The sequence below is a fragment of the Rhodococcus sp. MPR-R1B genome, from assembly GCF_058793255.1.
Map to the genome: position 1 here is coordinate 1 of NZ_JBXAFO010000002.1, position 112,533 is coordinate 112,533.

Annotated in this window: 114 protein-coding genes and 2 pseudogenes (1 of these 116 only partly in view); 67 read left to right on the plus strand and 49 right to left on the minus strand. The window is 62.2% G+C overall.

Annotated features, from left to right (window positions below; all coding sequences use genetic code 11):
* From AC1Q61_RS02650 to AC1Q61_RS02670, 5 genes and pseudogenes are all read left to right on the plus strand, one after another.
* On the plus strand, positions 1-235 hold a 235-nt coding region (locus AC1Q61_RS02650; RefSeq protein WP_492650961.1), incomplete at its 5' end, for a hypothetical protein.
* A gap of 23 nt (positions 236-258) precedes the next feature.
* A pseudogene (locus AC1Q61_RS02655) lies at positions 259-603 on the plus strand (transposase); the annotation flags it as partial.
* Between the two features lie 177 nt (positions 604-780).
* On the plus strand, positions 781-1,743 hold the full coding sequence (locus tag AC1Q61_RS02660) for a DUF389 domain-containing protein (protein ID WP_007731461.1): 963 nt from the start codon (positions 781-783) through the stop codon (positions 1,741-1,743).
* A 543-nt stretch (positions 1,744-2,286) separates the two neighbouring features.
* The gene (locus AC1Q61_RS02665) at positions 2,287-3,135 is read left to right on the plus strand and encodes an alpha/beta fold hydrolase (RefSeq protein WP_020970664.1); all 849 of its coding nucleotides are present in this window, start codon (positions 2,287-2,289) and stop codon (positions 3,133-3,135) included.
* A gap of 190 nt (positions 3,136-3,325) precedes the next feature.
* Positions 3,326-3,529 carry a PspC domain-containing protein gene (locus tag AC1Q61_RS02670; RefSeq protein ID WP_003939828.1) on the plus strand — a complete coding sequence of 68 codons (204 nt, stop codon included), beginning with the start codon at positions 3,326-3,328 and terminating at the stop codon, positions 3,527-3,529.
* A gap of 9 nt (positions 3,530-3,538) precedes the next feature.
* On the opposite strand, the gene AC1Q61_RS02675 is transcribed toward AC1Q61_RS02670, so the two are convergent.
* Complete coding sequence (locus tag AC1Q61_RS02675) at positions 3,539-4,198, minus strand: TetR/AcrR family transcriptional regulator (RefSeq protein ID WP_080712681.1); 660 nt, start codon at positions 4,196-4,198, stop codon at positions 3,539-3,541.
* A 99-nt stretch (positions 4,199-4,297) separates the two neighbouring features.
* Here AC1Q61_RS02675 and AC1Q61_RS02680 point away from each other — a divergent pair, with 99 nt between their 5' ends.
* Positions 4,298-5,794 carry an MFS transporter gene (locus AC1Q61_RS02680; RefSeq protein WP_003940566.1) on the plus strand — a complete coding sequence of 499 codons (1,497 nt, stop codon included), beginning with the start codon at positions 4,298-4,300 and terminating at the stop codon, positions 5,792-5,794.
* Between the two features lie 49 nt (positions 5,795-5,843).
* Here the strand turns inward: AC1Q61_RS02680 and AC1Q61_RS02685 are convergent, their stop codons facing one another.
* Complete coding sequence (locus tag AC1Q61_RS02685) at positions 5,844-6,551, minus strand: TetR/AcrR family transcriptional regulator (protein WP_007731468.1); 708 nt, start codon at positions 6,549-6,551, stop codon at positions 5,844-5,846.
* 141 nt (positions 6,552-6,692) lie between these two features.
* Here AC1Q61_RS02685 and AC1Q61_RS02690 point away from each other — a divergent pair, with 141 nt between their 5' ends.
* Positions 6,693-7,130 (plus strand): GtrA family protein, encoded by a 438-nt coding sequence (locus tag AC1Q61_RS02690; protein WP_020908979.1) that lies wholly within the window; start codon positions 6,693-6,695, stop codon positions 7,128-7,130.
* Positions 7,131-7,180: 50 nt separating this feature from the next.
* Positions 7,181-7,951, plus strand: a complete 771-nt coding sequence (locus AC1Q61_RS02695; protein ID WP_042922327.1) for an ABC transporter permease — start codon at positions 7,181-7,183, stop codon at positions 7,949-7,951.
* A 522-nt stretch (positions 7,952-8,473) separates the two neighbouring features.
* Here the strand turns inward: AC1Q61_RS02695 and AC1Q61_RS02700 are convergent.
* Positions 8,474-9,955 carry a flavin-containing monooxygenase gene (locus tag AC1Q61_RS02700; RefSeq protein ID WP_215516069.1) on the minus strand — a complete coding sequence of 494 codons (1,482 nt, stop codon included), beginning with the start codon at positions 9,953-9,955 and terminating at the stop codon, positions 8,474-8,476.
* A gap of 76 nt (positions 9,956-10,031) precedes the next feature.
* Complete coding sequence (locus AC1Q61_RS02705) at positions 10,032-10,490, minus strand: DUF5990 family protein (RefSeq protein ID WP_042452701.1); 459 nt, start codon at positions 10,488-10,490, stop codon at positions 10,032-10,034.
* 38 nt (positions 10,491-10,528) lie between these two features.
* On the opposite strand from AC1Q61_RS02705, the gene AC1Q61_RS02710 reads away from it, so the two are divergent.
* Positions 10,529-11,683: an alpha/beta hydrolase gene (locus AC1Q61_RS02710; protein ID WP_042922323.1), complete on the plus strand. Its 1,155-nt coding sequence runs from the start codon at positions 10,529-10,531 to the stop codon at positions 11,681-11,683.
* Positions 11,684-11,716: 33 nt separating this feature from the next.
* On the opposite strand, the gene AC1Q61_RS02715 is transcribed toward AC1Q61_RS02710, so the two are convergent.
* The 4 genes from AC1Q61_RS02715 to AC1Q61_RS02730 form a co-directional block, all read right to left on the minus strand.
* Positions 11,717-12,049: a CD225/dispanin family protein gene (locus AC1Q61_RS02715; protein WP_007731480.1), complete on the minus strand. Its 333-nt coding sequence runs from the start codon at positions 12,047-12,049 to the stop codon at positions 11,717-11,719.
* A 179-nt stretch (positions 12,050-12,228) separates the two neighbouring features.
* Entirely contained in the window at positions 12,229-12,795 is a 567-nt protein-coding gene (msuE, locus tag AC1Q61_RS02720; protein ID WP_007731485.1) for an FMN reductase, read from the minus strand.
* Between the two features lie 8 nt (positions 12,796-12,803).
* Positions 12,804-13,862 (minus strand): LLM class flavin-dependent oxidoreductase, encoded by a 1,059-nt coding sequence (locus AC1Q61_RS02725; protein WP_058226200.1) that lies wholly within the window; start codon positions 13,860-13,862, stop codon positions 12,804-12,806.
* Positions 13,863-13,873: 11 nt separating this feature from the next.
* Positions 13,874-14,377: a MarR family winged helix-turn-helix transcriptional regulator gene (locus AC1Q61_RS02730; RefSeq protein ID WP_007731489.1), complete on the minus strand. Its 504-nt coding sequence runs from the start codon at positions 14,375-14,377 to the stop codon at positions 13,874-13,876.
* A gap of 158 nt (positions 14,378-14,535) precedes the next feature.
* Between AC1Q61_RS02730 and AC1Q61_RS02735 the strand changes: the two genes are divergently transcribed.
* On the plus strand, positions 14,536-15,840 hold the full coding sequence (locus tag AC1Q61_RS02735; protein WP_042922320.1) for an HNH endonuclease signature motif containing protein: 1,305 nt from the start codon (positions 14,536-14,538) through the stop codon (positions 15,838-15,840).
* 88 nt (positions 15,841-15,928) lie between these two features.
* Here the strand turns inward: AC1Q61_RS02735 and AC1Q61_RS02740 are convergent, their stop codons facing one another.
* Entirely contained in the window at positions 15,929-16,891 is a 963-nt protein-coding gene (locus AC1Q61_RS02740) for a sensor domain-containing diguanylate cyclase (RefSeq protein WP_215516068.1), read from the minus strand.
* A gap of 173 nt (positions 16,892-17,064) precedes the next feature.
* On the opposite strand from AC1Q61_RS02740, the gene AC1Q61_RS02745 reads away from it, so the two are divergent.
* Complete coding sequence (locus AC1Q61_RS02745) at positions 17,065-18,333, plus strand: vWA domain-containing protein (RefSeq protein ID WP_042922318.1); 1,269 nt, start codon at positions 17,065-17,067, stop codon at positions 18,331-18,333.
* A 1-nt stretch (position 18,334) separates the two neighbouring features.
* Here AC1Q61_RS02745 and AC1Q61_RS02750 read toward each other — a convergent pair whose 3' ends face one another.
* The 4 genes from AC1Q61_RS02750 to AC1Q61_RS02765 all read right to left on the minus strand — a co-directional run bounded on the left by AC1Q61_RS02750 (position 18,335) and on the right by AC1Q61_RS02765 (position 21,739).
* Entirely contained in the window at positions 18,335-19,426 is a 1,092-nt protein-coding gene (locus AC1Q61_RS02750) for an alpha/beta fold hydrolase (protein ID WP_042922316.1), read from the minus strand.
* Positions 19,427-19,596: 170 nt separating this feature from the next.
* Positions 19,597-20,223 (minus strand): superoxide dismutase, encoded by a 627-nt coding sequence (locus AC1Q61_RS02755; protein WP_030535220.1) that lies wholly within the window; start codon positions 20,221-20,223, stop codon positions 19,597-19,599.
* A complete protein-coding gene (locus AC1Q61_RS02760) occupies positions 20,216-20,788 on the minus strand; it encodes a flavin reductase family protein (protein ID WP_215516067.1) in 573 nt (190 codons plus the stop codon). Before AC1Q61_RS02760 ends, AC1Q61_RS02755 begins: the two co-directional genes overlap by 8 nt.
* Before the next feature lie 105 nt (positions 20,789-20,893).
* The gene (locus AC1Q61_RS02765; RefSeq protein ID WP_007733781.1) at positions 20,894-21,739 is read right to left on the minus strand and encodes an LLM class F420-dependent oxidoreductase; all 846 of its coding nucleotides are present in this window, start codon (positions 21,737-21,739) and stop codon (positions 20,894-20,896) included.
* An 88-nt stretch (positions 21,740-21,827) separates the two neighbouring features.
* Here AC1Q61_RS02765 and AC1Q61_RS02770 point away from each other — a divergent pair, with 88 nt between their 5' ends.
* From AC1Q61_RS02770 to AC1Q61_RS02790, 5 genes are all read left to right on the plus strand, one after another.
* A complete protein-coding gene (locus tag AC1Q61_RS02770; protein WP_042922313.1) occupies positions 21,828-22,754 on the plus strand; it encodes a class I SAM-dependent methyltransferase in 927 nt (308 codons plus the stop codon).
* Between the two features lie 244 nt (positions 22,755-22,998).
* Entirely contained in the window at positions 22,999-23,856 is an 858-nt protein-coding gene (locus AC1Q61_RS02775; protein ID WP_003939782.1) for an ABC transporter permease, read from the plus strand.
* Positions 23,853-24,953: a taurine ABC transporter substrate-binding protein gene (locus AC1Q61_RS02780; RefSeq protein ID WP_042922308.1), complete on the plus strand. Its 1,101-nt coding sequence runs from the start codon at positions 23,853-23,855 to the stop codon at positions 24,951-24,953. Before AC1Q61_RS02775 ends, AC1Q61_RS02780 begins: the two co-directional genes overlap by 4 nt.
* Positions 24,937-25,764 carry an ABC transporter ATP-binding protein gene (locus AC1Q61_RS02785; RefSeq protein ID WP_007733784.1) on the plus strand — a complete coding sequence of 276 codons (828 nt, stop codon included), beginning with the start codon at positions 24,937-24,939 and terminating at the stop codon, positions 25,762-25,764. Before AC1Q61_RS02780 ends, AC1Q61_RS02785 begins: the two co-directional genes overlap by 17 nt.
* 81 nt (positions 25,765-25,845) lie before the next feature.
* On the plus strand, positions 25,846-26,073 hold the full coding sequence (locus tag AC1Q61_RS02790) for a hypothetical protein (protein ID WP_007733785.1): 228 nt from the start codon (positions 25,846-25,848) through the stop codon (positions 26,071-26,073).
* Positions 26,074-26,113: 40 nt separating this feature from the next.
* On the opposite strand, the gene AC1Q61_RS02795 is transcribed toward AC1Q61_RS02790, so the two are convergent.
* The 6 genes from AC1Q61_RS02795 to AC1Q61_RS02820 all read right to left on the minus strand — a co-directional run bounded on the left by AC1Q61_RS02795 (position 26,114) and on the right by AC1Q61_RS02820 (position 30,775).
* Positions 26,114-26,302 (minus strand): helix-turn-helix transcriptional regulator, encoded by a 189-nt coding sequence (locus tag AC1Q61_RS02795; protein WP_003940277.1) that lies wholly within the window; start codon positions 26,300-26,302, stop codon positions 26,114-26,116.
* Positions 26,302-26,721 (minus strand): hypothetical protein, encoded by a 420-nt coding sequence (locus AC1Q61_RS02800; protein WP_042922306.1) that lies wholly within the window; start codon positions 26,719-26,721, stop codon positions 26,302-26,304. The genes AC1Q61_RS02795 and AC1Q61_RS02800 overlap by 1 nt, the downstream gene beginning before the upstream one ends.
* Before the next feature lie 90 nt (positions 26,722-26,811).
* Entirely contained in the window at positions 26,812-27,330 is a 519-nt protein-coding gene (locus tag AC1Q61_RS02805; RefSeq protein ID WP_492650965.1) for a GNAT family N-acetyltransferase, read from the minus strand.
* Between the two features lie 19 nt (positions 27,331-27,349).
* Positions 27,350-28,228, minus strand: coding sequence for an SDR family oxidoreductase (locus AC1Q61_RS02810; protein ID WP_007733788.1), 879 nt, complete (start codon positions 28,226-28,228; stop codon positions 27,350-27,352).
* Entirely contained in the window at positions 28,225-29,757 is a 1,533-nt protein-coding gene (locus AC1Q61_RS02815) for a flavin-containing monooxygenase (protein ID WP_054187715.1), read from the minus strand. The genes AC1Q61_RS02810 and AC1Q61_RS02815 overlap by 4 nt, the downstream gene beginning before the upstream one ends.
* A gap of 13 nt (positions 29,758-29,770) precedes the next feature.
* Entirely contained in the window at positions 29,771-30,775 is a 1,005-nt protein-coding gene (locus AC1Q61_RS02820; RefSeq protein WP_054831204.1) for a patatin-like phospholipase family protein, read from the minus strand.
* A gap of 130 nt (positions 30,776-30,905) precedes the next feature.
* On the opposite strand from AC1Q61_RS02820, the gene AC1Q61_RS02825 reads away from it, so the two are divergent.
* Positions 30,906-31,496, plus strand: coding sequence for a TetR/AcrR family transcriptional regulator (locus AC1Q61_RS02825; protein WP_007733795.1), 591 nt, complete (start codon positions 30,906-30,908; stop codon positions 31,494-31,496).
* Here the strand turns inward: AC1Q61_RS02825 and AC1Q61_RS02830 are convergent.
* Positions 31,432-32,556, minus strand: coding sequence for an alpha/beta hydrolase (locus tag AC1Q61_RS02830; protein ID WP_308251969.1), 1,125 nt, complete (start codon positions 32,554-32,556; stop codon positions 31,432-31,434). The genes AC1Q61_RS02825 and AC1Q61_RS02830 overlap by 65 nt on opposite strands.
* Before the next feature lie 19 nt (positions 32,557-32,575).
* On the opposite strand from AC1Q61_RS02830, the gene AC1Q61_RS02835 reads away from it, so the two are divergent.
* From AC1Q61_RS02835 to AC1Q61_RS02845, 3 genes are read left to right on the plus strand one after another with little or no spacing between them, the layout of a single operon-like run.
* Positions 32,576-33,340: an MBL fold metallo-hydrolase gene (locus AC1Q61_RS02835; RefSeq protein ID WP_042922301.1), complete on the plus strand. Its 765-nt coding sequence runs from the start codon at positions 32,576-32,578 to the stop codon at positions 33,338-33,340.
* Positions 33,337-33,996: an alpha/beta hydrolase family protein gene (locus AC1Q61_RS02840; protein ID WP_003939749.1), complete on the plus strand. Its 660-nt coding sequence runs from the start codon at positions 33,337-33,339 to the stop codon at positions 33,994-33,996. The genes AC1Q61_RS02835 and AC1Q61_RS02840 overlap by 4 nt, the downstream gene beginning before the upstream one ends.
* Before the next feature lie 50 nt (positions 33,997-34,046).
* On the plus strand, positions 34,047-34,598 hold the full coding sequence (locus tag AC1Q61_RS02845) for an SRPBCC family protein (protein WP_215516065.1): 552 nt from the start codon (positions 34,047-34,049) through the stop codon (positions 34,596-34,598).
* A 4-nt stretch (positions 34,599-34,602) separates the two neighbouring features.
* On the opposite strand, the gene AC1Q61_RS02850 is transcribed toward AC1Q61_RS02845, so the two are convergent.
* On the minus strand, positions 34,603-35,673 hold the full coding sequence (locus AC1Q61_RS02850; protein ID WP_042922299.1) for a LacI family DNA-binding transcriptional regulator: 1,071 nt from the start codon (positions 35,671-35,673) through the stop codon (positions 34,603-34,605).
* A gap of 159 nt (positions 35,674-35,832) precedes the next feature.
* Here AC1Q61_RS02850 and AC1Q61_RS02855 point away from each other — a divergent pair, with 159 nt between their 5' ends.
* Together AC1Q61_RS02855 and AC1Q61_RS02860 are read left to right on the plus strand one after the other, a co-directional pair.
* A complete protein-coding gene (locus tag AC1Q61_RS02855) occupies positions 35,833-37,005 on the plus strand; it encodes an acyl-CoA dehydrogenase family protein (RefSeq protein ID WP_003939770.1) in 1,173 nt (390 codons plus the stop codon).
* Positions 37,002-38,150, plus strand: coding sequence for a CaiB/BaiF CoA transferase family protein (locus AC1Q61_RS02860; RefSeq protein ID WP_003939934.1), 1,149 nt, complete (start codon positions 37,002-37,004; stop codon positions 38,148-38,150). Before AC1Q61_RS02855 ends, AC1Q61_RS02860 begins: the two co-directional genes overlap by 4 nt.
* A gap of 54 nt (positions 38,151-38,204) precedes the next feature.
* On the opposite strand, the gene AC1Q61_RS02865 is transcribed toward AC1Q61_RS02860, so the two are convergent.
* Complete coding sequence (locus AC1Q61_RS02865) at positions 38,205-39,206, minus strand: NADP-dependent oxidoreductase (RefSeq protein ID WP_003939765.1); 1,002 nt, start codon at positions 39,204-39,206, stop codon at positions 38,205-38,207.
* Positions 39,207-39,317: 111 nt separating this feature from the next.
* On the opposite strand from AC1Q61_RS02865, the gene AC1Q61_RS02870 reads away from it, so the two are divergent.
* Both AC1Q61_RS02870 and AC1Q61_RS02875 read left to right on the plus strand, forming a co-directional pair.
* Positions 39,318-40,241: an alpha/beta fold hydrolase gene (locus AC1Q61_RS02870; RefSeq protein WP_042922296.1), complete on the plus strand. Its 924-nt coding sequence runs from the start codon at positions 39,318-39,320 to the stop codon at positions 40,239-40,241.
* The gene (locus tag AC1Q61_RS02875) at positions 40,238-40,669 is read left to right on the plus strand and encodes a nuclear transport factor 2 family protein (protein ID WP_003940510.1); all 432 of its coding nucleotides are present in this window, start codon (positions 40,238-40,240) and stop codon (positions 40,667-40,669) included. Before AC1Q61_RS02870 ends, AC1Q61_RS02875 begins: the two co-directional genes overlap by 4 nt.
* A gap of 18 nt (positions 40,670-40,687) precedes the next feature.
* Here AC1Q61_RS02875 and AC1Q61_RS02880 read toward each other — a convergent pair whose 3' ends face one another.
* Positions 40,688-41,461 (minus strand): SDR family oxidoreductase, encoded by a 774-nt coding sequence (locus tag AC1Q61_RS02880; RefSeq protein WP_007733807.1) that lies wholly within the window; start codon positions 41,459-41,461, stop codon positions 40,688-40,690.
* A 209-nt stretch (positions 41,462-41,670) separates the two neighbouring features.
* Between AC1Q61_RS02880 and AC1Q61_RS02885 the strand changes: the two genes are divergently transcribed.
* Positions 41,671-42,597, plus strand: coding sequence for a hypothetical protein (locus AC1Q61_RS02885; protein WP_214927110.1), 927 nt, complete (start codon positions 41,671-41,673; stop codon positions 42,595-42,597).
* Here AC1Q61_RS02885 and AC1Q61_RS02890 read toward each other — a convergent pair.
* On the minus strand, positions 42,585-43,196 hold the full coding sequence (locus tag AC1Q61_RS02890; RefSeq protein WP_030535233.1) for a phosphoribosylanthranilate isomerase: 612 nt from the start codon (positions 43,194-43,196) through the stop codon (positions 42,585-42,587). The genes AC1Q61_RS02885 and AC1Q61_RS02890 overlap by 13 nt on opposite strands.
* 69 nt (positions 43,197-43,265) lie before the next feature.
* Between AC1Q61_RS02890 and AC1Q61_RS02895 the strand changes: the two genes are divergently transcribed.
* The 5 genes from AC1Q61_RS02895 (at position 43,266) to AC1Q61_RS02915 (ending at position 48,688) form a co-directional block, all read left to right on the plus strand.
* Complete coding sequence (locus AC1Q61_RS02895) at positions 43,266-44,567, plus strand: alpha/beta hydrolase (RefSeq protein ID WP_030535234.1); 1,302 nt, start codon at positions 43,266-43,268, stop codon at positions 44,565-44,567.
* 91 nt (positions 44,568-44,658) lie between these two features.
* The gene (locus AC1Q61_RS02900; protein WP_037128824.1) at positions 44,659-45,888 is read left to right on the plus strand and encodes an acyl-CoA dehydrogenase family protein; all 1,230 of its coding nucleotides are present in this window, start codon (positions 44,659-44,661) and stop codon (positions 45,886-45,888) included.
* A gap of 156 nt (positions 45,889-46,044) precedes the next feature.
* Positions 46,045-46,641: a CatB-related O-acetyltransferase gene (locus tag AC1Q61_RS02905; protein ID WP_037125853.1), complete on the plus strand. Its 597-nt coding sequence runs from the start codon at positions 46,045-46,047 to the stop codon at positions 46,639-46,641.
* A 300-nt stretch (positions 46,642-46,941) separates the two neighbouring features.
* Complete coding sequence (locus tag AC1Q61_RS02910; RefSeq protein WP_003939907.1) at positions 46,942-47,295, plus strand: VOC family protein; 354 nt, start codon at positions 46,942-46,944, stop codon at positions 47,293-47,295.
* Between the two features lie 73 nt (positions 47,296-47,368).
* A complete protein-coding gene (locus AC1Q61_RS02915; protein ID WP_051649589.1) occupies positions 47,369-48,688 on the plus strand; it encodes a M18 family aminopeptidase in 1,320 nt (439 codons plus the stop codon).
* A gap of 25 nt (positions 48,689-48,713) precedes the next feature.
* On the opposite strand, the gene AC1Q61_RS02920 is transcribed toward AC1Q61_RS02915, so the two are convergent.
* The gene (locus AC1Q61_RS02920) at positions 48,714-49,691 is read right to left on the minus strand and encodes a Dyp-type peroxidase (RefSeq protein WP_042922293.1); all 978 of its coding nucleotides are present in this window, start codon (positions 49,689-49,691) and stop codon (positions 48,714-48,716) included.
* 250 nt (positions 49,692-49,941) lie between these two features.
* Between AC1Q61_RS02920 and purL the strand changes: the two genes are divergently transcribed.
* The 9 genes from purL (at position 49,942) to purM (ending at position 60,289) form a co-directional block, all read left to right on the plus strand.
* Complete coding sequence (purL, locus tag AC1Q61_RS02925) at positions 49,942-52,230, plus strand: phosphoribosylformylglycinamidine synthase subunit PurL (RefSeq protein ID WP_003940379.1); 2,289 nt, start codon at positions 49,942-49,944, stop codon at positions 52,228-52,230.
* Positions 52,231-52,233: 3 nt separating this feature from the next.
* A complete protein-coding gene (locus tag AC1Q61_RS02930; protein WP_042922291.1) occupies positions 52,234-54,018 on the plus strand; it encodes an alpha/beta hydrolase in 1,785 nt (594 codons plus the stop codon).
* Positions 54,015-54,671, plus strand: coding sequence for a CPBP family intramembrane glutamic endopeptidase (locus tag AC1Q61_RS02935; RefSeq protein WP_042922288.1), 657 nt, complete (start codon positions 54,015-54,017; stop codon positions 54,669-54,671). Before AC1Q61_RS02930 ends, AC1Q61_RS02935 begins: the two co-directional genes overlap by 4 nt.
* Entirely contained in the window at positions 54,671-55,060 is a 390-nt protein-coding gene (locus tag AC1Q61_RS02940; protein WP_007733822.1) for a sterol carrier family protein, read from the plus strand. The genes AC1Q61_RS02935 and AC1Q61_RS02940 overlap by 1 nt, the downstream gene beginning before the upstream one ends.
* A gap of 170 nt (positions 55,061-55,230) precedes the next feature.
* The gene (gene purF, locus AC1Q61_RS02945; RefSeq protein WP_003940541.1) at positions 55,231-56,808 is read left to right on the plus strand and encodes an amidophosphoribosyltransferase; all 1,578 of its coding nucleotides are present in this window, start codon (positions 55,231-55,233) and stop codon (positions 56,806-56,808) included.
* Positions 56,809-56,952: 144 nt separating this feature from the next.
* Positions 56,953-57,561, plus strand: coding sequence for an AIM24 family protein (locus AC1Q61_RS02950; protein WP_492650964.1), 609 nt, complete (start codon positions 56,953-56,955; stop codon positions 57,559-57,561).
* 3 nt (positions 57,562-57,564) lie between these two features.
* Complete coding sequence (locus AC1Q61_RS02955; RefSeq protein ID WP_003939918.1) at positions 57,565-58,242, plus strand: AIM24 family protein; 678 nt, start codon at positions 57,565-57,567, stop codon at positions 58,240-58,242.
* 13 nt (positions 58,243-58,255) lie between these two features.
* A complete protein-coding gene (locus AC1Q61_RS02960) occupies positions 58,256-59,002 on the plus strand; it encodes an AIM24 family protein (RefSeq protein WP_003939813.1) in 747 nt (248 codons plus the stop codon).
* A 207-nt stretch (positions 59,003-59,209) separates the two neighbouring features.
* Positions 59,210-60,289 (plus strand): phosphoribosylformylglycinamidine cyclo-ligase, encoded by a 1,080-nt coding sequence (purM, locus tag AC1Q61_RS02965; protein ID WP_003940225.1) that lies wholly within the window; start codon positions 59,210-59,212, stop codon positions 60,287-60,289.
* A 150-nt stretch (positions 60,290-60,439) separates the two neighbouring features.
* On the opposite strand, the gene AC1Q61_RS02970 is transcribed toward purM, so the two are convergent.
* The 4 genes from AC1Q61_RS02970 to ygfZ all read right to left on the minus strand — a co-directional run bounded on the left by AC1Q61_RS02970 (position 60,440) and on the right by ygfZ (position 63,582).
* Complete coding sequence (locus AC1Q61_RS02970) at positions 60,440-60,643, minus strand: DUF3073 domain-containing protein (RefSeq protein ID WP_003940337.1); 204 nt, start codon at positions 60,641-60,643, stop codon at positions 60,440-60,442.
* A gap of 202 nt (positions 60,644-60,845) precedes the next feature.
* Entirely contained in the window at positions 60,846-61,799 is a 954-nt protein-coding gene (locus tag AC1Q61_RS02975) for an asparaginase (RefSeq protein ID WP_003940365.1), read from the minus strand.
* Entirely contained in the window at positions 61,796-62,464 is a 669-nt protein-coding gene (locus AC1Q61_RS02980; RefSeq protein WP_215516064.1) for an MOSC domain-containing protein, read from the minus strand. The genes AC1Q61_RS02975 and AC1Q61_RS02980 overlap by 4 nt, the downstream gene beginning before the upstream one ends.
* Positions 62,461-63,582: a CAF17-like 4Fe-4S cluster assembly/insertion protein YgfZ gene (gene ygfZ / locus AC1Q61_RS02985; protein ID WP_042922285.1), complete on the minus strand. Its 1,122-nt coding sequence runs from the start codon at positions 63,580-63,582 to the stop codon at positions 62,461-62,463. Before ygfZ ends, AC1Q61_RS02980 begins: the two co-directional genes overlap by 4 nt.
* Positions 63,583-63,661: 79 nt before the next feature.
* On the opposite strand from ygfZ, the gene AC1Q61_RS02990 reads away from it, so the two are divergent.
* The 5 genes from AC1Q61_RS02990 (at position 63,662) to cydC (ending at position 70,657) form a co-directional block, all read left to right on the plus strand.
* Positions 63,662-64,525: an aminodeoxychorismate lyase gene (locus tag AC1Q61_RS02990; protein WP_007733829.1), complete on the plus strand. Its 864-nt coding sequence runs from the start codon at positions 63,662-63,664 to the stop codon at positions 64,523-64,525.
* 154 nt (positions 64,526-64,679) lie between these two features.
* A complete protein-coding gene (locus AC1Q61_RS02995) occupies positions 64,680-66,179 on the plus strand; it encodes a cytochrome ubiquinol oxidase subunit I (protein ID WP_007733830.1) in 1,500 nt (499 codons plus the stop codon).
* 9 nt (positions 66,180-66,188) lie between these two features.
* Positions 66,189-67,232 (plus strand): cytochrome d ubiquinol oxidase subunit II, encoded by a 1,044-nt coding sequence (gene cydB, locus AC1Q61_RS03000; RefSeq protein WP_003939727.1) that lies wholly within the window; start codon positions 66,189-66,191, stop codon positions 67,230-67,232.
* 58 nt (positions 67,233-67,290) lie between these two features.
* Entirely contained in the window at positions 67,291-68,979 is a 1,689-nt protein-coding gene (cydD, locus tag AC1Q61_RS03005) for a thiol reductant ABC exporter subunit CydD (RefSeq protein ID WP_058037750.1), read from the plus strand.
* Positions 68,969-70,657, plus strand: coding sequence for a thiol reductant ABC exporter subunit CydC (gene cydC / locus AC1Q61_RS03010; protein WP_215516063.1), 1,689 nt, complete (start codon positions 68,969-68,971; stop codon positions 70,655-70,657). Before cydD ends, cydC begins: the two co-directional genes overlap by 11 nt.
* Before the next feature lie 233 nt (positions 70,658-70,890).
* Here the strand turns inward: cydC and AC1Q61_RS03015 are convergent, their stop codons facing one another.
* The 8 genes from AC1Q61_RS03015 to AC1Q61_RS03050 form a co-directional block, all read right to left on the minus strand.
* Positions 70,891-71,931 carry a type IV toxin-antitoxin system AbiEi family antitoxin domain-containing protein gene (locus AC1Q61_RS03015; protein WP_492650960.1) on the minus strand — a complete coding sequence of 347 codons (1,041 nt, stop codon included), beginning with the start codon at positions 71,929-71,931 and terminating at the stop codon, positions 70,891-70,893.
* A gap of 144 nt (positions 71,932-72,075) precedes the next feature.
* Positions 72,076-72,714: a heme-binding beta-barrel domain-containing protein gene (locus AC1Q61_RS03020; RefSeq protein ID WP_039973378.1), complete on the minus strand. Its 639-nt coding sequence runs from the start codon at positions 72,712-72,714 to the stop codon at positions 72,076-72,078.
* Positions 72,715-72,972: 258 nt separating this feature from the next.
* The gene (locus AC1Q61_RS03025) at positions 72,973-73,278 is read right to left on the minus strand and encodes a DUF1416 domain-containing protein (protein WP_003939797.1); all 306 of its coding nucleotides are present in this window, start codon (positions 73,276-73,278) and stop codon (positions 72,973-72,975) included.
* A 2-nt stretch (positions 73,279-73,280) separates the two neighbouring features.
* Positions 73,281-74,114 carry a sulfurtransferase gene (locus AC1Q61_RS03030; RefSeq protein WP_003939859.1) on the minus strand — a complete coding sequence of 278 codons (834 nt, stop codon included), beginning with the start codon at positions 74,112-74,114 and terminating at the stop codon, positions 73,281-73,283.
* A gap of 74 nt (positions 74,115-74,188) precedes the next feature.
* The gene (locus AC1Q61_RS03035; RefSeq protein WP_051649593.1) at positions 74,189-74,659 is read right to left on the minus strand and encodes a DUF4395 domain-containing protein; all 471 of its coding nucleotides are present in this window, start codon (positions 74,657-74,659) and stop codon (positions 74,189-74,191) included.
* Positions 74,660-74,790: 131 nt separating this feature from the next.
* Complete coding sequence (locus AC1Q61_RS03040; RefSeq protein ID WP_350318872.1) at positions 74,791-74,877, minus strand: putative leader peptide; 87 nt, start codon at positions 74,875-74,877, stop codon at positions 74,791-74,793.
* A gap of 10 nt (positions 74,878-74,887) precedes the next feature.
* Positions 74,888-75,364 (minus strand): thioredoxin family protein, encoded by a 477-nt coding sequence (locus AC1Q61_RS03045; protein WP_003939684.1) that lies wholly within the window; start codon positions 75,362-75,364, stop codon positions 74,888-74,890.
* Positions 75,361-76,140, minus strand: a complete 780-nt coding sequence (locus AC1Q61_RS03050) for an LmeA family phospholipid-binding protein (RefSeq protein WP_003939847.1) — start codon at positions 76,138-76,140, stop codon at positions 75,361-75,363. Before AC1Q61_RS03050 ends, AC1Q61_RS03045 begins: the two co-directional genes overlap by 4 nt.
* 141 nt (positions 76,141-76,281) lie before the next feature.
* On the opposite strand from AC1Q61_RS03050, the gene AC1Q61_RS03055 reads away from it, so the two are divergent.
* From AC1Q61_RS03055 to AC1Q61_RS03115, 13 genes are all read left to right on the plus strand, one after another.
* Positions 76,282-77,034: a winged helix-turn-helix transcriptional regulator gene (locus AC1Q61_RS03055; protein WP_003939728.1), complete on the plus strand. Its 753-nt coding sequence runs from the start codon at positions 76,282-76,284 to the stop codon at positions 77,032-77,034.
* Position 77,035: 1 nt separating this feature from the next.
* Positions 77,036-77,935 carry a mycothiol synthase gene (mshD, locus tag AC1Q61_RS03060; RefSeq protein WP_042922278.1) on the plus strand — a complete coding sequence of 300 codons (900 nt, stop codon included), beginning with the start codon at positions 77,036-77,038 and terminating at the stop codon, positions 77,933-77,935.
* 193 nt (positions 77,936-78,128) lie between these two features.
* Positions 78,129-79,247 carry a phosphate ABC transporter substrate-binding protein PstS gene (gene pstS, locus AC1Q61_RS03065; RefSeq protein ID WP_003940482.1) on the plus strand — a complete coding sequence of 373 codons (1,119 nt, stop codon included), beginning with the start codon at positions 78,129-78,131 and terminating at the stop codon, positions 79,245-79,247.
* A 62-nt stretch (positions 79,248-79,309) separates the two neighbouring features.
* Positions 79,310-80,401, plus strand: a complete 1,092-nt coding sequence (pstC, locus tag AC1Q61_RS03070) for a phosphate ABC transporter permease subunit PstC (RefSeq protein WP_007733846.1) — start codon at positions 79,310-79,312, stop codon at positions 80,399-80,401.
* Between the two features lie 3 nt (positions 80,402-80,404).
* The gene (gene pstA / locus AC1Q61_RS03075) at positions 80,405-81,313 is read left to right on the plus strand and encodes a phosphate ABC transporter permease PstA (RefSeq protein WP_003940100.1); all 909 of its coding nucleotides are present in this window, start codon (positions 80,405-80,407) and stop codon (positions 81,311-81,313) included.
* A 58-nt stretch (positions 81,314-81,371) separates the two neighbouring features.
* A complete protein-coding gene (gene pstB / locus AC1Q61_RS03080; protein ID WP_003939968.1) occupies positions 81,372-82,148 on the plus strand; it encodes a phosphate ABC transporter ATP-binding protein PstB in 777 nt (258 codons plus the stop codon).
* A gap of 280 nt (positions 82,149-82,428) precedes the next feature.
* Positions 82,429-82,731, plus strand: a complete 303-nt coding sequence (gene ureA, locus AC1Q61_RS03085; protein ID WP_003939800.1) for an urease subunit gamma — start codon at positions 82,429-82,431, stop codon at positions 82,729-82,731.
* Positions 82,728-83,198 (plus strand): urease subunit beta, encoded by a 471-nt coding sequence (gene ureB / locus AC1Q61_RS03090; protein WP_007733849.1) that lies wholly within the window; start codon positions 82,728-82,730, stop codon positions 83,196-83,198. Before ureA ends, ureB begins: the two co-directional genes overlap by 4 nt.
* On the plus strand, positions 83,195-84,904 hold the full coding sequence (locus AC1Q61_RS03095) for an urease subunit alpha (RefSeq protein WP_007733854.1): 1,710 nt from the start codon (positions 83,195-83,197) through the stop codon (positions 84,902-84,904). Before ureB ends, AC1Q61_RS03095 begins: the two co-directional genes overlap by 4 nt.
* A 4-nt stretch (positions 84,905-84,908) precedes the next feature.
* Positions 84,909-85,598 carry an urease accessory protein UreF gene (locus tag AC1Q61_RS03100; protein ID WP_007733855.1) on the plus strand — a complete coding sequence of 230 codons (690 nt, stop codon included), beginning with the start codon at positions 84,909-84,911 and terminating at the stop codon, positions 85,596-85,598.
* On the plus strand, positions 85,591-86,334 hold the full coding sequence (gene ureG / locus AC1Q61_RS03105; protein ID WP_003939705.1) for an urease accessory protein UreG: 744 nt from the start codon (positions 85,591-85,593) through the stop codon (positions 86,332-86,334). Before AC1Q61_RS03100 ends, ureG begins: the two co-directional genes overlap by 8 nt.
* Positions 86,334-87,071, plus strand: a complete 738-nt coding sequence (locus tag AC1Q61_RS03110; protein WP_063836250.1) for an urease accessory protein UreD — start codon at positions 86,334-86,336, stop codon at positions 87,069-87,071. The genes ureG and AC1Q61_RS03110 overlap by 1 nt, the downstream gene beginning before the upstream one ends.
* A gap of 90 nt (positions 87,072-87,161) precedes the next feature.
* Positions 87,162-87,908 (plus strand): SDR family oxidoreductase, encoded by a 747-nt coding sequence (locus AC1Q61_RS03115; protein ID WP_149357936.1) that lies wholly within the window; start codon positions 87,162-87,164, stop codon positions 87,906-87,908.
* A 64-nt stretch (positions 87,909-87,972) separates the two neighbouring features.
* On the opposite strand, the gene phoU is transcribed toward AC1Q61_RS03115, so the two are convergent.
* The 5 genes from phoU to AC1Q61_RS03140 form a co-directional block, all read right to left on the minus strand.
* Positions 87,973-88,668 carry a phosphate signaling complex protein PhoU gene (gene phoU, locus AC1Q61_RS03120; protein ID WP_003940130.1) on the minus strand — a complete coding sequence of 232 codons (696 nt, stop codon included), beginning with the start codon at positions 88,666-88,668 and terminating at the stop codon, positions 87,973-87,975.
* A 72-nt stretch (positions 88,669-88,740) separates the two neighbouring features.
* Complete coding sequence (locus AC1Q61_RS03125; protein WP_042451384.1) at positions 88,741-90,771, minus strand: LCP family protein; 2,031 nt, start codon at positions 90,769-90,771, stop codon at positions 88,741-88,743.
* A 150-nt stretch (positions 90,772-90,921) separates the two neighbouring features.
* Positions 90,922-92,064, minus strand: coding sequence for a tRNA dihydrouridine synthase DusB (dusB, locus tag AC1Q61_RS03130; RefSeq protein ID WP_003939756.1), 1,143 nt, complete (start codon positions 92,062-92,064; stop codon positions 90,922-90,924).
* An 81-nt stretch (positions 92,065-92,145) separates the two neighbouring features.
* The gene (locus tag AC1Q61_RS03135) at positions 92,146-93,105 is read right to left on the minus strand and encodes an acyl-ACP desaturase (RefSeq protein ID WP_003940492.1); all 960 of its coding nucleotides are present in this window, start codon (positions 93,103-93,105) and stop codon (positions 92,146-92,148) included.
* A gap of 131 nt (positions 93,106-93,236) precedes the next feature.
* Positions 93,237-94,112 (minus strand): LysR family transcriptional regulator, encoded by an 876-nt coding sequence (locus AC1Q61_RS03140; protein WP_081377546.1) that lies wholly within the window; start codon positions 94,110-94,112, stop codon positions 93,237-93,239.
* Between the two features lie 147 nt (positions 94,113-94,259).
* Here AC1Q61_RS03140 and AC1Q61_RS03145 point away from each other — a divergent pair, with 147 nt between their 5' ends.
* The gene (locus tag AC1Q61_RS03145) at positions 94,260-95,444 is read left to right on the plus strand and encodes an MFS transporter (protein WP_167349871.1); all 1,185 of its coding nucleotides are present in this window, start codon (positions 94,260-94,262) and stop codon (positions 95,442-95,444) included.
* 56 nt (positions 95,445-95,500) lie between these two features.
* On the opposite strand, the gene AC1Q61_RS03150 is transcribed toward AC1Q61_RS03145, so the two are convergent.
* Together AC1Q61_RS03150 and AC1Q61_RS03155 are read right to left on the minus strand one after the other, a co-directional pair.
* Positions 95,501-96,091 carry a DUF937 domain-containing protein gene (locus tag AC1Q61_RS03150; RefSeq protein WP_003940105.1) on the minus strand — a complete coding sequence of 197 codons (591 nt, stop codon included), beginning with the start codon at positions 96,089-96,091 and terminating at the stop codon, positions 95,501-95,503.
* Positions 96,092-96,190: 99 nt separating this feature from the next.
* Positions 96,191-96,637: a hypothetical protein gene (locus tag AC1Q61_RS03155; protein WP_003939955.1), complete on the minus strand. Its 447-nt coding sequence runs from the start codon at positions 96,635-96,637 to the stop codon at positions 96,191-96,193.
* A gap of 99 nt (positions 96,638-96,736) precedes the next feature.
* Here AC1Q61_RS03155 and AC1Q61_RS03160 point away from each other — a divergent pair, with 99 nt between their 5' ends.
* Together AC1Q61_RS03160 and AC1Q61_RS03165 are read left to right on the plus strand one after the other, a co-directional pair.
* Entirely contained in the window at positions 96,737-97,114 is a 378-nt protein-coding gene (locus tag AC1Q61_RS03160; RefSeq protein ID WP_020908916.1) for an MmcQ/YjbR family DNA-binding protein, read from the plus strand.
* A 45-nt stretch (positions 97,115-97,159) separates the two neighbouring features.
* The gene (locus tag AC1Q61_RS03165) at positions 97,160-97,744 is read left to right on the plus strand and encodes a hypothetical protein (protein WP_003940111.1); all 585 of its coding nucleotides are present in this window, start codon (positions 97,160-97,162) and stop codon (positions 97,742-97,744) included.
* Between the two features lies 1 nt (position 97,745).
* On the opposite strand, the gene AC1Q61_RS03170 is transcribed toward AC1Q61_RS03165, so the two are convergent.
* The 3 genes from AC1Q61_RS03170 to AC1Q61_RS03180 all read right to left on the minus strand — a co-directional run bounded on the left by AC1Q61_RS03170 (position 97,746) and on the right by AC1Q61_RS03180 (position 100,621).
* Complete coding sequence (locus AC1Q61_RS03170) at positions 97,746-98,945, minus strand: low temperature requirement protein A (RefSeq protein WP_047271069.1); 1,200 nt, start codon at positions 98,943-98,945, stop codon at positions 97,746-97,748.
* 84 nt (positions 98,946-99,029) lie between these two features.
* Entirely contained in the window at positions 99,030-100,118 is a 1,089-nt protein-coding gene (locus AC1Q61_RS03175; RefSeq protein WP_168798797.1) for an NAD(P)-dependent alcohol dehydrogenase, read from the minus strand.
* Between the two features lie 29 nt (positions 100,119-100,147).
* Entirely contained in the window at positions 100,148-100,621 is a 474-nt protein-coding gene (locus AC1Q61_RS03180) for a DUF4334 domain-containing protein (protein ID WP_042922266.1), read from the minus strand.
* A gap of 120 nt (positions 100,622-100,741) precedes the next feature.
* Here AC1Q61_RS03180 and AC1Q61_RS03185 point away from each other — a divergent pair, with 120 nt between their 5' ends.
* The 7 genes and pseudogenes from AC1Q61_RS03185 to AC1Q61_RS03215 all read left to right on the plus strand — a co-directional run bounded on the left by AC1Q61_RS03185 (position 100,742) and on the right by AC1Q61_RS03215 (position 109,341).
* Entirely contained in the window at positions 100,742-101,284 is a 543-nt protein-coding gene (locus AC1Q61_RS03185; RefSeq protein WP_030535258.1) for a TetR/AcrR family transcriptional regulator, read from the plus strand.
* 219 nt (positions 101,285-101,503) lie between these two features.
* Entirely contained in the window at positions 101,504-101,812 is a 309-nt protein-coding gene (locus tag AC1Q61_RS03190) for a hypothetical protein (protein WP_136470805.1), read from the plus strand.
* 62 nt (positions 101,813-101,874) lie between these two features.
* Positions 101,875-102,725, plus strand: a pseudogene (locus AC1Q61_RS03195) (alpha/beta fold hydrolase).
* Positions 102,726-103,426: 701 nt separating this feature from the next.
* On the plus strand, positions 103,427-104,326 hold the full coding sequence (locus AC1Q61_RS03200; RefSeq protein ID WP_492650959.1) for a hypothetical protein: 900 nt from the start codon (positions 103,427-103,429) through the stop codon (positions 104,324-104,326).
* Between the two features lie 104 nt (positions 104,327-104,430).
* Positions 104,431-104,811, plus strand: coding sequence for a Panacea domain-containing protein (locus AC1Q61_RS03205; RefSeq protein WP_492654877.1), 381 nt, complete (start codon positions 104,431-104,433; stop codon positions 104,809-104,811).
* Between the two features lie 1,454 nt (positions 104,812-106,265).
* Positions 106,266-107,138: an AAA family ATPase gene (locus AC1Q61_RS03210; protein WP_492654878.1), complete on the plus strand. Its 873-nt coding sequence runs from the start codon at positions 106,266-106,268 to the stop codon at positions 107,136-107,138.
* Complete coding sequence (locus AC1Q61_RS03215) at positions 107,131-109,341, plus strand: S8 family peptidase (RefSeq protein WP_492650956.1); 2,211 nt, start codon at positions 107,131-107,133, stop codon at positions 109,339-109,341. The genes AC1Q61_RS03210 and AC1Q61_RS03215 overlap by 8 nt, the downstream gene beginning before the upstream one ends.
* A 257-nt stretch (positions 109,342-109,598) precedes the next feature.
* Here the strand turns inward: AC1Q61_RS03215 and AC1Q61_RS03220 are convergent, their stop codons facing one another.
* Positions 109,599-109,964, minus strand: a complete 366-nt coding sequence (locus AC1Q61_RS03220; RefSeq protein ID WP_492650955.1) for a helix-turn-helix domain-containing protein — start codon at positions 109,962-109,964, stop codon at positions 109,599-109,601.
* Between the two features lie 142 nt (positions 109,965-110,106).
* Positions 110,107-112,533 carry the 3' portion of a transglycosylase SLT domain-containing protein gene (locus AC1Q61_RS03225; RefSeq protein WP_492650954.1) on the minus strand. It continues 2,391 nt past the right edge of the window, so only the last 2,427 of its 4,818 coding nucleotides appear in the window; its start codon lies beyond the right edge, outside the window; it ends in the stop codon at positions 110,107-110,109.

The following is a 112,533-nucleotide window of genomic DNA, read 5'->3' on the forward strand; positions in this document are numbered from 1 at the left end:
AATCACCCCACAACACTCACGCAAGGTGGTTAATTTTCGTCCGACGACATCCGTTCAGTTTTCACCCGTCGTCGACAGAGAACGGCCGCCCGGTGTTCTCGACGACTCGACCTATCAATCGCCTGACGGACTTCGAAAATTCGGCCGGACGAAGTCGGAAGTGTGGTTCCGGAACAAGAAGGCATACAACGCCTCTCGGATTGACGACGCCGCGGTCGAGGCCGCAAACGGGTAGTTGGTGCGGGTGGCTGGGCAGATGTCGCCGCCACGGGTGGTGACGTGTCTGCGTTCGGAAGCGCAGACAGATTGGCCGGCATCTCAGGGTCTAGCGCCTGTGCCGCGAGATTCGGGCCGAGTCAGTGGAAATCTGCGCCGGCCGCGCAGGTACGACCGCAGGCTGTTGCGGGCCTTCTATCTGTCCGCGCAGCACAGTATCCGGCACAACGCTCAGTCGTAGGCTTTTTGTACCCGCAAACGGGCCGAGGGGCAGTGTCATACGCAGGCGGTTCTTGCGTTGGGAGGCGGAGACTGAACGTGTGGTGGGCGCTCCTCCGCGATAACGCGATCTATCAACTTGGACCGACTACCGCCGAGGCTGCGTGAGCGCCCTAGCGACTGACGCAGTGCGGTAGATGTATGTGCGCCGGGGGGGAGTGTGGCTCGTAGCGCTGAGAATCCACGGTGTTGAGACATGTCCGAGCCCGCTATGGTTTCCGGTGATGGACCGGCCGTCGATGCTGCCTGCACCCGAGGCCACCGCCGGCTGAAGGAGACAATACTGTGCTGCATCTGCGTGTCATCTCGCCGAGTGAGCGGACCGGAGATGTGCTGAACATGTTGGCCGCCGAACCTGGGGCTACTCATGTGACACTCGCACTCAGAGCCGCTGTCGATCCGCCGGGAGATGTGATCGAGGCCGATGTAGCCCGCGCATGCGCGAACGACGTGCTTGCCGCGTTGACTGCTCTGGACCTGGTGAGGGCTGGCGGTATTTCGTTCGAGCCGGCGGGAACCATGCTGTCCTTCTCCGCAGAACGGGCGGACACTGCGGCCCCGAGAAGACCCGACGAGACAGTGGTGTGGGAGCAGTTGCTCGGTCAGGTGCGCGAAGGTGCCCGACTGACTCCGGCGTTCCTGGCCTTCCTGGTGATCGCGTTTTTGCTCTCGGCAGTCGGTGTTGCCACGGCGTCGCCGCTGACCCTGGTCGGTGCAATGGTGGTGGGGCCGGAGTTCCGGCCGCTGGCAGCGCTTTCAGTGGGTCTGGTACGTCGAGACAAAGATCTCGTGCGAAATTCGATTCGTACCCTCGCGATCTCGTTTCCGGCCGCGATGGCCCTCACCGGCCTGGCTACCATGCTGTGGATTCGTCTGGGCTGGGTCGGAATCGGCGATGTCGAGAACGCCCGCGCATTCGACTTCATCTACGAGGTGGGGCCGTTCTCACTGGTGGTAGCACTGCTGGCGGGAGCGGCTGGCATGCTGGCAACGGTCACCTCTACCTCTACGGTCCTGGTGGGGGTGTTCATCTCGGTGACGACGGTGCCAGCTGCGGGATTGGCGGTCGTTGCGGTCTTCGCAGGTAAGTGGAATGTCGTGCTGAGTTCGCTGGCTCAGCTCGGTGTCAATCTGATCGGTATCGTGCTCGCTGGAGTAGTTGTGCTGCTGCTGTTCTCGTTGCCCCGATCCGGTCGCCAATGGAAATCAGTCACGCGCCGGGACGCCAGGCCTGGCACATCGCCGTAGGCGCCTGACCCACTGCCGGAACTGGACTTTCGAGGCTTCAGGCTGACAGCTGTCTTGCGGATCGGTGGGAATGTCTGCGCCGACAAACGCCGCGACAAACAGATCCGGCATGCGAACTGTCGGATCTGGGTACCGCTGTCTGTACCGATCGTGGCTTCCAGGCTGGTTGCAGCGACTGGAAAAGGGGATCAATCGAGCCGCAACCGATTGGCAGCGTGACTTCACTCAGACCCTTCGGACCTGCAGCGCCGACGGCTCTGCCGGAGGAAACGGCCTGCCGCAGTGCTTGACAAGACCTGTCGAGATTCTCCTTGGTAGCGACGAAACATCTACGCAACGTAGATGCAACGTAACCAAAACTAGTGTTCTGGATCACACAGCGTTCGTGTGGTCGAGAGGCCTTTGGTCACGGATCTGTGGGCAGAACGGGTCCTGGTTCGCTACCGGTGGTGGATGAGGACAAGGTTCCGCGGGTTGAGCACACAGCTCGCGGAACCGCCCAACCACACGCCCCGACGAGGGCACCGGCCGACAGGAGTTCAGGTGTCCGTAGTTGCGGAAGTCTCGGCGATCGATTTCGCGGAGACCGAATTCGATTGGGCGCAGCGATCGACGCTGATTCGTGAAGTCGACCCACTCGTTCCGGGGCCACCATCCTTGGCGATGTGTCTGAGCGAGCCGACGCGCGGACTGGTCGACATCGCTTCACTGCTTCTCGCGGCTCCTTGGTTGCTTCGATCGCCGCGTGGGGACGGGCATCCGGTCCTCGTTCTCCCCGGATTGCTGACTTCGGACGTTTCGACTCTCGCCTTGAGGACATACTTGAGCTTTCTCGGATACCGGGTTCACGGTTGGAATCTGGGTCTGAACACCGGTCCGACGGCGACGGTGGTCGACGGACTGCCTGCCGCATTGGCCGAGGTAGCAGATCGATACGAGCAGAAGGTGTCGGTGATCGGCTGGAGTCTGGGCGGTATCTACGCTCGAAAGCTGGCGAGGGACCTGCCGGATTCGGTGCGTCAGGTAGTGACACTCGGAAGTCCTTTCGGTCTCACCAGTCTGGAGCAGACGAGAGTCGGATCTCTCTACGCTCGTTTGTCCGGCAATCACGCGATACTGCCTCCGGTAGACGGCATCGAATCCGAACAGGGATCGCCTATTTCTGTTCCCGCCACGTCGGTCTACTCCAGGCACGACGGTATCGTTCCATGGCAAGCGTGCTGTGAAACCTCGGCAGGCCTGTCGGAAAGCATTGCGGTGCAAGGCAGTCACATGGGGTTGACCCACAACCCGTCGGCGTTGTGGACCGTTGCCGATCGTCTGGCACAGGACGTCGACAACTGGCAACCTTTTGCGGCTCCGAAACGGCTTCGACGCATGTTTCCCTGCTGAGGTGCGAGGCTGAGGTCCGAGGCCGGGGTGTGGGGGAGAACCCTGAGTCCGACGCGGGGACAGACTCGTACCTGAGGACATACCGCGTCGGAAAAGATGGGTCCATGGCCTGATGCGCACAGGTGGATCGGCAGCGGATAGTGGAGGTCGACGCGGATGAACCGCGAGTTCCGTTGAAAGGAAACAACACATGACCTCCCCGATGAATACCCGCAAGCTCACCCGCGCCCGCTCGGGAGCAATGTTCGGTGGGGTGTGCGCCGGAATCGCTCGGTACTTCGGTTGGAAGTCGTCGACTGTCCGCTTGCTGTTCGTACTCTCGTGCCTGCTGCCCGGCCCGCAGTTTCTGATCTACATCGTGATGTGGATTTTCATTCCTCGTGAGCAGATCTGACCGAACCGCTCAACGGCGGCGGTCTTTCAGGCATTGCTTGGCCTCGTGCAATTCCTCCGAACTCAGTGGAGGAAGGGGCAGTGCGTCACGGTGCAAGCCCTCCGTGCGTAGGCCGTCGAGCATTACCGAGAGGTATCGACGCCACACGGTCGGGTTGACGGGCTGAGCAAATTCGGTGACTGCGCCCACCATGAAGATGAGGCCGAACAGGTCCGTCGGTACGGCGTCGGTGCGCAGCATCCCGGCCTCCTGGGCCCGGTAGAAGATCCTCTCGACCGACGGTTCGATGATGGATCGTTGGCATGCGACTTGCTCGCATCCCTCGTCGGTTCCGTTCAGGACGTCTTTGAGTCCGCGGTTGACCGACATACGGCTGCAGGCGAATTCGGCAAAGGTGACAAGTCCGTCCCACGGATCCGGATTGGCAAGTGACGCGTCCGCGGCCGCTGCCATGTCGGCGAAGTTCTGCTGGAAGACTCCGTCGATCAATTCTTCCTTGCTGGCGAACCGCCGATAGACCGTTCCGACGCCGACCCCCGCGCGCCGGGCGACGTCGTCGAGTGTGACGTCGATCCCTTCTTCGGCGAACAATTCACGTGCGGCGTCGATGATCAACTGCCGATTACGTGCAGCATCGGCGCGAAGGGGGCGCTCCATTGCGGTACTCATGTCCCCACTCTACCCGCCAAGTGGAGACAGCCTCTCCGTTTTCGTGTAGCGTTTTTGCTAACCGGAGAAGCCATCTCCGCATAGGTTGGGCGAGGGACTATGTCAGACATTGCTGAACGGACTGAATTCGAGCAGTCCTCAGCGCCTTCAGGGGACAACCACGCAAAGCGGTGGCTGGTTCTCGCGGTTCTGGGAATTGCGCAGCTGATGGTGGTCTTGGATGCCACCATCGTCAACATCGCGCTGCCTGCTGCGCAGCGCTCACTGGAGTTCGGTGATTCGGACCGCCAGTGGATCATCACGGCATACGCATTGGCGTTCGGCAGTTTGCTGCTACTCGGCGGTCGATTGAGCGACTTGTTCGGGCGCAGGCGAACTTTCATCGTCGGCCTGATCGGCTTCGCAGTCGCTTCCGCCATCGGTGGCGCAGCCGTCAACTTCGAAATGCTTGTTGCCGCTCGTGCCGGCCAAGGCGTATTCGGTGCGCTCCTTGCCCCGGCAGCCCTGTCGCTGCTGTCCGTGACATTCACGGATCCAGGTGAGCGTGCCAAGGCGTTCGGTATCTTCGGTGCCGTTGCCGGCGGTGGTGGCGCCATCGGACTGCTGCTCGGCGGCGCACTCACCGAGTGGGTCGACTGGCGCTGGTGCCTCTTCGTGAATCTCTTCTTCGCGGCGATCGCTCTGGTCGGAGCAGTCCTGTTGCTCGCGCCGCACACCAGTGACTCGCGACCCAAGCTCGACATCCCCGGAACGATCCTGGTGTCGATCAGCTTGTTCAGCATCGTCTTCGGATTCTCGAAGGCCGAGTCGGACGGGTGGAGTGCAACTCCCACTATCTCGTGGCTCGTTGCCGGCGTCGTGTTCATGGCGGCGTTCATCTACTGGCAGACCAAGTCCGAGCACCCACTTCTTCCGCTGCGGGTGGTCCTCGACCGAATCCGGGCTGGCTCGTACCTGGCGATCTTCCTTTCCGGCGCAGGCATGTTCGCAGTCTTCCTGTTCCTGACGTACTACATGCAGCTGATCCTCGGGTACAGCCCGATCATGACCGGCCTCGCATTCATGCCGATGGTGTTCGGAATCGTGACAGCGGCAACGCTTTCGACAGCGGTTTTGCTGCCGCGCGTCGGTCCGCGAGTGCTGATCGTGAGCGGAATGGTCATCGCGGCGATCGGAATGACTCTGCTGGCCCAGATCTCGGTGGACAGCACCTATGCAGTCCACATTCTGCCGGGGCTCGTCGTCACCGGACTCGGCATGGGCAGCATTTTCGCCCCGTCGATGCAGGGAGCAACTTCAGGCGTGCATCACGAAGATGCCGGCGTCGCATCTGCCACGGTCAACACGATGCAGCAGGTGGGCGGCTCGATCGGAACTGCACTGCTCAGCACGATTGCCGCCTCGGCTTCCACCAACTACCTGGTGGGCCGCGAGATGAATCCGCTGACTCAGGCGCAGGCCGCCGTCGAGAGTTACACCACGACGTTCTATTGGGCCGCAGGCATATTCGCGGTCGGTGCGGTCTTGACCGGACTGGTTCTTCGGAGTGGACTGCTTCCGGATTCGCCGGAAGGTGAACCGGTAATCGCCCACTGACAGCAAATTTCGGGGTCGACGCCGCAATGGCGTCCACCCCGAAATCGACTCAGCAGTTCTTCCCGGGCGTTGCCTGAAACCGATGAAGGACGTGATCGAGTTGCTCGGAGGACAGCGCCGGCACGGGCAGTTCCCGATGGTCGGTGCGCGACGCGCAGAGTCCGTCGATCATGAACCCGAGTGCGCGGCGGTAAGCCTGAGGGGCCTCGTCGCCACCGAACTTCTGGGCCATCTTGACGACCTGCATGAGAAGTGGAATGTCGTTGACTTCGAAGTCGCTGCGCAGGGTGCCCTGTTCCTTGGCGCGATTGACAAGTACCGCAGTGTGTCGAGCGATCCCGGCGCGCGCGCGAGCGAAGGTGTCGGACGTGAAGCGTCCGTCCATCAGGAGATCGCCGAATCCGCGGTTGTCTGCCATGCGCAGAGAGATCACGTCGAGAAAGTAGACAAGACCTTCCCAGGCGTCGGGCATCTCTCGGGCGGTGGCGGCGATCGTTTCGATCTCGGAACACCGCGTGTCGAACAGTGCCTGGATCAGTTCGTCCTTGCTGGCGAAGCGGCGATAGACGGTGCCGACGCCGACGCCGGCGTGCTTCGCGACGTCTGCCAGCGTGGCGTCGAGTCCTTGGGCAGCGAACACCTCGCGAGCGGAGTTGAGGATGCGCTCGAGGTTGGCCTTGGCGTCGGACCGAAGGCGCGGCTGTGAGCAGTCGGCCGAGGTCCCCGCATGAGAAGCGTCGGGGTGTGTTGTCGGCATCCTCACAGTCTACGGCACTAAGCGGAATGATCGATTCCGTTAGTGCTATATTACTAAGCGGAACGTGTGGTTCCGATTGTCCGTATGAGAGAAGCCGATATGAGCACGTCTGACATCTGGGTCGGGAGCAATCCGATCTCGATGGTGGGTACGCGGAGTGCAGGTTTCGCGGCAACGAGGCTTCGCGCTCTTGCCGGCGACGGCGCCTTTGCCCAGCTCGTTCGTTTTGCCCTCGTCGGCGGAGCCAGCAACATCTTGTACTTTGCCGCTTTTCTGGCGCTGCGCGGTGACGGAGCGCTGGTCGCCAACGCAGTTGGTGCAGTCTTGAGCACCATTCTGGCCAACGAACTGCATCGCCGGCTCACCTTCCATGCCGCGGATCGCGTCAACTGGTTCACCGCGCAGTGGGAAGGCGGTGGACTCGCACTGGTCGGGTTGATCGCCAGTTCTGCCGCCATCAGTGCGCTCGGCTTCCTTCTCCCGGGCGCCGACGGGCTTCTTCAAGCCGGGCTTGTGATCGCCGTGAGCGGAATTGTCGGTGGCCTGCGATTCGTCGCCCTTCGCGGTTGGGTGTTCTGAGCGGTTCTCGAATTCGGATCGGACTCGGCTCGTAGGGAACACTGAGACCCATGAGCCTTTCGATAGCCGACTCCGGCATCCGTCTGGCTGTGCTCTGCATCGTCGTGGCACTTGTCGCCACGCTCGTCTACCGATTCACCTATCTCGGTAGCGTTCGGGTGGTCCCCGGTGCCCTCGCTCGTGGCGCTCTTCAGTTGGCTGCGATTTCGTTGATCCTTGCCGCCGCCTTGGCCCACATCTGGTCGGCGCTCCTCGTGCTCGTCGGCATGTTCGTTGCAGCGTCTTTCACCGCGGCACGACGCTCGAACGCGGGGACGTCCGGAGTTTGGCTGACCATCGCGTTGGCGTCGGGAATCGGTGTGGTTCTGCCACTGATGCTGCTGTCCGGAGTGGTTCCGCTGCAAGGCGTCGCTCTGGTGCCGATCGGCGGCATTGTTCTGGGTGGCGCGATGACTGCAACATCGATGGCAGCCAAACGCGGACTCGACGCCGTCGACGACCGGTACGGGGAAGTGGAAGCAGCACTGAGCCTTGGATTTTCCCAACGCGATGCGCGGTGGGAGGTAGCCCGCACCGCTGCCTCCGATGCTCTGCTGCCTGGAGTCGACCAGACGCGCACCGTCGGCCTCGTGACATTGCCCGGAGCCTTTGTCGGTGTGTTGCTCGCGACGGGATCGGCCGTTCAGGCCGGTGCTGTGCAAATTCTTGTATTGGCAGGGTTGTTGTTGGCACAAACCTGCTCGGTGGCCGTGGCGTTGGAACTCGTCGCCCGCGGTTTCGTCTTTCGAGGTCAAGCTGTCAGGCCTGCGCGAGTTCGTTGATCTTGTCGCTGCGAAGGACGCGGCCGGGAAGATCGGGGTGTTTGCCGCGAGGGTGATCATTGCCCTGCCGATGTTTTCGCTCGTGGTCACGCTGCTGGGCCACACCCTGCGTAAGAGTGGGTGGAGAGGCACGGAGATTTGATACGACCGTTTCGATTCGTGAATCGTCCATGTATTCGACCAGCACTCTGTTGCCGACCATCACAACGGAACGGACTGGAGATCATCCGGCCGGAATGGCCAACTGAACGCTTGACCTGCAATTATGAGTCCATTTTGATCCGACTCGCGACTAAAGTCCCTACAAACCGGCTGGACGGTTGGCTGAAAATAGTTTTATGGACGAAGGAGTTGATGAAATACACGTTCTCGGATCGGAGTCCGCCGGTCGAATGGTAGAGGCGTCGGCGATCATCGTTCTCGGTGCGCTCTGTGCAGTAGTCGCAGGTTCGGGTGTGTTCTTTGTCGTCGGATCGATTGGTGGCTTCGCCCGATTGCTCTACCTGGTTGTTCGTGGTCCGCTCAACTCTTGCTCGGTACCGGTGTCGAATGTCGAGCTGGCGCCTTCGAGAACGTCATGTGGTCGTTGATGCTCCCGAACGTCGAGTGAAGACGATCAAGGATGTAGTTCTGACGCATGTTCCACGGTGACTTCGATCCCTGCTTCGGGAACTGTTCCACAGCACGCATGACGTACCCCGACGCCAGGTCCAGGATCGGCCGCTGGTCCATCTCTTCGCTCGCGTGCGGCACGCACTTCGAATAGCCGCGCTTGTCCATCTCCGTCAGCAGTCGGCAGACGTACATCGACGTGAGATCTGCTCGCAGAGTCCACGAGGCGTTGGTGTAGCCGACGCACATCGCGAAGTTCGGTACGTCGCTGATCATCATGCCCTTGTAGACGTAACGATCACCGAGGGTGACGGGTTCGCCGTCCACTTCGATCGACATCCCGCCGCACGCTTCCATCTTCAATCCTGTTGCAGTGACGATGATGTCAGCTTCGAGTTCGCGACCTGACGCGAGACGAATTCCGGTCTCGGTGAAAGTGTCGATGCGATCGGTCTCGATCGAGGCCTTGCCGGATCGGAGGGCTTTGAACAAATCGCCGTCCGGTACGACGCACAAGCGTTGATCCCAGGGATCGTAGGTGGGTGTGAAGTGAGGATCGAGTGGGATCTCTTCCGGGAGTTGGCGACTGATCGCGAGGTTCAGCAACCGCTTTGCGCGCGCTGGACTGCGCCGGCACAGTTGATGGAAACTCAGGTTCACTACGATGCTCTTCCATCGAGCGATGCTGTGCGCGAGTTGATTCGGCAATACTGCGCGGATGGTGTCCGATACCTTGTCGCTGGACGGCAGAGCCAGAATGTATGTCGGTGATCGCTGGAGCATGGTGACATGGCTCGCGTCGCGCGACATCGTGGGGACCAAAGTGACTGCGGTGGCGCCGCTTCCGATCACAACGATCTTCTTGTCGGAGTAATCGAGATCCTCGGGCCAGAACTGCGGGTGCACTACGTCGCCGCTGAATGATTCACGTCCAGGGAAGTCGGGGGTGTATCCGCCTTCGTAGCTGTAGTAACCACTGCACAGATAGAGGAAGTTGCAGGTCAGGGTTTCATCTTCGTCACCGGTCGTGACAGTGACCGTCCACGTCGAGTCAGCTGACGACCATGATGCGGCCGTCACCTTCCGGTTGTACCGAATCTTCTTGTCGATCCCGTTCTCTCGCGCGGTGTCGCGCACGTACCGGAGGATCGAATCACCGTCGGCGATTGCTTTGGCATCTGTCCACGGCCGAAACGGGTAGCCGAGCGTGAACATGTCGGAATCCGACCGGATGCCAGGGTATTTGAAGAGGTCCCAGGTTCCGCCACTGTTCGCGCGGGCCTCGAGGATTGCGTACGACTTGCCGGGAAGCTCGGTCTGGAGTCGATACGCAGCACCGATGCCGGACAAGCCGGCGCCGACGATCAGGACATCGAGGTGTTCGGTGCTCATCAGTTCGGACTCCGTATCGATCGTGTGGGGCCACCGGGCAGGCTAAGTGTTCGATCTCCACACTACTGAACGATGCTCAGTAAGGCGAGGATGACCATGTGATCGTCGGCGGTCGGATAGCCGCACACAGTGGTTTGCCTGCGGCGTCGGTGAGGCCGAGGTCTCCGTGGAGCATGCCGGAAGCGTCGGCCTCCTCGGCGATGTGCTCGGGGATCGCGTCGAGCATCAGCTTTGCGCGCCGAAACATCTCGAACGTCTGGTCATCGGATACCGTCACCCAGGACAGGTAGATGAAGCGTCCGCGAGGTGGACCCTGGATGTATGGACCGAGTAAGTCCCAGGCACCGGACTTTCGCTCCAGACTCGCTGTCAGTTCCCATCGCACTGTCTCGGTATCTCCCGGTACGAGGTCGAGGATTTCGTGTGGCTTGCCTCGGCGCTGAACGCCGACGTGGATGTTGCTGCGCTCTTCGAAGGTTGCGGTTTCGGAACACTCACGTCCGGGCAGGCTGTGACCGGTGATGATGATCTGCATATCGACATCATGCTCTGCATAGGTCGGGAGGGGTTGGCGTGGTGAGTCGTTCGGGTAGAACCTCTGTTGCGGCCGTGGTGGCGAGCATTCTGTTGTCGGGTCTCGGGTGGGGGTCAGGTGTTGCAGTGGCGACGGCGGACGAACCGGAAGTCGCGGGCGCGCTGGAGTCCTATGGCGAACTCTCGGCCGCAGTGTTTCCGGTCGGCGCCGGTGAGACGCAGCGGGTCGTCTATCGAACTCTGCGTACCGCTGACAGATGGGGAGAGTCGTCAGGGTCCGTGTTTCTGCCGGAAGGCGCCCCACCGGCGGGCGGTTGGCCCGTCATCTCCTATGCCCACGGAACTTTGGGCAGTGCGGATCAGTGTGCACCCTCGTCGACCGGATTCGGTCCGGGCGAGATCGAACCGATCGAACGCTGGTTGGAGCAGGGGTACGCGGTGGTCGCTACCGACTACTCGGGAGTTGGTACCGACGGGGTGCTGGCCTATCTCGACGGACATGCCGCCGGGGCGAATGCCGTCGACATCGTGCGGGCCGCGCACGAGTTGTACGGCAATGTGCTGAGTCCGCGGTGGATGGTCGCGGGTTTGTCCGAAGGTGGTCATGCGGCGTACTTCGCGGGACACGATGCCACCACTCGTGCACCGGAATTGGATTTCCGTGGCTCGGTTGTCGTCGCAGGCCCCACACACATGGAAGGGCTGTTTCCGTTGGGCGGCCCGCTGTTTCCCGACATCGGTATCACCGGGCTGGTGGGATATGCGCTGTACGTCCTGGCTGGGATCGACGATCAACGACCCGAAGAGAACATTCGCGAGGTTCTCTCGCCGCAGGGGATCGAGTGGATGGAAAAGGCTCGGACACTGTGCGCCGGAGATCTCGGCCGACACATTCGAGCCGAACGAATCCAGTTGAGCTCGTTGTTTTCTCGGTCGGTATGGACGCCGCGCATGTACGACCTGTTCCGCGAGATGATGCAGGTGCCGGTCGACGGCTACGACCGTCCACTGCGCGTGGTGCAGAGCGTGTCGGACACAACGGTTCCTGTCGCCCTTACCTGGGCGCAACTGGTCGACATGCGTTCGCGGGGAACGCAGTTCGAGTATCAAGAACTCGCCGGAATCAGCCACGGTCAAACGACGGTCGCTTCGATGGACCAGACCATGGAGTTCGTCGATCGATTGATGAGGTGATGTCCTGGTGGTGTGGTTGTCCAGGGTGGCTGTTCAGCGCATACGCCGCGGACCGTAATCGTGGCCACCGTTGGCGAACCACACGATTGCCGCAATCGCGTACAGGATGCAGACCAGGAGTAGTAGGCCGCCTGCGATCCACAGCGAGATCTGACCGAGCCGTTTCACTCGATCGGACGCATACCGCGACCCGGCCACATCGCCGTCAGCCCACAGCGGATACACGTTGAAGGCGTGCGTGAAAGCGGAGAAGGAAAGCGGCCAGAAGAACAGCAGCGAGACCACTGCCCAGCCCGCATTGACGGGTGGTCGAATCGGGTGCTGAGGAACGGATTGCTGGACAGTGGGTTGATCCGGGGTGGTCATGGGGGCTCCTGACATGAGGTGGCCCTATCGACGCTACTGCGATGGAGCTGAAGAATCACTGAAAAACGGTGTTCGGTGATGCGATGTGGATCAGCGGCGTAAGTGTGCTGGATCAGCCGCATTGCCAGTCGTGACCGCTGGTGGTGGTTCCGGGTCATTGTTGTGCAGACGAGGGGCGTTCACGTCAGCGCAACTCGATGCCGCTCCGCGAGCATCCTCGCTACCGGCAGGACGTCCTTTGCTGCCATCTCGATACGTTCGAATACCTCGGGATTGAGGATGGTCGTTCCGTCGAAATCACCTGAGCTGAGATAGATTCCGACCGGAGCGGTCAGCGCTTGGAAGAAAGCGAACAGTGGCCGCAGGGCATGATCCAACACGAGAGCATGGCGGTCGCTACCACCTGTAGCGGCAAGAATCACCGGAGTGTTGGCAAGCGCGTACTGGTCGACGAGATCGAAAAAATGCTTGAACATTCCCGTGTACGAGCCGCGGAACACCGGTGACGCCGCGATGACGATATCGGCGGACTCGACTGCTGCCAGCGCTTCGGCGGTCACTGAGTCGACGTGATCGCGATCCAGAGCAGATGCAAGACCTGGAATCAGATCCACGATCTCGAAAACTCGTGTGTCGATCTGCTCGAAGTCTCCCAAGGTTTCGACGATCAGGTCGACGAGGGCACGAGTCTTGGAGGGTTTTTGGAGGTTGCCGACAACGGCAACAATTTTGAGCGGTGTGCTCATCGAAACTCCTATTCTTGGGACGACTTCAGCGATTCGATTTCCTTACGCACAACGGGGGCTACTTCGGTGCCGAGGATCTCGATCGCACGCAGCATGTCCTTCTGTGGCACGTTGCCGAACCCCATCTGGATCATGATGCGGTCATGATGGAACAGTTCGTACTGCGCCATCGTCTTGTCGATGATTTCCTGCGGGCCGCCGAGGAAGAACGCACCCGCGGTGGTTGCCTGCGCTTCATATGCCCTGCGCGGCATGGGAACTCCGTTTCCGCGCTGATGATGATTCTGCATCCACCCGGCCTGGAAGTACGGGTACGACGTGTCGAGTGCTGTTTGCTTCGAGGTATCGACAAATCCTGGCGAAGCAATCGAGACAGCCAGTTTCTTCGGATCGTGTCCGAACTCCGCTGCAGCCCTGCGGTATAGATCGACGAACGGTTCGAACTGTTGGTAACTTCCACCGATGATGGCCAGTGAGAGGGGCAGGCCCAGTTTCGCGGCACGGACGACAGAGGCCGGAGTACCTCCGACTGCGATCCACACCGGAATCTGACGGTCCGGGCGGGGCGTCACGTCACCGTCGATCAGTGGTGGGCGAAGTTGTCCTTCCCAGTTGATCGGGTTCTCGTCGCGCAGTTTCAGTAGTAGATCAAGCTTTTCGGCGAAGAGTTCGTTGTACTGGGACAAGTCGTACCCGAAGAGCGGAAATGACTCCGTGTACGAACCTCGGCCGGCAATGATCTCGGCACGGCCTTCGGAAAGCAGGTCGACTGTCGCGAACTGTTGGAACACACGTACGGGATCATCGGAACTGAGTACGGTTACGGCGCTGGACAGCTTGATGTTGTCGGTAGCCTGAGTCATTGCCGCGAGCACAACTGCAGGGGCTGAGACTGCGAAGTCGGTGCGATGGTGCTCGCCGACGCCGAAGACATCGAGTCCAACCTGATCGGCAACGGTTGCCTGCTCCACCAAATGACGAAGGTGGACACCGGGATTCATCATCGCGCCGGTAGTGGGATCTGGGGTCAGTTCACCGAAATGGTAGACGCCCAATTCGAAAGCCATGTTGTTTCTCGCTATCTGTTCGTGGGGGTGATGGAGAGTTGTTCTACGTGCGCATCGCATGCGCCGCCTTGATTCGTGTGATGTGTGGCAAGTCGGGAGAAGAAGCGTTCGAGTACCGGAAGCTCCTCGGTTTCAATGAGATCGGAGAAGTATTCGGCGATCCCTCGCGTGTGTATGGCGGACGCTTTTCGAAGCGTCTTCTTGCCCGCAGGCGTCATCGATACCGTCACGACGCGTCGATCGTTGTCCGGTCTAACACGCTCCACTAATCCGGCCTCGACCAATCGATCGACGACGCGCGTCACGCCACTGGTGGTGACCAGGACCAGTTCGGCCAGATCGCCCATTCGGATCGTGTTTCCCGGAGCTTCGTGCAGTCGGAGCAGAACGTCGTACTGGCCAAGGGTGAGTCCGGTGGTGGTTCGAAGGTCCGCCTCCATCTTGCCGAGGATGACGCTGTGGGAGACGACGAGGTCGCGCCACACACGACCACGTACGTGTTCATCAGTTGTCATCGGTGACGCCCTCCATTTATTTGCGACCGCAAGTATTGCTTACTCAAATAATACGCGTGCGACCGTCGAACTATTCCCTGCTCTTATTTGCGCTGGTAGCGAGGTATTGACTCGAACGCATGTTCGAGTATTGTTTGGGGAGGGGATCGGGGGATTCAATGAGTGTCTTGTTGTCGGATGTGGTGTCTGGTTCTGCGGTGGGGTTACGTGGACGCCTGTGGCGGTTGACTGCTGCTGAGTTGCGTGCTGCTGCTGTCGAGGCGAGTGCGGAGATTCTGCGCCTGGAAGCCGTTCGAGTGGCTGTGGTGGACGAGTTGTCGTTGCGGCCGGATGATCAGGTGATTGCGAGCCGCGGGGTGGGTGCGTGGTTGGCGGCGAACACGATGCTGCAGGTTCGGGACGGGAAGAAGATCGCCGCGTTGGGTGCAGCTTTGCGGCCGTTTCCGGCGGTGGCGGCAGGCTTCGATGATGGGGACTGTTCGTTCGATCATGCCGTGTTGATCGTGGCGTTCTGTGAATCACCACCGAAAGGCATGCCGGAGGAAGCGCTCCCTCGCTGTATCGACCTACTGTTGGCTGCTGCGTCGGGGGTGGAAGCGACGACGACGAAAGTGCGGAACGTGATCGCGACGTTGGAGAGGTTGTTCGAATCGGATGAGATTCCGCCCGCCGAGGATGTCGACCGGAATGAGCTGCGGATCGCGTCGACACTGAACGGTCGGGTGGTGGTGCGTGGGGATTTCGATGCCCTCACCGGTGAAATGTTGTTGTCGGCGTTGTCGAATCTGACGATGCCTACCCCGGCACCGGATGGGACGCCGGATTCTCGGTCGGCGGCGAAACGGACGGCGGACGGGTTCACGGAACTGATCCGCCGGTATCTCGATTGCGCCAAGACCGGAACCGATGGTGGTCAGCGTCCGCACGTGAATGTGCACATCAATGCTCGGGATCTGGCGGAGCATCGGGACTGCGCCGCAACACCCTCCACTGCTGATGACGGAATGGCTGTGTCGGATCTTGATGTCGGGCACATGCCCTGGCTCGGACCGCTGTCCGTGTCGCAGACCAGGCTTCTCGGGTGTGATTGTTTCCTGTCCACGGTTCTGCTCGACGATCACGGCGCGCCCTTGGATGCGCAACCAGGAAAACGATTGGTCACCGCCGAACAGCGAGTGGCGTTGATCGCCCGGGACAAGGGCTGCGCCTTCCCCGGCTGCACGTGCGTACCCGCCTGGACCGATGCGCACCACATTAAGCACTGGGCCAACGGTGGCCCGACGGTGATGAACAACCTGGTCCTGCTGTGCCGTTCACATCATCGGTTGATGCACCGCAAATCCGGGTTCGTCGGGAAATGGGCGATTCGGATCGGTGTCGACAACAAACCGTGGTTCATTCCGCCGCCCTCGATCGACCCGCAGCAGCACCCGCGACCGGCGAACACCACCTTCAAAACCTGAGAACGAACCTCAGGCACAACAGAACACGGCCCAGCGCCGCATCGAAGGAGACCTCGATGCGGTGCCAACAGGCCGTGCGGGAGGCTAATCAGCGCTTCGAACGCTTGTGGCGGTACATCTCCGCATCGGCCGTATCCCAAGTCTCGGAAAGGCTTTGGGTCATGGAAAAGTCGGCTCGACCGATCGAACAACAGACGTCGGCATTCCGGAACGCCTTCTCCAAACACTCGAGCAGGTAGTCGACGGCGCGCGGCTGTGTATCGGGCAGAGCGATTCCGAACTCGTCTCCGCCCAACCGTGAAACCACCGCACCAGGGTGCGCGCACGCTGCCAAGATCTTGCCGGCCCTTTGAACGTATTCGTCGCCCGCGGCGTGGCCGAGTTCGTCGTTGATGGTCTTCATGCCGTCCAGATCGACGATGATGATAGCTCCCGGATCGGCTAATTGGCGGTACCGAGTTTGCTCGGCCTCGAGGATGCGATTCCACCCGCGCCGATTGAGAAGACCTGTCAACGGGTCGGTCTCGGCATCGAGTTGCGCAGTTTCGGCCAGTCGGACTGACTGCGCGCGCTGATAGTCGACATCGAGAATGGTTCCGAGAAGTCGGCACAGGAGATTGAGGAGGGCTAGGTTGTCCTCGAGTGCGGAGTCGCCCGCACTCGGGTCGGCGCCACACAGAGTGCCGAAGAGACTGCCGTCGTTGTGGAGGATTGGGATGCTGACGTATGCGCCAATGCCTTCCCACCTGCCATCACGGGACAGTGCGCGCACGAGCGCGCGATTCGATGAGACTGGCGGCGCATTTCCGAGTACCACCTCGCTGCACATGGTGTTTGGCCAAGCCCGGGTCTCGCCGACTTCGATGTGAAGTGGGTTGGGTGAGACGGTGAGAAAGATTTGATTGGACCCGTCGAACCGCGTGATCGACCACAGTGCCAGCGGAAGATATTCGTCGAGGTAGGACACGACCGAGCGACTTGCGTCGTCGAAATTCGTCAGAGGTGGCAAGAGTGGCAACATCGGGATGGTGCGCGTCTGGCCGTGCGGCATTTTGACCTCCTGATCGACCCTAGGATTCTGTCGATGTTCAGGCTCTTGGTCCCGCGTGCGACAAATCTTCCACGAACAGTCTGCCTCGAGAATCCTCGCGATTGCTGAAAGTGTGCTGTGATTCTTCCGACCGCGGGGCCGTTGATTCTTTGGTGGCCAGCTAATCTTCCGGTATGGAGCTGGCGCGTGGAGCGAACACAGTCGTTGAGGGAACTTCGCTGAAGGTGGCGGTGAACGGTAGCGCCCCGGGCACGGTAGACCTGATGGTGTTCCAGCTCGACGAACGGAACAAAGTACGGGACGACGCAGATTTTGTCTTCTTCAATCAGCCGGTCTCACCCGAAGGCGCGGTGCGCTTGGAGTCCGGCGGCGTCATCGAAATCGACATTGCGAGGTTGCCCGCTGACATCCATCAGCTGAGTGTTGCCGTGGCACTTGATGCGGCGGCAAACGGAACCCTGTCTGCTGTCGGGGGCCTTGGTGTCGTGGTGGAGCAGGTTGGTTCCACCGCCATCGTGGCTCAGGCTTTGGGGTTGACGAGTGAGAGGGCAGCGGTTCTCGTCGAGATCTATCGCCGCGGCGCGGGCTGGAAGCTGCGAAACGTGTCAGCTGGCTGGGACAGCGGATTGGCGGACCTGGTAACAGCATTCGGAGTGTCGGTCGACGAGGAACCGCAGGCTCGACCCGCCGGCTCTGCTGAAACGACAGACGGCATTCGGAGCGTGCCCGACGAAGCCAAACTCTCCATGGTGAAGCGGGAGAAGCTGGACCTCCGAAAGCGCGAAGTGGCCAAGGTCCTGCTGACGAAGGGTGGCAACGGAATTCGGGCACGGGTGGTCCTGGTGATCGACAAAACCGGAAGTATGGCCAAGCAGTACCGCACCAGAGTGGTGCATCGTGTTGTCGAACGCATGATTCCCGTTGCGATCCAACTCGATGACGACGGCAAGCTGGAGCCGTACTTGTATGCAGTCAGCTTCGTCAAACTCCCCGAGATCTCTGTCCATGACGCGGAAGAGTGGTCGGATACCTACCTGCACTTGCGCGGCTCGCACGGCGGATTCAACTACGACAAGATCGGCGCCGCAAATCGTGAAGTGCCGATCATGACTGAGATTCTTTCCGGCCTGACACGTGGTTCGGCGCCGACGCTCGTCCTGTTCTTCACCGACGGTGGCTTCAGCGAGCGCAAGGAAATCACGAAATTGATGCGCGAAGCGTCTGGGCTCCCGGCCTTTTGGCAGTTCGTCGGAATCGGCAAGGCCAACTACGGAGTGCTGGAGAAGCTCGACGACCTCGACGGCAGGGTGGTCGACAATGCCGGATTCTTCGCGCTGGACGACATCGACACCGTCGACGACGCCCAGTTGTACACCCGTTTGCTGAGTGAATTCCCGGATTGGCACAAGGCAGCTGTAGCCGCGGGCATCACAACGCCGTGATTTAGCTGGTCGAAACCAACTGCGGTGCATTCTCTTTCAAGAATTCGTCGATGTGCGCCCAGGTGGAGTCTCTCGCGGTGGGGCCGGCAACGAGCCCGAGGTGACTTCCCGGCGCCTTCTCGAACCGGACCGACGGCGCGCCGGTGAGGACCGACGTGATCGCTTCCACCGAAGCGATGGGTGCAATCACGTCAGTGGTGCCGCCGACCGCGAGAACGGGAACGCTCAGAGCTGACAGTTTGATCTCGCGTCCGGCAAGCGTGACGGCGTCGTTGTAGAGATTGTTGCCGAGCATGAGTTGTTCGCAGATCTGCTGAAAAGCCTTGCCAGGGTATCCAGGCATGGCTGCCATGAACTTGTCTATCGATTCCATGCGAGCCAGTGTCTCGGTGTTGTGGAGGTTGCGCATGATGAACCATGGCTTGAGAACTTCGCGCTGCAACGCCGTCACCTTGTAACTCGCCTGAACGAGTGGAGCAGGTAGTCCGCCGACAAGATTGGTCGCGGACGTGAGTGGGGTGTCGCCCGTGTATTTGCCGATCAGCCTCAAGGGGCTGATAGCGGGAATCTTCGTGTAATCGATTGGCGTTCCGATTGCCGTGATCGATGCGATCGGCAGGTCGGAGTGAGCGGAGCCCGTGAGCAGAGACATGGTCCCGCCGAGGCTCCACCCGATCAGCGAAACCGGTGCGCCGTCATGTAGGTCCGAGATCGTACGGATCGCTTCCGGGATGATGTCGTCGACCCAGGCCTCGAAACCCATCCCGCGGTCGGAGTACCGCATGGTCCCGTAGTCGAGGAGGTAGGGCGTGTTCGCCCCATCCAGTAGGTGCGCGGCGAGGCTTTGGCCCGCACGAAGGTCGTAACAGTCGGCTGAAACCGCGAGGGGCGGTACGAGGAGAACCGGATTACCTCTTGGCCTCCACAATGCGCCGAAGCGATACAGATCGCGGTGTGGACCTTCGCTGATCAGTACGGACGGGGTGCGTTCGGTCTTCTCGACACCGTCGCCGAACGAGAGTCCCCATGCATTGCGTGCTGCGGTGTCCAGCGTCGGACGCCACGTCGCGATCAAACCACTGATATCGAGCACTGGTTCCCCTCGGAGTCGAATCGGCGGACGGCCGAGTCAGCCGCGCTCGGTGTATGTTACCTGCCTTCACATACATCGATCTCGGGGGTGTAAAAACCCAGCTCGGCAACGGAGCCACCGTGCCGAGCTGGGCTGATCGGGGTGATATGGCAGTGATCGGGTGGGGACGATCAGGCGGGGACGATCAAGCCCGTCGCCGCTGTGGCCGTCGCGTATCGCTGTGCAACGTCTTCCCAGTTGATGACGTTCCAGTAGGCCTTCACGTAGTCGGCCTTGACGTTCTTGTACTGCAGGTAGAAAGCGTGCTCCCACATGTCGAGCATGAGCAACGGAACGATACCGATGCTGATGTTGCCTTGCTGGTCGGTGAGCTGCTCGATGACCAGGCGCTGCCCGACCGTGTCGTAGGCCAGTACCGCCCAGCCGGACCCCTGCAAAGTGGTTGCTACAGCGGAGAAGTGGTTGACGAATGCGTCGAAGGTGCCGAAGTGCTCGTCGATTGCGGCTGCCAACTCGCCCTCTGGCCGCTCACCGCCGTTGGGGGAGAGGTTCTTCCAGAAGATGGAGTGATTGGTGTGGCCGCCGAGGTGGAAGGCGAGGTTCTTGCTGAGCAGCGGCGCCTTCGCGGTGATCGTGCCGTCTTCGCGCGCAGCAGCCAACTGCTCGATTGCGCTGTTGGCGCCCGCCACGTACGTGGCGTGGTGCTTGCTGTGGTGCAGTTCCATGATCTCGCCGGAGATGTGCGGTTCGAGAGCGGCGTAGTCGTAATCCAGTTCGGGGAGAACGTATTCAGTCATGTGACATGCCTTCCTTTGAGGAAATGTTGTGAGTCGAGAGATTTCGATAGGTTCGATTGTGATAGACGAGCGGCGCTGACATGTGCTGCGGATCGATGACGTCGACGACGCGTGCAGTGACGATCACTGCGGCGCCACATGTAGTGGCATTCAAGGGAACCGCACGCAGGGCGTGGCCTGTCCCATGTAGGAACGGTTCACCCGTCGAGAGAAACGACCAGGGCATATCGTCTCCGAAGCGCACAGCGCCGCGGGTTGCGAACGTGGAAGCCAGTCGTTCGTTCGCCGAATTTGCCAGGTGAACAACAAAACTGCGGGCGGAAGCGATGACGCTCGCAGAGCCTCGCAACGACTGCAGTGAAAACGCCAGAACTTCAGGATCGGCGCTGATCGAGATCACCGACGATGACGTGATGCCGGCCGGGCCGTCATCGCCCGTTGCGGTGATGATCGAGACGCCGGCGGGATGGTTCCGGAACGCCTCGACGAAGGAGTTTCGGATGGACGGCTCCGCATCAACAGAGTCGTCCGAAACAGATTGGGTGCCAACCAGTTTTGTGGTCACTCCTCGCCCCTCTTCTGTCTCGGGTTTTGCTGCCGTTGCACTGTCTTGTGCAATACCGACGTTAAAACCTCGAGTGCAGTTGAGGTCAAGATGCTGTGGCGGACCTCACCGTCCGAGCTTGGCTGCCAGGCGTTCCATGTATCCGACAACCTCTTCGGGGCTCTTGTCCGGAGTGCCGAACATTGCTTCGGTGACACCGATGTCTTCCCAGTGGGCGAGCTTCTCCGAATCGGGTTTGCCTGCCAGGACGGTTATTTCAGGCTCGCCGACTCTACCTGCTTCGGCCCAGATCTTTCGGAGCAGTTCCACGTTTCCGTCGATCTCCTGCTCGATGGGTGTGGTGATCCACCCGTCGGCAGACTTTGCGATCCACTTGAAAGTCTTCTCGTTGCCGCCGCCGCCCAAGAGGATGGGAGGACGGGGCTTCTGAACTGGTTTGGGCCACGCCCAGCTGGGTCCGTACTTCACGAATTGGCCGTCGTACGACGCTTCTTCCTTCGACCACAGTTCGCCCATGGCTTCGAGATACTCGCGGAGTGCGGTCCGGCGTTTGTTGGGCGGTACGCCGTGGTCGGCGAGTTCCTCTGCATTCCAGCCGAATCCGACGCCGAAGACCACGCGTCCGCCGGAAAGATGGTCCAGCGATGCGATGGTTTTCGCGAGAGTGATCGGATCGTGTTCGAGGGGGAGGGCCACGGAGGTGCCCAATCGGATGGTGTTCGTGACCGACGCGGCGGTGCCGAGGGCAACCCAGGGGTCGAGTGTGCGCATGTAACGGTCGTCGGGCAATTCGGCCGACTGGGTTCCGGGGTGATCGGAATCCCTCGAGACGGGGATGTGAGTGTGCTCCGGAACGTAAAAGGCGTCGAATCCATTCGCCTCCGCAGCCTTTGCTGCATCGGCAGGGCGGATGCCGCGATCACTGGTGAACAGGCTGAGTCCGTAGCGCACTGGTTCTCCTTCGATGGTCCGTCGAAAAACTGTAACCTGTTGCATCTTCGTTCGGATAGGTTTCCAGCCCAGTAAATCGATTGCCGACGTGACCGGGGACGTGGTGAACTCGGGCGGACTTGTTGTGGGTCGAGAAGTGGATGCAGTAGAGGTGGATGCAGTAGTGATGGATGCAGCGGAGATGAATCGGTTGTCGTGGAATGCGGCGACCGTCGCTCACAACAGTCACAAAGGAGACCAGGCACAGTTCTTTCGCAACGGCGGGTCGACCTTGTATCCGGAAGAACTGGCGCTGCTCGGCGAGATCGACGGCTCCTCGATTCTTCATCTGCAGTGCAATTCCGGTCAGGATTCGTTGAGTTTGGCCGCTCTCGGTGCCGCGGTGACCGGCGTCGACATCGCGGATTCCGCGATCGACTTCGCCCGAACCTTGTCCGCGGAATCCGGAATTGCCGCCGATTTCGAGCGTGCCGATGTATCTGCGTGGCTCCGCGCTGCTGCCGCTGGCCAGAGAAAGTTCGACCGAGTCTTTTCTTCGTACGGAACGGTGATCTGGTTACCCGATCTCGACGAGTGGGCCGAGGGGATTGCCGGTGTTCTCGCGCCGAACGGTCGATTCGTTCTGGTGGAGTTTCATCCGTTTGCCATGTGTTTCGACGAGAAGTGGTCGCTGACATACCCGTACGGAGGCGGGACTCCCGTGACCGAACCCCGTGGCGTGGGCGACTACGTGGCAGATTCGGCCGATCTCGTCTTGCCAGGCGCTGAGGGAAAAGGAGTCGAGAACTTCGAAAATCCTTTCCCCTCATGTGAATTCAACTGGTCCATTTCCGAGGTGCTAGGAACTTTGCGGCGCGCCGGATTGACGCTCGAGTCTTTCGACGAGTACCCGTACGCCAACGGTTGGCAAGGATTCGAGGAGATGGCTGAACTCGGCGGCAAGCGTTGGGGAGTCCCGGCCGGACGACCCGAGATCCCGCTCATGTATTCGCTGTCGGTTCGCTTGGCCGACTGACGCCTATTTCCCCCGCATTTGCGGGTAATTGCAGACACAGGTAGTAATTACCCCCATGCCCTCGACGCCACTGACACGACGCATCGCCGTCGACCTGTGCCGTCTTGGTGCCAATTGCTGTTGCTGTTGATTCCTTCCGACTCTCCTGAGTGAGAATGGCGCCGCTCTGTGCGCCTTCGCCCCTGCATATGCGCCCGTTGCTGCATGTGTGCCGGAATTTTCCGTACGTCGAGGAAGAACAGCGATGTCGACTCCTGTCGAAGCAATAGAACCAACATCAGTCACGGAACCGAACCGTGAGCCGCGTCGGCCGTGGACTTCGAGTGCGACCACTGTCGGACTGCCGGTGCTTTCCGTGATCGCATTCTTGGCCCTGTGGCAGGTCGCTGCCGCGAGCGGCACCTGGAGTGAGACCTTCGTGCCGTTCCCGAGCACGGTCTGGCATGCCTTCGTCAACACGATGACCACGCACGACGGAGTGCGCGGCTACCAGGGTTACCTGCTCTGGGAGCACCTCTACATGACGCTGCGACGGGTGCTGGTCGGTGTGATCATCGGCGTCGGATTGGGCGTGATCCTCGGTTTGGCCATGGGATCGGTGACATGGCTGCGGAGCCTGCTCGAACCGTGGTTGACGTTCCTGCGCGCACTGCCGCCCCTGGCGTATTTCTTCCTGCTGGTGATCTGGCTGGGAATCGACGAGGCGCCGAAGATTACATTGCTGGCGCTCGCTGCTCTTCCGCCGGCAGCGGTGGCCACCACAGCTGCTGTGGTCGCGGCGCCGGTCGGACTGGTCGAAGCGGCCAGGGCCCTGGGAGCCTCACGGGCGCAAGTGATCCGGGACGTCGTCGTCCCGTCGGCCTTACCGGAAACTTTCACGGGCATTCGGCTGTCGGTAGGTATGGCGTACTCGTCGGTGGTCGCGGCCGAACTGTTCAACGGCATCCCCGGAATCGGCGGAATGGTCAAGGATGCAAGCAATTACAACAACACACCGGTCGTGCTGGTGGGGATCTTTGCCATCGGATTCTCCGGCCTGATCATCGACGGACTGCTGCGGGCTGCAGAGCGCCGCGCCGTTCCCTGGAGGGGAAAAGTATGACTGACAATCAGAAACACGCCAGCAGCAATCTGAAGCGCAGCAGTAATTCGACGCCCAATGAAGGAAGGGCTGCCCGGACGGCGTTCACGGTGCTGATCGGCGTCCTTGCCCTTGTTCTCGGTGCGTGCTCGGTGGATCATTCGGGCCAGGATTCGTCCAAGGAAACAATCCGTATCGCTTACCAGTCGTTCCCGAGCGGCGACTTGATAGTCAAGAACAATCGCTGGCTCGAAGACGCACTGCCCGAGTACAACGTGAAGTGGACGAAGTTCGATTCGGGAGCCGACATCAACACCGCCTTCATCGCCGGTGAAATCGATTTCGGCGCAATCGGTTCGAGCCCGGTTGCTCGTGGCCTCTCGGCACCGCTGAACATTCCGTACCAGGTCGCGTTTGTTCTCGACGTGGCCGGCGACAACGAAGCCCTGGTGGCGCGCAACGCAACCGGAATCAAGACCGTCGCAGATCTGCGTGGCAAGAAAGTGGCCACGGCATTCGCCTCGACCGCGCACTACAGTCTGCTGGCAGCGCTGAACCAGGCCGGACTCAGTGCCGACGACGTCCAATTGGTGGATCTCCAGCCGCAAGCATCCCTCGCAGCCTGGCAGCGCGGTGACATCGATGCCGTCTACACCTGGCTGCCCACGCTCGACGAACTCCGTAAGGACGGAACACAGTTGATCGCCAGCCGTGAGCTCGCGACAGCAGGAAGGCCGACACTCGATCTTGGTGTGGTGTCGACTGCGTTTGCCAAGAATCACCCCGAGATCGTCGACACCTGGCGCCAGGTTCAGGCCCGTGCGCTCACGACGATCGCCACTGATCCGAACGCGGCAGCGGAAGCTGTTGCCGCACAATTAGGCGCCTCGAAGGAAGACGCGGCAGCGCAGTTGAAACAGGGTGTGTTCCTCACTCCGGAGCAGATCTCTTCGCCGGAATGGTTGGGCACCGAGGGCGCTCCCGGGAATCTGGCAGTGAACCTGCAGAGTGCAGCGCAATTCCTGGCCGAGCAGAAGCAGATCGACAGTGTGCCTGATCTGGCGGTCTTTCAGAATGCTCTCTATGTGAAGGGGCTTCCCGATGTCCTTGACCAGTAGCGTGACCGCACAGCAGGCCTCGGGAGGATTCGCCCCCGACCGCCCGGGCGCGATCCGAATCGACACCGTCTCACACAGGTACGGCCACGGTCGAGAGTCCGTCACGGCACTCGGGCCCGTATCGATCGACGTCACACCTGGTGAGTTTCTGGTTCTCGTCGGAGCGTCGGGTTGCGGCAAGAGCACATTGCTGCGGCTGATCGCGGGTTTCGAAAGTCCTTCCAGTGGAACGGTTCAGGTCTCCGGATCCGACCCGATTCCCGGGTCGAGTGCGGGAGTGGTGTTTCAGCAGCCACGGCTCTTTCCGTGGAAATCGGTGGGCGGCAACATCGATCTGGCACTCAAATACGCCGGCGTTGCGAAGAGCGAACGCGGGCAAAGGCGTGACGAGCTTCTCGACCGCGTCGGTCTGGTCGGCACTGCGGACCGGCGTATCTGGGAAATCTCCGGCGGGCAGCAGCAGCGGGTGGCAATTGCTCGTGCCTTGGCGGCCGAAACGTCGTTGCTCCTGTTGGACGAACCCTTTGCCGCGCTGGACGCCCTCACTCGCGAGCGTCTGCAGGAGGACCTGCGCAGTGTCAGTGCCGAATCGGGGCGAACAAGTGTCTTCGTCACTCACAGTGCCGACGAGGCGGCCTTTCTCGGCTCCCGCGTCGTAGTTCTGACAAGCCGACCGGGCAAGGTCGCGCTCGACCTGAAAATCGATCTGCCACGAACCGGCGTCGATCCCGACGATCTCCGAGGCTCACCCGAATACGCGGCATTCCGAGCCGAAGTCGGCCATGCGGTCAAGGTTGCAGCTGCAGCGTAGGTACCCTGCGCGTCGACTACCAGGTGGCCGCGTCGATAATAGGAAGGAGAACGTGCAGGACACGACGAACAAGGAGTGGTCATGGCAACTGAGGTGGAGTCCGGTGACCTCGTGCAGGCAGCCGGCCATGCGGGTCCGTGGACGGTAGTCGAAGTTCGCCAGGGGATGGCGCTGCTCGAACACAGTGACGGGCACAGGTTGTCGCGTCGAACGACGACGTTGACCGTCGTCCGCAAGGGCTCGGGCAAGAAGGCAACGGCCGTCGAAGACGGGAACGACGAAAACGGATCGCCAACTCTGTTCGACTGAAACCGCAGCTCGACTGATCTTCCGTCAGTTCGAGACGGCGTCAGCTGGAGAAAATGTCGTCTACGCGTTTGTCGAAGTATTCGGCGATTCGGAACGCCAGTGACAGACGCGGGTCGAAGTGTCCCTTCTCGATCGAGATGACGGTCTGGCGTGTGATGCCGAGCGCGTCGGCGCACGCTTGCTGTGACAATCCGGCTGCCGTACGAAGTTCTTGAAGGTTGTTGCGCATCAGATCTCGTCAGATCTCGAATGTGGGGTGCGGTCCCTCGACACTGCCCAGTACCGGATTCCGAAGTCGGCCAGACCGAGGGCTGTAAACATTACGAGCGGCAGTTCGGGAGCGCCGAAGACATTGTGCGCGATCAGCGCGATCCCCATGGCAGTGATCAAATCGGTGAACGCGCCGAAGCCGGCCTTGCGACTCCATTCTGTTTCGACGGTGTCCTCGGGGTAGGCGGGGGCCTTGTCGTTCTCCGATGGAAAAAGGGCCCACGCCGACCCGATACAAGCCGGTGCCATGACGATTGCGAAGACGATGAAGGCCAACGTCTTCCGATCACCGGCGGTCAATGCTGCGAAAAAGCTGAAGGCCAGCGTTGCTGCGACGCCGATACCGATGATCAGGCTCCACCGTGCCGTGGTGCTCATGAAGCCTCCCAGGTGTAAGAGTTCTTTGACATGCCTGAGCGTAGGTCTACGTGCGCTGGATGTCAAAGAACTCTTACATCGCGCTGAGGGTCAAGCGACCCCGAAACGCGCTGCGTATGAAAACTTCCCCGTCTGATCGGGGCGGTGCGTGGTGAGGGTCCTGATCTGAAAGTGCTCGCCCCACTCGGCTTCCGGAGACTCGATCCCGGCGTCCGTGCTGGTGACGAACCCGAACTGCGGGTAGTACTCGGTGCTGCCCAGGAGTGCGAGCAGTGGCACGTCCAGAGCGTCGGATGCACCGATCACCGCGTGCATCAACGCCGAACCGACGCCGCTGCGTTGGTTGTCCGGTGTGACTGCCAACGGGCCGAGGCCAACCGCCTCAACGGGACCGACCCATCCGCGTGTTCCGATCACGAAACCAACGATCTCATCACCGGCGACGGCGACAAGGGACAACTTCGGTAAGTAGTCGTTCGAGGCGAAGAGCTGACGTGTCAGTTCGATCTCGTAGGGAGACTCGCCGGGCGGCGCTTGGTCGGCAAACGCCGCCCCGAGCAGTGAATAGATTGCGTCACGGTCGGAAGAAGTTTCGCGGCGGATGTACATGGCCACGAAACTACCCGCTTCATCTCCGATCGTGCTCCTCGTTTTCGGCCTGACGTGCCACTCGCTTTTCGTAATCCGCACGCCCGTTCGGATCTACCGATGTCAGCGCGCGGCGATCGTCGATCACCCGGCGTCCGATATTTATCATCCATTCGGGTACTACAGCGTCGATGAGGTCCCAGCCCGCAAGGTAACGCGGAACAGTAGTTTCGGCTCGCCGGTGCGCGACCGTGTCGACGACAGCTTTGGCCACGACCTCGGGTTCAACCGTCGGCATGCCCTTTCCGAGTGGCACACCGGAGGAGAGCCCGGTGCGCACCGCGCTGGGCAGGATGGCGCTGACGCTGACGCCGGAATCTGCGAATTCGACACGAGCAGAGGCGGAAAGGCCCACCGCACCGAACTTGCTTGCGTTGTACACGGCCATTCCTGGCACCGGTAGCTTGCCTGCCATGGATGCGATGTTGACGACGTGGCCGCGTCGTCGATCCACCATGCCGGGCAGCACGGTGCGCATCCCGTGAATCGGGCCCCAGACATTGACGTCGAGGGTTACTCGACTGGTGGCGTCGGACTCGTCGAGGAAGCTGCCGAGCGGCATCACGCCCGCATTGTTGACCAGAATGTCGATGTGACCGAATTCGCCGATCACTGTGGAGACGAACACATCCCAGGATTCGCGTGAGGTGACGTCCAGAGCGTACCCGCGGGCCCGTGCGCCGATGGATGCGGCGGTGTCGACGGCCGTCTCCTCGTCGAGGTCGCCGACGCAGACGAGTGCGCCGCGAGCTGCGAACAACTCCGCTGTGGCCCGGCCGATTCCGCGGCCACCTCCGGAGATGACGACGACTGCTCCGTCGAGATCGATCGGCGGGTAGGTGGTGCCGAAAAGGCTCATGTGGTGTACTCCGGTTCGGGGGTGGTGGTGGGCTCAGCGGGGGTGTCGTCCGACGCAGGGTTGTCGGACAGCGTGTGGTTGTAGGCGTATGGATCGAAGGCCCGTAGCCGTCGACGCATGGCTCCTGACGACCACGGCCAGTTGAAGCTGTTGCGGCCGTTGACGTCGAAGAAATAGCTTTCGCAACCACCGGCGTTGTAGACCGTGGTACCCAATGCCTCCTGAACTTGAGAGTTGAAGGCCGCCTGTACTTCCGGGCGCACGTCGATGGTTTTCCAGCCGTGCCGACGAGCGTGGCCGATCGCCTGTGCCACATAGTTCAGTTGGGCTTCCAGAATCATGAAGGCCGACGTGTGTCCGGTGCCGAGGCTCGGGCCCAGCAGAATGAACGCGTTGGGGAATCCGCTGACGGCGGAACCGAAGTACGCCCGCGGGCTTCCCTGCCAATGATCGTCGAGTGATCGACCTTCTCCGTCGAATACCTTTGATGCAATGGGCATGTCGAGGATGTGGAAGCCCGTTCCGAAGATGATCGCGTCCACTTCCGATTCCACTCCGTCGGCTCCGATCACGGTGTTGCCGTGGATCTCTTCGACTGCGTTGGCATGGACGGTCACGTTGGGTCTGCCGAGGGCCGGGTAGTACGAGTTCGACATGAGTAGTCGCTTGCAACCGAGGGTGTAGTCGGGAGTCAGCGCCTTGCGTAGCTTCGGATCGCGCACCTGCAAGCGCAATTGGGCCGACCCGAGTTTCTGCACGATACGCAGGATCCACGGATTGCGGAACCCCAATCCAAGCGCTTCCATGATTCCATATTCGATGCTGCGTAGAGCCTTGTGCGCTCCCGGTACGAATCGCATGACGGACCTTTCGATCCGCGGTACGTAGTGATCGGGTTTGGGAAGGACCCATTGAGCGGTGCGTTGGTAAAGGTGAAGGGCGGACACGTCGGAGACGATGCGCGGCACGAATTGGACTGCGGAAGCGCCGGTACCTACGACGGCGACGCGCTTTCCGGTCAAGTCGTAGTCGTGATTCCACTGCGAGGAATGAAACACCTCGCCCTCGAACGTTTCCAGCCCGGGGATCGCCGGCGTCAAGGGTTCGTTCCACGGGCCGGCGGCGGCTATCACGAAACGAGCAGTGAGTTCACCGCTGGAAGTTGTGATCTTCCAGAGTGATTGCGATGCGTCCCACTGTGCGGAGAGCATTTCGACCCCGAAGCGAACGTGCTTGTCGACCCCGTGGCGGACGGCCGTGTCCTCGATGTACTCGCGGATCTCCGGCTGCTCCGCGAACAGTCGGGTCCAATCCGGATTGGCGGCAAAGGAATACGAGTACAGGCCGGACGGGACGTCGCAGGCGCAACCGGGATAGGTGTTGGCGCGCCAGGTGCCGCCGAGGGAGTCCGCTTTCTCGAGCAGGACAAAATTGTCGATCCCGAGGCGCTGCAGGTGAATTGCTGCACCGATCCCGGAGATCCCGCCACCGATGATCACGACCTCGAAGTGGTCAGTTCTGTTGTTCACTGAGTCTGCGCTTTCACTGGTGGGACGGGGTGGAGTGGAACGGGCGCGCATCGAGTTCGCGTTTCACGCTCGCACGTGTTGTACGTAGTGATGATTCGAACGTGGCGAGCCGCCGTCGGCCGTCCATGAAGTTGGCGCCCATGACGGCGAGATCGTCGTCGGTGGCGTCTATGCGCAAGACCCTGGTTCCCGCAGCGCGGACCAGTTCGATTTCCCGGTCGAGGCCCTTGGACATGGAGTTCCGCAGGGCGCCGCGTTCGATGCGGGCAGCACCGCGCGCCGGCTTCAGTGTTCGAGATGCCATGGGCGCCAGTACAACCAGCTCGTCGAGTTCGAGGGGGAGTAGGAGGTCTACCGATGCCGTGGATGCCGCGCCGCCGTCGATGTACCTGACACCGTCGATGGTGACAGGTGGGAACCAGCCGGGAATCGCCCAAGACGCTCGAAGCGCTTCACCGACTGTCGCTTTCGGAGCCCCCTGTGCCCCGAACGCGACCCGTCGCCCGGTTCTGTAGTCCATGGATACCATGTACGCGCACGGATGTGGGAGCCACGAATCGCCAGGGGCAAGAGATTCGGCGAGCGTGGTGAGCCAGGACGGGTCGCCGCCACCACGCGGTGCGATACCGCTCATCCGGCTCAGAACGGGAAGATCTCGACGCGTCACCAGTCGTGGATTGCCGATCCCCAAACTCGGTAGTGGCGGGATTTTTCCGGGTGCCGATGCTGTGTGGGCGAGGAGTTCGGGACGTGCGGCGGGTTCTCCGAGTTGCATGGCTACCAGCTCGTCGACGCCGACTCCGCTGCCGAGCATTGTCACGAACTCGGCTCCGGCGGACGTGCCGATGATGGCGGTGGCTTCGCGGGGATCCCAGTCGAGGGCGTCCCGAACCGAGGCGAGGGCAGCAACGGTCCAGGCGAAGCCGAGGGTGCCGCCGCATCCGATTGCCAAGCCGCGTCTAGGCGCGCTGTGTCGTCCGGGCCCGGGCGCGGTGGTGCCGGTCACTTCTGAAGTCATATTTCGGAGACTATCAGTATCTGAATAACGTGGGTACCCCAAATTTGGGTTTCGGGAGTGCGCCTGCGGTGCGCTTCCGGTATTCGGCTACCGTTGGAATCTCGATACTCAGAACCGCGAGGAGGTTCCGATGGCGCGATTGACCAGGCAGGAAGCGCAGGCGATGACCCGCGAGACCTTGTTGGCGACGGCCGTCGAACATTTTCTCGATCGCGGGTACGCCGCCGCGTCGCTCGATCAGATCGCCGAGGATGCCGGTTATTCCAAAGGTGCGGTGTACTCGAACTTCAAGAACAAGGACGAGTTGTGCGCCGAGGTGCTCGGCCGAATCAGGTTGACCAAGGTCGGCGAGATCACCTCACAGCTCGGAGCCAATTCGACGCTCGACGACGCGGTGGCCGAGTTCGCGCGATGGGCCGAGCGAACCATCGGGGACAAGAGATGGACGCTGCTCGAAGTCGAGTTCTCGGTGCGATCGCGGCACAGCGAAGAGATCCGCGAAAAGATCGCGACGGGTGCCGATCAGGTGCGCGGACTGATTGCCGGAGTGGTGCAACATCTTGCCGAGTCCAACGGCGTGACGCCGACACTGGACCCGAACGCCGCGGCACTGCGCATACTCAGCGTCGGAATCGGTTTGGGGCTACAGCGTGCGATCAGCCCTGAGCTGCCTGTTGATCCGCTGGTGGATACGTTGCGGGAGATTTTGCTGGGTGGGTGAGTAGAACGCGGAGCATTCCGCCGATCTCGGCGACGGCGGTGCGCGAACCGACGCTCGGTCCCAGAACGTTGACGAAGCCGTGGATGAACCCGCGATAGCGTCGATCGGTCACGTGAACACCGTTGTCGCGCAATCGAGCTGCGTAGGCTTCGCCTTCGTCCCGGAGTGGATCGAATCCCGCCGTGATCACGATGGCCGGCGGCAGTCCGGTCGCGTCGGGGGCGCGTAGCGGCGACACCATCGGATCGAGTCGATCGGCATTGCTGCCGAGGAAGCTGGACTCGTAGAAGTTCATGTTGGCCTCGGTCAGGAAGAAACCTTCACCGAACGTCGTTCGCGAGGGGGCCTTCTCGTGAAAGTCGGTCGCGGGGTAGATCAACAGCTGCGCCGCCGGTGGGGTCTTGCCGTCGTCGCGGGCACGCAGCGCGACCGTTGCGGAAAGATGCCCGCCCGCGCTGTCGCCCCCGACAGCGATGCGCGTCGGGGCTGCGCAGAACTCGTCGGCGCGGTCGACGATATCGAGGTAGGCGGCGTAGGCATCGTGTACCGGTGTGGGGAAAGCGAATTCGGGTGAGAGCCGGTAGTCGACCGAGATGACCCGTGCGCCGGAGGTTTCGGCCAACAGGCGGCACGGGGCATCGTGGGATTCGATGCTGCCCTGTACCCACCCGCCGCCGTGGAAGTAGACGAGCAGAGCGCCGGTGTCGGCTGTCGGGACGTAGAGCCGGGCGCGAAGCGGGCCGTCGGCACCCGAAACGGAGATCTCCTCGGTGTGGACGGGCGTGGGCCTGCCGCCCATCATGATCGCGGTTCGGGTGAGATTGGCGCGAGCAGCGGCGAGTGACTGGGGATCGGTTGAATGCGAGGGGAGTGGCCGCGTCTTCGCGAGCGTGAGCAGAAGGTGCGCGTCGGCGTCGAGCGTGTTGCCCTCGATGACGACGGGTGGTCCGGTGATTCGACGTTTCACCGCGCTGGGCAGTGCGAATGCGGCTGCCACCAAGGATGCTTCGGCGCGATCTCGAATGCTGCGGCTGCTGGCCTGCTTCACGGATTCCGACACGTGGCGCAGACTACCAAGCATGACTACTGCGGCACTGTCGATCACGCAGATCGAGAACACACATCTGGTTCGGTGCGGTCACGCCAATTGGGTCCTGGTCGAAGAGGGGTCCGATCTGACCTTGATCGACGGCGGATATCCGGCCAACGGCACCGACGTCGAACGCTCGATCGAACAGATCGGTCACCAGCTCGGGGATGTTCGGGCAATCCTCGTCACGCACGCGCACATCGATCACATCGGTGGGATCGCGGACATCGTGACTCGGCTCGAGGTTCCGGTCCTGATGGATCCGTTGGAAGTGCCTCATGCGAAGCGGGAGTATCTGCAACAGTTGTCGCCGGCCGGAGTTCCGTTGCTGTTGTGGCGGCGAGGTGCTCCGAAATGGCTTCGCGACGTGATCGGAGTCGGCGCGTTGAAAGGTGCGGAACTGCCTCGGGCACAGTCCTTTGCGTCCGGTGGTGCGCTGGACGTTCCCGGTCGGATCGTGCCGATTCCCACTCATGGGCATACCGACGGCCACAGCGCTTACCTTGTTCCCGACGCAGGAGTGATCGCGTCGGGTGACGCTCTGGTGACCGGACACGCGACGTCGAGTGTCGCCGGACCACAATTTCTGGTGTGCCCCTTCAATCATGACCGTGAAGCGACCGACCAGGCGTTGGACAATATCGCCGGTGCACCTGCCGGCGTGCTGTTTCCCGGACACGGTCCGGTTTACGAGGGCAGCATGACTGCCGCGGTCGAACAGGCCCGAGCGGGCCGGACAAGGATGCGTCCATGACTACTGTCGAAACGGTCGACGAAGGTGCGGTGCACGGTTTCCTTCATCGACCTGCTTCTGTGTCCTTCGCGTCGCCCGTCGCCACGCTTGCACTGACTCACGGCGCAGGAAGTAACTGCGACACCGTGCTGTTGCGTGCTGTTGCCGACGGCTTTGCTGCGGCAGGAGTGCAAGTTCTGCGCTTCGATCTCGCGTTTCGGGTGCGTCGAGCTTCGGGGCCTCCGCATCCGTCGCGTGCTGCGGAGGATCGCGCGGGCATTGCCGAGGTGATTGCTGCTGTTCGCAAGGACTACTCGGTGCCCGGACCCGTTCTGCTCGGCGGACATTCGTACGGCGGTCGGCAGGCGTCGATGCTTGCGGCGGAGAACCCGGGACTTGTCGACGGCCTGGTCCTTCTCTCCTATCCACTGCATCCACCGAAGAAGCCCGAGAAGCTCAGAACCGAACACCTGCCCGACCTGAACACACCGACCGTTGTCGTCCACGGATCGAAGGACGAGTTCGCGACAACGGAGGAGATGCGGGCAGCACTCGCCTTGATTCCCGCCGCGACGCGTCTGGTGGAGTTCGAAGGAGCTCGACACGACTTGTCCGTGGTGAAATTTCCGGTGGTGGAGGAGACAGTCGCGGCCGCATCGGCGGTGTTTGCGTTCTGAACGCCGAGCGGGCGGTTGCCCGTGTCGGTGGTTCCTGGTGAGATCGAACCATGAGTGCCCAGCCGTATCAGCCCAGTGCCCTGTCCGACGTCATGGTGAGCGTCGACGGTGACGACACAGTCGTCAGCTTTCCTCGGGTTCTGCCGTATTCCGTCGAGAAGGTGTGGGAGGCGATCACCGACCCGGAGATGTTGGCGCAATGGACGCCGTACACCGCCGATCGGAATCTGAGCCGTACCGGTGATGCGGTGATCACCATGCTCACCGAGGACGGCGCCCCCGAAATGTCGCTGCCGGTCACCGTTCACGTCGTGGAGACTTCCCGGCGTCTCGAACACGAGTGGGGCCCGGACGAATTGGTGTGGGACCTGACCCCGATCGAAGGCGGTACCCGCGTCGTGCTGACGCAGAGGTCGCGCGCCGAGGGGATGGCGTCGGCGCTCGCTGCGGGGTGGCATCTGTGCTTCGACGTACTCGATGCCCTTCTGGCAGGCGAGCCCTTCGGACCGATCGTGGGTGAACGGGCGCGCGAGTACGGCTGGGACGCACTCAACTCCGGTTACGCGCGACAGTTGGGCATCGACGAATCTCAGATCTGGTAGCTGCTCAGAGTTTGCGACTGGCAGGCTTTCTGGTGGAGGCACGCGCGATCAGTTCGACGGGAAGCTTCACGGATTCGACGTTCTTGCCGGAGATCAGTGCGAGTAGGTGCTCGAGCCCGGTCGCGCCGATCTTTCGGGCGGGGGACCTGACCGTCGTCAGGGGCACCGGGAGTTGGGAGACAACCGGAATGTCGTTGTAGCCGACCAACGCAAGATCGTCGGGAATGCTCAACCCGAGATCACGGGCCACACCGAGTACGCCGATCGCGATGGTGTCGCTCACCGTGAAAACGGCGTCAGGGCGCGTGTTCCCGCTGAGCAGTGTCGCCGCCGCATCGACACCCCCTTGAACTTCGAACTCGGACGCCACTATTCGGTTCGGCGGCAGTTCCAGACCGGCTTCGGTCAGGGCATCGCGGAAACCCGCGACGCGTTCCCGCGACGTGCTGGCGTGATCCGGCCCCGCGATCACTCCGAGATCGCGATAGCCGCAGTCCAGTAGATGCTTCCCCGCGAGGTAGCCGCCGAGGCGGTCGTCGCCGCTGACAAAGGGAAGGCTTCGGTTGACGGATGACGTCGCCGAGTCGATGTGCCGGTTCAGCAGCAGGATCGGCAGTGAGCGCAGGGGGAGCGAGTCGACGAAATCGGTACCCGGCAGGTGGATGCTGCTCAGCATGAGACCGTCGACCTGTCGGCTCACCAGGAACTCGACCGCTTTGCGTTGCGCTTCCAGATCGTCGGGCGGGCTGGAGAGCAAGACGGAGTACCCGGCTGCGGTGGCGGCTTCCTCGATGCCTTGGAACATGGTGGCCACTACAACGTCTGTCAATCTCGGCATCACGACGCCGATGGTGGTGGTCTTGCGGGTACGAAGGCTGGCCGCCCACAGGTTCGGTTGGTAACCGAGTTCCTCGGCAACCTGACGAACTCGGAGTGCGGAGTCGGACCAACCGTCGGCGGGCTCGGGCTGACGGAGGACCCGCGACGCCGTCGAGATGTGGACCCCGGCCTGGTCGGCGATTTCGCGCAACGTCGGCGGACGGCCGTTGCTGCGGTTCGACGGATCGGGCGTCATCTGCGTCGTGGCTCCTGGTCTGCGTCGGTTCTGAGTTGGTTCGGTGTCGGTCGGCAGTTCGGGGATTGACGGGTGCGCAACCGGGCTCTACTCTAGGCGATGCAAACGATTGCGCAATCGTTCTCGCAAAGGATTGCGCCCGAGAACACTGGAGGCCCCGTGACCACGCCGCAGTCCCTGTCCGAGCTTTTTGCCATCGACACCCTGCTGGACGCCGAGGAGATCGCGATCCGCGACACGGTCCGCAAGATGGTCGACGATCGCATTCGCCCGCACGTAGGTGAATGGTTCGAAGCGGCAGCACTGCCGGCTCGTGAGCTGGCCAAGGAACTGGGCGCGCTCGGCGTACTGGGCATGCACCTCGAGGGCTACGGCTGTGCCGGGATGAGCGCCACGGCGTACGGGTTGGCCTGCCAGGAACTCGAAGCTGTCGATTCGGGCATTCGCAGCCTCGTCTCGGTCCAGGGCTCGCTCGCCATGTTCGCGATCCACCACAACGGAAGTGAAGAGCAGAAGGAAGAATGGCTCCCGCGAATGGCGGCGGGTGAAGCCATCGGCTGCTTCGGTCTCACGGAACCCGATTTCGGATCCAACCCCGGCGGTATGCGAACCAACGCCAAGCGCGACGGCGACGACTGGATCCTCAACGGCACCAAGATGTGGATCACCAACGGCTCCATCGCGGACGTCGCCGTGGTCTGGGCTCGAACCGACGACGGCGTGCGCGGATTTGTCGTTCCCACCGACACTCCGGGATTCTCCGCCCCCGAGATCAAGAACAAGATGTCGCTCCGGGCGTCGGTCACCTCGGAACTGGTGCTCGAGGACGTGCGTCTGCCTGCCTCGGCGATGCTGCCCAAGGCTCGCGGACTGTCCGGCCCGCTCGGCTGCCTCAACGAGGCACGCTTCGGCATCATCTTCGGGGCAATGGGTGCAGCACGTGACTGCCTCGAGACTGCGATCTCATATGCACGTGATCGCAAGGTCTTCGACAAGTCGCTCGCCGCGTATCAGATCACCCAGGCCAAGATCGCCGACATGGCAGTCGAATTGGGCAAGGGGCAGTTGCTCGCCATCCACCTCGGGCGCCTCAAGGACGCCGGGACGGTTCGCCCCGAGCAGGTCAGCACCGGCAAGCTCAACAATGTCCGCGAGGCCATCAAGATCGCCCGTGAATGCCGAACCATTCTGGGCGCCAACGGCATCACGCTCGAGTACCCCGTGATCCGGCACGCCAACAACCTCGAATCCGTTCTCACCTACGAGGGCACGTCCGAGGTTCACCAGCTCGTGATCGGCCGCGCTCTCACCGGTGAAGAAGCTTTCCGGTGACGGCAGACGCTGTCGGAGCGCTCGACGGGTTGGTGATCGCTGATTTCGGCCGCGTCCTCGCCGGTCCGTACGCCACGATGATTCTCGCCGACCTGGGTGCCGAGGTCGTCAAGATCGAGCGGCCGGGTGTCGGTGACGACACTCGCAGCTGGGGCCCACCGTGGGTGGGGGACGAGTCGAGCTACTTTCTGTCGGTGAACCGCAACAAGAAGTCGGTCACTCTGGATCTGCGCGAGCGCGAGGATCTGGAGAGTGCACGCGAGCTGGTTCGCAATGCGGACGTCGTGGTGCAGAACTTCCTGCCGGGAACGATGGACCGTCTGGGGCTGGGCTACGACGCTGTCCGAGAAATGAATCCGCGTGCGGTCTACTGCTCGATCAGTGGCTTCGGTGGCAACAACTCTCTGCCGGGATACGACCTGTTGATTCAGGCGGTCGGCGGATTGATGAGTATCACCGGACCCGATCCCAAGACTCCCACCAAGGTCGGTGTCGCGGTGGTCGACGTCATCACCGGCCTGCATGCCAGCGTGGGAATCCTTGCAGCACTGCGCCATCGCGATCGCACAGGCGAAGGGCAGCACGTCGAGGTCAATCTGTTGTCCTCGTTGCTGTCCGCACTCGCCAACCAGTCGTCCGGCTACGTGGCCGCGGGCGTGGTGCCGCAGGCAATGGGCAACCGGCATCCGAGCATCGCACCATACGAGGTGTTCGACACCGCGGACCGTCCGCTGGTCCTCGCTGTCGGCAATGATCGGCAATTCAGTTCGTTGACAGAGGTTCTCGGAGTTTCCGAACTTGCCGCTGATGCGCGTTTCGCGTCCAACAGCGACAGGGTTGCGCATCGAGAAGAACTGTTCGACGCCGTCACTGCTGCATTGGCCAAGGGCTCTGCGGACTCGTGGTTCGAGGCACTGACCGAGCGAGGTGTTCCGTGTGGGCCTCTCAACGACATCGCCGACGCGATAGCGCTGGCGGAACGGCTGAATCTCGATCCGGTGGTGTCCATCGACGACCCGCGTCGCGATGCACCGACTCGGCAGGTAGCCAATCCGATTCGGATGAGCGGCACGCCGGCAACCTATCGGTCGGCCCCGCCGCGGTTGGGGGAGGACAGCGTTCCCACTCCGTCCGGAGTCAGTTGACCCAAGCGAATCGGCCACCGGAATACCGGTGGCCGATCTGCGTGTGTGGCCGACTCAGCTGACCTTCAAGACCAGCTTTCCGGTGTTCGCTCCGGCGAAGAGAAGATTGAGGCTGTCGCCGAACGCGTCGATACCGCCGTCGACGACGTGCTCGCGAGCAGTCAATTCGCCACTCTTGATCCACTTTCCGATCTGCTCTTGTGCTTCTGCGTAGCGATCGAGGTAGTCGAAGACCACGAAGCCGGCCATCGTGGCGCGGTTGACGAGAAGTGACAGGTAGTGAGCAGGGCCTGGCTGAGGTTCGGTGGCGTTGTAGCCCGCGATGGCGCCGCAGATGACCACCCGAGCGCCGAGGCGCAGACGGGAGAGAGCGGCGTCGAGAATTTCTCCGCCGACGTTGTCGAAGTACACGTCGATTCCGTCGGGAGCGTTGGACTTGAGCGCCTTGTATACGGATTCGTTCTTGTAGTCGATGGCGACATCGAAGCCGAGGTCCTCGGTGAGCCACGCGCACTTCTCCGGACCGCCGGCGATGCCGATGACCTTGCATCCGTGAAGCTTTGCGATCTGGCCGACCAGACTGCCGACCGCACCCGCGGCACCGGACACGACGACGGTGTCACCGTCTTTCAGCTTTCCGACGTCGAGTAATCCGAAATACGCAGTGACGCCGGGAAAACCGAGAGCGCCGAGCCAGGTCGGTAGGGGAGCGATCGATTCGTCGACCCGAGTGACGTCTGTACCGTCGGAAACGCCGTACTCGGAAGCGCCGAAGGATCCGGCCACGATGTCCCCGACCTGGTAATCGGGGTGCTGTGATTCGGTGATGCGTCCGACGCCGTGGGCGCGCATGACGGAACCGAGCTTGACCGGCGGAACGTACGACTTGACGTCGTTGAGCCAACCGCGCATCGCGGGGTCGAGGGAGAGGTATTCGACCTTGACGACAAACTCGCCCGGTCCGGCGGACGGGATCTCGGCATCGACGTATTCCCAGGTGGATGCGTCGGGAAGTCCTGTCGGGCGGGCGGCGAGGCGTACTTGGCGGTTGGTCATCTCTCCCCTTCGGCGAAACGAATTGAACTTGAGGCCGGATTCAATATAGGTGATGGATCACGAACTGGGAAGAGTTGGATGAACCGATTGGCGACTATGTATGTTCGATCGATGAGCAATGTGGTCGAAGACGCGCCTGGTTGGTTCACTCGGGCGTTGGCAGCGCCGGTCGAGACGGGGTCGGTGGAGGTCGAGGGTGCCTCGGTGCACTTTCGGGCTTGGGGGCCGACGGGGCCGGGAATCGTGCTGATTCACGGCGGCGCCGCCCACAGTCGCTGGTGGGATCACATTGCGCCGCAGTTCGCCGAGGGGCGCCGCGTCGTCGCTCTCGACTTGACGGGCCACGGCGACAGTGACACTCGCGACGCCTACGCGATGTCCCAGTGGGCTCGCGAGGTGCTGGCGGCGGCCGAGGCCGGGGGAATCGACGGCAAGCCGATTCTGGTGGGGCACAGTATGGGTGGGATTGTTTCTTTCGTGGCCTCGCATCTGCATGGCGAACTGTTGGACGGGGTTGTCATCATCGATTCTCCGCTCAAGGCGCGTACGCCCGAAGAGGAGGCGGCTCGACGCCAGAATGCGTTCGGCCCCAAGAAGGTTTATCCCACCAGGGAAGACGCGATGGGCCGTTTCCGCTTCGTTCCGCCGCAGGATTCGGGTCTGCCTGCGGTGCGTGACCATGTGGCGGCCACGTCGATGGAGGAAGTCGAGGGCGGTTGGTCGTGGAAGTTCGATCCGAATTTCTTTCTCCGAGTAGGCGCCGAAGATGTCCTCGACAGCGAACCACGTTGCCGCGTAGCCTATTTCCGAGCCGAGAACGGCATCGTGTCCGATCGACTCATGGAGCACATGCGCGGATTGTTCGGAACGGAGGCCATCGTGGCGGAGATTCCCGAAGCCGGACATCACGTCATGATCGATCAGCCGTTGCAACTCGTGACCGGGGTGCGAACTGTGTTGAGTGCGTGGTCCGTCGCAAGTCAAGTGCCGGTAGATCAAGCGGCAGGTAACGTCGAGGGAAGGGTAGAAGCATGAGCACGGAATTGACGCTCGAACCGAAAGTCGAAGCTGCACTGAAGTTGTGGCACACCATGATCGAAACCGGCGATCTGTCGGCGCTACCGACGATCGTCGCGCCCGACGCGCAGTTCCGATCGCCCACGGGATTCAAGCCGTACCAGTCCGCGGATGCCGTTGTGCTCATTCTCAATACGGTGATCCAGGTGTTCGAGAACTTCGAGTACCACCGTCAGTTCGCCGGAGCCAACGGTCGACAGGTCGTGCTCGAATTCAGTGCGAACATCGGCGACAAGAGTCTCAAGGGAATCGACATGGTCGAATTCGACGAGGACGGCAAGATCGTCGATTTCGAGGTCATGGTGCGTCCGGCCAGCGGGCTCGCGGCTTTGGCTGCCGAAATGGGTAAGAGGCTCGGGCAGACGCTACCGACCTACAAAGCCTGAACTGAGTCCGGCCAAGGCTCAGTTCGTACTGAATCCGCCGTTGGAGTGAAGGAGTTGTCCCGTAATCCAGCCTCCGGCGTCGGACATCAGAAACCGAACGAGGTTTGCAGTGTCGCCGGGAGTACCCAGCCGGCCGGCAGGAGTCTGGAGGGTTGTGGCCTGTCTGATCGCGGGTGTCATCCATCCTGTGTCGATAGGTCCTGGGTTGACGACGTTGGCTCGTATGCCGCGTGATCCAAGTTCGACTGCGGCGGCGATGACGATGCGGTCGAGAGCGCCCTTGCTGGCCCCGTACGGAAGATTGTGGGCCGCATGGTCGCTGGTGAGTGCGATGATCCGCCCGGCCACCTGACTGACGTCGCGCTGTTCCGGAAGCCGTTCAGCGAACGCTTTGATCAGCAGCCAGGAGGCGCGAGCGTTGACGGCGAAATGTCGTTCCCAGCTCTCGACGGTGGTATCGAGGATCGAGCTGTCGACGCTTTCGCAATGTGAGAGCACCAGCCCACGGAGGTCGTTCCGCGCTGCGGCAGCGTCAACGAGCTGATCGGCCACGTCGGGCGAGGCCAGATCTCCAGGAACGAGGTCGACACGGCTTCCGAGTGCGCGACACTTCTCGGCAATGTCTTGCGGATCGTGCGCTCCGCGCCCGAACCCGACGCGTTCGTCGTAAGGCTCCCAGTAGCCGATAGCCAGATCCCAACCATCCTCGGCAAGGCCCAATGCGAGGCTCGCTCCGATCGACTTGCTCCGACCGACACCGGTGATCAATACGGTCCCGCGCTTGTCAGACACTGCTCGCCTCCAGAGATGTCCTGCAATTCAAATGGGGTGAGGTCACTTCAGATGGAAGCATCACTGTAGCGGGCGAGCTGTCGCCTGTATCGAGCGAGCTGTCGCTGTGCCTCGACCTGACCAGTGTCTTGACACGGCGCTGGTCACAGCGTTTGACTGAGATGCAAGCTCGAGTTGATTCGCCGGACTGTGTCCCGGGAGGTTGACCTATGCGCGGCAATGGAATTGCAGGCAAGGCTTTCTCAGGCGAGGGCTGTAGACGTGGACAAGAATCTCACCGAGCACGGTCTCATCGCGGGACCGTCTCGGTTCTGGCTTTGGTTGGGGTGTGCGTACTTTCGTTTGCCACCACTCAGATGGCCGGCGCGCAACCGGTTGCAGAGAATGTCGATACCGGGTTCGTGATCCCTTTTGCCGGGGCACCGGTCTACGAGAGCGTCGCGCCCACGCAGATGACTACTCCGGATCAACTCAACCAGCCACTCGGTCAGCAGACTGCGGAAGAGATTGCCGCGCAGATCGGACTCGAGCCAGCCGACGCTTTGACCGAGGAGCAGTATCGCGACCTCATGGCCGGTGGTGGGGTCGGTGGCAATCTCGAGGATGCCGAGGTGATCGACGAATGCGCCCGGATTCTCACCAATACGAACGGGCGGCCCCTCTATTCCGGCACTACGCCGTCGGTTCTGGCCAGTTACGGGTTGTACGTGAATCCCGACGGATTGCTGGAGAGTCCGGCCAACGCGGATGCGCCGACGCGACAGGTGAATACGCTGATCGCCCCTGGCGGTTTCGTGGGCACCTGGTTGCGCAACAACGGTGCAACGCACACTCTGATTGCGCTCTATCAGTCGGCATACACGGTGCAGGCAGTCTACGGATTTGCAGCGCAACAGATTTCGGGAGCAGCGCAGCTGGTGGCCAACACCAAAGGCGATGTGAATTCGGAAGTCGGCATGTCGATGGCACCGCCGCTCTGGATAGTGAACTTCGCACTGCTCTACATCTTGAAGCCGTCACTGGCGGCGGCCATGCCTGCGCACTGGGCTCCCATTCCGCCTGCCGTTGCCGACGCCGTGAAAGCGAGTCCCACCGGTCAAGTCGCTTTCAGTGACTACGCGTCCTATTTCGAGTGATCGGTCTGGCGGACAGCGCTCACGAACTTCTCGATCAACGCGTGGTCCTTGACGCCGCGGGAGGATTCGACGCCGCTGGAGACGTCGACGCCCCAGGCTCCGGTGGCATCGAGTGCGTCGCGAACGTTGTCCGGGGACAGTCCGCCCGCCAGGATCCACTTGCCTTGCGGGCGGGATTGCTGTTGGGCCCAGTTCCACGGCACCCCTGATCCGGCGTCTGCGCCGTCGATCAGGAGTTCGTCCTCGCCGAGGTCGAGATTGTAACCGTCGCGGACGTTGCTGGAGACGACCGCGCGGATGACGGTGAGGCCGGCATCGTGCAGTCGCTGCACTTGCTCGGCGTCGACAAGATCGTGAACCTGTACGGTGCGAAGCCCGGTGATCTTCGCGATCTCGAGGATCTGATCGATCGGGTTGCCGAGAAAGACTCCGATTGCACGGATGTGATCGGGAACTCGCGCGAGCAGAGCGACTGCGAGTGTGGGGTCGACTTTGCGGACGCTCTCGGCGAAGACGAAACCGATGGCGTCGACGCCCAGGCCCACCGTGAGGTCGACCGTGTCAACGTCGCGTAGGCCACAGACCTTGATGAATGTCACCTGATACAGAGTACTAGCGTCGTCGTCTAGCCTCGTGCGTGCGACATTTCTACGCGCGAGAGGCTTGACGTGGACTGGCTCTACCGAATCAGTTTGATCTCGGGACCGCTGCCGGTGATCCTGACTGTCCTTGGGGTCCTGGGTGGTGTGTGGCTGCTCGGTTCGAACGTGCGCTGGTACTACCGCAGAGCGGTGCCGATCGCGGGGCTGATTGCGCTGGTGATCATGATCGCCGTGTGGATCACCGTCGAAAAGGTGATCGTGCCGTTCCCCGATCCCATCGAGATGTCGATCTACGTGTGGATCGGTCTCGGTATCTACGCGCTGCTACTTCTCGGGCCGCGAATCAAGGCGGGCGGAACCGTCGCGAAAGCGCTCCTGTCCGTGATCGCGACGGTTCTGGTCGTCATCACTGCCGCGACGCAGATCAATCTGGTTTTCGCCGCGTATCCGACTGTGGGAATTGCGTTCGGACACGACGATTTCGACCGCATCTCACTCAGTGAAGTTCCCGGTCCGACCGATCCTGTTGTCACCGGCGATCCCACCGACACTGTGTGGAAAGCGCCGGAGGGCATGCCGATTCGCGGACGGGTCACGACTTTGCCTGTCCCCGGGACGATTTCAGGATTCTCCGCGCGCGACGCGCAGGTGTATCTGCCGCCGTCGTACTTCACCAATCCGCGTCCGCTTCTTCCCGTGCTCGTGCTCATGGCAGGTCAGCCTGGCAAGCCCGAGGACTGGCTCCAGGGCGGAAAGCTGACCGCGACAATGGATGCCTTTGCACGAGATCACGAGGGGTTGGCTCCAGTCGTCGTGATAGCCGATGGAACAGGGTCGCAGATGGCCAATCCGCTGTGCACCGACTCGTCACAGGGCAAGGTCGGCACGTATCTGGCAAAGGACTTGCCCGCTGCGGTGGCGAATGCGTTCCAGATCGACACGAATCCGCGAGCGTGGGCAATCGGCGGGCTCTCCTACGGTGGCACCTGCTCACTGCAGATGGCGACCAATTACCCCGAGGTGTACCCGACATTCCTCGATCTGTCCGGTCAATTGGAGCCTTCGCTCGGTGACCGACAGCGAACCGTCGACGAGATATTCGGCGGCGACGAAGCGGCGTTCGTGAAGGTGAATCCGATGGACCTGCTGGCGACTCGGAAGTTCCCGAACTCGGGCGGAGTGTTCGTCGTCGGAACAGATGACAATGAGTTCAAGCCCGGTCAGCAAAAGGTGTACGAAGCGGCCAAAGCGGCCGGAATGGACGCCAGGTATCTCGAGCTTCCCGGTGGTCACAGCTTTTCGGTGTGGTCGGCCGGCGTCGAGCAGGAGCTGACGTGGATCTCGCAGCGAATGGGACTGATCAGCTGAATCCTGTTCCGGTTTTGGAACGTGTTCTATATTCGGTGTGTGGCTGCCGTTCGGCAGTCTCTCGATCGTTCACCGACTGGAGTTCAGGCACATGTACGAGTGGTCCGACACCGACCTGATGTTCCGCGACGCCTTGCGGGGCTTTATCGACAAAGAGGTGCGACCTCACGTCGACGAGCTCGAAAGCGGTGCGCTGCCGCCGTTCGACATCATTCGCAAGCTGTACTCGACCTTCGGTCTGGCCGACATGGCACGCGAAGGCCTCGAGAAGTCGCTGGCACGCGAGCGCGGCGAAGCGCCCTCCGGTGACGGTGAGAAGTCGAGCGCCTTCAGCGGCGCCGGCAGCATGGGCGTCGTGCTCAACAGCGAATTGGCCGGAGTCAGCCTCGGCCTGGTCGCATCGTTGGGTGTCAGCCTCGGATTGGCCGCCGGAACTATCCGCAGCCGCGGCACACTCGCGCAGAAGGAACGCTGGCTCCCCGGCCTGGTGACATTCGAGACCGTCGGCGCCTGGGCGATCACCGAACCGGACTCCGGCTCGGATGCCTTCGGCGGCATGAAGTCCTACGTACGCCGCGACGGCGACGACTACATTCTCAACGGCAACAAGACCTTCATCACCAACGGTCCGTACGCCGACGTGATGATCGTGTACGCAAAGCTCGACGAGGGCGATGCGTCGGTTGATCGTCGCGATCGCAAGGTGCTCGCCTTCATCCTCGACAAGGGCATGGAGGGTCTCACACAGAGCCCGCCGTTCAAGAAGATGGGCATGAACTCCTCACCCACAGGTGAGCTGTTCTTCGACAACGTCCGCATCACCAAGGACCGTCTGCTCGGCGAGACCGAGGACAGCGGAAAGTCGGACGGCAAATCCAGCGCCAAGGAGAGCTTCGCCGCCGAACGCATCGGCATCGCGTCGCTCTCACTGGGCATCATCAACGAATGCCACCGTCTGAGCATCGAATACGCGAAGTCCCGCAAACTGTGGGGACGTGAGATCGGGCAGTTCCAGCTCATCCAGCTCAAGCTCGCCGAGATGGAGGTCGCTCGAATCAACGTGCAGAACATGGTCTTCAATGCGATCGAGCGCACCGCAGCCGGAGACAAAGTGAGCCTGGCGGAGGCGTCGGCGATGAAGCTGTACTCCTCGCGCGCAGCGACCGAGGTCGCGATGGAAGCCGTGCAGCTGTTCGGTGGAAACGGCTACATGGCCGAGTACCGAGTCGAGCAGTTGGCGCGTGATGCCAAGTCGCTCATGATCTATGCGGGCAGCAACGAAATTCAGGTCACCCATATCGCCAAGGGCCTCCTGGGCTGACACCGGTACGTTTTCGCTTGTCGGTCGATCGCAGCAGGAACCAGATAGTCTTGCTGCGGTCGGCGACACCGCGCCGACGGATCGGAGTAAGCAGTGAACGCGTCAGATCCCATTGCGTCAGATTTCACTGCGCCGGATCCCACCAATGTTCATCCGATGGCCGGGCAACCGCGAGTGGTGTTGCTGAGGCCGTTGATCGACAACCCGTTGATCGAGGTAGGGGAGTACACCTACTACGACGATCCGGAGTTCGCCGAAGAGTTCGAGACTCGAAACGTGTTGCATCACTACGGTCCCGACAAACTGGTGATCGGAAAGTTCTGCGCCCTGGCCACCGGTGTCACCTTCATCATGAACGGCGCGAACCATCGTATGAACGGTGTCTCCACCTACCCGTTTCCGATCATGGGCGGTGATTGGGCCAGGCACATGGATTTGGTGCAGGATTTGCCGTCGCGCGGTGACACCGTCGTGGGGAACGACGTGTGGTTCGGCGGGAACGTGACAGTCATGCCCGGTGTCCGGATCGGTCACGGGTCGATCGTGTCCACTGGCGCCGTCGTAACGCGCGACGTCCCGGACTACGCAATTGTCGGCGGCAACCCGGCAACGGAGATCAAGCGCCGCTTCAGTGCCGAAGACATCGAGAAGTTGGTGCGAATTGCGTGGTGGGACTGGCCGATCGAGAAGATCACCCGCCACGTCCGGGTGATCTCGGACGGGAGTGTCGCGGAACTCGAAGCGGTCGAGTGATCTACCGATCTGCTAGTTCGATCGAGTGAGCGAGTAGTTCCGGAGATAAAGCAGGGCGGCCGCGAGAAGGCCGACGGCAAGACCTGTTGCGGTGAAGGTGATCAGGTTCGGCTCGAGGTCGAAGTGGATGATGGTCAGGCGAGCACTCCGAGGATGCTCAGGAGCATGCCGGTCGCGATGAAAACTGCGAAGAGTGGTTCTGCAACACGGTCGCGCAGCGTTGTGAGTCGCATTCGACGATCGTCTCATCTCAGCCCGAGATCGAGAGTCTTTGTCGGTGGCTTCCATTAACGTGTGCGCATGACTCTCACACTCGGCATGATCACCTTCGACAGTCTCGATCCCGGTCCGCTCGCAACGTGGTGGGCAGCGCAGTTGGGCGGAAACATCGTCGAGGAAAACGACGGTTGGTTCTACATCGTCTCGGTCCCTGACAGCGCCACCAACTTCGCATTCCAGAAGGTCCCGGACCCCACCGCCGGCAAGAATCGCATCCATCTCGATTTGGGGAGTCCGGATCTCGACGCCGAGGTGGCGCGGCTCGTCGAGGCCGGAGCAACTGAGCACCACCGCGAAAACATGGACGGTTTCCGCTGGGTGACGCTCCTCGATCCTGATGGGAATCAGTTCTGCGTGTCCGGTCCTCACGCCTGAGCTAACCGATTCTGTGCTCACCTGATTCGTGGCCACTGATATCCCGGACACCTGTTCGGGCATGATGAGAGGCATGACTTCTCAGACTTCTCGGGCGGCTCGGGCCAGGGCGGCTTCTCTGACCGGGGCCGACGCAGACGGCTTGTGCAGCTTCGTCGATTCGTCACCGTCGCCGTTCCATGTGTGCGCGACGGTGGCGACCGAGCTGACGGCCGGCGGGTTCGTCGAAGTCCACGAAACGCAGTCGTGGCCAGCCGAGCCCGGACGGTACTTCCTCGTGCGAGGCGGTTCGCTGATCGCCTGGAGCACCGAGGGCGTGGGAAACACCGCTCCGTTCCGGATTGTCGGAGGTCATACCGACAGCCCGAACCTGCGGGTCAAACAGCATCCCGACCTCACTTCGGCCGGGTGGCAGATGGTGGGCCTCGAACCGTATGGCGGTGCGTGGCTGAACTCCTGGCTCGACCGCGATCTCGGTATCTCCGGCCGATTGAGTGTCCGGGTGGGAAACACTGTGGAGCAGAAGCTGGTTCGCATCGACGACCCGATTCTTCGTGTTCCGCAGCTGGCTATCCACCTGTCCGAAGATCGCAAGGGTGTGACGCTGGATCCGCAGAGGCACGTCAACGGAATCTGGGGCGTGGGTTCGAAGCCCAAGTCGTTCATCGGCTTTGTCGCCGAGCGTGCGGGTGTAGCCGCGTCGTCGGTTCTCGGCTGGGAATTGATGACACACGACCTTGCGCCCAGCGCAGTCGTGGGGGTGGACAAGGAATTGGTCAGCGCCCCCAGGCTCGACAATCAGGGCACGTGTTATGCAGGGACACAAGCACTTTTGGCCGCGGCTGAGTCGCCCGGTCAGCAGGTCCCAGTGCTTGCTCTCTTCGATCATGAAGAGGTCGGCAGCATGTCCGATCGCGGAGCTTTCTCGGACCTGCTGAACACCGTGCTCGAGCGGATCGTGTTGGGACGCGGTGGTGGCCGCGAAGAATTCCTGCAGGCGATGGCCGGCTCGGTATGCGCGTCGGGCGACATGGCACACGCGACGCACCCCAATTACCCGGACCGCCACGAGCCCGCTCATCGGATCGAGATCAACGGTGGGCCGGTACTCAAGGTGAACCAGAACCTGCGCTACGCCACCGATGCGGCCGGTGCCGGCGAATTCGCGCTCGCGTGCGATCAGGCGGGAGTGCCGATGCAGCGCTACGTCCACCGCGCCGATTTGCCGTGCGGCTCCACCATCGGACCGATCACGGCATCACGCACCGGACTGTCCACCGTCGACGTCGGCGCGCCTCAGCTCGCGATGCACTCTGCCCGCGAGCTGATGGGCGCGGCAGATGTCCGCATGTATGCCGACGCGCTCGGTGCGTTCCTCACGCCGCGTAGTTAGAGGGTGGGTAGCTGGGAGCGGGCAGTCAAACGGCTGAGAGCCCAGCGGGTGCAGCCGGTAGATCCTCGAAGAAGTCGGCGCTCGGAGTGAAGAACATCGAGCCCGTCACGGCCGTCGAGAAATCGAGCAGACGGTCGTAATTGCCGCGAGGGTTGCCGAGAAACATGTTCTCGAGCATCCGTTCGGTGATCGCCGGCGTGCGGCAGTAGCCGATGAAAAAGGTGCCGATCTCGTCGTCGCCGAGGCGCCCGTACGGCATGTTGGCACGCAGGATCTCGAGGGCCTTGCCGTTCTCGTCCTTGATTGCGTTGAGGGCTACGTGCGAGTTGGCCGGCTTCACTTCGGACGTCATCTCGATGTCTTCGAGCTTGCTGCGTCCGATCACACGTTCCTGCTCGTCGACGGTGATTGCTTCCCAGTCCCGCATCTTGTGGATGTAGCGCTGGATATGGACGTAGCTTCCTCCGGTGAACGCAGGATCTTCGTCTCCGATAGTCACGGCGGCGACGGCGTCGCGGCCCACCGGATTTTCGGTGCCGTCGACGAAGCCGATGAGGTCTCGGTTCTCGAAGTACTGGAAGCCGTGAACCTCGTCGACCACCGTGGCTGCGCCGTGCAGTCGCTTCGTGATCTGCCGAGCCACCTCGAAACACGCATCCATGCTCATCGCGCGGATGTGGAAGAGCAGATCGCCGGGAGTCGACGGCGCCCAGTGAACGTCGCCCTGCAAAGCGGTGAACGGGTGCAGTAGCGCGGGGCGCGGACCGGCGAACAGTCGATCCCAAACCGACGAACCGATGCTTGTCACCACATCCAAACCTGATCCGGGGACGCGCAGCCCCACGGCGCGCTGTAGGCCGGCGACGTCGGCGAGTAGTTCTCGTGTGGTGTTCTCGCCACCCGGATTCACGGTCGCGACCAGGAAAATCGCAGCCGGAGTGAGGGGAGTGGTCACCGACTGGGACTGTGCCGTGAGGTCGGACTGACGAACATCCTGGGGCATGCGAGACCTTTCGAGGGAGAGAGTGGACCGGCCCTGACTTTAGGAAAACCGACCGGATCACCCAACCGGGGCGGGTGTGACCGGCGATACTTCGCAGGCCCGGAGGTGTTGCGGGTGCTGCCGTCTGCGGAAGTCGTCGGCCCACACCGATAGACTGTCCCCCGGCACGTTCTTTCGTTGGGCACATTCGTGGTGTCCCGCTCCGCGCCGGCTTGCCTCTTGACTCCCGTAGGGAAGGGACCACTATCCAGTGTCTGCTCACCAGGTCGATACCGTCACGCACGCATCGGCTGATCCCGATGCCGCTCAGCCGTTCAAGGAGCTCGGTCTCAAGGACGACGAATACGCACGCATCAAGGAGATCCTGGGCCGCCGTCCCACGGACGCCGAACTGGCGATGTACTCGGTGATGTGGAGCGAGCACTGCTCGTACAAGTCCTCCAAGGTCCACCTCGGATACTTCGGCAAGACCACCACCGACGAGATGCGCGCCAACATGCTGGCCGGTATCGGTGAGAACGCCGGCGTCGTCGACATCGGTGACGGCTGGGCAGTCACGTTCAAGGTCGAGAGCCACAACCACCCGTCGTACGTCGAGCCTTACCAGGGTGCGGCGACCGGTGTCGGCGGCATCGTCCGCGACATCATGGCCATGGGTGCTCGTCCGATCGCCGTCATGGATCAGCTTCGGTTCGGTGCTGCTGACGCCCCCGATACCCGTCGCGTCGTCGACGGTGTCGTGCGTGGTGTCGGTGGATACGGAAACTCCCTCGGCCTGCCGAACATCGGCGGCGAGACGGTCTTCGACGAGTCCTATGCAGGTAACCCGCTGGTCAACGCCCTCGCTGCCGGCGTCATGCGCGTCGAGGATCTGCATCTGGCCTTCGCTTCGGGCGCGGGCAACAAGATCATTCTGTTCGGTGCTCGCACCGGTCTCGACGGAATCGGCGGCGTCTCGGTCCTCGCGTCGGCGACGTTCGACGACGAGGGTGGAGACACCGGCGGACGTAAGAAGCTGCCCGCGGTTCAGGTCGGCGACCCGTTCACCGAGAAGGTGCTCATCGAGTGCTGTCTCGACCTTTACAAGGCCGGCCTCGTCGTCGGCATCCAGGACCTCGGCGGCGCCGGGCTGTCCTGCGCCACCTCCGAGCTGGCCGCGGCCGGCGACGGCGGCATGCACATCAACCTCGAGAAGGTTCCGATGCGCGCCACCGGCATGACCCCGGCCGAGGTGCTCTCGAGCGAATCGCAGGAGCGCATGTGCGCCGTGGTCACGCCCGAGAACGTCGATGCGTTCATGGAGGTCTGCAAGAAGTGGGACGTCCTGGCCACCGACATCGGCGAGGTCACCGACGGTGAGCACCTCACCATCTCCTGGCACGGCGAGACCGTCGTCGACGTTCCCCCGCGCACCGTCGCGCACGAGGGTCCGGTTTACCACCGCCCCGTCGAGCGTCCGGCAACGCAGGATGCCTTGATCGCGAATACGACCGCCGGACTGAAGCGTCCCGAAACCGACGCCGAGCTCGAAGCGACCCTGCTGAAGATGATCGCCTCGCCTGCCCTGTGCAGCCGCAAGTGGATCACCGAGCAGTACGACCGCTACGTCCGCGGAAACACCGTCCTGGCCGAGAACGCCGACGGCGGTGTCATCCGCATCGACGAGAAGACCGGACGCGGGATCGCACTGTCCACCGACGCTTCGGGCCGCTACACCGCGCTCGACCCGTACACCGGTGCGCAGCTCGCGTTGGCCGAGGCTTTCCGCAACGTGGCAGTCACGGGCGCAACGCCCAAGGCCGTCTCCAACTGCCTGAACTTCGGTTCTCCCGAGGACCCGGGTGTCATGTGGCAGTTCCAGCAGGCCGTTCGCGGCCTTGCCGACGGCTGCGCCACCCTCGGCATCCCCGTCACCGGCGGCAACGTCAGCTTCTACAACCAGACCGGATCCACGGCAATCCTGCCGACGCCGGTGGTTGCCGTCCTCGGTGTGATCGACGACGTTCACCGCCGCATCCCGACGGGCCTCGGACTCGAGCCCGGCGAGACGCTGATCCTGCTCGGCGACACCCACGACGAGTTCGACGGCTCCATTTGGTCGCAGGTCGAGCACGGTCACCTCGGTGGCGTGCCGCCGAAGGTCGACCTCGCCCGTGAGCAGCTGCTCGCCGACATTCTGCTCGCCTCTTCGCGTGACGGTCTCGTCACCGCAGCCCACGACCTCTCCGAGGGTGGACTGGCCCAGGCTGTCGTCGAAGCCGCGCTGGCCGGCGAAACCGGTTGCCGCATCCTGATTCCCGAGGGCGCAGATCCGTTCGTGACCCTGTTCTCGGAATCGTCGGGACGCGTCCTCGTTGCAGTTCCGCGCACCGAGGAGACTCGCTTCACCGGTATGTGCACCGCCCGCGGCTTGCCGTGGACGCGTATCGGGGTCGTCGACGAGGGCAGCGACTCCGTCGAGGTCCAGGGACACTTCTCCGTCACGATGGCCAAGCTCCGTGAGGCCTTCGAGGGAACGCTGCCCGCACTGTTCGGGTGATAGATGGTCGATTCCGGAGAACTGACTTCTTCTGACAGCCAGCCGCAGGAACACCACCTGCGGCTGGCTGTTCCCGCACCCCTCGAGAAGCTCGACAACCGCTTCACCGAGTGGGCGTGGGGGCTCCTCAAACTCGACTTCACCGGCATCGCGTTTGCCGCGTTCTTCTTCTGCTGGTCGTTGACCCCTTCGCTGTTGCCGCGCGATTGGCTTTTCCAAGGTCTGATCGGCGGTATCAACTCGGCCATCGGCTACGGCGTCGGTACTGCGATCGGTTGGGCTGTCGAGCGATACCTGCTCAGCGGGCGACGGTGGTGGCCACTGCCCGAGCCGGTGCCTTCCGCGATCAAGGTCTTCGTTCCGGTCGCGTCCATCGTCGCGGCGATCATCATGCTGGTCTACGCGGCCGGGTGGCAACGTGAAATCGCGGCACTGACCGATGCCGAAGGCACGACCACTTCCGGCTACATCCGAACCCTCGGACTGAGCCTGCTCGTCGGTGGCCTGCTCATCTCGATCTGGCGGGTCCTCCACGATCTGGTGAAACTGATTGCCCGACAGCTGATGCGGCGGTTCCACTGGTCACGGTCGGTGGCCAATGGCGTCGGTGTCCTGGTTGTCACCGTCCTGTTCTTCATGCTGGTCGACGGCGTCCTGGTCCGCGGAATCTATGCAGCGACCAACTCGATCTTCAGTCTGCAGAACTCGACCACTCGCGACGGCGTCGTCGAACCGCAGGATCCGATGAAATCGGGTAGCCCCGAATCAGCCGCTCCCTGGGACACATTGGGGTTCGAGGGACGAAACTTCGTCTCGCGCGGACTCGACGCGCAGGAACTCGAAGCGGCAACCGGTAAGCCTGCGATGGATCCGATTCGCGTATATGCCGGACTTGAAAGCGCCGAAGATCCCGAAGAGCGTATGGATCTGGTCATCAAGGAGCTGGAGCGAACCGGCGCCTTCCAACGCAAGGTCCTCGTGGTCATTCCGACGACGGGTACGGGGTGGGTCAATCCCACTGCGGCACAGGCAATCGAACTTGTGCATGACGGCGACACTGCTCTTGTCGCCAGCCAGTACTCGTACCTGCCGAGTTGGATCTCGTTCCTCGCCGACCAGGAGAAGGCGCAAGCTGCCGGACGCCTGTTGATCGAGCGGGTACACGAAAGATGGCTCCAGGAACCGGAAGCCACCAGGCCGAAGTTCATGGTCTACGGCGAGAGCCTCGGCGTCATGGCCGGCGCCGGAGCCTTCGACACACTGCAGGCGGCGCGCGATACCGCCGACGGAATTCTGTGGGTGGGCCCGCCGAACGCGACGCAGTTGTGGCGTTCGATCGAGAAGAGGCGCGATCCAGGCACTCCCGAAGTAGCTCCTGTCTACGCGGACGGCTTGGCCGGTGTGCGGTTCGCGGATCGCTCCGAAGACATTCCGACCGACGGGATGACGTGGCCGCAGCCGCGGGTTCTGTTTGTCCAGCACCCTTCCGATCCAGTGGTGTGGTGGTCACCCGACCTCATGTTCAATCGGCCCGAGTGGCTCAAGGAAGTACCCGGTTTCGACCGCTCGCCGTCGATGAAATGGTTCCCGGTCGTGACGTTCTGGCAGGTGTCTGCAGACCTCGGTAACGCCGCGGGAGTTCCCGACGGTCACGGTCACAATTACGGAACCTCCGTTCTGGACGCCTGGATCAGCGTCGCCCAGCCCGAGGGATGGACGGCCGCAGAAACCGAGCGAGTGCGGTCGGCATTGGTTGTCGCCGTGAAATCAGAGGGCCCCGAGAAGTGAGGGGAGTCGCCTCGATCGCGCTCTCCGCTACCGCGATCACCTGGAGCAACGTCGTGCTTCCGGCATTCGGTCTTTCGCCCCGAGCCCGCGCCGTGGTCAACACTGCGGCCGGTCTGTCGGCCATCGGAGTCCTACTCGCACGTGGTTACACCCGCGAGGAACTCGGCTTGGCGCACACCGGCATTCGTGGTGGTGCTCAGTTCGGCGGAGCCGCGGCGGGGGCGGTCCTCACCGGCTACAGCGTCGCTTTGGCCGTTCCGTCCTTGCGCGCGACTCTCGCTGCCGACGAGCGAGCAGACGGCCGCGAAGACTTCCTCGAATGGATCATCCTGCACATCCCGTTCGGGACGGTGCTCTCCGAGGAACTGTTGTTCCGCAGCGCGATGTCCGCGGTCTGGAACCGCGAATTGAACAGGCCGACCGCGCAGGCCGTTCATGCACTGACCTTCGGGCTGTGGCACGTCGCCCCCGCCCGCGGCGCCGGCGACAACGTTCCCGCAGCAGTGGCGTTCACCGGCGCTTCGGCATTGCTGTTCGAGTGGCTGCACCGCCGTGGCGGCAGCGTACTTGCCCCCGCCCTGCTGCACCTGGCCACGAATGCCGGTGGCGCACTTGCCGTTCGTATCGCTACTCGCAGACAGGGAGTGAACTGATGCCGCCCCGCCGCGCCGTCGACCCCGCCGAATTTCGTGCCGCCGTCCTGGCCGTCGGCCCGTGGCTTCGAGATCCGGAACTGCCGAAGCCTTCGCGCAGTGAACTCGGTGCGGCAGTGAAGATGAGTGCGCGCACTCTCGAACAGATCGCCCCCGGATCGAGCGTCGAGGTGCGGGTCCCACCGTTTGTTGCGGTGCAATGCATCGAAGGTCCGCGTCACACGCGCGGAACCCCGCCCAACGTCGTCGAGACGGACGCTCGGACGTGGTTGCAGATGGTCACCGGATTGCTCGAGTTCTCCGAGGCCTCAGGTGACGGAAGAGTCGACGCCTCAGGTAGCCGCGCTCCCGAAATTGCGCACTGGCTCCCACTGCTGCGGTTGACCTAGCAACAGAGGGGTTGGCGCAGCAACAGAGTGGTTGACGCAGTAACAGTGAGAGACCATCCGGTTCGCTTCGGCGTGATCTGAGAGCCAAGGCAGCCCTCAGGGGACGTGAGTCCCAAAATGGCCGTAGACTGTGGATGCCCCCCAACCCCTGCCCACAAAGGGAGCGCCCGGTGACTCGTGCCGATCTGTCGGTCAACAGTCCAAATCTCCTCGCTTCGAACCCGTCCGACGAGGACGAGAACGAGCCCCGCGAAGAATGCGGTGTATTCGGCGTCTGGGCGCCGGGAGAGGATGTGGCGAAGCTCACTTATTACGGCCTGTACGCACTTCAGCACCGTGGTCAAGAAGCTGCCGGCATTGCGGTAGCCGACGGCTCCCAGGTGTTGGTGTTCAAGGATCTCGGCCTGGTCAGCCAGGTATTCGACGAGCAGACCCTCGCAGCGATGCCAGGTCACGTCGCCGTCGGACATTGCCGTTACTCCACCACCGGTTCCACGACGTGGGAGAACGCGCAGCCCATCTTCCGTACCACCACTGCCGGTACCGGCATCGCGCTCGGCCACAACGGCAACCTGGTCAACACCGCTGAACTCGCGAGCCGCACCCGTGCAGCCGGCCTGGTCAACGACAAGCGCCCCAACGCAGCGACTTCCGACTCCGACCTCATCGGTGGTCTCCTGGCACACGCTGCCGGCGACAGCACCATCGAACAGGCCGCAATGGAATTGCTTCCCACGTTGGAGGGCGCGTTCTGCCTCACCTTCATGGACGAGCACACGCTGTACGCAGCGCGCGATCCGCACGGCATCCGCCCGCTCTGCCTCGGTCGACTCGACCGCGGTTGGGTAGTCGCCAGCGAGACGGCAGCCCTCGACATCGTCGGTGCGTCGTTCGTTCGCGACATCGAACCCGGTGAGCTGCTTGCGATCGACGCCGACGGCGTTCGCTCCTCACGTTTCGCGAATCCGACGCCCAAGGGATGTGTCTTCGAGTACGTCTACCTTGCCCGTCCCGACAGCGTCATCGGTGGCCGTTCGGTCCACTCGACCCGCGTCGAGATCGGCCGTCTGCTCGCCAGCGAGCATCCCGCCGAAGGTGACTTGGTCATCCCCGTTCCCGAGTCCGGCACCCCCGCAGCAGTCGGGTACGCACAGGGCTCAGGCATTCCTTACGGCCAGGGTTTGATGAAGAACGCCTACGTGGGCCGTACCTTCATCCAGCCGTCGCAGACCATCCGTCAGCTCGGTATCAGGCTCAAGCTCAACCCGCTCAAGGAAGTCATCCGCGGCAAGCGCCTTGTGGTGGTGGACGATTCGATCGTCCGCGGTAACACCCAGCGTGCGCTCATCCGGATGCTCCGCGAAGCCGGCGCCCTTGAAATTCACGTCCGTATCGCCTCGCCGCCGGTCAAGTGGCCCTGCTTCTACGGCATCGACTTCGCCTCACCGGCCGAATTGATCGCCAACGGCGCAGGCGGACAGGATGCGACGTTCGAGGAAATGCTCGACGGTGTGCGTCGTTCCATCGGAGCGGACACCCTCGGATACATCTCCACCGAAGGCATGATCGCCGCCACCGAGCAGCCGGCCAGCCGTCTGTGCGCCGCGTGCTTCGACGGGACCTACCCGATCGCGCTTCCCAAGGAAACGTCGATCGGCAAGAACGTCCTCGAGGGGATGCTCGAGAGCACCGCAGGTTCGACGGCCACTCGCGACAACGACAATGCGAGCGCGCTCAGCCGCCCCTGAACATCAGAATCGTTGAAATTCGACAGCCGAGAATCTGCCGTCCACAGCATGTGGGCGGCAGATTTTCTGTTCACGACTTTCTGTTCCACGACACGGCATACGTCGTGAGCATCTGGCATAGTGCCCTCCGTGGCGCAACTGAGAATGGATGGGCACCGGGTCCTGGTCGCAGACCTGGTGGGGGACACCATCAAAGCGATCAACGGCTCGATGGTGGCGTACGAGGGTGCGATCACCTTCAAGAACGCCGGAATGGGCGGTGGCGGTGGGTTACGTGCCGCGCTGAAACAGAAGGCGGCAGGTGAATCACTGTCCCTGATGGAAGTCAGCGGTCAAGGCACCGTCTACTTCGCGGTCGACGCCCAGGACATCACGATCATCGAGCTCAACAACGACGCCTTGCACGTCGAAGCGTCACAGTTGCTCGCATTGGTCGGACAACTGCAAACCGACGTGAAATTTGCCGGCCTCCGCGGCGCAGGTTCCGGACAGGGCTTGTTCACGACGGTCGTCAGCGGCACCGGTCTGGTGGCCGTGCTGTCGAAGGGCGGACCGATCATCGCGCTCGAAGTCAGCCCGCAGTATCCGCTGGTTGCCGATCCCGACGCATTCGTCGCGCACCGTGGCCAGCTGAACCAGAGCTTCGTCACCGACGTCACCTGGCGCTCCGCGATCGGCGGTGGCAGCGGTGAAGCGTTCTCGCTGCGATTCGACGGATCCGGAGTCGTCTACATCCAGCCCGAGGAGCGCTGAACCATGCCGTTGGAATTGGTGAACAGCAAGGTCGTCAAGTCGACCCTCGCGCCGGGCCAGAACGTGCTCGCCCGCACCGGGTCGATGCTCTACTACACCGGTGACGTCCGCTTCATCCCGCACAGCATGGGCGGTGGGCCCGGCGCCATGCCGAACATGGGCGGGATCGCCGGGATGGCCGGCCGCATGATGTCCGGCGAACACGCACGCATGATGGCGGCCGAGGGAAACGGTGAGGTCTTCTACGGGCACGCCGGCTTGTACGTCGAGGTCATCCACCTCGACGGTTCGTCAATGCTCACGGTCGAAGCCGACCGGCTCCTCGCACACGACGGTTACCTGCAGAGTTCGATAGTCGCTCTCACGTCGCAGGGCGGTGTGCGCGGAGCGGTACGTGGCGCCATGACCGGTCAAGGCCTGTTCACGACGCAGTTGCACGGACAGGGAAGCGTCGCGGTTCTCTCGCACGGCGGCGCGATTCCGTTGCAGGTCGGTCCGAACAATCCTCAGGTCGTCGTCGACCCGCAGGCATACGTGTGCCACATCGGTCAGATCAACGTCGACATCTCCGCGAACGTCGGCTGGCGCGAGGCCGTCGGCAAGGGCTCGGGGGAGTCCATCCAGCTGAAGATGACCGGCGCCGGCACCGTTTGGGTCCAGGCGTCCGAGCAGAAGTTCTGAGAGGGCACAGAGCATGGGTATCGAAATTCACAATCCGGCAACTCTGCCCGCCAACGACAACGTCCCGGGCAACGACTACGCCTTCTGCGTCGAGATGGCCGGGCAGCCGTGGTTCACGTCCAAGGGCGCGATGATCGCGTACTACGGAAACATCAACTTCGAGCCGCTCGGGCGCACGAGTATGACGGCGATCGTCGCGGCCAGGTTCTCTTCGCCGCTCTACGCGGACGACTGGGTGCTCGCTCAGGGACAGGGCAAGTTGATCCTCGGGGACCGCGGATTCAACATCAATTCCTACGACCTCGACGACGGCAACCTCACGATTCGCGCGGCCAATCTCCTCGCCTTCGAGACGAGCCTGGACCTCAAACAGTCCATCGTCCCAGGCTTTTTGACGCTACTGGGGACAGGCAAGTTCCTGGCGTCGTCCAATGGCCCGGTCATGTTCGCGGAGCCGCCGCTGCGCATCGACCCGCAGGCGTTGGTGGGTTGGGCCGACTGCCCGTCGCCGTCCCACCACTTCGACGCCGACTGGATGCAGAGCTTCCTGGGCGCGGTTCGCGGAAGCATGTTCGGCGCGAACACCGGTGAAGAACGCCAGTTCGATTTCACCGGAGCCGGGACGGTACTGATCCAGTCGAGCGAGAAGGTCGTCCACGACGGACACCTCCTCAAACACATCGAATCCGAGACGGTCGCACTCGGGCAGAACAGTCTGCGCGCACTGCACGCCTCGATCGGTGCCCGGCTGCAGAACTGACGTCTCGGGGTACGCGAGGTCTCACCGAGGGGGCCGGTCCGGTAGCGTATGGGCGTAATCGTCGGTATTTGTGTGCGCGCTCTGGGTCTCGAGTCGAATGATCCATCTCGCGTCACGAGGATTGCAAACACTTCACATTGCAAGACCACTTACCTGTGCACGAGCAATACGTGCTCGCGAGAAATACAAGGCTGGAGTAGTAACCCGATGACCGAGGACAGTCACCGCACCGCAGGCGCCTCCTACGCGGCAGCAGGAGTCGATATCGCCGCAGGCGACCGGGCGGTGGAACTCTTCGCCCCTCTGGCCAAGAAGGCCAGCCGCCCCGAGGTCATGGGTGGCCTCGGTGGTTTCGCCGGCTTGTTCTCCCTCAAGGGTGACTACAAGGAGCCGTTGCTCGCCGCATCGACCGACGGCGTCGGAACCAAGCTCGCTGTCGCCCAGGCGATGGACAAGCACGACACGGTCGGACTCGACCTCGTCGCCATGGTTGTCGACGACCTCGTCGTCTGTGGCGCCGAGCCGCTGTTCCTCCAGGACTACATCGCCGTCGGCCGGGTCATCCCCGAGCGCGTCGCGGAATTGGTCAGCGGAATCGCCGAGGGCTGCATCCAGGCCGGCTGCGCTCTCCTCGGCGGCGAGACCGCCGAGCACCCCGGCATCATGGCCGACGGTGACTACGACCTTTCCGCCACCGGTGTCGGCGTCGTGGAGGCAGAGAAGCTGCTCGGACCGGATCGCGTTCGCCCCGGCGACGTCGTCATCGCGATGGGTTCTTCGGGACTGCACTCCAACGGTTACTCACTGGCCCGCAAGGTCCTGCTCGAGATCGACCGCATGAACCTGAGCGCACACGTCGACGAGTTCGGCCGCACGCTCGGTGAGGAACTGCTCGAGCCCACCAAGATCTACGCCAAGGACTGCCTGGCACTCGCTGCCGAGACCGACGTGCGCACGTTCTGCCACGTCACCGGTGGCGGCCTCGCCAACAACCTCGCGCGCGTCATGCCCAAGGGCTTGGTCGCCGAACTCGATCGCGGAACCTGGAGCCCCGCTCCGGTCTTCGCCATGATCGCGCAGCGCGGACGCGTCGAGCGCGCCGAGATGGAGCAGACGTTCAACATGGGCGTCGGCATGGTCGCCGTCGTCGCACCCGAGGACGTCGACCGCGCACTTGCCGTCCTCACCGCACGCCACATCGACTGCTGGACGCTCGGTAGCGTCAAGAAGGCGTCGGACGCCGCTGCAGAGCGTGCGTTCCTGGCCGGAGACCACCCGCGCTTCTAGACCGCAACGTCAACTGCCCCATCGGAGAGATCCGGTGGGGCAGTTTTGTGTGTCCGTGCAAGCAGGCGCGAGGCGGAAAACGGAACGCAAAAATGAGGAAGAGCGATCAGCTCTTCCTCATTTCACAGTCTGCGCGGTGGCAGTGCGCGGTCAACGCCGCCAGTCGTCGTAGTCGTCCTCTCGCGCATGCCCTTCCCTATCGGAAGTCTGGTCCGATCGGACACTGCTCCGATGCGAGTTGGTCGATCCACCTGCGAGCTCTCTTTGCAGGCTGTCGAAATCCGTGGTCGGTACGCTGTATTTCAATTCGCGTGCAACCTTGGTCTGCTTTGCCTTAGCCCGGCCGCGGCCCATGGCTGACCCCCTCGCGCTTTCGCGGGGCGGCCTGGGGAATTTGGCGGCCCCGTTTGAGTGTGTAAGTTTCCTGACACACACTCTAGCGTGGAAAAGTCGCTTCCGCTTCCACGAAGGCCTCACCGCCGTGTCTGATTGCTCTCACTATGGCCGCGAGCTGCCAGGATGCTGAAAGAACTCGTCAGAACTTTGTGAGAACTGCTCAGAAGTTTCCGGGAATTGCGCGAATCGTCCCCACTCGGGCGTCGCCGCCGAAGACCGGAGCGGATGCGAGAGCCGCCAACTCCTCGGTCCACTCGGTGTTCATCCGCTTGAGCAGAGCTGCCGCCAAGGGCAGGAGCGCCCGCTCGTGACCGTCGTCGATCTTGAGGGCGAAAGCGGACCCGTCGGGAAGCGCTCCGGCGTAGATGCCGTCGTATCCGGTCTTGGAGAACAGACCCGGCACTGCGGACATCAGGCGCTGATCGTTGCGGCCGGTGCCCGAGACGAGGAAGGGGTTCTCGCGGACCGCGTCGGCCACAGCTCGTTCGGGTGAGTCGGGCTCAGCCGAGGGCAGGCGTCCGAATGCCCGAGCCAGGTTCGTGAGCGAAAGCGGGACGATCGGGAGACCACAACCGTCGATGCCGAGTTCCTGCTCTTCCTCGCCGCTGAGATCGAAGATCGTCTCCTGGATCGCGAGTTGGAGGGGATGAGTCGGCTCCATGTACGTCTCGAGCGGCCAGTCGTTCACGACGCACGTGGCGAGCATCGCGGAGTGCTTGCCCGAGCAGGTCATGTAGATCGGGCTGGGAAGCTCGCCCGCTGCGATCAGTTCGGCTCGGGCCAGTTCGTTGCCCGGCAGATCGGAGGGGCACTGCAACTGGTCGACACCGAGTTGGTAGCGAGCGAGAAGCGCTGCGACCAGTTCGATGTGATCGGCCTCGCCCGCATGTGAGGACGACGCGACGGCCAGCTCTTCCGGGCTGGTGGGTGCAAAGCCGTTACGAAGCGCAGCGACGGCTTGCAGCGGCTTGTTCGCCGAGCGCGGGTAGATGGGTGTGTGAATTTCCCCGAGTCCGACAACGACCTCGCCGTCGGCGCCGAGAATGACGGCCGATCCGCGATGCACGCATTCGCGGAATCCGGAGCGGACCACTTCCACCAATTCGATACTCACGAGTGCACCTGCGCTTCTGCTTGTTCGATGAACCTCTGGACGCGCGCGGTGACGTTCGGTGCAAGGTCGGTGTGTTCTGCGAGGAGCCGTCGAAGCCGCTCAGGATCCGTTCCGGCGAAGACCTCTCGAACAGTCACTCCGTGATCCGGTACGTGGACTCGGGTGACCGAATCGCCCGCGGCGATCGTGCCGGTCCGGTTGACGCGAAGGTAGGCGCCGACGTCGGTCCGCTCGGTGAATCTTTTGACCCAGCCCTTTTCCGCGGCCCAGATGCCGAAGGTGCCGCACGGGACGCGGGGCGCGGTCACCTCGAGTTCGAGAACGTCCGACGCCTCGGCTCCGGTGATGTGCCAACGCTCGCCGATCACGGCGTCCGTGACGAGCATCCCGCTGATGTGAAGATTCTCGCCGAACCATCCGGGGCCGAGAGGTCGGCCCAATTCGTCCGACCAACGCTGCGCTTCGTCGCGCTGATACGCGTAGACAGCTTGGAAGGCACCGCCGTGGAACTCGGTGTCGCAGACGTAGTCGCCACCCAGACCGAGTCGTCCTACCGCGACGCGGCCGTCGACGGGATGCTTGTCGATCGCGGTACGGGGGACTCGCCTGACGCCACTGTCACGTTCGGTGTGGACGACGCAGACCGCGTCGACCATGCCCGTCACTTTCCGCGCAATCGGTTGACAGCCTCACGTCCGGCCTGGGGTGCGTCGTCCGCGACGATCGAATCCGGATCGATGGACGCAGCGCTGGGGCCGGCCATCAGTTCGGTGTCGACCGGGATGTTCCGCTTGATCAGAGCGAGTGCGATGGGGCCGAGCTCGTGATGATTGACGACGGTCCCGACGCGTCCGACGGCCCGTCCGCCCGCCGTGATCGGGTCACCCGGTTCCGGGACGGCTTCGGCGCTGCCGTCGAGGTGCAACATGACGAGATGGCGCGGGGGCTTGCCGAGATTGTGAACCCGGGCGACGGTTTCCTGACCGCGGTAGCACCCCTTGTCGAGGTGGACGGCGCCGTGCTCGGCCGGCCCACCGATCCAGTGGACCTCGTGCGGGATCGTGCGTTCGTCGGTGTCCAGTCCGAGGCGAGGCCTCGTCGCTTCGACGCGCAGTGCCTCGAAGGCCCAACTGCCGGCGGGCTTGGCACCGGCATCGGTCAGCCTGGTCCACCACGCTGCCAGTTGCTCACGTGGGACGAGAAGATCGAAAGAGTTCTCGGTAGGCCACGGCATGCGGCGGACAAATCCGCCGTCGGCCAAGGCGAGAGCGTCGTAGGCCTCGGTGGGTGTCTGAACCTCGAGTGCGGCGAGGACAGTTGACGCTTCGGGTCCGATCAGGCTCAGGACCGCGAGTTCGTTGCCGTCTCGGGGTTCGGCCTTGGACCAGAACACCATCTTCTTCAAGAAGGAGAGAAGGTCGGGTCCGCGGTTCGCCTCGGTGTCGATCCAGGTGACACCTGCCAGGTCCGTCTGCACGAAGTGGTGCTCGACGCGTCCGTTGACGTCCAGGCTCAAGTTCTCGGCACTCTTGCCGTCGGGGAGCGCGGCGATGTGCTGGCTCGAAATCGTGTGCAGCCACGTGAGGCGTTCGTCGCCGGGAATGGCGATCACGAATCTGTGACTGCGGTCGACCACCACTGCTGCGCGCTGCGCGGTTCGCTGTTCGCCGAGGGGATCGCCGTAGTGCCACGCGACACCGATGTCGGCCGAACCGTCCGGTGCGGTGACCGCGCCGGGGGAAGTCAGAAGTGGGCTGTTGGGCACAAGAGCGTTGTCGACCACGAGACCAGTCTAGGAGTGTGGGCGGGATCGCGGTTACAGGGCGGCCCCGGCGGCTCGGCGGATCGTTAGGGTTGATGGCATGCCTGATCGCGTATTGGTGACTCTCGACCACGAGGTGCTCGATGCTGACGCACCGTTTCTGCACGCCGACGACCTGGCGGTGGTGCGCGGCGACGGAGTCTTCGAGACGCTGTTGGTGCGCGACGGTAGGGCGCGGGTGGTCGAGGGACATCTGAGTCGACTGGTTCTGAGCGCGCGGGCGCTGGGTCTGCCCGCCCCCGTTCTCGATGACTGGCGTCTGGCGATCGAGATGGCAGCCGAGGAGTGGGGGACAGAGAAAGAAGGCGCTCTTCGTCTCGTTCTGACCCGCGGCCGTGAGAGCGGCGACAAGCCGACAGCCTTCGTGATGGTCGGTCCGGTGGCCGATCGGGTCAGACAGGTCCGCGAATCGGGGTTATCGGTGATGACTCTCGAGCGAGGTTTCTCTGTCGATCTCTCTGCCCGGGCACCCTGGCAGCTACTGGGCGCGAAGACGTTGTCGTACGCAACCAACATGGCAGCGCTTCGATATGCGGCGAATTTGGGTGCTGACGATGTGATCTTCGTCAGTTCCGAGGGCAATGTGTTGGAGGGGCCACGCTCGACGGTGGTGATCGTTCGGGACAGGACTTTGATCACACCGCCTCCCGCACAGGGCATTTTGATGGGCACTACGCAGCGCGCCCTGTTCGACGTTGCCGGCAGTGCTCGCTTCGATTGCCGATACGAAACCCTCCGACCTGCGGATTTGATTGCGGCCGACGGAGTGTGGATGGTTTCGAGCGTCACGCTGGCCGCACGCGTCCATACACTCGACGGGCTCACATTGCCAGAGCCGAAGGTCTCCGGGGAATTCGCGGAATTGGTTGAACGTGCAATTGATTCGGATTCAGCAGGGCGATAGGCGAATAGGAATCGCGACAGGTCTCTACTACATTTGGTAGTAGCAAAGTCCTGCGGTCCAAACCGGACAGCAGTACCGTGTCCGCAGGGGCCGAGCGACTGCCCGCGTCTCGAACCCCGAAGCCTGTCCCAGGGCCCTACTCTCGGAGTAGCCAATGGATACTTTGGACGTCTCCAGGTGGCAGTTCGGTATCACTACCGTCTACCACTTCATCCTTGTTCCGCTGACCATCGGACTTGCGCCGATGATCGCGATCATGCAGACGATGTGGGTGGTCACCAAAAAGGACCACTGGTATCGGCTCACCAAGTTCTTCGGCAAGCTTTTCCTCATCAACTTCGCACTCGGTGTAGCCACCGGCATCGTGCAGGAGTTCCAGTTCGGCATGAACTGGAGCGAGTACTCGCGATTCGTCGGTGACGTCTTCGGAGCTCCGCTCGCATTGGAAGGCCTCGTCGCCTTCTTCATGGAGTCCGTCTTCATCGGACTCTGGATCTTCGGTTGGGGCAGGCTGCCCAAACTTGTACACCTGGCGTGCATTTGGCTCGTGGCGATCGGCGTCAACGCGTCGGCATTCTTCATCATCGCGGCCAACTCGTTCATGCAGCATCCGGTCGGTGCGACGTACAACCCTGAAACGGGTCGTGCCGAGCTCACCAGTATCTGGGAGCTGCTGACCAACAACACCGCTCTCGCTGCCTTCCCGCACGCGGTTGCCGGCGCCTTCCTGACGGCGGCGACGTTCGTCGCCGGCATCAGTGGTTGGTGGATGGTGCGGAACATGCGCCGCGCCAAGCAGGCTGAGGCCGCCGAAGCCGAGCGCCTCGAAGCCGACGCACGGACGATGTACCGCCCGGCAACACGATTCGCGTTGCTCGTCATGATCGTGGCCGGAATCGGCATCATCTATACCGGTGACGTCCAAGGCAAGCTCATGTTCCAGCAGCAACCCATGAAGATGGCGTCGGCGGAATCGCTGTGCGACACCGAGATGGATCCGGACTTCTCGATCCTCACTATCGGCACTCACAACAACTGTGACAGCGTGACGCACGTTCTGAAGGTGCCGTTCGTTCTTCCATGGTTGGCCGAGGGCAAGTTCACCGGCGTCGAACTGCAAGGCGTGAACCAACTGCAGGAGCAGGCGGAGCAGGACTTCGGACCGGGTAACTACCGACCGAATCTCTTTGTCACGTACTGGTCTTTCCGCGCCATGATCGGCCTCGCCGCCGGTTCGGCAGCACTGGCTCTCGCGGGACTGTGGGTCACTCGTAAGGGGCGGGTCCCGGACCAGAAGTGGTTCGGAATACTCAGCCTGGTCGCGATCCCCACTCCGTTCATGGCGAACAGCGCCGGTTGGATCTTCACCGAGATGGGCCGTCAGCCCTGGGTGGTGCATCCCAACCCGACCGGCGTCGACATGATCAGACTTACTGTCGACCAAGGTGTTTCGGACCACGCGTCGGCTACCGTCTGGGCTTCGCTGATCACCTTCACCCTGCTGTACGGAGCGCTGGGAGTCGTCTGGTTCAAGCTGATCGTGCGGTACGCGAAGGAAGGCCCGTTGGAGCACGACATGCATCCGCCGGGCGATACAGATCATGATGAGCCGGAAGATCCGGACAAGCCCAAACAACTGTCGTTCGCGTACTAGGAGGCGATCATGGGACTTCAAGAAGTATGGTTCGTGCTCGTCGCAGTACTGTTCATCGGTTACTTCGTCCTCGAAGGGTTCGACTTCGGTGTCGGAATGCTCATGCCGATCGTCGGCAGAGGCAGTGACCTCCCGGCCGATACGCGTCGACGGGTAGCGCTCAACACGATCGGCCCGGTGTGGGACGGCAACGAAGTGTGGCTGATCACCGCCGGTGGCGCGATGTTCGCGGCATTCCCGGAGTGGTACGCGACGTTGTTCTCCGGGTTCTATCTACCGCTGCTGATCATCCTGGTGGCCTTGATCGTTCGTATCTGTGCCATCGAATGGCGAAGCAAGATCGACGACGACAAATGGCGTCAGCGTTGCGACTGGGGCATCATCTTCGGCTCCTGGGTCCCGGCAGTTCTCTGGGGCGTGGCTTTCGCGAACATCGTTCGGGGCGTGGCGATCAACGCAGACAAGCAGGTCGAGTCGGGATTCTTCGATCTGCTCAATCCGTACGCGCTGCTCGGCGGTCTGACCACCGCGCTGGTGTTCGCTCTCCACGGTGCAGTGTTCCTGGCACTCAAGAGTGCCGACGAGGTTCGTGAAGATGCCGTGAAAATTGCTGCACGACTGGCAATTCCAGCTATTCCTGTTGCCGGCGGATTCGTTCTGTGGACGCAACTCGCCTACGGCAAGGGATGGACGTGGATTCTGGTAGCTGCCGCTGCTGCGGCACTGATCGGCGTCGTCTTCCTGACGCGGGCCGAGCGCGAAGGCTGGGCCTTCGTTCTCACCTGTGTGGCCGTCATCGCCACCGTCGTGCTGCTGTTCGCCTCGCTGTTCCCGAACGTCATGCCGTCGACGCTGGATCCGGCGTACAGCCTGACCATCGAGAACGCGTCGTCGAGTCCGTACACGCTCAAGGTGATGACGTGGGCCGCGGCATTCATGACGCCGGTGGTGATCATCTACCAGGGTTGGACGTACTGGGTGTTCCGACAGCGCATCTCCTCCAAGCAGATTCCGGCGTCGATCGGTCTGCGATTCAAGGAGAAGACGTGGTAGTCACCAACCTTGAATCACGAAACATTCGAATCACGAAAGAACTGACGGTCGAATTCACGTGACTATCGAAGTAGGCGACGCTCCCACCACTCGGGAGCGTCGCCGGGGGCCGATCGACCCGCGGCTGTGGCGACATTCCGCTTCTGCGCGCGGCTATCTGATCCTGACTGTTGCTCTGTCGATGGTGAACGTCGTGATGGTCATCGTCGCGGCGCTCATGATCGGCCGGGTGCTGGCCGGAGTGATCACCACTCGAACTGTGGATGTTTCCTCGTGGACAACCGAATTGGTTGTTCTCGCCGCAGCTGTGGCGGTCCGAGTTCTGGGGACCTGGCTGCAGACCAGGTATGCGCACCGGGCGTCGACTCGCGTCGTTGCCGAGATCAAGAACGGCGTGCTGACGTCGGCGACGGCGATGAGTCCTCGCGATCTGGATCCGCGGCGTGACGAGATCGCGACCGTGGTCACCCGAGGTGTCGACGGCCTTGGTCCGTACCTGACGGGATACCTTCCGGCCCTGGTCTTGTCGGTGACGCTGACACCCATCACCCTGATAGTCATTGCGGTGCAGGACATGACGTCTGCGGTCATCATCTTCGTGACGCTGCCGCTGATCCCCATCTTCATGATTCTGATCGGCCTGCTGACAAAGGGTAAGTCGGAGAAGACGCTGGCAGCGATGACCACGTTGTCTTCGCAACTGCTCGATCTCCTTGCCGGTTTGCCGACGCTGCGGGCGCTCGGTCGTCAGCAAGGTCCTGCCGAGCGCGTCCGTGAACTCGGTGACGCTCATCGGCGAACGACGATGTCAGCTCTCCGCGTCGCGTTCCTGTCCTCGATGGTGCTGGAACTGCTCGCAACGCTCTGCGTCGCGTTGGTGGCCGTGAGTATCGGCTTGCGACTGGTGTACGGCGACATGTCACTCGAGCCGGGGATAGTCGCGTTGATCCTCGCCCCCGAGGTGTACCTGCCACTTCGGATGGTGGGAACCCAGTTCCACGCCGCCGAGGACGGAATGGCGGCAGCCAACAAGGCATTCGAGGTTATCGAGGCGGATTCTGCCGCACCGGAGGGTGGTAGCACGACGGTGGTCGCTCGCGGTGCCGACATCGTCTTCGACGGACTCGGCGTGACCTCTCGTGGGGGAGTCGCACCGTCTCGACTTTCCGCCGTGGCATCGCCAGGGGCGATCACCGTGCTCACCGGTCCCAACGGCTGCGGCAAGTCGACGGCAGTGCACGCGCTGCTCGGGTTGATCGAACCGAGCAGTGGGCGCGTGACGGTCGCCGGCGTCGATGTCCGAGACCTGGACGAGCACGCGTGGTGGAGTCAGTTGGCCTGGCTACCGCAACATCCGGTCCTCCTGCCCGGCACCGTTCGTGAAAATCTCGATCTCACCGGGGTCGTCGATGCGCAAGCATTGGCTCGCGCCGCTGCTGCGACGGGATTCGACGCGGTACTGGCCGAGCTGCCTGCGGGCGTCGAGACCGTGATCGGCGTCGGCGGTACAGGTCTGTCTTTGGGGCAGCGGCAACGGCTGGCACTGACACGCGTGCTTGCCTCGGACCGCGCAGTTCTTGTCCTGGACGAACCCACCGCTCACCTCGACTCGGATTCGGAAGGGACAGTGTTGGCTTCTCTGAGAGCACGGGCGGAGCGTGGCGACACCGTTGTCGTGATCGGCCACCGTCCGAGTGTGCTTGCCGCAGCTGACCGGATCGTCGAGGTGCGCGCTCATGAGAAGTGACGCTCACGATCCGCTTCTGCGTGCTCTGCGGCTACTGGAACTTCGGCCACGACGCGTACTGACGGCGGTAGCGGCGGGTGTGGCAACACTCGGTAGCGCACTCGCCTTGGCCGCGCTGTCCGCATGGTTGATCACGCGTGCTTGGGAGATGCCCCCCGTTCTCGATCTCAGTGTTGCGGTAGTTGCCGTACGCGCATTGGGAATCTCACGTGGTGTCTTCCGCTATCTCGAACGATTGACGACGCACGACGTCGCGTTGCGCGGAACCACAGCAGCGCGATCGAGGATCTACCAGCAGTTGGCCGCAGGAGATCCCGCGGCAGCAGCCGGACTACGGCGAGGTGACCTGCTCTCACGTACGGGCGCCGACGTGGATGCACTGGGCGACGTCGTCGTCAAAGCACTGATCCCGATTGCGGTTTCGATTGTCCTCGCGTTTGCTGCGGTGGGAATCCTGTTGTTCATCTCGGTTCCGGCCGCGCTCATCCTGGCTGTTGCGCTGGCGGTGTCCGGGATCGCGGCACCCTGGCTGTCGGCTCGTGCTGCTCGACTAGCCGAGGCCGACAGTTCTGCTGCCGCAGCGCGATTCAGTGAGTCCGCGGTGACCGCCCTCGACCATTCCGCCGAGCTCCGGGTATCGGGTCGCTTGGATCAGGCGGTGAGCGAGGCGGTCTCTGCCGAGAACGATGTGGTCGACGCAACCGATCGCGCGGCGGTCCCGAGTGCCTTTGCCGCCGCTACCACGCCCCTGGCAATCGGAGTGAGCGTCCTCGGTGCCCTGCTGATCGGAATTACGCTGTACGGAACCACCGAGATGTCACCGATGTCCATGGGAATCCTTGTACTGCTTCCGCTGTCGGCTTTCGAGGGAACCGCGATACTGCCCAGCGCGGCGGTGGCATTGACCAAGGCGCGGCTGGCGTCGGCACGCATCATGGCGGTACTCGATCGAGCCGACGCCGAACACGTTGAAGGAAATCGTGCGTGGCCGGAGGACGGGGTCCTGAGTGTGCACGCGTTGCGGGCGGGTTGGCCCGGGGGAAAGGTGACCGAACCGCTGTCGGTGGATCTTCCTCGCGGTGCTCGTGTTGCCGTCGTCGGCGAGAGTGGATCGGGAAAGACCACTGCGCTGATGACGATGGCGGGACTGCTGCCGCCCGTCGCGGGAACAGTTCGTGTTGACTCGGTGGACGTTTCGGATATCGATCCGGCCGAGCTGCGTCGGCACGTGGGGTACTTCGCCGAGGACGCACACCTCTTCGAGACGTCGGTACTCGAGAACCTGCGCGTCGCACGCGGTGACCTCACCGCCGAGGACGCGGAGAAAGCACTTGCCGCAGTTGGTCTCGGCGACTGGCTGTCGGAACTGCCGGACGGGCTCGACACCTACCTGGTCGGCGGCATGCGAGCGGTTTCGGGCGGTGAGCGTCGTCGGTTGCTGTTGGCGCGCGCGATCGTCTCGCCCGCGGAGGTGCTGCTGCTCGACGAGCCGACCGAGCACATGGACGCGGAGGCGGGCGATCAGTTGCTCCGCGAGTTGCTCAGTCGCGACGCAACGCTGGTCGATTCTTCGCGAACCGTTGTTGTCGTCACCCACCAACTTCCGGACGGCACACCAGCTGACCAGGTGATATGCGTCGGAAAAGTTTCTGTGGAAAATACGTTGCCGTCATCGTGAAGTGGGCGTACTTTCTCCTGTACACAAGGAAGGAGGTGGTCTGAAATTGAAGTACAGACGGACGCGTGAGGTGGCTGCCAGCTAGCCGCAATCGCTGATGGAATTCACTTACCGCGTGAGCGGCCGGCGAATCCCAGGCAGCCACCCGACCCCCGAGCCCCCGATCAGTCCGACCGGGATCCGCGCGAAAGCGTGGGTGTGGCTCGGGGGTCGCTTCGTGCTGTGCGCCTTTATCAACCCCCGGCGGTTAATAAAGGCGCACAGCGTGGACAAGGATTAGGCCCCCACCATCCACCGCGCTCGAGGATCGCTCTGACCTCGGCTGCAGTTCGGCACGAGGCCCCCTCCACCTCCTCCCAACCGAAGACCAGTGTGGCGTTGCCTGACAGTTCGGATGCGTTTCCTCGCCGACGATCCCGCAGCGCAGTCGCCCGAGAAGAGTGGAAGGCAAATCCGTCGAGTCGAACGATCAGTGCGACACCGCAATTGCGGTAGTCGACGTCCTCGTAGAAAGTTCTCCCATCGACGAGGACCGGCGATTGCCGTCGTGCTTCCGGCAAACCGTGTGCTCGCTCGACCTCGATTGCGTAGCGATGCTCGAGTACCGACTGGACACCGCGATCCAACAGGTCCAATGTCGAGGACAGTGCTTTGACATATCGCCTCGGCCGTCGGCATTCCATTCGGGTGCGCAATTCCATCCGTGACACTTTGCACGCCGTGGCCGAGCGAACCAGAGAACGAGCGGCGTCGCGAGCCGACGGCTCTGCAACCGCCAGGTCAATTGCGGTGTCGGCCAGCGAAGTACGAGCAGGCTGAGTGGCAACGCCGATGTGGGCCTGAGCGCGTGAACGATGAACGATCACTCCGGGATGGGCAGTGGACCACCCCAACGGAACGGGGCGCGCCGGGGAGCGTTCGGGTCTGACCGTCGGACTCTGACAGCGGGAGGATCTGCCGTATCGGACCGTGATGTGGATCGGCAGTTCGGACTCGATGTGCGTGAGTCCCCACTCTTCAGCTGCCGTCCGGTGACTCAGGTAGGTCTCTCCGCCGCCGAACAGAAGGGCGGCCTCGAGAATCATTGCTCGGTTGAGCGGGCCGTTGGTGCTGGATTGAACGCCGTGGAGGACGGTTGTCCATTGACCCGATTCGACCAGATGTTGGATGCGCCGCGGTGAATAGCCGAAAGGGCGTAGTTGTTTGTTGGTCGCGAGTCCGTGCTGGAAGTCGAAGAGTCTTCGGAGATCAGGATCGATGTAGTCGCAGCTCATGCGAATACCGTGAGATCGCGGACCGACAAGAATCGGTCGAAGATGCCGCTCCGAAGCCCGCCTGTGGAATTTGTCGGTGCCTGTGGATGAATCTGCTGTGCGCCTTTATTAACCGCCGGGGGTTAATAAAGGCGCACAGCAGAACTAGCCGATGTAGCGCGTCAGGCGGGCCGAGAGACGCGGTTCCAGGCCACCGTCAGACATGATCCGCTCTTCGACGTACGCGAGGTCGCCGCCTTCGACGATGCCGTAGAGGCGCTTCGCGCCGCCGTACAGTGCACCGGACTGGCTGCGGATCACCACGTCGGTGGCAAGTTCCCACGACGCTTGGGTGAGTGCGCGCCCGTAGTACATTTCGACGACGCCGGAGCTGTGGCTGAGCAGGAGTTCGACCACTTCCTGGTTGACGCTGCCCGGGATGCCGTCGCCGCCCATGCGCCAGTAACCGCTCTCGCGCAGATCGGGGCTCACGTACTTGCCCTCGGCGTCGAGGCGCCAGGACCGGGACTCCCAATTGAGGTAGGGGCCGCCGTCGTGCGAGATGACGATCTGCTGACCGAAGGCGTAGTCGCCGTTCTCGTCGTGTCCTTCACCTTCGCCGCGCCAGACACCGACGAGGGGGAGAAGCGCGAGGAGTTCGGGATTGATATCCGGGCCGAGGCGCAGGTTTGCGGTGTCCTCCGGCAACGGAAGGTCCGGCAGGGTCGGAATGTTGAGCGACGCCGTCGACTTGGAGCGTTCGACGGCGATGGCGACAGCTTCGTCCCCGCTGCCGCGCCTCACGGCACCTGCAGCGGCGGAATCGTCAGCGGTCGCGTCGGACCCTGAATCCGGAGCCTGACTCACGACTCGTCGGTGACCAAGCGGTACACGACGTACACGGAGAACCAAGCGATCATGACGGATGCGAGTGCGAGGAGTACCTCGAAGAAAATGACCACGAGTACATCTTAGACCGCGGCGACCGACCGGAAAAATCGGGAGCCGGAATGCAGAAGGCCCCGCACCGGAGGGGTGCGGGGCCGCCTGACAAAGCAGGAATTACTTGCTGACGGTCACGTCCACGTTGTGCACGCCCGAGCCCTCGGGAGCGACGGTGGAGGTGCCGTTGCCCGAGCTGGACAGTGCACGCACGGTCCACTCGCCCGGAGCGGCGAAGAAGCGGAAATCGCCGGTTCCCGATGCCACGACCTCGGCCGTGAACTCTCCGGAGCCGTCGAGCAGACGCACGAATGCGCCGCCGATGGGCTGGCCGTCAGCTGCGAGAACGCGGCCGGTGATGACCGTTTCCTTCTCGACGTCGACGCCGGCAGGCAGGGTCTGGCCCTGGGTAGGTGCTCCACACATGATCAGGCTCCCAATTCGATCGGTGCGCCGACGAGTGAGCCGTATTCGACCCAGCTGCCGTCGTAGTTCTTGACGTTGTTCTTGCCGAGGATCTCCTGCAGGACGAACCAGGTGTGGCTCGAACGCTCGCCGATGCGGCAGTAGGCGATCGTTTCCTTGGTGTCGTCGAAGCCCTTTTCCGCGTACAGCTTGGCGAGGTCGTCGTCCGACTTGAAGGTGCCGTCCTCGTTGGCGGTGGTGCTCCACGGGATGTTGATGGCTCCGGGGACGTGGCCACGCTGCTGCGCCTGCTCCTGCGGAAGGTGGGCGGGAGCGAGGATCTTGCCCGAGAACTCGTCAGGGCTACGAACGTCGACGAGGTTCTTGCTGCCGATGGCGTCGATGACCTCGTCGCGGAAAGCGCGGATCGAGAAGTCGGGGGTCTCGGCCTTGTACTGCGTGGCTTCGCGGTTGACTGCGTCCTTGGAGAGCGGGCGTCCGTCGAGTTCCCACTTCTTGCGGCCGCCGTCGATCAGCTTGATGTCCTGGTGGCCGTACAGCTTGAAGTACCAGTAAGCGTAAGCGGCGAACCAGTTGTTGTTGCCACCGTAGAGAACGACGGTGTCGTCGTTCGCAATGCCTTTGGCGGAGAGCAGATCCGAGAACTGCTCCTGGTTCAGGAAGTCGCGTCGGACGCCGTCCTGGAGGTCCTTGCGCCAGTCGAGCTTGACTGCACCCTCGATGTGGCCGCCGTCGTATGCGCTGGTGTCCTCGTCCACCTCGACAAAAACGGTCTTGGGGGTGTTGAGGTTCTGCTCAGCCCAGTCAGCGGAGACTAGGACGTCGGAGCGAGCCATGGTGTTCCTTTCGATATGGTCTTGCATCGGTCGTTATCTAGCAGGGGTTCAGCAGGGTTGTGGGGCAAGCGTTTTCACGCGGTGGTAGCGCGGCCGGTATTTCGCAGCCTTGCGACGAGTGGATAGATCTGGCAGCCGAGGCAGATACCGAACGCGGCGTTGAGCAGGGCCGCGAACAAGGCGAAGCCGGTGGCAACGGTGCCGACGATCGTCGACCCGGCCAGGAAACCGACCGTGCCTGCCAATGCGAAGACGAAGCCGACGAACTGCGCGAAGCGCAGCGGTGCCACGGGTTCGCGTTCGCTGACCGGCGAGAGTCGCGGGGCGACGAGCTTGCCGAAGATCTGGCCGTACGGGCTGCGCTTGGGGCCGAGTACCGCTCCGACCGCGAAGACTATGGCCTGCAGTGCGAGAACGACGGTGGCGGCGGGCAGTGAGAAGGTCGAGAGGACGAGCGTGAGTACGAGAACGCCGGTGGTGACCCACGCGGCGAATCGAGGTCCGCGGACGTCGACCTGCTCGAGCTGGGGTGTGGTTGTGGACATCGGGAGTGCTCCTGCGCTGGATTGCATGATGCTGTGCCTGGACCGAGAAAACGGGACGTCAAAGTCCCACTCGGTGGATTGATCACGTGAGCGAAAGCTCGAAGGTCAGAGAGATCTGACGGATGAGGTGATCAGCAACAGGTACAGCAACAGCCCCCGAGGCGGCACAGGTCTACTGCGCGGCGTCGGGTGAGCATCAGCTCGTGGCGGGTTTGCACGTCGGCGAGTTTACCCCGAATTCTCGGATTTTGGCTCGTGGGGTCCGGATAGTGGTACGAGTGCAGCTTTCAGATCGGCTGCGGATGGCACTCCGGACACCCGGAACTGTTCCTCCAGGCCACCGTCGAGGATGAAGGTGGTGGGCAGCGAGAGGACACTCATCTCGCGTGCCAGAGCCGGTTCCTTGTCGATGTCGAGCTCGATCTCCACCGGCGGACGGGGAGCGTCGGCCATCGAGATCACGACCTGACCGACGACGCGGCGTACTGCGGCGCACGGTCCGCACCAGTCGGCAGAGAAATGCAGTACGACGGGTCCGCCGTTCGGCGAAGAGACTCCAGCGGCGCGGAGCAGTTCGAGGCGACTGTCCGCCGCGCCGGTCGCGGCCGGCGTGGTGACTCGGACCTTTCCGTTGCGCGACTTGAGAAAGAGCCCGACCGCGACGACGGCCACCAGCGCGACCAGCAGAATTGTGATCCCGGTCATCGGTTCTGCAGCTCTGCGAGATCGATCGTCGTGTTTTCGGCGCTGCCCTCGATCACGATTCTTCCGCCTTCCGCGTAGACCAGGCTCGGCTGAATTCCGTAGGGAAGTGCCTGCGGATCGATCGTGTAGCTGAACAAGCCGAGGACGACGGGTTCGAGTGCTGCGGGGATCGAGAAATCGGCTTTGCCCTCCGGACCGAAGTACAGATTGCTGGCGACGATCTTGACCTGCCCACCTTCCAGAACGAGGTTGGCCTGCACGCTCACTGCAGTCTCGACCGGACCGACGGCAACCGTTCCCGTCAGCACGACGGCGCCCGCGGTGCTCGCTCCGGTTCCGCCGCTGCCCCCGGTGCCATCCGACTTGTTGGCCGGCGGCGAAGATACCTGCAGGTCAGGGATATTGAGCAGCTTTCCGAGGTCGGTGGCGTTGATTCCCATCCGGCCGTCGAGTTTGTCGACGGGGAGTTGGGTGACATTGCCGTTCACGATGTCGGAGAAGGGAACGGTGACCCCGCGCAGATCGGCCTCGACGGTCACTTCGCCCACCACGTCGCTCTGGACGCCGGTAGCTCTGACGTAGACGTCCTTGTATTTCCCGCCGAGTGCCTGGGTGAGGAAGGGGAACCCGTTGAAGGTGACCTCCGGATCCGACTCGAGTGATGCGCCGGTTCGGAGCTCGCGGGAAACCCGGTACTCGGCGTACGCGGCCGCGCCGAAATCGGCCACCAGTCCGAGGCCGAGGAGAAAGACGATGCCGATGATCAGTTTGCGCACCGCACCATTGTGACGGACTCCGGTCGGGGTTCGATGCGACGGCCCCGGTACCAGGCACGCTAATGTAGGGACCGACCAAAAGCGTCGAACTACTCGAGCGTTGCCCTCACGGGTTGCGCGGGCTACTAGATAGGAGGCCGTGTGGAACTGCTCCTCCTCACCTCCGACCCCAACCCGGAAGCTGTACTACCGGCGTTGGCGTTGCTGGCGCACTCGGTTCGGCCTGCCCCCACAGAGGTTTCCTCGCTACTCGAGGCAAGTTCCGCGGACGTGGCATTGGTGGATGCGCGCACCGATCTGGCTGCCGCACGCGGGTTGTGTCGATTGCTCGGAAGCACAGGATCCGCAGTACCTGTGGTCGCCGTCCTCACCGAAGGCGGACTCGTTGCCGTCAACGCCGACTGGGGGTTGGACGACATCCTGCTTCCCGGTACCGGTCCGGCTGAGGTGGACGCCCGATTGCGGTTGTTGGTCGCCCGCAGCGGCGGTGTGGCCAGTCCGGAAGCGTCGGGAAAGATCACGCTGGGCGAACTGGTTATCGACGAGGGGACGTACACGGCACGACTGCGTGGACGGCCCCTTGATTTGACTTACAAGGAATTCGAGCTGCTCAAGTACCTCGCGCAGCACGCCGGACGGGTATTCACCCGGGCGCAGCTGCTGCAGGAAGTGTGGGGCTACGACTTCTTCGGCGGCACCAGGACGGTCGACGTCCACGTGCGTCGTCTGCGGGCGAAACTCGGCACCGAATACGAGTCCTTGATCGGTACAGTCCGAAATGTCGGATATAAGGCAGTGCGTCCGACCAGGGCCAAGGGTGGCGCAGCTGCTCCCGTTCAGTTCGAGGACGACGAGGACGTCGACTACGACGCGGCCGACGGATCGGTGGTCTGACGTGGGTTGGACAGATTCACTGCCGGCTGGATTCGCCGAGCAGGTTTCCGCGCTTCTCGATCGCGCAACCGAGTTCGACGGCAAGGCCCCCGTGTCGGAACAGGGGCGCCATGCCGTTGCCGGGCGCGGCGCCGCGCGACACTTCCTCGAACTCGACGGCGATGCGGTCGTCGGTTATGCGCAGCTGCAAGCCGGTTCGGACGAGCATCCCGACATGGCCGAGTTGGTGGTCGACCCGCAGGCGCGGCGCCGCGGCATCGGAACCAGGCTTGCCGCAGCGGTATTCGACGAGGGCCGGCCGGGCACGCGTGTCTGGGCGCACGGAAACGTCGACGCCGCAGTCGAATTCGCCAAGAGCCTCGATCTGGTCAGCGTTCGTGAACTCCTGCAGCTGCGTCGACCACTCGATGCTCCGCAGCTTCCGGAAATCGTTGTGCCCGAAGGTGTGACGATTCGGACGTATCGTGGGCCCGAAGACGATTCCGAGATCCTTCGCGTCAACAATGCGGCCTTCTCCTGGCATCCCGAGCAGGGTGGCTGGACCCAGGCGGAGATCGACGAGAGAACGGCCGAAGGTTGGTTCGACCCTGCTGGTCTGTTCATGGCGTTCGCGGACACCGATCCCGATACTCTTCTCGGCTTTCACTGGACCAAGGTGCACGCACCCGAAGGTGACGATCCGGAGCTGGGGGAGGTGTACGTCGTGGGGATCGATCCCGCGGCGCAGGGACGCGGCCTCGGCCGAGTGCTGACTCTCGCGGGCATGCATTACCTGCGTGATCGCGGCCTCGGAACCGTCCTTCTGTACGTCGAAGGCGACAACACGGCCGCCCTCCACACGTACGAACGACTCGGCTTCGATCGCTTCCACGTGGACATGGCTTACGCCCGCGCGCTCTGACGTCACAGTCGGACACGCAGAAATGTCCAGTCTGTTCATTCTCCGTTAACCATGTGTGGTCCAGCCGGACACCGCGCCCGCCTACTTTTCTCTGTGGGCAGCGCCGTGTTGCCTGATGCAGATTTCAATCATTCTGCGTCTCATGTCGCCGCCCGATCGTGGGCGTGGCGGTAGCGATTTCCGGAGGATCTTGGTGAATCTCAAGCGCAGTGGTGCCCTGCTCGGTGTAGTGGCCGTGGGCGCCATGACCTTGGCCGCATGTGGCAGCGACAACAACTCGTCGTCGACGGGTGTGGACGCGTCCGCATCGAACGCAACGTGCGAAGGCAAGAGCAACCTCTCTGCCGCTGGTTCCTCGGCACAGAAGAACGCCATGGACCAGTTCGTCGCCACTTACATCTCCGTGTGCCAGGAAAAGGGCAAGACGGTCAACGTCGCGTACAACCCCAGCGGTTCGGGCGACGGTCGTACACAGTTCATCGCCGGCCAGATCGACTTCGCCGGCTCCGACTCGGCCATCAAGGACGAGCAGGCAGACAAGGCCAAGGAGCGTTGCGTCGGCGGCGAAGCCTGGAACCTTCCCCTCGTCTTCGGCCCGATCGCAGTTGCATACAACCTCGACGGCGTCGACAAGCTCGTTCTCAACGCAGAGGTTCTCGCGAAGATCTTCAACGGCGGCATCACCAAGTGGAACGATCCGGCAATCGCCGCGCTCAACTCCGGTGCATCGCTTCCCGACGAGAAGATCACCACCGTGATCCGCTCCGATTCCTCGGGTACCACCGACAACTTCCAGAAGTACCTCGACGCGGCATCGAACGGTGCTTGGACGTCGGGCGCAGGGTCCGACTTCACCGGTGGCGTCGGTGAGGGCGCCAAGGGTTCGGCGGGCGTTGCACAGGCAGTTGCCACGGCACCGGGTTCGATCACCTACGTCGAGAAGTCGTTCGCCGATCAGAACAAGCTCTCGGTTGCCGAAATCAACACCGGCTCCGAGGCAGTCGCACTGACCAACGACACGGCCGCGAAGTCGATCGCAGGCGCGAAGTTCAAGTCCGACGCAACCGGCGACCTGACGCTCGACCTCGCGTCGATCTTCAAGACCAACGAAGCCGGCGCCTACCCGCTGGTTCTCGCCACGTACTCGATCGTCTGCTCCAAGGGCTACGACGCGGACACCTCCGCAGCAGTGAAGTCGTTCCTGACGAGCGCGGCCAACGAGGGTCAGGCCAACCTGGCCGAGCAGGGTTACGTCCCGCTGCCGTCCAACGTCCAGGATCGCCTCAACGCGTCCATCACGGCAATCAGCTGACCTAGAGACTCGTGCGGACAAGCTCATGGATCTACATTCAGACGTGAAGGAAGTGAGCGCGCATGAGTGACGCGCCCATCACCTCGACATCTCGTTCTCCCGGCCCCGCAACCAGCGGGGCCGGGGTGGGCGGTCCGAACGGCACCACGGAGGACACGATTACTTCCACCAAGGCTCCAGAAACCGAGCATCCTCCGAAGGGTGACGGTCCGGGTAGCGGCAACAGCAAGACGGTGACCCGTCCGGGTGACCGCATCTTCAGCTCGCTCGCATCCGGTTCGGCAATCTTCATCACGGTTGTCATCGCGGCGATCGGCGCGTTCCTGATCTGGCGTGCTGTTCCTGCTTTGAGCCGGAACCAGGTCAACTTCCTGACCAGCCGTGAATGGGTCACGCAGAACATCAACGCGATGGCGTTCGGTGTCCTCGATCTTTTCCAGGTCACGGTGTTGGTCTCGCTGTTCGCACTGGTGCTCGCGATGCCGATCGCACTGGGCATCGCGATCTTCCTGACTTCGTACTCACCCAAGTGGCTCACGCGGCCACTGTCGTACACGATCGACCTTCTGGCAGCTGTGCCGTCCATCGTCTACGGCCTGTGGGGACTTCTCGTCTTCGCTCCGGCGATCACCCCGGTCGCGGTGTGGCTCAACGACACTCTCGGCTGGTTCCCGCTCTTTGCCGACGGCAGCGGATCGATCACCGGTGGCGGCACCATCTTCACCGCAGGCATCGTCCTCGCCGTGATGATCCTTCCGGTCATCACCGCAGTGACCCGCGAGGTGTTCATCCAGACCCCGCGATCACAGATCGAAGCCGCACTCGCCCTCGGCGCCACGCGCTGGGAAGTTGTGCGCACCACGGTCATCCCGTTCGGTAAGTCCGGCTACATCAGCGGCTCGATGCTCGGTCTCGGACGCGCACTCGGTGAGACGATGGCGCTCTACCTGATCCTGCGAACCACCTCTCAGGCCTTCGGCTGGTCGCTGTTCGACGGCGGCTCGACCATCGCCTCCAAGATCGCCCTCGGCTACGCGGAGTTCAACAACGACATCCAGGCAGGCGCGTACATCGCGGCCGGACTGGTGCTGTTCGTACTGACCTTCGTCGTCAACGCGGCTGCCCGCGCAGTGATCGCCGGAAAGAAGGACTGACCCATGACCTCCACTCTGGACCGGCCGGTCAAGGCCCCCACTTTCCAAGGCGTCGGCGCTCGTCGTCGTGCCAAGGACGTCATCGCGACCATCCTGGTGAGCCTGGCAGTCGTCATCGCGCTCATCCCGTTGGTCTGGGTGCTCTTCACGGTCATCGCCAAGGGCCTGCCCGCTCTGACGTCGCCTACCTGGTTCACCAACTCGCTGAGCGGATTGACGGCGTCGGCCGACGGCGGCGGTATCTATCACGCATTGATCGGCACCCTGCTGCAAGGCATCGTGTGCGCGGTCTTCTCCATCCCGCTCGGTATCTTCGTCGCGATCTACCTGGTGGAGTACGCCGACCGGAAGTCGAAGCTGGGCAAGCTGACCACGTTCATGGTCGACATCCTCAGCGGTGTTCCGTCGATCGTGGCTGCGCTGTTCATCTACGCCCTGTGGATCGCGACCTTCGGCTTCCCCAAGTCCGCGTTTGCGGTGTCACTGGCTCTGGTCCTTCTGATGGTCCCGGTCGTCATCCGCTCCACCGAGGAAATGCTGCGCATCGTCCCGATGGATCTGCGAGAGGCGTCGTACGCGCTCGGTGTGCCGAAGTGGAAGACCATCTCGAAAATCGTTCTGCCGACGGCACTTCCCGGCATCATCACCGGCGTCATGCTGGCCCTGGCCCGCGTGCTCGGTGAGACCGCACCGCTGCTGATCCTCGTCGGCTACGCACCGTTCATCAACTTCGACCTGTTCAACGGCGAAATGGGCACACTGCCTTCCGTCATGGTCGCCGAGATGAACAACCCCACCGACGCCGGCACCAACCGCATCTGGGGCGCAGCACTGACCCTGATCCTGCTGATCGCGATCCTCAACATCGTCGCGAAGCTGATCGGTCACTTCTCACAGGTCAGAAGTAAGTGATGCGGCCTCGGAACATGTTCGTACTCAACAGCGTCAACAACTCAGTAGGGAGCCGGTAATGGCCAAGCGTCTGGATCTCAAGGACGTCAACATCTACTACGGCAAGTTCCACGCCGTCGCCGATGTGGGCCTGTCCGTCCCGCCCCGGAGCGTCACCGCCTTCATCGGCCCGTCCGGTTGCGGCAAGTCCACCGTTCTCCGTTCACTCAATCGCATGCACGAAGTGATTCCCGGTGCGCGCGTCGAGGGTTCGGTGCTGCTCGACGGCGAGGACATCTACGGCTCGAACGTCGATCCGGTCGGTGTTCGCAAGACCATCGGCATGGTGTTCCAGCGACCCAACCCCTTCCCGACCATGTCCATCAAGGACAACGTCGTCGCGGGCTTGAAGTTGCAGGGCGAGCGCAGCAAGAAGAAGCTCGACGAGGTGGCCGAGCGTTCGCTGCGCGGTGCCAACCTGTGGAACGAGGTCAAGGATCGCCTCGACAAGCCCGGTGGCGGCCTCTCAGGCGGTCAGCAGCAGCGTCTGTGCATCGCGCGTGCCATCGCGGTCTCGCCCGACGTCCTGCTCATGGACGAGCCGTGCTCCGCGCTCGACCCGATCTCGACTCTCGCGATCGAAGACCTGATCACCGAGCTGAAGAAGGATTTCACGATCGTCATCGTCACGCACAACATGCAGCAGGCTGCGCGTGTGAGTGACCAGACGGCATTCTTCAACCTCGAGGCAACCGGCAAGCCCGGTCAGCTCGTCGAGATCGACGACACCGAGAAGATCTTCTCGAACCCGACGCAGAAGGCCACCGAGGACTACATCTCCGGCCGCTTCGGATAGGTCCCGGGATCAACCCTGCACGATCATGTTTCACCCCCGTTTCCAACAGGAGACGGGGGTGAAACTTTTTGGTTGTGGTGATAGTTCCCACTCCGGTGCGCAGAGCTGAGCGTCGTTGGGCGCCCGAATAATTCGATGAGCAGCGCAAGTGCGCCGAGTGGGCGCTGAAGTAGCCGACGATGTGAATCTCGTGGATACTGACGACGCTTCGGACAATGCTAATCTCGGCCCGACAGCACGCTGTCGATCGATGTCGTTTCACAACCGGAAGGGCTTGTCAGTGCACCTCACCCCTTCAGATACCGAAAAGCTGCTCCTGAGCGTCGCGGGCATGGTCGCCCGTGACCGCCGCGAGCGCGGGGTACTGCTGAACTACCCCGAAGCGATGGCACTGATCTCGTGCTGGATTCTCGAGCGCGCGCGTGACGGAATGACGGTTGCGGAACTGATGAACGCCGGTCGGCAAGTGCTCACCCGCGACGACGTGATGGAAGGGGTACCCGAGATGATTGCAAACGTCCAGGTGGAGGCCACTTTCCCGGACGGTCGCAAACTGGTCACCGTGACGGAGCCCATTCGATGATTCCCGGCGAAGTACGTGTGTCCACCGAACCGCTCGAGTTCGGCACGGACGCGGAGAAGATCACGATGGTCGTCGTCAACGACGGCGATCGCCCCATTCAGATCGGTTCACATCTCCACCTTCCCGCGGCCAACCCGGCGTTGACCTTCGATCGCGAAGCGGCAGACGGCTTCCGGCTCGACATCCCCTCGGGAACGTCGGTTCGGTTCGAACCCGGGGTCAGCAGAACGGTGACACTGATCGCGCTCGGCGGACTCAAAAGGGTTCCGGGCCTGCAGATCGTGCCGGACGAAGACCTACCGACACATGCGCGCGAGCCCAAGACAGTCATGCCGTTCGGCACGCCCGGCGTCGAGGTCGAAGAACCTTTGCGAGCGTCCTCGGTGAACGTGCGTGTGAGTGATGTTCCAGTCGAGGCGGATTCACCGGACGACGCCGCGACGACAGTTGAGAGGACAGCCGAATGAGCAGGATCGATCGACGCGGCTACGCCTCCCTGTACGGCCCGACCGCAGGCGACCAGATCCGTTTGGCCGACACAGATCTGTGGATCGAGATCGAGCACGACTACACCGCGACCGGCGACGAGATGGTCTTCGGCGGCGGTAAGAGCATCCGCGAGTCGATGGGCCAGGGCCTGACCACTCGCGACCAGGGCGCTCTCGACGTCGTCATCACCAACACGGTGATTCTCGATCACTGGGGAATCGTCCGGGCAGACGTCGGAATTCGCGACGGACGCATCGTTGCGATCGGCAAGTCCGGTAACCCCGACATCATGGATGGCGTGCACCCCAAGTTGCTCATCGGGCCGAGCACCGACGTGATCGCCGGTGAGGGAAAGATCCTCACCGCGGGTGCGATCGACACTCACGTGCACTTCCTCAGTGAAGTCGAGATGATGGAAGCACTCGCCACTGGTACGACGACCGTGGCGGGCGGCGGAACGGGCCCAACCGAAGGAAGCAAGGCAACCACCGTCACGCCCGGCGCCTGGTCGCTGACGATGATGCACCGCGCCCTCGACCACATCCCGCTCAACGTCCTTCTTCTCGGCAAGGGCAGCACCGTCAGCCATGAGGCCATGCGCCAGGAAGCTCTCGCGGGCGCAGGCGGATTCAAGGTTCACGAGGACTGGGGTTCCACTCCGGCCGCGATCGACGCCGCTCTGCGCGCAGCCGACGAGTTCGGCCTTCAGGTAGCGCTGCACGCCGACAGCCTCAACGAAACCGGTTACGTACAGCACACTTTGGATGCGATCGCCGGACGCGGGATCCACGTGTTCCATGCGGAAGGCGCCGGCGGCGGGCACGCACCGGACATCATCGTGACGGCAGGTGAGCCGAACGTTCTTCCGGCATCGACCAATCCGACGTTGCCGCATACCGTCAACACGGTTGCCGAGCACCTCGACATGCTCATCGTGTGTCATGCGCTCAATCCCCGGGTTCCGGAGGATCTTGCCTTTGCCGAGTCCCGGATCCGTCCGACAACGATTGCAGCAGAAGACTTTCTGCACGACATCGGAGCCATCTCGATCACCTCGTCCGACGCCCAGGCGATGGGCCGTATCGGTGAGGTGACCCTGCGGACATGGCAGGTGGCTCACGTCATGAAGGCCCAGTACGGCAAGCTGGGCACCAGCATGCCGGCCGACAACGAGCGTGCGCGGCGTTACGTCGCCAAGTACACGATCTGCCCCGCGGTGGCGCACGGTATCGATCACGAGATCGGCTCGGTCGAGGCAGGGAAGATGGCGGACCTGGTGCTGTGGGATCCCGCGTTCTTCGGAGTCCGTCCTTCTGCCGTGATCAAGGGCGGGGCGATAGTTGCTGCGCCGCTTGGTGATCCGAATGCTGCTATCCCGACCCCGCAGCCGGTGTTCGTTCGCCCGGCCATCGCGGCGACTCCGGGATCGGCCCCGCACCTGTCCACGACGTTCGTCTCTCCGATGGCCATCGAGGACGGTCTGGCCGATCGTCTCGGTCTCACCCGCACCCTTACCGGTGTTCGTCCGACGAGACACCTCACCAAGGCGGACATGCCGAACAACACGGCGCTGCCGTCCATCGACGTCGATCCGGAGACGTTTGCCATCAAGGTCAACGGCGACCTGATCGCGCCCAACCCCGTTGACGTGGTGCCGATGGCTCAGCGCTACATGCTGTTCTGAAACCATGTCGATCGAGACGGCATCTGCCGAGATAGCATCGATGCTCTTGGCAGACGGGCGTCTGCCTACCGGCGGTCACGCGCACTCGTCGGGGTTGGAACCGGCACTGGCGGGCGGACTCCTGCAGAGTCAGGTCCCTGACTTCATTCGCGGTCGACTCGAAACAGTCGGACTTGTCGAGGCCGCTTCAACGGTGGTCACGCGCCGCTGGGCCGTAAGTGAGGGTAGTGCAGGCGAACTCGAGGACATCTCGAGGGAACTGCTCGCTCGGACTCCCAGCGCACCGCTGCGTGAGGCGTCGATTCAGCTCGGCCGTGGGCTGGCGAGACTGGCGTCGCGATTGTGGCCGCAGCACCCCGCGGTGCAGATGCTCATGGCGCTGCCTGGGCATCCGATGCGTCCGCTCGCGTTGGGCGTCTTCACGGCGGTCTCCGGGATGGACGACCTACAGGCAGCCAGATCTTGTTTGTACGACGACGCCCAAACGGTGGCGTCGGCGGCATTGAAGCTACTGCCGGTGGATCCGGCAGAACCGGTCGAATGGTTGCTCCGAGCAGCCCCGACCATCGAAACCGTCGCCGCGGCTGCCGTAGCCGTCGAGGGCGTCGCAGATATACCCGCAACAACAGGGCCGTTGGTCGAACAATGGTCACTCGAACACCACGCTCGATCCAGGAGGATTTTCCGTGCTTGACAACCTGAACAACACCACCACTGCTGCAAGAGGTTTGAGGCTCGGCGTTGCCGGCCCCGTCGGCACCGGCAAAAGCACCCTCATCGCCACCATCTGCCGCGAACTCGCGGCGGAGTACGAGATCGCGGTGGTCACCAACGACATCTACACCGACGAGGACGCGCGACTGTTGCGCGCGGCCAACGTTCTGCCGATCGAGCGCATCGTCGCAGTCGAGACCGGTGCGTGCCCGCACACGGCAATTCGTGACGACGTCACGCCGAACCTCATTGCGGTCGAAGACCTCGAGCGTCAGTTCCATCCCCTCGACATGGTGATCGTGGAAAGCGGCGGTGACAACCTGACTGCCACGTTCAGCCCGGCACTGGTCGACGCCCAGATCTTCTGCATCGACGTCGCGGGCGGCGGAGACGTCGCACGAAAGGGCGGCCCCGGAATCGAGCGGGCAGATCTGTTGGTGGTCAACAAGATCGATCTGGCCCCGTACGTCGACGTCGACGCGGTCCAGATGGTTGCCGATGCCACGGCCGCGCGTGACGGACTTCCCGTTCTCGCGCTCAGCCAGAAGGATCACTCAACGATCGACCAGCTCAGTGCGTGGCTCCGCCAGGTCATCGCATCTCATCGCGCGGGTAGTCACACCCCGCAGGATCCGGGGCCGATGGCGCCGCACTTCCATGCCGATGAAGAAGACCACGGTCACGGTCACGGGCACAGCCACTCTCACGCTCACTGATGCGCACTGGAGCTACGCGGGTCGTCGTCGAGAGAGTGGGTGACACCGCTGTTGCGCGAGAGCTGATCTCGGGCGACTTCCTGGCCCCGCGGTTCGTCGACGCTCGCGGGCTCACCGTGCGAATTGCCCTGGTAGGGCACAGCGCAACGCTGTTGGCCGGCGACGACCTGCGTATCGAGTTCGTGGTCGCACCCGGTACGTGTCTCGAGGTGATCGAGCCGTCCGGGACCGTCGCGTACAACGCACGCGGTGGCCGGGCGTCGTGGTCGGCTTCGGCGAGCGTCGGTGCCGGTGCGGCGCTGATCTGGCGTGCGGCACCGTTTGTCGTCGCCGGCGGCGCGGATGTGACCAGGCGCGTGGATATTTCACTGGAATCCGATGCCGTTGCGCTGCTCGACGAGATGATCATATTCGGCCGGACCGGCGAAACCGGCGGTGCGCTTCGCTCGGATCAGCGCATTACCGTCGACGGTGACGCGCTGCTCGTGGAAACTCTCGACCTGCGTAGCGTTCCTGGCCGTTCGCTGCCGGGAATTCTCGGTGGCCATCGCGTGCTCGGTACGACCATGCTGTTGGGGATGAAGACTATCGACGACGTCGAAGGGCACGTGACGCCGCTGGCGGGAGCAGGGATGCTGGCACGGGCCGCTGCCGATCACGCACATGAGGCGAGCGCAGCGTTGGATCCGATCTGGTCGCAGTGGCGTGGGCGGGTTTCGCAGGAGTACACCGACTGATTCGCCCTACCGTCACACTTCGGGAGGCTGCGTCGTCCAGTATGTGACCAGGCCGAAGAGAGCCGGGCGCACAGGTTTGACGGAGGCATCATGCGAATTGTTGTTCTGGGCGGAACCGGCCAGATGGGAAAGCTGGTCGTCGAGCAGGCAAAGGCAGGGGGCCACGACGTGGTCGCTGCCGCTCGATCGACGGGAGTCGACATCTCCACGGGTGCGGGGTTGGACGAAGCATTTGTCGGTGCCGACGTGGTTGTCGACGTGAGTGATCACGTCACCAACAGTGCCAAGAAGGCAATCGAGTTCTTCGAGACGGCAGCGAAGAACATCGCCGCGGCCGAAGCCAGGGCCGGCGTGAAGCACCACGTGTTGCTCTCGATCGTGAACTGCGACGATCCGCAATTGAAGTCCTTCGGTTACTACCAGGGGAAGGCTGCGCAGGAACGCGCGGTGGAAGCGTCGAGTATTCCCTTCACGATCCTGCGATCCACTCAGTGGTTCGAGTTCGGCGAGAAGACGATCGCGCTGTTCGGACTGGGGCCGATCGCTATGGTTCCTCGGATGCGGTCACAACCGGTGGCAGCGAAGACCGTTGCCGAGGCGCTCGTGACCTGCGCTCAGAACGGTCCGACCGGGAGGGCTCCGGACCTGGCCGGGCCCGAGCTCCTCGAGATCCCGGCCATGACGCGCGAGATCTTGAAATACCGTGGCCGACGTAAGTGGCTGATCCCGATCTCGATGCCGGGAGCGGGTAAGGCGATGAAGGGTGGGGCGCTGCTGCCCGGGCCGGGATCCACAACTGCAGGACCCACGTTGGAAACCTGGTTGCACGAGAACTGAATAGGAAAGGCGGGGGGCCCGCCTTTTACTCACGTGGACGGTTGGGTTCAGAGATCCGGGTAGTTCAGAGATCCGGGTACGAGGTGAGGTTGTCGACCTTCTCGGTGGTTTCGGGCTCTTCGGGCAGCTTGCCGGTCACCAGGAAGATGACACGTCGGCCGACCTCGACGGCGTGGTCGGCGAATCGCTCGTAGAAGCGGCCGAGCAGCGTGACGTCGACTGCGGCGGCAACGCCGTGCTTCCACTCACGGTCCATGAGGACGGTGAAGAGGTGGCGGTGGAGGTCGTCCATCGCTTCGTCTTCTTCGCGCAGACGGGCAGCGCGCTCGGGGTCGCGGGTCTCGAGGACGACCTTGGCGGCCGCACCGATGGAGACAGCGATGCGTCCCATCTCGGCGAAGTAGCCGTTGACCTCTTCGGGAAGCACGTGGTTGGGATGTCGGCGGCGCGCGATCTTGGCGACGTGCAGGGCGAGTGCGCCCATGCGGTCGATGTCGGCGACGATCTGGATTCCGCTGACCACCGAGCGCAGATCTCCGGCAACGGGAGCCTGCAGGGCGAGCAACGCAAACGCGCGCTCCTCGCAGATGGTGCTGAGTTCGGTGATCTTGTCGTGTTCGCCGATTACTTGTTCTGCCAGGGACAGGTCTGCCTGGAGCAGGGACTGGGTGGCGCGCTCCATAGCGGCACCTGCCAGTCCTGCCATCTCGCCGAGCGTGTCTGCAAGCTCGGTCATCTGTTCGTTGTAAGCCACGCGCATGAGGTCAGAGCCTACGTGCCGTGAAAGACCAAGTCACAAGCACCAGGTGAACGCAAGGTGAATGAACGCGTGTCAGTCGCAGGTGGTGTCGCCGGCGTTGACGCTGGCGATGTCGGCGGGCAGAGCCGTCGAGGTGCTGGTGTCGACCGACGTCGGATTTGCCGCCAGGATGGTTCCCGGGTCCGCGGGGGCGACGACGGTGCCGGCGAAATTGCTTCCGACGACGACCTCGATCATGTCTCCCATACTCGGAGCGAGAACCAGAACCGCGCCGGGAATCGAGGACGCGACGGTCACCGCTTCAGCCTCGTAACCTGCGGCGTAGCGCACGACGGTGGTCGACGCTTGAGCATTCGCCAGGCCGGTGGCTGCGCTGAAGTTACCGACCGTGGAGATCTGGAAACCGTAAGCCGCGAGGCTGTCGGCGATCGTCGCGGCCTGCCCGGCGATTCCCGAGGCGTTGGAGACGTCGACCGAGATGTTGTAGGCGCTCATTGCCTCGACGGAAGTGGCGGCCGGCGGCGTGCTGGACGTAGGAGCGGTTGTCGTGGAACTGGTCGACGACGGTGTGGTGTCCTCGCGCTCTTCGCCCGGAAGCGGATCGTCGTCGATGATCGCCTGGAAGAGGGACTTGATCTCGTCCGTGCGAGGAATCTCGTTGCCCCAGTCGTTGGTGCCGTCCGTGGGGACCGTCAAGAACGTGACCGCGCCTGCGTCGACGTTCTGGAGCGAGCGACCGAGGGTGACCAGTGACTTGGTGTCGATGTTTTCGACGAACGTGTCGCTGGTGAAGGCGTTGATGAATCCGTTGAGCTTGCTCGGATTCAGGAGGACCTGGTTGGACAGGGCCGAGCGGAGCAGCGCCGACAGGAACTTCTGCTGACGGGTGATGCGCCCGTAGTCGCCGTTGCCCTCGGCTTCGACGTGGCGAGCACGCACGTAGTTGAGGGCGGTACGGCCGTCGAGCATCTGCGTGCCGCCGGAGGCGAGGACGGTTCCGAGGATGCCGTCTTCGATCGGTCCGGGGGAGCAGACGTTCACACCGCCGACGGTGTCGACCATGCGCTCGAAACCGGCGAAGTCCATTCCGACGAAGTGCCCGATTTTCAGGCCGGACATCTTCTGGATGACCTTGACCAGGCATTTGGGGCCACCGAGTGCGTATGTCGCATTGAGTTTGTCGCCGCTCGCTGCCGGGAAGGTTTCGCTGGTGTACTTGCCGGCGTCGTTGTCCCATCCCTGACAGATCGGACGTTCGACGTCGAGGTCACGCGGGAAGGAGACGGCGACGACGCGGCTTCGGTCGGCGGGAATGTTCACCAGCATGACCGTGTCGGCTCGGGCGCCTTCGGCGTCTTCGACGGTTCCGGCGCCGATCTCACCGCTCGCACCGGCGCGGGTATCGGTGCCGATGATCAGGTACGTCTCGTCGCCGAGTTGACCACCGGCGTCGATGATGTCGTCGGACTCGGTGTCGAGTGCCGCAATCTGATCGAATCCGCCTTCGACCGAGCGCAGATAGCCCCACACGACGCCGGTCAATGCGAGAGACATGACGGCCAGGAACGCTACTGCCGATCGGCCGATCACTTTTGCGCGATGGCGGCGGCGAATCTTGCTTTGCGCCAGACGAGTGGCGCCGGTGTCACCGACTACCCGCGGCACTGCGGAGGTGACGGGATGTTCTTCGGTGATCCAGTCCGCAGCGGCGGGCGGAACGGTCGGACGGGCGGGAATCGGCCGGGCGGGGGGCGGCGACGACGCTGCTGAAGATTGAGTCTTGGGTGGTACGGATTTGTTCGGCGCCGGCTTGGGCGGCGTAGCCGGGGCTGGTGGCGGCTTCTTGTCGCCTACCCGACGGACCAACTCGGCGACCGAAACAGAGTCGTCGGTCGGAGGCGAGTCCCGTCGCCCGGTACGTCCACTGCTGCGACGCTCCGGGGGACTGGGTGGTTGCGGTGTTGGTCGCTGGGGTGTGGCAGGGCGCTGGGGCGTTGCCGGTTGGTCCGGTCGGGCGTTGCGGAAGCGCTTGTCTGCGAGCGGACGTTCCCAGGGGGCGCGGCTCTCGGGCGGAGGTGGGCCCGAATCGTGATCATCACCCACCGATGCAACCTGTCCCGTCGTCGACTGTCAGTAACTCGTCATTCAGATGCCGGCGTCAACCGGTTGTCGACGAAGCTGGAGCCATATTACTGGTGAATCCTGAGTGCTTCACTCAGAAAGTGATGTGAGTAATCCGACGGCGTGTTTTCGCTAGCCGCCAGAGTGCATCATGTCAGCTCCTACCGGCACAAGGTCGTCTTCGGGATCGTCGAGCCAACCTTCCGGGAGTGCTACCTGACCGGGTGAGCCTTGGCGTCCGCGCGGGCCTTCGGCGTCCTTGGGGAACGGGACGTCGTGGTCGAGCTGTCCGAGCAGATCGTCCAGTTCGGACAACGTGCTGACCAGAGCCATCGAGACCCGCAGATCCGATCCGACCGGGAACCCACGCATGTACCAGGAGACGTGCTTGCGGAGCTCGCGCAGACCCTTCATTTCACCGTGATGTGCGGCGAGCAGTTGGGCGTGACGGGCGATGATCTTGGTGACTTCGCCGAGCGTCGGCGGCGTGGCGATCTGTTGTCCGTTGAGAGCTGCGCTGAGTTCCGCGAACAGCCATGGCCGTCCGAGGCAGCCGCGTCCGACGACGACGCCGTCGCAGCCGGTCTCGTTCATCATGCGGGCAGCATCCGAGGCGTCGAAGATGTCGCCGTTGCCGAGGATCGGCACGTCGGTGACGTGTTCCTTGAGGCGCGTGATCTCGTTCCAGTCAGCAGTGCCGGAGTAGCGCTGCGACGCGGTACGTGCGTGAAGTGCGACGGCAGCGGCGCCTTCAGCTGCCGCGATCCGGCCGGCGTCGAGGTGCGTGTGATGTTCGGGGTCGATGCCGACGCGCATCTTGACGGTGACCGGAATGTCGGTGCCTTCGGTGGCGCGCACGGCTGCCGCGACGATCTGACCGAACAGTCGACGCTTGTACGGTAGCGCCGATCCGCCGCCCTTGCGGGTCACCTTGGGTACCGGGCAGCCGAAGTTCATGTCGATGTGATCGGCCATGTTCTCGTCGACGATCATCTTGGCCGCGGCGTAAGTCGTATCCGGGTCGACGGTGTACAGCTGCAGCGACCTGGGCGTTTCGGTCGGACCGAACGTGGTCATGTGCATCGTGGCGGGTTGGCGTTCGACGAGCGCGCGGGCGGTGACCATCTCGCAGACGTAGAGCCCGGACGTGCTGCCTGCACGTTCGAGTTCGAGTTCACGGCACAGCGTGCGGAAGGCGACGTTGGTGACGCCCGCCATGGGTGCGAGGACCACGGGGCTGTGCAGCTCGAGTGAACCGATACGAAGGGATGACATGTCTACCTCTGAACAAATACTTGTGACAATTGGAAGTGCCCGGTACCGAATCCGGTACCGGGCACAGAATAGCTGGTGAAACTAAGAAGCCTGCTGTTCGCGCTTGGCGGCTTCGCGTGCGAGCATGCGATCGCGCTGTTCCTCGAACTTCGTCGCGTTGGCGGCGAGTGTCTCGAGGAAGGCCGCCAACTCTTCGCGCGTGTTCTCGCCTTCGGCGCTGAAATCGTTGCGCTCGAAGATGTTCCACTTGCGCAGGACAGGCCAGACGACCTCGTCGAGGTGCTGGCGAAGGTCGTAGATGCCGTGCTTGGCCATGAGGGCGCCGTTGCGGCGGAAGTTCGGCATGCCGGCACCGGGCATCTGGAAGTTCTGGACGATGTTCGCCACAGCCTTGAGTGCCTGATCGGGAGCAAGATCGAGCGCGGCGGCGCAGATGTTGCGGTAGAAAATCATGTGCAGGTTCTCGTCGGCGGCGATGCGCTGAAGCATCTTGTCGGCAATCGGCTCGTCGCAGGCCTTGCCGGTGTTGCGGTGGCTGACGCGCGTCGCGAGTTCCTGGAAGGTCACGTAGGCGACCGAGTGCAGCAGGCCGGCGTCGCCCTCGTCGATGGGTGCGCTGTAACCGTTTGTCATGTGTTCCATGCGGAAGCGCTCGAGCTCGACGGGGTCGACTGCGCGCGTGACGACGAGGTAGTCACGCATCACGATGCCGTGGCGGTTCTCCTCGGCGGTCCACCGGCCGACCCACGTTCCCCAGGCACCGTCCTGCGAAAAGTTCTCGGCGATCTCACGGTGGTACGACGGCAGGTTGTCCTCGGTGAGCAGGTTGGTGATCATCGCGGCGCGAGCTACCTCGCCGAGTTGTGACTGTTCGAGACTCCAGTCTTCGCCGCCCATGGCTGCGAAGTTACGGCCCTCGTCCCACGGAACGTAGTCGTGTGGATGCCATTCCTTGGCCATGGAGATGTGGCGGTTGACGTTCTCCTCGGCAACCGGCTGCAGCTCTTGTAGCAGCTCCAGCTGCGTCAGAATCCTCGTCATTTCTTGCCTCCATGTTGAGTGAATGCGCGACTTCGCCCCAGCCTACGGCACCGTAGGTTTGAAAAGAATGGCATGAAAATTGCTCCCCTCGAGGGATGTTACCGATCCGTAGTTATCCGGGGGCACTTTCACTACCAAGTCGTTCTTTCGACGTAGTCGCGGAAAGTCCGGGCGGGATCGGACAGCTCGCGGCTCTTCGACCAGATCAGCCCTATTTTTCGCTGTGCTCCTTCGATCGGTACGTAGACGACTCCTTCGGCCCAGATCGGTGGATCCTGAACCGGCATGACCGAGACGCCGAAGGACGCGGAGACCAGTCCGCCGACCGTTGCCAGCTCGCTGCTCTCGAAGACGAAATTCGGAGTGAATCCTGCGGCCGCGCACAGTTCATCGAGAATTCTTCGCATCCCGAAGTTCGGATGCATACCGATGAACGGTTCGTCGGCCGCGTCCGCAAGCTCGACCGAATGCAACTTCGCAAAGCGATGATCAGCCGGAACAGCCAATGCCAGTGACTGCTGGGCGATCTGCATCCACGCCACCTGCGGATCGCGCGGCTGAGGCGAGACGACGGCCAGGTCGGACGTGCCGGCGGCGATTCTGTCGACCAGGAACTGCGCGCTGTCCTGATGCAGTTCGAATCGCACTCCGGGATGCTCGACGCGGTATCCGCGCAGCATGTGCGGCACCAACCAGGTGCCGAACGAGTGGAGGAAGTCGAGCCGGACCGTGCCGCTCTCGGGGCTCGCCAGCGACTGGATTTCGGTCTGCGCGGCGTCGAGGGCACGCAGTGCGATGCGAGCATGTCGATAGAGGATCTCGCCGTACCGGTTCAGTTCGAGTCGGCGTCCCTGACGGTCGAAGAGTGTCACGCCGATCTGTCGTTCGAGGCGAGCGAGTTTGCGCGAAAGGGTCGGCTGCGACAGGTGAGTCAGATCCGCGGTAGCGGTCACCTGTTGGGTTTCGGCGAGCACGACAAACCATTCGAGGTCTTCGGTCAGCATCACGAACCCAATCTATATACCCCCAGAGCATATAGAACACCAAGTTTATGCATTTTCTTTTGCCAAGTCGGGGCGGGAGGATTCTTGCCGGAGGTAAGTGATGCCTGGAGGTACGTGGTGACTGTCGAGAATGTGATCGAATCCGAAGTGATGCCGCTTCGCCGCGGAACATCGGGATATCGAACCGTGACCGTTGCGTTGTTCGCGGCCGGGCTGTCGACGTTCATCTCGATGTACGCGGCACAGGCGTTGCTGCCTGCGTTCGCCGAAGACTTCCACGTCTCGCCTGCGGTGTCTGCGCTGTCCGTCTCGGCGACGACGGGCATGTTGGCGTTGGCAATCATTCCGGCCAGTGCGCTCTCCGAGCGCTTCGGTCGCACGCGGGTGATGATCGCGTCGGCGTCGGCGTCCTGTGTGATCGGTTTACTTCTGCCGCTGAGTCCGACGATCGAGGTTCTGCTGGTCGGACGCGCAGCACAAGGATTGGCTCTGGCCGGTGTCCCGGCGGTGGCGATGGCCTATCTGGCCGAGGAGGTCGATCGGAAGGACCTCGGTGCAGCGATGGGAAGGTACGTCGCCGGCACGACGATCGGTGGGCTGATCGGACGGCTCGTGCCGTCGGCCGTCGTCGATTTCAGTACGTGGCGTTGGGCGCTGTTGACTGCGTCCGCGCTGTCGGCATTGTTCGCGCTCAACATGATCCGGCGGCTTCCCGCGTCGAAGTTCTTTCGCCCGCAACCGATATCGGCGCGCACGATCGCGTCGAATCTACGACGCCACCTTGCGAACCCGTCGCTGCGAACACTCTTCGCTTTGGGATTCATCCTGATGGGCGGCTTCGTGTCGATTTACAACTTCCTCGGGTTTCGGCTCACGGCAGCACCTTTCGGCCTTCCTGAAGCGCTTGTGGGCCTGGTGTTCCTTTTCTACCTTGCCGGAACTTTCACCTCGGCGGTAGCCGGCGGGGCCTCTGACCGACTGGGTAGGCGCAGCGTGCTGCTCGGGTCGGTTGTCGTCATCGGTATCGGCCTGGCACTGACCGTTCCGGACAATCTGGCGTTGACGCTCGTGGGGATGCTGCTCTTCACCGGAGGATTCTTCGCCGCACATTCGGTGGCCAGCGGTTGGGTGGGGCTGATCGCTACCGATCACCGGGCCGAGGCGTCGGCGTTGTATCTGTTTGCCTACTACGCGGGTTCGTCCGTGGCGGGCGCCCTCGCGGGTCTTGCATACGCGGGTGGCGGTTGGGTCGGGGTCAGTACTTTTGTGGGCGCGCTGCTGTTGGTTGCGTTTGCCTTGTCACTGAGGATGTTTCGATCTTCGACGATTGACTGAACAGAGCACTGCGGCGACCCCGAACGGGATCGCCGCAGTGCGTTCTGTCGAGCGTCTTACTTCTTGCCGCCGCCGAGGAGGCCGCCGAGCAGGTCTCCGAGGCCGCCGCCACCGGATCCACCCAGGATGCCGCCGAGTGCGCCGCCGATGCCGCCGCCGGAATTGCCGCCGCCGCCGAGAATTCCGCCGAGGAGATCCCCGAGCCCGCCGCCACCGGAGGCCTGAGTCTGCGCGCCGGCACCGCCACCGGTGAACTGCTTGGCGAGGTAGGCCAGGACGATGGGAGCGAGGATCGGCAGCAACTGCTTCACCAGATCGTTTCCACCGCCGCCACCGACACCGCCCAGTGCGCTGGCGACCTGATCGGTGTTGCCGCCGAAGATGTTCGAGACGATCTTCTGACCGTCAGCGGTGTCGACTTTGCTGATGTCGACGCCGTCGTCGAGAAGGCTGGTGTCGGCGTGAGACTGCAACGCGCTTTCCAGCGAGGCTGCACCGGCGGGATCCTGCGCGTTGGCGCCGAGGCCACCGACGAGGGTCGGAAGTGCAGTCTTGACCGCCGATTCGGCAGTTGCCTGGTCGACGCCGAGTTGCTGCGCGATCTGGTCGATGGGGATCTGGGATAGAAGGTCGTCAAGCGATGCCATTGATGCCCTACCTCTTCTGGGGTACTACTCGTCAGTACCCGGCTGTTGCAGACACTAGTGAATGTCGGCGTCGACGGTAACCCTCCGGTTGCCGAGCGGTCAGGCTCGGGTCTTCTCGCGGGGGACCAGGCACGCTAGGAGAGCGAGAATCAGTCCGCCGGCCGTCAGAATGAATCCTGTCTGATTTGTCAGGATCGTGGAGTAGTTTTCCCTGATGACATTGTCGAACTGATCGTTCACGCGGTAGTAGAACGTGCCAAGAGTCCCCAATCCCACGATAATTCCGATCCATGCTGCGATGCGAGAACCGAACAATGCGGCGATCAGAATCAATACGGCGGCGGCGAGCAGAAGTATCGCCATCGACCGGTAGAAGGTCACGGACTGATCGCCGAGTTGCTCGATTGCCCACCCGGCCGGAAAGCCGTCCCGCAGGTCCTCGAGGCGAACGTTGTCGGGTTTGACCCCGGCCAGTACGTACATGAACGAGCCGACGGCAACGGCGATTCCACAAATGAGCAGGACGAGATGAACTAACGTGCGCATGCCAGTCTCCCTGTGTTCGGAGTTCGGTGACGCGGTCGTCGCCGAGCCTAGCTGTGTCGCGGGTGTCAAGCTCGGTATCGAGCGTGCAGAATCGTCTCCATGCCCGACAACATGCGTCGACTCGAAGAGATCTCGCTGTCGCTGCCGGAAGCGGAGCGCGTCGACATCGAAGCGTGGGACGGCCACCCGACGTTCCGGGTCCGCGGCAAGAACTTCGTGTTCTGCAACCTCGAAGCCACCTCCTTGACCGTCAAGCTGAGCAAGGAGGAAGCCGAAGCGGTGGTGGCCACCGAACCAGGCGCAAGTGCTGCGGGCTACGGACTCGGTCGACACGGGTGGGTTGCACTCGACATCGGCACCGACGTTTCCGAGGAGAAATGGTCGCAACTGGAGGAGTGGATCTACACCTCGTTCACCCTCGTTGCGCCGAAGCGGCTTGCCCGGATCGTTCTCGATGCGGATGAGGAACGCCCGTAACGGATAGATTCGTCAGTACAGACGCCGACTAGACGAGGAATTGTCATGACGACACCGGAAACTTCACCGGCCACCGCAAAACCGGGCATGCCGCCGTGGGCGAAGAAGGCCATCGGGATCGCAGTGATGGCGGTGGTCCTGGTCATCGCTTACTTCATCCTTGCCGCCTTCCTTCCGCGTTGGTGGGCGCAGCGCATTGCGTCGTTGGCGAACGGCAGTTTCAGCGCCGGAATCGCGTGGGGGCTGCTGTTCGGTCTCGTGTGCACCCTGGTCCCGCTCATCTTCTTCCGGGCGGTCTGGCAGGTGCGCAAGCGCAAGCATGCTCGAATCATGCAGATCACGGCTCTCGCGTTGGGTGTGATCTTCGCGCTGCCGAATCTGCTCTCTCTGACAGTTGTTCTCGGCAACAACAACGCTGCGCATGCGGGCGAGCGGATCCTCGACGTCGACGGCCCCGGATTCCGCGGAGCATCCGTTGTCGGTGCCGTCCTGGGCGTTGCGTTGTTCCTTGGACTTGTCGCGCTCGGCTACATGTACAAAAAGCGTGGCAAGGATCTCGACAAGATGCGCGGTGAGCTCAAGCAACACGAGCCGCAGAGTAAGGGCGAGGCTCCAGCCCCGGAAATCTGAGTCAGCTCTTCGACCGAGTACTCAGGCCGACACCGACTCCGACGGTTCCCGCCGCCACCAGTCCGGCGAGCGGGACCGCCCAGTGTCCGGCAAATGTGCAGGCGAGAACCAGGATTGCGCTCACCGGTAGAACAGCCTGCTCGATCCTGTCACGCTTGAAGTGTCGTGAGTGCATGAGCCACACGAAGATCAGGAACATCGCGGCGGGGATCGTGACCGCGGCAGATGCTGCGAACGTCGAAATGTGCGCTTCGCCAACTGCTTCCTCGACGGCTACTTCGATGCCGGCGCCGATGGCCGCAGCGGATCCGAATACGAAGTAGTGCCCGTATCCCCACAACAGGACGGCGCGATTGCCTTGGTCTGCGAGGTACTCGTGGATCGGGACGGCGAAGTAGATCCACAACGCGGAGAACACGATCAGAACTCCGCCGACGGCAATCGGAATCAGTAGATCGGCGGCGTCGAAATCCCGGATGCCGGATTGGACCGCGATGGTCGCGGCAGCGATGGTTTCGCCGAGCATGATGATGGTGAAGAGGCCGTAGCGTTCGGCGATGTGATGCGGGTGCCACGGCGTCTGGTGGTTGCGTTCGGCGATCGCCGGCACCGCGAGTTCGGCGATCATGAGAACGAAGAAGCCCGGAATCCACGCCGACGCCGGCATCAGAAGCAGCACGATCCAGCCGGCCTGGACGATCACGAGCCCGGCGGCATATTGCAGAGCAGTCGTTCGCGCTGCACCGGATTCACCGCTGGCGGCTCGAAGCCATTGGCAGGTGAGCGCAATTCGCATGATGAGGTAGCCGACGATGGCCGTCGTACGGTCGGTTCCGTCGAATGCGTCGGGGATTCCGGCGGCGAAGACGAGCACGCCACAAATCTGTACGAAGGTCGCGACCCGGTAGAGGACGTCGTCCGTGTCGTAGGCAGACGCGAACCAGGTGAAGTTCACCCACGCCCACCACAGCGCGAAGAAGACGAACATATAGCCGGCGATGCCGTCGGCGTAGTGGCCCTCGGCGACAGCATGCACCAGTTGAACTCCGGCCTGTGCGGCTGCAACCACGAAACACAGGTCGAAGAACAGTTCGAGTGGCGTCGATGCTCGATGGTCCTCGTCGCGGCTGCGTGCGCGCATCCGGATGATCGGCATTACGGCCCGGCCGTGGCCCGCGCCTGTACTGGTGTGTTCTGTCATCGTCCCCACCTTGCTCCGACGTCTAGTGCAGGAGCGCAGTCTAGGGCGAATTCCGTCGGGTCGACGAATGAGACATTTCGCCCCTCAGCACACGAGAACGGGTTTGATGACGCGCCCCGACGCTTGATCTTCGACGGCTTTGTTGATGTCGGCGAATGCGTAGCGCGTCACCAAGCGGTCGATCGGAAACCGGCCACCAGTGAAGAGTTCGACGAGTTCGGGGATGAACGTCGAGACTTCCGACTCTCCTTCGATGCATCCTCGAATTGTCTTTCCGCTCAGCATGATGTCGGCCATGTTCACCTCGACCGTGGATGCTCCGAGTCCGACTACCGCCAGTGTTCCCCGTGCTCGAAGTGATGTGACGGCTTGATTGATCACGGAGCCGATTCCGGTGGTGTCGAGGGAATGCGTCGAACCTCCGTCGGTGGCGGCGCGTACTGCTTCGACCGCGTCCTCGGTGGTCGGATCGACAGTGACGGCGCCGAATTCCTCGGCGAGTTCGCGCCGCTGCGCAACGGGGTCCACGGCGACCAGGGTGGAAACGCCGGCAGCCCTCGCTGCCAGTAGCGCTGCGAGTCCGACGCTGCCGGCTCCGAAGACGACAAACGTCGAGTCGGGCTCGGGGCGAAGTAGATTCAGCACGGCACCCGCGCCGGTTTGAAACCCGCAGCCGAGCGGAGCCGCGACGGTCAGGTCCACCGCAGGATCGACGACGACGGTGTTGTCGGCAGTGGCTATGACGTATTCCGCGAAGCTGGACTGGCCGAAGAATGCGGACCGTATCGGAGTTCCGCTTCGCCGGACCGGCGTCGAGCCGTCGGTGCGTGCGCCAGAGCTGTTGAGCCCGTGTGAGCTTTCGCAGTACGCCCGATGACCGCTGAGGCACTGCCTGCACACACCGCAACTGCGGTAGCTCAGCAACACGTGATCACCGGGCGCAATGCTGTCGATCGACGAGCCGACGGCCTCGACCACCCCCGCCCCTTCGTGCCCGAACACGCAGGGGCCGAGCCTTTCCGGTAGCACCGACTTCGTGAACAGATCTGTGTGGCACAGGCCGGTCGCGACGATGCGAACCAGAATCTCGTCCGTGCGGGGTTCGTCGATCTCGACGGTGTCGAGCGTGAAGGGGGAGTGCGGGCCGTGTGAGAGCGCCGCTGTCATCTGCATGGAGGATCTCGAATTCTGTTCGGCGCGAATCACGCTCGCTCGAGCAGGAAGTAGTAGTGCTGCCCGCCGTCGAGAACCAACGCCGACTTTCCGTTCATGATGCCCATCAGTGTCGAGTCGTCGACCTTCTTGAAGTGGTCGAAGATCGGCGCACCGTCGTAGACCATCGTTGCCGTGACTTCGCCACGAAACTCGATGTTCCACAGGCTTGCTTCGCCATTGCCGCCCTTGACGTCGGAATAGAGGTTGCCGTCTTCGTCTCGGCAGATCAACGGCTTGGCATCCTCGACGGAATTGAAAGTCTTGCCGTACCAGCGGCTCGCGGACAGCTTTTCGTGCAGACGATGACCGGTGGCGAAGTCGTCACCCTTCCACTCGCCGAGGATTTCTTCGGCGGCGACGGTTTCCAGCGCGGCCCACACTTCGTCGAGTTCTGCTGGTGAAACACTACTTTCCGATCCACGGAGCCGGGTGAATGCGGTTCGAGCGTCATCGAGATTCATGTCTCTCCTTGCGTCGGCGGGTGAGTTGGCCGAAGTTCGCGAACCAAATTGTTCGTCAACTCTGCACGCTACGCCGAACCGGATGGTTCGGCAACGGCCGATTCGTTCTAGGCTGTGAACATGCGCTCAGCAGGGGAAGCTACGAGGGACCGCATTCTGGCGGCCGCAAAGGACGAATTTGCCACGTACGGGCTGGCCGGCGCGCGGATCAATCGGATCGCCGCGCAAGCGCGTGCCAGCAAAGACCGTCTCTATGCGTACTTCGCAAGCAAGGAAGAGCTGTTCGCTGCCGTGACCGAACAGTGGACGTCCGAAACAACAGCGGAGACAGCACTTCGAGGTGACGACTTGCCGGGCTATGCAGGTCGCCTCTTCGACAACTACGTTGCCCATCCCGAGAACGCCCGATTGCAGCAATGGGCGGATCTCGAAGCGCCGGACGTCATGAGCGAGGACGACATACGAAGCAAGACCTTCCGGCCTAAAGTTGCGGAAATCCGCAAGGGGCAGCTCGAGGGACACATCGACCCCGCGTGGAATCCCACGGAGTTGATCCTGCTGATCACGGATATCGCCCGGATGCTCGCGCTCAAGTCGTCTCGTTCCATCCCTCGGCGTCGGGAGGCGGCAGTCGAGGCGGTTCGGCGTTTGATTGTGGCGTAGCGAGTCCAAACGCGAACGTCCACGCCCGTCGCTGTGTGGTTGCCCGGATTTACGGATTTCTCAGTAACGGTGCGTACGTTGGGCGTCGGCTCGTTGACGCCCTCGGGATGTTGACGTGCCGCCAAAACTTTTGTCGTCGACTGTTCAGATGCTGGTGAGCAAAAGGATCGCGGCCGGCCACCCTGACTGAATATCGTCGACGCCGAGCGTGTTCCTTCGGTGCGCGCACCTGTTCAGCATCTGGAGTGGACCCGTGTCGAAGTGGCCGTGCATATGAAGATCTCGAAGAAGGTAGCGCTGGTCGTTGTGGCTGCTTGCGCCCTGACGTTGGGATCGGCGCAAGTCGGAACCGCCCGCGCGGACGCGCCGGTCAAGGTCAGCGTGGCCGGTCATGTGGTGAGCGCCGGGCACTTCGAGCAGGTGCGGCGCCCCAACCGGTGTGTGAAGGCCGGGACGGGGAAGTCGAAACCGAGCGAGCAGAAGTCCACGAATCGCAGTGGGCGTCGAGGCAGCGGGGGATGCTTCTGACAGTGATTGCGAAGTTCCGCAATCAGCCGTCGCAAATCTGTAACACGTTCTAATCTTGCGGTATGGACGTGACTTACGAAGGGACCAAACGCGAAGTCGCTACCGACAGGGGGACTTTGCGCTATCACGAGGCGGCGATGGTCCGCCGTTGATCCTGTTGCACGGCTCCGGGATCGGCGTGAGTGTATGGCGGAATTACCGGGGGAACCTCGAGGTGTTCGCAAAGCACTTCCACTGCTACCTCCTGGAGTTCCCGGGGTTCGGCGTGAGCGATGCCGTCGACGGTCATCCAGTTCTCACGGCAACCTCGGCGGTGGTTCGATTCATGGATGCGCTGGGAATCGAATCCGCTGCGATGATCGGCAATTCGATGGGCGGAGTTGTCGGGGTCAACGTCGCGATGAGGTTCCCTGACCGCGTCCGCAGATTGGTCACCATCGGAGGCGTGGGCCCGAACATCTTCAGTCAGAACCCGAGCGAAGGTACGCGTCTCCTCCAGGAATTCGCCGACGCTCCCAGCCGTGGGAAGTTGGTTCGCTGGCTCGAGTGCATGGTTTACGACAGATCCGTGATCACCGAGGAGCGGATCGAGGAACGATGGCAAACGGCCAACGATCCGGCCTCGCACCAGGCATTGACCGCGATGTACGGATCCAAAGCCTTTGCCGCTCAGCAGCAGATGATGTCCAACTCGGATGTGCCGCCGTACTGGTCGATGATGCACAAGGTGCAATGCCCGACCTTGCTGACATGGGGGCTCGATGATCGGCAGTGTCCACCGGACATGCCGATGATTCCGATGCGACTGATTCCGAACGCCGAACTGCATGTATTTCCGAACTGCGGGCACTGGGTGATGATCGAAGCCAAGGAGGCATTCGAGCGCGTGACCCTCGAGTTCCTGCTTCGATGACCTGCTGTTGCATTCATGTGGCACGAATCGATGTGGCACGAATGCACAAGACCTGGCGCCTCCGAATGAGGCGCCGGGTCTGTGTTTGTGCCCCCAGTAGGACTCGAACCTACGACCTGCGGATTAAAAGTCAGAACCCAGACGTGACACCTGGTGATACCCAATGACGAACGGATCTTGTTTCGGCAGGTTAGCGCCGATCCGAGGTCCGTCTCGTGTTGCCTGATTATGTGGTCACACGCGTCGTCTGTGACCACTCTGAAGCCTCGGTGACATTGACGTGACACTTGCGGGACCGTGACACTCGCGGGACCATGTCCGTCTGGCTTACTCCCCGCTCCTTTCGCCGTACGGGCGCCCCCTTCTGGCCGAGAGGCATCTGCCGCACACGACGCATCGCAGTTCGGGTATTCGGGGACCGCTCACATCATCACGTCGAAAGGCCGCCGCAGCCCCCCGATCCCCACCGATGTATCGGATATGCACTATGGCTGACGTCACTGAAATCGTTGAGATGCCGTCCGTTACGAAGGGAATGCGGCCGCCCGAAGCACCAAGTAGCTGAATCCCTCCGAACGACGGAGTCGGCGAGATCGAATTCCGCGCCCACGGGCACACTAGTTCTCAGCGGTCACTAGAGCCTAGATATGCTCGCGTAGATACTGTCGACACCCGACAAAGTTACAGAAGGGCTAGCAAGATTGACTCTCGATCAAGACTCGACTCCCTTCCGCGACTTCAGTCAACATCTATGGCGGATCACCGGCCCCTACGGCTCAGACTGGCTCCTTGGGATGTCGGCAGTGCTGCTAGCCATCCCCACCTTCTTTACGCTTAACTCGCAACCTGCATGGACCATCCCCAGGACTGACATCACTTTCAGTACATACAAGACTTTGCTCTTCGTTTTTGCCATTGTGCTGGTGGTAATCGCCGTCATTTGGTCCGTTAAATACAACAGGTCTCAACAGGATTTACAAAATCAAAACAAGACGCTAGATGATGAATTATCCAAGATGACTGCCGACCGAGACAATCACGTCGACACAATCAACGGAATGGTCACGACGATTTCCGATATGTACGCAAGCCTTCTCCGGCAACTTGCTGAAGATTGCGGAATCATAGAACCTCACCGATTGAGCCTCTATGATTCGGCCGACTCAAAGAACTTTAAGCTGTACAGTCGCTATGCTTCCGATCCGGATAGGTCCGGCTTGACCGCCGACGAACTAACCAAGCCTAAAGGAAAAGGCTGCCTCGGATTCGCCTGGGCTGAAGGAAAATGCTCTCGAATATTCTCGGAACACAGATCGACATATAAACGTCAACATCGCGACTTGAGATATTCTGACGACGAGATCGAGGGGTTCACCATGCGCCCCCGAGTAGTCTTTGGGATTCGATTTCCGCAAGGGTCTCAGAATACCTACGGCGGTGTTCTTGTTGTCGAGTTGCAGATTGAGCTGGCACAAGCGCAGCTCGACACACTGATCGAGCAGGTCGAGAAGTCCGCAACTTGGGGTAACATTGCCAGTGCGTACAAGAGCCTTCCGACAGCCATTGAGCGCAGTACCAGCCCTTCCGAGAGGGGGTTCTAATCATGTTAACTAACCCGGATGAGAAAAAAGTCGAGCTGATGCTTGCATATTTGTGTGAAAATTACCCACATAAACATGAGCTCTCCAAGGCTCGCATCTCCAAGATGCTCTACCTCGCAGACTGGCGCGCTAGTATCACCACTGGATGCCAACTATCATCCATTTCTTGGAAGTTCAATCACTATGGTCCATACGTGGACGACACCCGTGACATTGCCGACCGGTCCAGCCTCCTTAAAGTCGAGGAGACTGAAAACATGTACGGTCGGCCGAAGACGCTGATTGCACGGTCTGGTCAACCTGTTAATTTTGAATCCCTGACGGAAGTTGAGCGCGAAATTCTGAACCACGTCATCAGTTCGACGGAGGATCTTTATTGGAATGACTTTATTGCGCTCGTCTACAAGACTTACCCAGTGGCTAACAGTGAGCGAGGAACTGTCCTAGACCTACCTTCCCTCGCTAAGGCCTATAGTGCTTCATGAACAATTTCGACTTACAACTCTCCGGGAAGTAGAGGAAATTGGAACTGTCGGGTTGTAGGCGGTATATCCCGCAGCATCCGGAGCGGGCGCCAGTCCCGAATCTGAATCGCGTTCGCGGAATCGCCGATAGGTCCGAAACTTGCCGCAACAGGGACGAATGAGAGAGGCCCCTGACAGAGCGGTTCGCACCTGATCAGAGGGTCCCTGGGTTGCAGAAGCGTAGGGATTTGAACCCTTGTGACCCCACGTCGACTGCCTTAAATCGCTACCATCAGCGGATACGCCTCTCGCTCAATCTCCTCTGGTCAGTCCGAATCGCGGGTAAGTGTGGGCACAGGACAGCTAGTCTCGAGCTCCCGGGGCAGAAATTGCTCGATCCGGGAAGCGTCTGCGAATGCCGGACTCGAGGCCGCCGTTCAACTCTCCGCGCCTGTTATAAAGCCACGTCTCTGGAACGCCGCACCTCTTAGCGAATTCCTCAAGGTCGAGGTTGGGATCCGAATAGAGCAACACCTGTGCGGTGACCCATACGACATTGAGCCGGAGACAATCCACATCACTCAATCCCCTGTGGTCAGGGTCGGCATTGAGCTGCTGGGTCAGTTTGGCTGGTGAGTCGTCAGCGCGATTGTGCCCAGCTCTGTCTGGTCGATACGGTGCGTCAGACCAGTCATGATTTGCAATCTCATCCGCAAACTCGCGAGCGAGACGACTCAATCTCTCAGTCAAGTGTCCTCCTACAGGACTAGTACCGTCCCTCTCCGACGGAGCGACGGGGCCCAGCGTTCGAGTCTGGTTCGAAGATACTCACGGCACCCGTGTAGCGCTGCGAATTGCGAGCGGCCACCGGCCCCAAGGTTTCGCATGCGGACCGCTCACAGGCAGCCCTCCGACAATATGAGTGCGATAGGTACAGAAGTTGGTCGAACGTATCGCACAGCAAGCGCCAACATGGGCCCTCCTTATGCACCGACTTCGATGGGTGATCTGGCCCCTCACCACTGCGATCTTCAGTGTGACGTCGAGCTGAACGGGTTCTGGTGTCGAATGCTCGCTCAGATCGCTCGACCACCAAGAGGTGCGTGCAAGCTCCGACCAGACGACTTAAGTTCCCGAAAGTGGACTAGTTTTGTGTTCTAACTTGCAAAGTAGTCCACTTGTGCTGATACTATTTCTACATGTCAGAGGCAGTAGCTAGATCAGGTCGGAAGGTTCCTTCAATTATTGGTGAAGATTTAGTCCAGCTTGCCCGCTTGTCGTTGGCGGCTAGACATCAAGATGTTGAGGCATACCTCCAGCGGTTGGTTCGACGGTATCGAGAGTCTGCTCCGGAAACCGCTGACGCCCTGAGGGACCTACTTAGGAGTGGCGCAACAGCGGCGGCGCCACTCAGATCTGCGTCCTCGCCCGCCCCTGTCGACGCCGACTCCCGAATGGCACTTCTCCGACCCGACATGGTAGGTGAGGTTGGAACTCCAATCCTTCGCCCGGACACTCGGGAGCCGCTGGAGCAGCTACGAGACGAACGGCTCGCGGTCTCGAAGCTCGAGGAGGCTGGATTACTGCCGAGTCGCACCGCATTGTTCACAGGTCCGCCTGGAGTTGGCAAAACCATGTCTGCACGGTGGCTCGCCGGCGAGCTTGGGCTTCCACTCCTGATTCTTGATCTCAGCGCCGTCATGAGCAGCATGCTAGGAAAGACTGGCGTTAATCTTCGTCGGGTCCTGGATTACGCGAAGCAGCAGCCGAGCGTGCTCCTACTGGATGAGCTTGATGCGGTGGCAAAGCGTAGGAACGATGCAACAGAGGTGGGTGAGCTCAAACGTCTTGTAACAGTTCTGATTCAGGAAATAGATGACTGGCCGGCGTCCTCATTGCTGCTCGCTGCTACCAATCACGCAGAGCTTCTTGATCCCGCAATCTGGCGCCGGTTCGACGAAGTGATTGAGTTCGGCCTGCCAGGGAAGGTTGAACTGCGTAGCGCGATCGAGCATTTCAGCGAACCGGACAAGTTGGAGCGGGGGCTCGCCGAAGCGATCGCGATTGTTCTAGATGGGACATCTTTCAGCGATGTTGAGCGCACACTGAACGCGCTTCGGCGGCGAGTGGCGATTCGCGGTTCGACGCTGGACGCGGAGCTACTTTCACACATCCATGAGCGTGTTCAGGCGCTCCCGCTTGTCGAGAGGCGAAAGCTTGCAGTGCACCTTGCGTCTGAGCCGACTATTTCACAACGCCGTGCCAGCGAACTAACTGGCGTCAGCCGGGACACCATTCGAGCGTATTCACAGAACAATTCGGACAAACAGGGGGTAACTCATGGCTAGGAACTTCATTCTCGGCTACGGCGAACGATTGACGAAGTCAATTCCCAATATCCCCGGGGGACAGCCGAAGTTGCCCCCCTACTCGGATGCCGAGGCCATCAACCGGCTCGCGCCGATGGCGGCTGCCGCCACCGGCGCCTTCGATGCGCTTCCGCCGCTTGCGTGCCCGCGCGACGAAGTTGTCGGCGTTGTAACACTGCACCCCGAGTGGATTGCGAAGTCGTACCACCCTAGTCGTCTTCTTGATGAGGTTGGCCTTCGAGCAGTTGGCAGTAAACCCGTTGAAGTGACCCCCTCGAAGTGGACCAGGAAGGGCGAGCCGAGTGCCGTACCCTCCACCGATTTGTATGTTGCTGGGCGCCGGTCGGCATTTCGTGACTTTGCCGAAGCCCTCGGATCCCACGACCACGAGGTGTTCCTACCCCAACTCGCGCAAATTGAAGCGTTTCGCGCACCAACCGCGCGGGAGCGAGTAAAGCCTGGCATCCACGACGAGAGCGCAGATCTTTTCGAAGTAGTGCTACACGCGTCGCCTACGGACGACTCAGATTATGTGATTGCTGGCTTCGTTGACTATGCCCGTTCCGTCGGCAGCGACCCCCTCTCCGACAGACGTATCTTCGTGGGCGGACTCTGCTTTCTTCCCGTTCACATGAATCTGGACAGCGCAAACCAGCTGTCGCAGTTCGCTTTTCTTCGAGCCGCAAGACCGCTGCCCAGGCTTCGAACACTCAGCCCCATCGAGCGCTCGAGCCCAACTAACGGGCTTCCAGCAACGCCGCTTCCTGACGCCGATGCGGTTGACCCGAACGTCTCGATCGCGGTATTCGACGGTGGGCTCGCCCCCTCTGCGCTCGATCGTTGGGCTGATTCGCATGAGCCGCGCGGGATTGGTCTAGCAGTTCCAGAGGCCCTGAGTCACGGGCACAATGTAACGTCCGCGTTGCTGTTCGGCCCGTTGACCCCTGGGCATGAACCGTCACGTCCGTTCACGACAGTGGATCACTATCGCGTGCTGGACGCGGGCACAAACAGCGACCCTCTGGAACTGTTTGATGTATTGGATCGAATTGTCAATGTTCTCGAGCAGCGGCCATACGAGTTTGTCAGTTTGAGTATCGGGCCAGCGCTGCCGATCGAAGACGACGAGGTTCACGTCTGGACGGCAAAGCTTGATGAGATCTGGTCAAGTGGAAAGATCCTGGCGGCCGTCGCCGTCGGAAACACTGGGCACATGGATGATATTTCAGGGAATTCTCGGATACAGGTCCCGAGCGACTCGGTGAACAGTATCGCTGTGGGGGCCGCAGACAGTTCGACGAGCGATTGGAACCGCGCTCACTACAGTTCAAAGGGACCAGGAAGGTCCCCCGGAGTGATCAAGCCGGACCTCGTGAGCTTTGGCGGTGGCGCGCGCGAGCCCTTCTACGTTTACGGCGAGGACGCCCCGCTTGTCCGCCAAACCGCGGGGACGAGCTTCGCAACACCCGCCACAGTGCGCCTTGCCGCTGGTGTGCGTGCTCATTTCGGCGACCACCTATCTCCAGTGGCGTTGAAGGCTCTGCTCATCAGCGCAGCTGATTCGATGGCGGGGCACAGTAGAAATGAAGTCGGATGGGGCAGAATCCCTGCTGCGCTTGACGATATCGTTGTGTGCCCTGACGGAACTGCTCGTGTTGTGTACCAAGGCAGGATCCGGCCGGGTGGTTGGACCCGGGCGTCGATTCCGCTTCCTGACGGAATTGACAGGGGCAAAGTTACTGTGGGAGCAACATTTTCGTTCTTCGCTCCTGTTGACCCCCAGGATCCAGGAAACTACACAAGGGCTGGCCTCGAGGTTAGGTTTCGACCTCATATTAAGAAGTTCAAAGGCGATTCGGTGAACCCAGCGACGAAGCCCTTCTTTCAGCGTGGCGACTATATGCACGAGAACGAGCTACGCAACGACGCTCATAAATGGGAAACGACACTTCACCACAAGCAGACCTTTTTGGCATCAACGCTGCTTCAGCCGGTCTTCGACATTCACTACAACTCCCGAGAAGGCGGCTCGAAAAGCAGCTCGACCGATGAGCTGAGTTATGCACTAGTCATCACATTGGAAGCGTCGAGGACTCCAGACTTGTATGACCGAGTGGTGACAGCGTATGCATCTCAGCTTGAGGTTTTGAACCCGACCATTTCCATCCCTGTCACAACCTAGTATTTCACGGGTATCGCACTCACTTTAGGTGCTGCTGCGTCCGCCCAAGTAGCGTACCGGTCAGGCTAAAGCCAGGTAGGCCGCCAGGTTGCGCATCGAGCATTCGTGACGGTTTGCTCGATGCACACGGCCCCTGCCGAGCTGACACGCCTAACTCAGCGGGCGCCCAGGACGGCATGCCGCGGCAGATATTGGGGGATTGGTACGCGCCCAACCGGGGCCGTCCTGGTCGAACACGAAGTCGTCGTCGTGCCTGATCAATAGCTCTCAGCCGGCGTGACAGTAAATTGCGCGCGAAGCCCAGCGTTCGTTGTCATGGTGATCAACTCGTCGATCGTGAAGCGGTCGATTTTGCCCATCATCATTTCGGACAGCCTCGGGTGTGTGACGCCGAAACGTTTTGCTGCTTCCTCTGTTGACCACTGTTTGGCGTCGGCGTGTTCTCGGAGGCCGATCATCAGCGTTGATCTGACCTTCATGACCTCGGCTTCACCTGCGGAATCGGAGATTGATTCCCACACGCTTGCATATTTCTCAATCACCCGCCGCAACTCCCTTGTTTCACGGTCCGGACGCCAGACCTTCGTCAAGTCTATGCAATGAACATCGTCGGCGGGCGGCACCACCTGACTCGAAAATGCGAGTCCGGTTCCCGATAGCAGCAGGATTTCCGCAAGATCCCGAGGAATACAGAAAGAGATGCCCCCAACTCCTCCACCCCAAGGAGTCGGGGGCATCTCATTCGGAGCATATGAGTTTGGCCGTTCAGCTCCACCTCGCCCCGTGCTGCAGGGCCAGCTGCGCCGCATAGGTTTTCGCTTTCGCGAATGCCTCTTCGACAGACTGGACCTGAATGTTGATGGTTGTGGACTGGTCGACCGGGGCAGCGCCGTCACCGGCGTAAATCTGGTCCGGTCGATTGGTGGTGCCGACGTTGTACTGCGACCCGGCGGTGAGACCGGGAGCAGCACCCGCCGACGGCACTGTGGCCTTCGACGCCTGCTCAAAGGCCTGTCGGTAGTAGCTGTTCGGATCGATGGGAGTGCCCTTGAGCCCGAAGATTTCGAGCAGAGCGTCCTGACCGATCTTGCCGACGTCCTTGCCGTATTTATCCAGGCGTGTGTTCATGTACGCCTGCGGATCGAACGCCGCCGCAACCGGAACTGGTGCTGCCGGATCACCTGCGAGAGCAGGTGCTACCGAAGGCGATTCGGGTGTGGTCAGCGGTTGACCTGTCACGGCCGGGATGTACTGCTGCAGCAACCGCCACTGATCGTCCGTGAACACGACTTCGGGCTTTCCGGAGAGGTTGAACCCGAAGGTCTTGTCCTTGAAGACCCCGCCCTGGTCGTATCCGGCACCGGTCAACGCTGCGACACCTTGCCCACCGAACTTCGGGTCACGAAGCAGGTAGTTCAGCGACGCACGGAGATTCGATTCCGGATCCCAGATGTCGTCGAACCCTGGGTCCTTGTACGACTGGAACGTCGGGTCGATGACCTGAGCGAGACCTTTCGATGGGACACCGTTCTGCGCGTTGACGTCCCAGTCGTTGATCGCGTTCGGGTCACCGCCGGATTCCCGTTGGATCTGGTACAGGTACTTGTCGACCAATGACCGGTCGATACCCTTTTCGTCGAACAGCTTCTCCACGAGAGGTCGCCACTGTTCCGCACCAGAGTTCTTGTCGTACGGGACATCTCCACCACCGGAAGTGGCTGACTTGCCACGGACGATCGTCAAAGCCGCGTCCGTCAACTTGTCGTAGACGGCGAGCGGAATCTGCCCGAACATGCCAAATTCCGAGAACTCCGGAATCATCTTCCGCAGTCCCTTGACCGGAAGCTCGAACAGGTTCGCAGTCTGATTGCGGACCATGTTGAACGCCCCGCTGATCGCTCCCGTGAACCGTTCGAACAACGACTTCTTTTCCTCGTCGCTCATTTCGGCCTGCGGGAAATCGTTCGCCCAGTGCACGTGATCCCAGTGACCAGGCAAGTCACCGGCGTACACCTGATTCGAGAGCTGACCCTGGTCGGTGATCATGTTTCCGCCGACGTTGTAGAGCAACGGTCCAGGACCCCAAATCAGCTGCGCCGATTGCGGATACGCCTGGAAAATCCAGTCCGCGTAGGCCTGCTTGTTCGGACCGTCGATGTCAACGGCGCCGCCCTTGCCGTGATAGCCGGAATGGCCGGGGCGAAGAGCGGACGTGATCGTCACTTCCGGGAACGCGTCCTGGATGACCTGCGCCATCCAAGTGTCGGTGTCGGAACCGAAGATCACACCACCACCGAGCGCGAACTTCGCCGGTCCCTTGTTCTGGACCCGACCCCCGTCTCGGTAGTTGCTGGCCAGGGTCTCGCGGCGCATCCGCTCGACCTCGCCGTGACCGCCTGCAGCCATGACTTCTGCTGCTGTCCAGACGTGCTCGCCGTTCGAGAGCCAGGCGGGAATCTTGTCGTCGCGCGGGCCACCTGCACCGAACACCGCGCCACCGTCGCGACGATGGATCATGCGGTCGGCGATGTTTCCGCCGGACTTGCCGCCGACTTCACCGATCGGATCGATCGTCGGCCACGGTTCCAGATCGAGCAGTCCCGCGACGGCGTTCCACGCTTTGCCGAGCCCGTTGTTGAGCACGGTGTCGATGACGAAGTTGATCGGCCCGGCCAGACGTTCCCTCAATCCGTCCCAGATGTCACCGATTGCAGAGACGATGCCGCCGAAGAAGTTTCGCAGTTCGTCGAGCGCGCCCCGGAAGCCTGGGAAGTGCTTTTCGACGATGTCCGCGATACCGGAACCGATGGCGGATGGAAGGTTCTTCCAGTCCGTGACGGCTCCGTTGGTGATCTTCGAGAGGAAATCGTTGGCGAGTCCACCGAGGCCTTCGTTGCGTAGGGTGTCCCACGCCGGCCGGATGGTGTTGTTCCAACCGTCGGAGACCCGTGAGCACAGTTCGTCCCACTTGGCCTTCGCCCCGTCTCGTAGACCGGTGATCGCCGATGATCCGATTTCACCGATCCGGGAGCTGACGTCACCGAACCACTTCTTGGTGTCCTCGACCTTGTCGCCGACAGAGCCGGTGAATCCGTCCCAGGCGTCCTTGGCCGCATTGATCGACTTCTCCCACAACGCTGCGGCGGGAGACTGCCCTTCTTCCGCGCCGATCCAGTCCCACGCGCCGCCGCT

Excerpts from the sequence above, each read along its gene's own strand:
- AC1Q61_RS02670 (WP_003939828.1), top strand. The coding sequence starts at position 3,326 with ATGACCTCCCCGATGAATACCCGCAAGCTCACCCGCGCCCGCTCGGGA.
- AC1Q61_RS02675 (WP_080712681.1), bottom strand. The coding sequence starts at position 4,198 with ATGAGTACCGCAATGGAGCGCCCCCTTCGCGCCGATGCTGCACGTAAT.
- AC1Q61_RS02680 (WP_003940566.1), top strand. The coding sequence starts at position 4,298 with ATGTCAGACATTGCTGAACGGACTGAATTCGAGCAGTCCTCAGCGCCT.
- AC1Q61_RS02685 (WP_007731468.1), bottom strand. The coding sequence starts at position 6,551 with ATGCCGACAACACACCCCGACGCTTCTCATGCGGGGACCTCGGCCGAC.
- AC1Q61_RS02690 (WP_020908979.1), top strand. The coding sequence starts at position 6,693 with ATGGTGGGTACGCGGAGTGCAGGTTTCGCGGCAACGAGGCTTCGCGCT.
- AC1Q61_RS02695 (WP_042922327.1), top strand. The coding sequence starts at position 7,181 with ATGAGCCTTTCGATAGCCGACTCCGGCATCCGTCTGGCTGTGCTCTGC.
- AC1Q61_RS02700 (WP_215516069.1), bottom strand. The coding sequence starts at position 9,955 with ATGAGCACCGAACACCTCGATGTCCTGATCGTCGGCGCCGGCTTGTCC.
- AC1Q61_RS02705 (WP_042452701.1), bottom strand. The coding sequence starts at position 10,490 with ATGCAGATCATCATCACCGGTCACAGCCTGCCCGGACGTGAGTGTTCC.
- AC1Q61_RS02715 (WP_007731480.1), bottom strand. The coding sequence starts at position 12,049 with ATGACCACCCCGGATCAACCCACTGTCCAGCAATCCGTTCCTCAGCAC.
- msuE (WP_007731485.1), bottom strand. The coding sequence starts at position 12,795 with ATGAGCACACCGCTCAAAATTGTTGCCGTTGTCGGCAACCTCCAAAAA.
- AC1Q61_RS02725 (WP_058226200.1), bottom strand. The coding sequence starts at position 13,862 with ATGGCTTTCGAATTGGGCGTCTACCATTTCGGTGAACTGACCCCAGAT.
- AC1Q61_RS02730 (WP_007731489.1), bottom strand. The coding sequence starts at position 14,377 with ATGACAACTGATGAACACGTACGTGGTCGTGTGTGGCGCGACCTCGTC.
- AC1Q61_RS02735 (WP_042922320.1), top strand. The coding sequence starts at position 14,536 with ATGAGTGTCTTGTTGTCGGATGTGGTGTCTGGTTCTGCGGTGGGGTTA.
- AC1Q61_RS02740 (WP_215516068.1), bottom strand. The coding sequence starts at position 16,891 with ATGCCGCACGGCCAGACGCGCACCATCCCGATGTTGCCACTCTTGCCA.
- AC1Q61_RS02745 (WP_042922318.1), top strand. The coding sequence starts at position 17,065 with ATGGAGCTGGCGCGTGGAGCGAACACAGTCGTTGAGGGAACTTCGCTG.
- AC1Q61_RS02755 (WP_030535220.1), bottom strand. The coding sequence starts at position 20,223 with ATGACTGAATACGTTCTCCCCGAACTGGATTACGACTACGCCGCTCTC.
- AC1Q61_RS02775 (WP_003939782.1), top strand. The coding sequence starts at position 22,999 with ATGTCGACTCCTGTCGAAGCAATAGAACCAACATCAGTCACGGAACCG.
- AC1Q61_RS02780 (WP_042922308.1), top strand. The coding sequence starts at position 23,853 with ATGACTGACAATCAGAAACACGCCAGCAGCAATCTGAAGCGCAGCAGT.
- AC1Q61_RS02785 (WP_007733784.1), top strand. The coding sequence starts at position 24,937 with ATGTCCTTGACCAGTAGCGTGACCGCACAGCAGGCCTCGGGAGGATTC.
- AC1Q61_RS02790 (WP_007733785.1), top strand. The coding sequence starts at position 25,846 with ATGGCAACTGAGGTGGAGTCCGGTGACCTCGTGCAGGCAGCCGGCCAT.
- AC1Q61_RS02795 (WP_003940277.1), bottom strand. The coding sequence starts at position 26,302 with ATGCGCAACAACCTTCAAGAACTTCGTACGGCAGCCGGATTGTCACAG.
- AC1Q61_RS02800 (WP_042922306.1), bottom strand. The coding sequence starts at position 26,721 with ATGAGCACCACGGCACGGTGGAGCCTGATCATCGGTATCGGCGTCGCA.
- AC1Q61_RS02805 (WP_492650965.1), bottom strand. The coding sequence starts at position 27,330 with ATGTACATCCGCCGCGAAACTTCTTCCGACCGTGACGCAATCTATTCA.
- AC1Q61_RS02810 (WP_007733788.1), bottom strand. The coding sequence starts at position 28,228 with ATGAGCCTTTTCGGCACCACCTACCCGCCGATCGATCTCGACGGAGCA.
- AC1Q61_RS02820 (WP_054831204.1), bottom strand. The coding sequence starts at position 30,775 with ATGACTTCAGAAGTGACCGGCACCACCGCGCCCGGGCCCGGACGACAC.
- AC1Q61_RS02825 (WP_007733795.1), top strand. The coding sequence starts at position 30,906 with ATGGCGCGATTGACCAGGCAGGAAGCGCAGGCGATGACCCGCGAGACC.
- AC1Q61_RS02835 (WP_042922301.1), top strand. The coding sequence starts at position 32,576 with ATGACTACTGCGGCACTGTCGATCACGCAGATCGAGAACACACATCTG.
- AC1Q61_RS02840 (WP_003939749.1), top strand. The coding sequence starts at position 33,337 with ATGACTACTGTCGAAACGGTCGACGAAGGTGCGGTGCACGGTTTCCTT.
- AC1Q61_RS02845 (WP_215516065.1), top strand. The coding sequence starts at position 34,047 with ATGAGTGCCCAGCCGTATCAGCCCAGTGCCCTGTCCGACGTCATGGTG.
- AC1Q61_RS02850 (WP_042922299.1), bottom strand. The coding sequence starts at position 35,673 with ATGACGCCCGATCCGTCGAACCGCAGCAACGGCCGTCCGCCGACGTTG.
- AC1Q61_RS02865 (WP_003939765.1), bottom strand. The coding sequence starts at position 39,206 with ATGACCAACCGCCAAGTACGCCTCGCCGCCCGCCCGACAGGACTTCCC.
- AC1Q61_RS02870 (WP_042922296.1), top strand. The coding sequence starts at position 39,318 with ATGAGCAATGTGGTCGAAGACGCGCCTGGTTGGTTCACTCGGGCGTTG.
- AC1Q61_RS02875 (WP_003940510.1), top strand. The coding sequence starts at position 40,238 with ATGAGCACGGAATTGACGCTCGAACCGAAAGTCGAAGCTGCACTGAAG.
- AC1Q61_RS02885 (WP_214927110.1), top strand. The coding sequence starts at position 41,671 with ATGCGCGGCAATGGAATTGCAGGCAAGGCTTTCTCAGGCGAGGGCTGT.
- AC1Q61_RS02900 (WP_037128824.1), top strand. The coding sequence starts at position 44,659 with ATGTACGAGTGGTCCGACACCGACCTGATGTTCCGCGACGCCTTGCGG.
- AC1Q61_RS02905 (WP_037125853.1), top strand. The coding sequence starts at position 46,045 with ATGGCCGGGCAACCGCGAGTGGTGTTGCTGAGGCCGTTGATCGACAAC.
- AC1Q61_RS02910 (WP_003939907.1), top strand. The coding sequence starts at position 46,942 with ATGACTCTCACACTCGGCATGATCACCTTCGACAGTCTCGATCCCGGT.
- AC1Q61_RS02915 (WP_051649589.1), top strand. The coding sequence starts at position 47,369 with ATGACTTCTCAGACTTCTCGGGCGGCTCGGGCCAGGGCGGCTTCTCTG.
- AC1Q61_RS02920 (WP_042922293.1), bottom strand. The coding sequence starts at position 49,691 with ATGCCCCAGGATGTTCGTCAGTCCGACCTCACGGCACAGTCCCAGTCG.
- AC1Q61_RS02930 (WP_042922291.1), top strand. The coding sequence starts at position 52,234 with ATGGTCGATTCCGGAGAACTGACTTCTTCTGACAGCCAGCCGCAGGAA.
- AC1Q61_RS02940 (WP_007733822.1), top strand. The coding sequence starts at position 54,671 with ATGCCGCCCCGCCGCGCCGTCGACCCCGCCGAATTTCGTGCCGCCGTC.
- AC1Q61_RS02950 (WP_492650964.1), top strand. The coding sequence starts at position 56,953 with ATGGATGGGCACCGGGTCCTGGTCGCAGACCTGGTGGGGGACACCATC.
- AC1Q61_RS02955 (WP_003939918.1), top strand. The coding sequence starts at position 57,565 with ATGCCGTTGGAATTGGTGAACAGCAAGGTCGTCAAGTCGACCCTCGCG.
- AC1Q61_RS02960 (WP_003939813.1), top strand. The coding sequence starts at position 58,256 with ATGGGTATCGAAATTCACAATCCGGCAACTCTGCCCGCCAACGACAAC.
- purM (WP_003940225.1), top strand. The coding sequence starts at position 59,210 with ATGACCGAGGACAGTCACCGCACCGCAGGCGCCTCCTACGCGGCAGCA.
- AC1Q61_RS02970 (WP_003940337.1), bottom strand. The coding sequence starts at position 60,643 with ATGGGCCGCGGCCGGGCTAAGGCAAAGCAGACCAAGGTTGCACGCGAA.
- AC1Q61_RS02990 (WP_007733829.1), top strand. The coding sequence starts at position 63,662 with ATGCCTGATCGCGTATTGGTGACTCTCGACCACGAGGTGCTCGATGCT.
- AC1Q61_RS02995 (WP_007733830.1), top strand. The coding sequence starts at position 64,680 with ATGGATACTTTGGACGTCTCCAGGTGGCAGTTCGGTATCACTACCGTC.
- cydB (WP_003939727.1), top strand. The coding sequence starts at position 66,189 with ATGGGACTTCAAGAAGTATGGTTCGTGCTCGTCGCAGTACTGTTCATC.
- cydC (WP_215516063.1), top strand. The coding sequence starts at position 68,969 with ATGAGAAGTGACGCTCACGATCCGCTTCTGCGTGCTCTGCGGCTACTG.
- AC1Q61_RS03015 (WP_492650960.1), bottom strand. The coding sequence starts at position 71,931 with ATGAGCTGCGACTACATCGATCCTGATCTCCGAAGACTCTTCGACTTC.
- AC1Q61_RS03025 (WP_003939797.1), bottom strand. The coding sequence starts at position 73,278 with ATGTGTGGAGCACCTACCCAGGGCCAGACCCTGCCTGCCGGCGTCGAC.
- AC1Q61_RS03030 (WP_003939859.1), bottom strand. The coding sequence starts at position 74,114 with ATGGCTCGCTCCGACGTCCTAGTCTCCGCTGACTGGGCTGAGCAGAAC.
- AC1Q61_RS03035 (WP_051649593.1), bottom strand. The coding sequence starts at position 74,659 with ATGTCCACAACCACACCCCAGCTCGAGCAGGTCGACGTCCGCGGACCT.
- AC1Q61_RS03045 (WP_003939684.1), bottom strand. The coding sequence starts at position 75,364 with ATGACCGGGATCACAATTCTGCTGGTCGCGCTGGTGGCCGTCGTCGCG.
- pstC (WP_007733846.1), top strand. The coding sequence starts at position 79,310 with ATGAGTGACGCGCCCATCACCTCGACATCTCGTTCTCCCGGCCCCGCA.
- pstA (WP_003940100.1), top strand. The coding sequence starts at position 80,405 with ATGACCTCCACTCTGGACCGGCCGGTCAAGGCCCCCACTTTCCAAGGC.
- pstB (WP_003939968.1), top strand. The coding sequence starts at position 81,372 with ATGGCCAAGCGTCTGGATCTCAAGGACGTCAACATCTACTACGGCAAG.
- ureB (WP_007733849.1), top strand. The coding sequence starts at position 82,728 with ATGATTCCCGGCGAAGTACGTGTGTCCACCGAACCGCTCGAGTTCGGC.
- AC1Q61_RS03095 (WP_007733854.1), top strand. The coding sequence starts at position 83,195 with ATGAGCAGGATCGATCGACGCGGCTACGCCTCCCTGTACGGCCCGACC.
- AC1Q61_RS03100 (WP_007733855.1), top strand. The coding sequence starts at position 84,909 with ATGTCGATCGAGACGGCATCTGCCGAGATAGCATCGATGCTCTTGGCA.
- AC1Q61_RS03110 (WP_063836250.1), top strand. The coding sequence starts at position 86,334 with ATGCGCACTGGAGCTACGCGGGTCGTCGTCGAGAGAGTGGGTGACACC.
- AC1Q61_RS03115 (WP_149357936.1), top strand. The coding sequence starts at position 87,162 with ATGCGAATTGTTGTTCTGGGCGGAACCGGCCAGATGGGAAAGCTGGTC.
- phoU (WP_003940130.1), bottom strand. The coding sequence starts at position 88,668 with ATGCGCGTGGCTTACAACGAACAGATGACCGAGCTTGCAGACACGCTC.
- dusB (WP_003939756.1), bottom strand. The coding sequence starts at position 92,064 with ATGTCATCCCTTCGTATCGGTTCACTCGAGCTGCACAGCCCCGTGGTC.
- AC1Q61_RS03135 (WP_003940492.1), bottom strand. The coding sequence starts at position 93,105 with ATGACGAGGATTCTGACGCAGCTGGAGCTGCTACAAGAGCTGCAGCCG.
- AC1Q61_RS03145 (WP_167349871.1), top strand. The coding sequence starts at position 94,260 with ATGCCGCTTCGCCGCGGAACATCGGGATATCGAACCGTGACCGTTGCG.
- AC1Q61_RS03150 (WP_003940105.1), bottom strand. The coding sequence starts at position 96,091 with ATGGCATCGCTTGACGACCTTCTATCCCAGATCCCCATCGACCAGATC.
- AC1Q61_RS03155 (WP_003939955.1), bottom strand. The coding sequence starts at position 96,637 with ATGCGCACGTTAGTTCATCTCGTCCTGCTCATTTGTGGAATCGCCGTT.
- AC1Q61_RS03160 (WP_020908916.1), top strand. The coding sequence starts at position 96,737 with ATGCCCGACAACATGCGTCGACTCGAAGAGATCTCGCTGTCGCTGCCG.
- AC1Q61_RS03165 (WP_003940111.1), top strand. The coding sequence starts at position 97,160 with ATGACGACACCGGAAACTTCACCGGCCACCGCAAAACCGGGCATGCCG.
- AC1Q61_RS03170 (WP_047271069.1), bottom strand. The coding sequence starts at position 98,945 with ATGACAGAACACACCAGTACAGGCGCGGGCCACGGCCGGGCCGTAATG.
- AC1Q61_RS03175 (WP_168798797.1), bottom strand. The coding sequence starts at position 100,118 with ATGCAGATGACAGCGGCGCTCTCACACGGCCCGCACTCCCCCTTCACG.
- AC1Q61_RS03180 (WP_042922266.1), bottom strand. The coding sequence starts at position 100,621 with ATGAATCTCGATGACGCTCGAACCGCATTCACCCGGCTCCGTGGATCG.
- AC1Q61_RS03185 (WP_030535258.1), top strand. The coding sequence starts at position 100,742 with ATGCGCTCAGCAGGGGAAGCTACGAGGGACCGCATTCTGGCGGCCGCA.
- AC1Q61_RS03205 (WP_492654877.1), top strand. The coding sequence starts at position 104,431 with ATGCTCTACCTCGCAGACTGGCGCGCTAGTATCACCACTGGATGCCAA.
- AC1Q61_RS03210 (WP_492654878.1), top strand. The coding sequence starts at position 106,266 with ATGGTAGGTGAGGTTGGAACTCCAATCCTTCGCCCGGACACTCGGGAG.
- AC1Q61_RS03215 (WP_492650956.1), top strand. The coding sequence starts at position 107,131 with ATGGCTAGGAACTTCATTCTCGGCTACGGCGAACGATTGACGAAGTCA.